Genomic DNA, 115,343 nt, shown 5'->3' with positions numbered 1-115,343 from the left:
CTGTTTCTGGTATATCTGTTGTACAACCTATAGTTTCTAAATTTATTAGTTCTATTTGGTTAGGAACCAATTGTTGAACTTCTTTTAGTTTATTTGGGTTGTGAGTGGCAAATACAAGCTTCATGCTAACAATTTGGAATTTGGTTTGTTAATTTACATTATCAAAAGTAGTAATTTTATAAAATGGAATTAAAAGTACCACCAGCTTTAGTGTTTGTATGTTTTGGATTGATAATGTATTTATTAGCAGAATTTCTACCAATTGGTTATTTTGACTTTTACGGTAAAATGTTGCTTGTTAAAATTTTAGTAGGTTTGGGTGTGTTAATTGCAATTATGGCGCTGTTGCAGTTTGGTAGGGCAAAAACTACTATAGATCCAACAAAACCGGATAAAGCTTCAAATTTAGTAGTTGGTGGTATTTTTAAGTTTTCTCGTAATCCAATGTACTTATCTCTATTATTGATTTTGTTAGCCTTGGGCGTTTTTTTAGGAAATGCATTTAATATTTTAATAGCTTCTACGTTTGTGGGGTATATGAATCGTTTTCAAATTATTCCTGAAGAACGAATTCTCTTAGAAAAATTTGGGCGTTCCTTTAAAGATTATTGTATCTTAACAAGGCGCTGGTTCTAGAAAGTCTCACTTTCAATTATATTAGTCTTTGTGCTAATATTTAAATATATTATTGAATTAGCTTATAATTTAATATATTAGCGTAATAACTAATAGTAATGATAGCGATAATCACTGGAGACATCATAAATTCTGAAAATCATCCAAGTTCTCAATGGATAGACTTATTAAAGAATTACTTCAACCAATTTGGGGCATCCCCAATGAATTGGGAAATTTACCGTGGAGATGAATTCCAATTAAAGGTAACGGAGAAAAATGCTTTATTTACGGCTATACGTATTAAGGCTATGTTGAAATCCATAAAGGGCTTGGATGTTAGAATGGGTGTTGGCATTGGTCTGGAAACATATATAGGTACAGGTGTAACGGAATCTAATGGACCAGCTTACCAAAGGTCAGGACGAAATTTTGAAACCTTAAAAGAAAGTAAAGTAAATCTTAGTATTGCAACTGGTGATACTAATAAAGACCGCACATTAAATTTAATGTTACGTTTAGCATTGGACTTTATGGATGATTGGAGTGTAGTTTCTGCAGAGATTGTAACATTGGCACTTGACTATCCACAATTTTCACAGAAAGAAATAGCACAACGATTGGGAATAAAGCAATCTGCTGTAAGTCAGCGTTTAAAAAGAGCACGATTAGATCTGGTATTAGATGTATTATCATATTATAAAGAATTAATAACAGTAAAATAAATATGCTGATTTTTATAAAACTAGTACTTGGTCATCTAATTGGGGACTTTGTTTTACAACCAAAAAAATGGGTACTTCATAAACAAGCAAATAAAATAACATCCAAATATTTATATCTACATGTGCTACTGCATTTTGCTTTGTACATGCTTTTACTGTGGGATTTGTCTTTATGGACAATTGCCTTTGTAGTTGCAATTACCCATTTAGCTATAGATATTTTAAAGTTGTATGCCAATGAAATGTTTAAGAATAAGAGCATTCCGTTTTTTATAGATCAAATACTTCATATACTGGTTATTTATTGCTGCGCATTTTATACTGATTTATATACCCATACCTTATCTCTCTTTGAAAATCTAGATTGGTATTTGGTAACGGCAATTGTATTCGTAACCTATCCGGCGTCAATTATTATGGGTCAGGTTTTAGAAGGTATGTCAAATCAGATTGAGACAGATCACAAATCGCTGCCTAATGCTGGTAAGTACATAGGTATCATTGAACGTCTATTTGTATTGATATTTATAGTTATAGGTAGGTGGGAAGTTATCGGGTTATTAATAGCTGCTAAATCTGTTTTTAGATTCAATGATCTTAAAGAGCGAAATAATAGAAAGTTAACAGAGTACATTTTAATAGGTACTTTGGTTAGTTTCGGCATGGCTATTCTGGCTGGACTCCTTTATATTTCATAAATAATTTACAATGGTAAAAAAGTATTTTTTGCTCTGGTTGGTGTTGTTGGTATTCGCCCCGAAGGTAACTTGCCAAGTAGGTGAATTTGAATCTTTTGATGGGGTACACATAACCTACACTGATGAAGGGCAAGGTGAGCCGATTTTATTACTGCACGGCTTTATAAATTCTAGAAAATCTTGGGAGAAAACAGCTTTAAAACAAGATTTACTTGATTCTGGTTATCGCGTAATTATACCAGATATGCGGGGCAATGGAGATTCTGATAAACCGCAAACAGATATAGCATATAAAAATAATGCAGAGGTAAAAGATTTGATTTTATTAATGAATCATTTGAATATGGAATCCTATAAAGCAATAGGCTACTCAAGAGGTAGCATTGTGTTGGTAAAATTATTAACCGAAGATGCTAGAGTTGCAAAAGCCGTATTAGGTGGTATGGGTATAGACTTTACGAATACAAATTGGGACCGGAGAATAATGTTCGCAAAAGCATTTGATGGTGATGTAAATGAAATAACTAAAGGCGCTGTGGACTATGCAAAATCTATTAATGCAGATTTACGGTCACTTCATTTGCAACAAAAATACCAGCCAGTAACTTCTGTAGAAGACTTAAATAAAATTAAGATAGCGGTACTTGTAATTTGCGGAGATGAAGATTCGGATAACGGTAGCACAGAAGAATTACGCAATGCATTAGGGAACGGAAAATTGAATAGAGTACCCGGTGATCACAATGGAACATATAAAACAGAAGATTTCTCTAATTCTATTCTAAAATTTTTAAAATAAAGAATGTCTTTTTGTCAAATTACATCATAACAAAAGCTTTTTGTTTTATTTCCAAGATATCACATATCAGGATAAATTAAATTTTTACTTTTGCTACTTATTTTAACGACAAAAATTCCTATCCAAACCAAAGAGAATAATGGTAGAAGTAAGTAGAAAATACGTTTTTGATTTTGATAGTACGTTAACTAGGGTAGAGGCTTTAGATGTTCTTGCAGAAATGACTTTAGAAGGAAGGTCTAATAAAGATGAAGTAATTAAAGAAATACAAAAGATTACCAATTTAGGTATTGACGGTGATATTTCATTTACAGAGTCATTAGAGCGTAGAATTAAGTTGTTACATGCTAAAAAAGAAGATTTAGATGGATTGGTTGAGCAGTTAAGAAGCAAAATATCTAAATCTATAGAATCTAATAAAGACTTTTTTGAAAAATATGCAGATGATATCTATGTGATATCTTGTGGATTTAAAGAGTTTATAGACCCAATTGTAAAAGAATACAATATACCTTCTGATCGAGTGTATGCAAATACATTTAAATTCGACGAAGAAGGAAATATCATCGGTTTCGATGAAAAGAATGTACTATCCCAGCACAATGGTAAAATTGATTGCCTAAAGCAAATGAATTTGGACGGGGAAGTTCAAGTTATTGGAGATGGTTACAGTGATTATGTAATGCGCGAGGCAGGTATAGCAGATAAGTTTTTTGCTTATACGGAAAACGTGCATAGAGAGAAAGCCGCAAATAATGCGGATTATGTTACACCAAGTTTAGATGAATTTTTATTTGTGAACAAGTTGCCAAGAAATATTTCGTACCCAAAGAATAGGATTAAGGTCCTGCTATTAGAAAACGTGCACACTGCTGCATTCGATAATCTATCAGAAGACGGTTTTTCCGTTGAATTGATTAAACATAGTTTGTCTGAAGAAGAGTTGATCGAAAAAATCAAGGGCGTTCACGTTCTAGGTATTCGCTCAAAAACACAGGTTACACAAACTGTTTTAGATGCTGCCGATAAACTATTGGTGGTTGGTGCTTTTTGTATAGGAACCACCCAGATAGATTTAGAGACAGCCAAAAAGAAAGGTATTGTAGTTTTCAATGCTCCTTATAGTAATACTAGATCTGTTGTAGAATTGGCAATAGGTGAAATTATTATGCTAATGAGAAGTGTTTTTGATCGTAGTAGAGAAATTCACGAAGGTCAATGGCAAAAAACAGCGGCAGGTTCAAGAGAAGTTCGTGGTAAAAACTTAGGTATCGTTGGTTACGGTAATATTGGTAAGCAATTATCTGTATTGGCAGAAGCTATGGGTATGCGTGTTTATTACTATGATGTGGATGATAAATTAGCTTTAGGAAATGCGGTTAAATGCAATACGCTAGAAGATTTATTAAGCGTATCTGATGTAGTTACTTTGCATATTGATGATAATAAAGCGAATAAAAACTTTATTGGTGAGCGTGAAATAAAGCAAATGAAAAAAGGTGCAATGCTAATTAACCTTTCTAGAGGTTTTGTAGTTGATATTGATGCCCTTGCAGAAGGTTTAAAAAATGGTCATGTTGGTGGTGCTGCTGTAGATGTTTATCCAGATGAGCCCGCTAGTAATGGAAATTTTCAAACAAAGTTACAAGGTTTTCCAAATGTAATTTTAACTCCTCATGTTGGTGGTAGTACAGAAGAGGCACAGCGAGATATCGCAGATTTTGTACCGAATAAGATAATGGATTATATTAATTCTGGTAATACTGTCGATGCAGTTAATTTCCCAAATATTCGTTTACCAAAACAAAATAAATCGCACCGTTTTCTACATATTCATAAGAATGTGCCTGGTATAATGGCGAAAATCAACAAAGTATTGGCTCAGTACGAATTGAATATTAATAGTCAATATTTATCTACTGATAATGAAGTTGGTTACGTAATTACAGATTTAGACAAGGAATACAACAAGGAAGTAATTAAAGAATTGAAGAAGGTAGAGAACACAATTAAGTTTAGAGTGCTTTACTAGTAAATTAAGAAAAGTTATATCTTTTATTCAAAAATGCAAGTTGAGAAACTTGCATTTTTTTTTGACCAACTTTTAGGTTTTTCTACAACATTTTTGATAATGTGTGGTTATGGTTATGATACATTTATATCTTGTAGGAAATATCTTTAAATATGCTGAAAAGGATTTTATCTAAATTTAAATCTGGTAATAGTTTTAACAACTATTATCTATTGGCTTTTACTGTAATTGTATTAACGATTATTATACAATCAATAATTCAGTATTCTTTAGCAAGACAGCGTCAAGATGCATTAAGAATAAATGAGGCAGGTAGACAAAGAATGTTGTCTCAGTTTATTGTTAAGAGTGTTTATGAGTGTAATTATGGTACTTGTGATTATGGTGAGTTGCGTTTAGCAATGAAAAAGCTATCAAATACAAATACGGCGCTACAACAAGGAAACGAAGAAATCGGTATTCCAGAATTAAATAATGAAAATATTCAAAACAATTTCAATAAGCTACAGCCACATATAGATTATATTCTTGAATCTTTAGATGATTTTAATGAATTAGGTGAAGTGGATATGGAAAGGCTGTCATCTGAATCAGATCAATTTTTGGTAGTAATGGATACTATTGTTGGGCAATTTCAGAAAGCCTCAGAAAAGGATATTAAAACACTTATGATTGTTGAGTTAGAGCTTGCCGTATTTTCCTTGTTGATTTTAATTTTTGAAATTTTCTTTTTTATAAATCCTTCCATTAAAAAGATAGCCAGCCAAAATCAAAAATTAAAAGAAATTAATTGGCATCAAACCCATGCTTTCGAATCGCACATGAAAAATATTAAGAATTATAATCACGTTCTTAAGATTGAAAAAAACATGGAGCATAAAGAAGAATTAATTTCTTTTTTAATGGAAGAACTTAATGATCTAGAAATAGTCTCTAATAACATGGTAAAATCATTAATGAAACCAGCATAATTGATTTTAATGCATTGATAAAGCCCTGATTTATTGATGATGGTAAGGCTCATTTTTTAAAATTGTGTAAGCTCTATAAATTTGCTCAGTAATAAATAAACGCACCATTTGATGTGAAAATGTCATTTTAGATAAACTTATTTTTCCTGATGCCTTTGCATATATGTCGTTACTAAATCCATAGGGTCCACCAATTAAAAAAACCAATTGCTTAATGCCAGAATTCATTTTCTTTTGAAGGTATTGTGAAAACTCCACAGAAGTATATTGTTTACCTTTTTCATCAAAAAGTATTAGAATATCTGTTGGTGCTAATTTTTTGAGGATTAGTTCACCTTCCTTTTCCTTTTGTTGGTCTTCAGGTAAATTCTTTGTCTTTTTTAAATCAGGTATCAATTCAATTTCAAAATTGACATAGTGCTGTAGTCTTTTTTGATATATTTCAATAAGCTCTTGCAGTTGAGAACTATCTGTCTTGCCAATGGCTAAAAGTTTTATAGTCATATGTCAAAAGTAAATCAATTTCGCAAATGGATTTGTAAATTAGCAATACAATAGATATTACAAATATGATTTCAGAAGAACAATTTAAAGAAGAGATAACATTAATCATTGCAAATGCCATTCGTGAAGATGTTGGTGATGGTGATCATAGTTCGTTGGCATGTATACCAGATTCTGCAACAGGTAAAGCAAAATTGTTAGTGAAAGATGAAGGTATAATTGCTGGAGTGGATTTTGCTGAACTTGTATTTTATTTTGTAGATCCTAATTTAAAAATAGAAGTTTTAATTAAAGATGGTTCACCAGTAAGTCATGGTGATATTGTTTTTTATGTAGAAGGTAGTTCTCAAAGTATTCTAAAGGCAGAGCGCTTGGTATTGAACGCCATGCAAAGAATGAGTGCGATAGCTACAAAAACTAATATGTTCGTTAATCTATTAAAAGGGACGGGAACAAAGATTTTAGATACAAGAAAAACCACTCCAGGTATACGAGCGCTAGAAAAATGGGCAGTAAAAATTGGCGGAGGAGAGAACCATAGGTTCGCATTGTATGATATGATAATGCTGAAGGATAATCATATTGATTTTGCTGGAGGAATTACAAAAGCCATCGATAAGACGAAGAACTACTTAAAAGAAATAGGTCGTGATTTAAAAATCATCGTTGAAGCAAGAGATTTAGAGGAGATAAAAGAGATTTTAGAGTCGGAAGGGGTATATCGTATATTAATAGATAACTTTAATTACGAAGACACTAGGGAAGCTGTTAAATTAATAGGCAACACCTGTTTAACCGAGTCTTCTGGTGGAATTAATGAGAAGACTATTAGGGAGTATGCAGAGTGTGGTGTAGATTTTATTTCTTCTGGAGCATTGACTCACTCGGTTTATAACCTAGATTTGAGTTTAAAAGCAGTGTAGATGTCTTTAGAGGTCGAAGAAAAATTAGAAAAGATTCCTATCATAAATTGGTTTGTTCTGTTTTTGAAAAAAATTAGATTACCAGGTTTTGAAGGGCTTTCGGTGTATGACCTTATAGAGATGTATGTACTTGGTATTTTAAGAGGTACGCTTTCTACACGCGCCAGTGCCATTGCTTTTAGCTTGTTTATGGCTTTGTTTCCGTTGATCATATTTATGGTTACTTTGGTACCTTTTTTATTGCCTTATATAAGTATTGAACATGGTGATTTTGAAGTACAATTTCGATTGTTTTTAGAGTCATTCTTACCAAATGCTACAGGTGATTATTTTGGGGAGGTGTTTCAACAAATTAAAGATCAGAAACGAGGAGGTTTACTTTCTTCTTCATTTTTACTTTCTATTTTTTTAGTAGCAAATGGCGTAAACGCTATTTTTGGAGGGTTTGAAACATCATATCATATTGATCTAACACGACATTTTTTTAGACAATATCTGTATGCATTAATGGTAGGTTTAATATTATCTATTTTAATTTTAGTGGGCTTTGTGGCGTTTATATATTTTGAATTCTATGTACTTGGTTACTTATCTGAATTCGCTGCAAAACAAGGTGGTTATATTTTAGGTGAAGATGAAGTGGTAGGTGTGCAGATAGCAAAAGTGTTATTCTTTATAATACTATCTTATTTCACTACAGCAATTCTGTATTACTTTGGAACGAGGGAAGGAAGGCAAGCAAAATTCTTTTCTTTTGGAGCTTTGATGACTACAACGTTGTTTTTAATTACCTCATATCTTTTTGGTATCTACGTGGAAAAATTTGCTAGATACAATGAATTATATGGCGCGTTAGGTGGATTATTAATTTTAATGGTCTACATCTGGTTAAATTCTAATATATTGCTACTTGGGTTTGAACTGAACGCATCTCTCAACACATTACGTAAAATCACCAAAAAAGAATGATAAACAAAACTGTACAATTAAGTATTCTCTTTATATTATTTATTTCAATGAGCATTTCTGCACAATCCGTTTTTGGTAAGTGGAAAACTATTGATGATCGTACCGGTTTGCCTAAAGGTGTTATTGAAATTTATAAAAAAGAAGGGTTAATGTATGGTAAGGTCATAAAAATCTTAGAAGAAGGTAAAGAAGGAGTTACTTGTGTAAAATGTGATGGAGATTTAAAAGATAAACCCGTAGAAGGAATGGAAATTATTACTGCAGGTAAACTTCATGATGATGGTGAATGGAAAGGAAAAAGACTCTTTGATCCAGAACAAGCCATGACATTCCGTTTTAAAATATGGTTGAATCCTGATAATTCCAATGAATTAAAGGTGAGAGGATATTTGGCTTTTATCTTTAGAACCCAAACTTGGGTGCGAGTGGAAGGATAAATATGGCAAACTTTATTAATGTAATATTACCAATTCCTTTAGAGCTTAGTTTTACCTATAGTATAACTGAAGAGGAAGCTAAGATACTACAGCCGGGTATGCGCGTAGCAGTACCATTTGGTAAATCCAAGATATATACCGGTATTATTTTTAGTGTTCATCAAAACCCGCCAGAAGCTTATGAAGCAAAGGAGATACATGAAATACTAGACGATTATCCTATTGTAAATGCTAATCAGTTAAAGCATTGGGAATGGATAGCTACCTATTATATGTGCACATTGGGTGAAGTGGTACGTAGTGCCTTACCAGGAGCTTTTTTACTGGAAAGTGAAACCCTAGTGCTTAGAAATACTGAATATGAAATTGATGAGAGTGAGCTTTTAGATGATGAATTTTTAGTTTTTGAAGCACTTCAGCATCAGTCTATACTTAAGGTTCATGAAGTTTCTGCCATTGTTGAAAGAAAAAATGTACTGCCAATTTTACAGCGATTACTAGAGAAAAAAGTAATTGTACTTAAAGAAGAGGTGTATGAACAGTATAAGCCTAAGTTGGTACGATATGTTAAATTGGGAGAAGAGCATGCATCTGATGAAAAATTAGAAGAACTTTTAAATTCACTGACTAGAGCACCTAAGCAAAGTCAAGTCGTTCTTTCTCTATTTCAACTGCAGGCAAAAAGTCAAAAACCAATTAAAGTTAGTGAGCTTGAAAAATCAAGCAACACTTCAAAGGCAATTATAAAGACTTTGGTTGATAAAGGTATTCTAGAAGAATACTTTATTAAAACCGATCGGGTTAGTTATGATGGAGAAAGTGACAATTCCGAAACTAAAGATTTAAACGAATTTCAAGAAGCTGCCTTAGTTGATATTAAGTCGGCATTTGGGGAAAATAAAGTTACCTTATTAAAAGGGGTAACATCTTCGGGTAAGACAGAAGTTTATGTAAAATTAATAGAAGAGTGCCTGGATAAAGGATTGCAGGCGCTGTATTTATTGCCGGAAATTGCCTTAACTACACAGCTAATAAGTAGGCTGCAAGAATATTTTGGTGAAAAAATCGCAATTTATCATTCAAAATATAATGTACAAGAGCGAGTAGAAGTTTGGCAGAATGTTTTGCAATCAAAGCCAAAGGCACAATTAATTATAGGGGCAAGGTCAGCAATGTATTTGCCATTTAGTAAGTTGGGGTTGGTTATTGTAGATGAAGAACATGAAAGTTCATTTAAACAATTTGATCCCGCACCAAGATATCATGCAAGAGATGCGGCAATTGTGTTAGGTCATCTTCATAAAGCAAATATTCTTTTAGGCTCAGCAACACCAAGTGTAGAAACGTATCACAACGCGCAAACGGGTAAATACGGTTATGCTGAAATAACTAGGCGTTATGGTAATGTGTTAATGCCTGAAATGGAGTTAGTAGATATTAAGGAAGAATCAAGAAAAAGAAAGATGAAAGGACATTTTTCTGAACGACTTTTTCTTGAAATGGAAGAAACGTTAAAGGATGGTGCACAAATCATACTATTTCAGAATAGACGGGGATTTGCGCCGTTAATGGAATGCTTAACATGTGGTCATTCTCCACAATGTCCTAATTGTGATGTTAGTTTAACATATCACCAATATAGAAATCAACTGCGTTGCCATTATTGTGGTCATCACACAGCCTTACCAGAAAGTTGTTTTGCTTGTGGTAGTTCTGAATTAGATACCAAGGGATTTGGAACTGAGCAAATTGAAAAAGAAGTAACAGCACTTTTTCCTGATGCTAAGGTTGGACGAATGGATTTAGATACCACGCGAGGTAAACATGGTTATGAAAAAATTATAACTGCATTTGAGCAACAAGAGCTAGATATTTTGGTAGGAACACAAATGGTTACTAAAGGTCTTGATTTTAGGAATGTAAATTTAGTAGGTGTAATGAATGCAGATTCATTGCTGAACTTTCCTGATTATCGTGCTCATGAAAGAACTTATCAATTATTGACTCAGGTATCGGGTAGGGCGGGGCGTACCAAAAAGAGAGGTCGCGTAGTAATTCAAACTTATAATCCTTATCATCAGATTTTAAAACAAGTGACCAATAGTGATTATGAAGGTATGTATAAAGAACAGCTATATGAAAGAGAGCAGTTTAAATATCCGCCATTAAATAGAATTATAAAAATTACTTTCAAGCATAAAAACTATAATGTTTTAAATGAAGCTGCCGATTGGTTTTCTGGCGCGTTACGTTCTAATTTTGGAGGTACGGTATTAGGACCTGAATATCCGCCAGTGGCTCGTATTCGAAATCAATATTTAAAACACATCGTTATTAAGGTGCAAAAAGTACATTCTTTAGCACAGACAAAAGCGAATATTAGAAGAATAGAAAAATCATTTAAATCTGTTGCAATGTATAGAGGTGTAAGGGTCATCTATAATGTAGATCATATATAAACAAAAAAAGACCGCTAATTAGCGGTCTTTTTTAAAAGTAAATTTATACCATATATTATACGTTACTAAGCGCTTCGGCTAGTTCTGTCTTTTTATTTCTACTTAACGGAATAGATCTACCGCTAACTTCAACATTTTTACTGTTGAATTTTTCAACCTTTTCAAGGTTAATGATGTATGATTTGTGAATTCTTAAAAACTTATCTTCTGGCAATTGCTTTTCAAAAGACTTCATTGTTGATAAGATTACGATATTTGCTTCATCAGTTACCAACTTAATGTAGTCGCCAAGAGCTTCAATCCACTTAATATCATTTAAAATAACTTTTCTTTTCTTAAGATTACTCTTAACAAAAATATGCTCTTCGTCTTCATTGACTCTGTGCAATTGTTCGTAATTTGCTACAGCTCTTTTAACAGAGGCATCAAAACGTGCCATAGTAATCGGTTTATGTAAATAATCCGTTACGTCATAGTCAAATGCTTTAAGCGCATAATCTGGTTTACCGGTAATTAAAATTACCTGAGGACTGTTTTCTAATGACTCGAGTAGGTCGAATCCTGTAATAATTGGCATCTCAACATCAAGAAAAATAAGATCTATCTCATGGTTCTTGATACCATTTTTGGCTTCGATAGCATTACTGTATTCTGCTACCATAGTCAAATTAGGATGATTGTTTACCAACTTGGCAACGGCCATCCTTTGCATAGATGAGTCGTCAACGATGATACTTCTTAATTTCATAAGGGTTGATTTGTGGGGTTAAATCATCGACAAAGTACTGAAAAAACAAGCTGAACTGCAACAAAAGATGTGAACAATGCACTGTTGATCGTGTAATTGGCAATGATGATATGTTTAAGATTTGGTTTAATTTTTAATGTTGTTACCATTCAATAACGAAGAATATTCGCATTTCTTATATTTATTTTAAAAAAATATCTATTTTTGCACTCTTTAAAAACAAATATAATATGAACCATTACGAAACTGTTTTCATTTTGAATCCCGTTCTATCTGATGTTCAGATAGAGGAAACAGTTAAGAAATTCGAAGATTTCTTAATTAACAATGGCGCCAAAATGGTAGCTAAAGAGAATTGGGGGCTAAAAAAATTAGCTTATCCTATTCAAAACAAAAAGAGTGGCTTTTACCACTTGTTTGAATTTACTAACACTGGTGAGGTAGTTACACCTTACGAACAGGAGTTTAGAAGAGATGAACGTGTTATGCGATTCTTGACCGTTAAGTTGGACAAGCACGCTGTTGCATGGGCAGAAAAAAGAAGAACAAGAAACAAAACCGCTAAAGCTTAAGTATTATGGCAACATTACAACAACAGGCAAAAGGAAAAAAAGATGGAGAGATCAGGTATCTAACTCCACTGAACATTGAAACCAACACTAAGAAGAAGTATTGTCGTTTTAAAAAATCTGGTATTAAGTACGTAGATTATAAAGATGCTGATTTTTTATTGAAGTTGGTAAACGAGCAAGGTAAATTGTTACCTAGAAGACTTACTGGAACTTCATTGAAGTATCAAAGAAAAGTGGCACAAGCCGTAAAAAGAGCTCGTCATTTGGCGTTAATGCCATATGTTGCTGATTTATTAAAATAAAAGAAAAGAATCATGGAGCTTATATTAAAAGAAGACGTACAAAATTTAGGTTTTAAAGACGATGTAGTTAATGTTAAGAACGGGTACGGAAGAAACTTCCTAATACCTCAAGGCTTAGCTGCTATGGCTACAGTTTCTGCTAAAAAAGTTTTAGCTGAGAACTTAAAGCAAAGAGCACATAAAGATAAAAAAGTTGTAGATGCTGCTAAGAAAGTAGAGGAAGCATTGAAAGCTTTAGAATTAAAAATTACCGCTAAAACTGGTGCTGCCGATAAATTATTCGGATCAGTTACTAATGGTGATTTAGCTGATGCAATTGAAAAAGAAGGTCATTCAATCGACAAAAAATTCATTAGCATTCAAGGTGGAGCAGTTAAAAGAACTGGACCATACAACGCTCAAATCAGATTACACCGTGAGGTGATTGTTGATTTTGGTTTCGAAGTAGTTGCGGAACAAAAATAATTAACTCTCTATAAGTTAATAACTTTCAAAGAGCTATGCGTGCATAGCTCTTTTTTTATTGGTATTTTTGTTAAAAAACTCATAAATAACTCAAAACCAATAAAAATGAAAAACAACTTGTTTTTTCACCTGCTGTTACTACTTTTTGTAAGTGCAACTTATGGTCAAGTGACTACCTCAAATATTAGAGGTTTAGTAATGGATGACCAAAACGAACCCTTATTTGGCGCAAATATTGTCGCCGTCCACACTCCTACCGGTACAAAATACGGTTCAATTACCAATGAAGATGGTAGATTTAATCTTTTAAACCTTCGTGTAGGTGGCCCTTACAGGGTTGAAATAACTTATGTTGGTTTTAAACCTTATGCTTTAACGGATGTAGATTTATCTTTAGGACAAACTTTTAACATCGATGTAAAACTAGTGGGCGAAAGCCAAGCTTTAGATGAAGTAACTGTAGTATCTGATAGATCTGGTACATTTAGCAGTGATCGTACAGGGGCGGAAACAAGTGTGGGAAGAAGAGAATTAACACGTCTACCAACTATTTCACGTTCAGCACAAGATTTTACACGTTTAGAGCCGACGGCAAGTGGTAATTCATTTGGTGGTAGAAATGACCAATTCAATAACTTTTCACTAGATGGTGCTATTTTTAACAACCCATTTGGACTAGATGCAGCCACACCAGGTGGTCAAACAGATTCTCAGCCAATTTCTTTAGATGCAATTGAGCAAATTCAAGTATCTACAGCACCATATGATGTTACTCAATCTGGATTTACAGGAGCTTCTGTAAATGCAGTGACTAAAAGTGGTTCTAACGAATTTCACGGTACTGTATATGGTTTCTTTAGAAATGAAGATATGACCGGTGGTAAGGTTAAAGGTGATGATATAGTAAAGCCTAAATTAGATCAAAGCCAATATGGTGTTAGTATAGGTGGTCCAATAGTTGAAAATAAATTATTTTTCTTCGCAAACTTTGAAAGAGATGAGCGAACAGATTTAGGAACAAATGGTTGGGTACCAAACACAGGTTCTGGTGCTATTAATGAATCTAGAGTTTTGGAAAGTGATTTAATAGCTGTTAGAAATCAATTATTGGCAGTTGGTTATGATCCAGGCGCATATGAGGGTTTTACGCATGATGCAGAATCTACAAAAGGACTTCTTAAGTTAGACTGGAATATTAATGATAATAACCGTTTAGCAGTTATTTATAATTTCTTAAATGCATCTAAAGAAAAGCCAGCTCACCCAACGGCAATTCAATTCAGAGGTCCAAATGCAAATACATTGCAATTTCAAAATTCTGGATATGAAATAAATAATGAGCTTAAATCTATTCAAGTAGAATTAAACTCATCCTTATCTGCAACGGCATCAAATAAATTACAAGTAGGGTATACGCATTTTAACGATTATAGAAATCCGTTTTCTACTCCTGCACCTTCAATCAATATTTCTAAAGATGGTTCTAATTACATAATTGCTGGTCATGAACCTTTTTCTGCAAATAACAGGTTGGATCAAAAAGTACTTCAAATCACGAACAACCTTAACTTTTACAAAGGTGATCATACCTATACCGTAGGTTTCTCATTAGAGAAGTTTATGTTCGATAACTCGTTCAACTTAACTAGTTATGGTTTTTCTAAGTTTGGTAGTGTAGACATAGCAGATTTCGATGCATCAACTTATGATTTTGCAGGTCCACAAGCTACTTTTAACGCTAATAATGCCGTACCAGATGGCGAAGGTTGGGCTTTGGCAGAAACTAATGTTGGTCAATTAGCATTTTATGTTCAAGATGAATGGAATGTTAGTGAGAAATTTAAATTAACATACGGTGTTCGTTTCGATAAGCCGTTGTTTTTTGATTCAGCAACAAAAGCACAAGATGTTATAGATAGAGGTTTTGTAATTGCTGATCAGCCATACCAAAACCCAAATACGGGAGAAACCGTATTTATTGATAATACTGAAATGCCTACAAACGATTGGTTAATTTCACCAAGAGTAGGTTTTAATTATGATGTATACGGTGACCGTTCATTACAATTACGTGGTGGTTCTGGTTTGTTTACAGGTCGTTTCCCATTCGTATGGCTAGGAAATCAAATTGCTGCTCCAGATGTATTTTTCTTGCAAGCTGTTGACCCAGATTATAAATTTCCACAAGTATGGAGAACTAATTTAGGTGCAGATAAACGTTTGGATAATGGTATGGTGCTAACCGCAGATTTATCATATACAAAAGATATTAATGGTCCACATGTACAAAACTGGGCATTGACTTCGCCTTCAGGTAATCTTTCTGGAGTTGACACTAGAGCTACCTATACTTCGGGCGATTTATTAAATAGTTTTGGTTTTGGGGCAGGACCTTATGTTTTTACCAACTCTAATAAAGGTAGAATTTGGAATGCTTCTTTTAAAGCACAAAAGACTTTTGATAAGGGATTATACACAATGTTGGCATACAGTTATTTAGATGCTAAAGATGTAAATTCTATTGAAGCGGAAATTACATCAGATGCTTTTGCGGGTAACCCGATTATAAATGATGCTAATGCAGATGTTTTAGCCCCTTCTAAATATGGTGATAGACACAGATTTATTGGTGTAGCTAGTAAAAACTGGATTTACGGTAATGGTAAATGGGGAACAACACTTTCTACATTCTTTGAATACGCTGAAGGTGGAAGATTCAACTACACTTATGGTGGAGATATTAATGGAGATGGATCTGGTATTAATGACCTTATATATGTGCCTACATCTGCAGAAATAGGTCAGATGCAATTTGCAGGTACCGGTCAAGGAGCAGCTTTAGATGCATATATTGCTCAAGACGATTATTTAAGTGGTCGTAGAGGTGAGTATGCTGAGCGTTACGGAGCTTTGGCACCTTGGAGAGGGCGTTGGGATGTTAAGTTCTTACAAGACTATAAAATCACCGTATCTGAAGGAAAGACCAATACCATTCAATTTAGTATTGATGTGTTGAATATTGGTAACATGATCAGTTCAGATTGGGGATTAGTACAACAACCAAACAATGTACAACCAATAGGAGTAACTGTTGATCCTAGTACTAATGTACCTACATATACTTTTAATTCAGAATTGACTGAGACTTTTGGATATGACGCTAGTTTGTTATCTAGATGGCAAGCTCAAGTAGGATTAAGATATATCTTTTAAGAAATTAAAATTAAGTTGTAAAAGCCCTAGCAAATATGTTAGGGCTTTTTATTTTTGCAAAATGAAATATACAAGGCTAACAAAAGAACAATTAGAGGAATTGCGTCCAGAATTCATCAATTTTCTAGCAACACAATCAATTACAGGTGATGAGTGGGATACTATAAAAAGGGATAAACCTAAGGTTGCTGAAGAAGAAATTGATGTTTTTAGTGATTTGGTATGGGAAGGGGTATTGGGTAAAGTTTCATACCTAGAAAATATTTCAGATAAGCAAATGCATCTGTTTCATTTAACCGAAAAGGAGATGAAGCTAATATCGGTAAAAGTGATGAATCCAGAAATAGATTTAACCACACCAGTAGGGTTTGATTGGTTCAAAAGAAACTGGCAGTCAGATTTTGTTGAATATTTAACTGCTTCAAAAGCGTATACGGATGATAAAAATTTAGATAAGTTTTCACTACTTCAACAGGGGGCAGTTATAACTAAAGGAGATTTATACAAGTGGTTCGAAAAAGTAATTACCACCTCTTAGTATATTATTAAACCTATAATCACACCACGTAATTGTAGCCTTATTTATTTGAAGGCTATATTTGTAACACAATAAAAAATTAATGGCACAAAAACCATCTATTCCAAAAGGAACTCGCGATTTTAATCCATCTGAAATTGCTAAACGTAATTACATTTTTGACATTATTAAAAAGAACTTTCAAACCTATGGTTTTCAGCCTATTGAAACTCCTTCGTTTGAAAATTCAGATACATTGTTGGGTAAATACGGGGAAGAAGGTGATCGCCTTATTTTTAAAATATTGAACTCGGGAGATTTTATTAGTAAGGTAGATGATGCTACATATGCAGATAAAAAATCAGCTAGTATTGCCCCAAGAATTACAGAGAAAGCATTACGTTACGATTTAACTGTGCCCTTTGCCCGTTATGTAGTGATGCATCAAAATGAATTGGATTTTCCTTTTAAGCGTTATCAGATTCAACCAGTATGGAGAGCAGATAGACCTCAAAAAGGAAGGTTTAGAGAGTTTTTTCAATGTGATGCTGATGTAGTTGGGTCAGATTCTCTATTACAGGAGGTTGAATTGATACAATTGTATGATGCCGTATTTTCTGAATTGAAATTGGAAGGTGCTACCATTAAAATGAATAATAGAAAAATTTTAGCTGGCATAGCTGAAGTTATCGGTGCTAAAGATTTATTGATTGATTTTACCGTTGCCCTAGATAAGTTGGATAAAATAGGGGAGGACGGAGTTAAAAAAGAGATGCTTGCTAAAGGAATTACCGAAGAAGCAATTAAAAAAGCGTCCCCATTATTTTTGCCTCAAGGTAGTAACGACGAGCAATTAGAGCGTCTAGATACATTATTGAAGGATTCAGAAGAAGGCAAGAAAGGTTTGGAAGAACTTCGTTTTATTTTAGGGACTATTGCGTCTTTAGGTCTTCAGTCTGCTAAATTATCAATAGATGTTACCCTTGCTCGCGGATTGAACTATTATACCGGAGCTATTTTTGAAGTTGCAGCACCAGAAGGTGTGAAAATGGGTTCTATAGGTGGTGGTGGTCGTTATGATGATCTTACAGGTATTTTTGGTTTAAATAATGTGAGTGGTGTTGGCATTTCATTTGGTCTTGATAGAATCTATTTAGTGTTAGAAGATTTAGACCTTTTTCCTGAAGCAATTGACCAATCTCTTCAGGTATTGTGCGTCAATTTTGGAGAAAAAGAAGCAATGGCGGCGTTGAAGTTAGTGAGTCAGTTACGTAAGTCGGGTGTCAAGGCCGATATCTATCCATCAAGTGCTAAGATGCAGAAACAGATGAAATATGCTAATAACCGAAATGTACCTTACGTAATTCTAATAGGGGAACAAGAGTTGAGTAAAAACTCTTTCATAGTCAAGAACATGAAGGAAGGTTCGCAAGAAGAATACAGCTTAACAAATGTTGAGGATTTTGTAAATCACTTGAGCTAAATGCCTTATAATGAGATAAAATATTACTGAGTCATTTTTGATTATATTTGGTTAACCAATTTATTGATACAGTTTACAATTGTTTATTGGTAGTTGTTTGTAAAGCCAAAATAAAATTTCAAGTTTTCATAATTAAATAAAATCATGACGAATAGTAATAAATTATCTGGAAAAAATATTTTGATAACTGCTGGGGCTCAAGGAATTGGAGAGTCCATTACCAAACATTTTATTGATAGTGGTGCCTATGTTGCTATTCATTATTTTTCTAGTGCAGATACAGCCAATAAATTAGTGGAATATGCGACGGATAAAGGGTTAAAAGCTATTGCTATAACTGGTGATTTAACAAAAGAAGAAGATGCCAATGCTTTGGTGAATAAAACTATAGCAGCGTTAGGGGGGCTAAATATTCTTATAAATAATGCAGGTTCTTTAGTGGCTCGTAAAATGCTAAGCGAAATGGAAACTGAATTTTGGCATAAGGTAATGGACATTAATCTTACTTCAATGATGTTTGTAAGTAGAGCAGCAGCGCCCCATTTAGCAAAAAACGATAATAGCAGTATAGTAAACTTGGCATCGTTAGCAGGTCGAAAAGGTGGTCATCCTGGATCATTGGCTTATTCTACTAGTAAAGGAGCAATTTTAACGTATACTAGAGCGCTATCTGCAGAATTAGGACCACAAGGGACTAGAGTAAATGCAGTTGCACCAGGTCTTATCTTAGGTACTTCATTTCATAATACACATACCACTAAAGAATCAGCAGATGAAACTACAAAAGGTATTCCTATTCAAAGAGCAGGTAATGCAGATGATGTAGCAAGAGCAGTATTGTATTTGGCATCTGAGTATGACGGTTTTATTACTGGTGCTACACTTGATATCAATGGCGGTGTTTATAATATGTAACAGATAATTCTATTATAGTAAAGCACTATAAACCAATTGGTATTTAGTGCTTTATTTTTTTAATAGTAAAGAAGTCTTTTGTGACTACAACAAATTCTCAAATATTTTACTAAAAATAGTTTCGTAATACGATTGGTTATGAGGTACATAACCGTATTTTGAGATTTCCTTTATTTCTTCACTAAATTGATTTATTGAAATAAGTTTTAGTGCCTCAACTTCACTTTCTTGTTTTTGTAGGCAGCTAAACGGTGTGTTCAGTTTAGAAATAAAAGTGTGATGAAATTCATAGTCTTTTAATGCTATTGAATGATTTTGAATGGATTTAAAAATTCCTATTTTATCTAAATCAGGTGGAGTAGTGGTCAGTCCAATTTCTTCTTGTATTTCACGAATAGCAGACTCTAATATATCTTCTCCTGCACCAATATGACCGGCTACAGATACATCCCACAGTAAAGGGTAAACATCTTTTTCTTTACCACGTTGCTGTAATAGAACTTTACTATCAGAGGTGTAAAACCAAATATGCACTGTTTGATGAAACCATCCGTTTTTATGGGCTTCGGACTTCATGGCAGTTTTCCTGGTCATGTTGCCATCAGCATCTAAAATATCAATTAACTCATCCATATGTAAAAAAAAATCCCTCCGTAAAAAGAGGAGGGATTTGGGATTATAATAATTTAATCAAAATAGCTAAAAGTTTCTCCGTCTTTTATAGTAAGAAGCGTTTCGTAAATTAAACGAATTACATTCTCAACATCATCTTTATGCACCATTTCTACGGTAGTATGCATGTAACGTAAAGGCAAAGAAATTAATGCCGAAGCAACTCCGCCATTGCTATAAGCAAAAGCATCGGTATCGGTACCAGTCGCTCTGGAGGCAGCCATACGTTGAAAAGGAATCTTTTTCTCTTCAGCTGTATCTAAAATTCGCTCACGTAGTTTATTTTGAACTGCAGGAGCATAAGAGATAACTGGTCCAGCTCCAATTTCGGTATGTCCTTGTACCTTTTTATCAATCATTGGTGTTGTAGTATCATGACAAACATCTGTTATGATAGCAACGTTAGGCTTAATGGTCTGTGTAATCATTTCAGCACCACGTAGACCTATTTCTTCTTGAACTGAATTAGTTATATATAGACCGAATGGTAATTTTACTTTATTCTCGTGAAGTAGACGCGCAACTTCTGCAATCATAAATCCACCAGCACGGTTATCTATTGCTCTACAAACAAATTTGTCATCGTTAAGTACTTGGAAGGTATCAGGGTATGTAATAACACAACCAACATGAACTCCCATTTTTTCTACTTCAGCTTTATCCTTAGCACCTATATCTATGCTTATGTTATCTAGTTTTGGCGCTAATTCCTCTTTTTCACCTTTACGGGTATGAATAGCCGGCCAGCCAAAAACACCTTTGACAATTCCTTTTCTAGTATGAATATTGACCCACTTAGAAGGAGCAATCTGGTGATCACTACCGCCATTACGAATAACATAAATTAATCCGTTATCTGTAATATAATTAACATACCAAGAAATTTCATCTGAATGCCCTTCAATAACTACCTTATATTTAGCTTCAGGATTAATAACTCCAACTGCAGTACCGTATGTATCTGTTATAAAGGTGTCTACATATGGTTTCAAATAATCCATCCATATTTTTTGTCCTTCCCATTCATAACCAGTGGGAGCAGCATTATTCAAGTATTTTTCAAAAAAGTCAAGTGACTTTTTGGTAATTATTTTTTTATCAGCCATCAATGTAAGTTTAGGATACAAACTTAAGAATATTAGCGTTGTATTAATAATAACCTTCTTTAATAATCATTAATTTTGGCAGGACTTTTGTTAAGCTCATGGTAATGAAACATAACTTTTTAGCCTTTTTTATAATCATAACTGGTGTTCTATTATGCAATGCCCAAGTTGAGGAACAGGAATTGGATTCAGTTGCTGAAAAAATGATAATTATAGCTGGAGATTCACTAGTGCAGAATTCTATTGCCTTAGAGGAGGCTTATGTATTTGGTAAGCTCAAATTTTCATCATATGATGATAAGCTACGTTATTATATTCTACGTAGAAAAACACAAAAAGTATACCCGTATGCAAAGATGGCGGCTGAGCGTTTGGTGGAGTTAAACGATAGTTTAGCTGACATGAAGAACAATAGGAAACGTAAAAAATACACCAAAAAAGTACAAAAATTTATTGAGGAAGAATTTTCTGAAGAACTTAAAAAATTGACACGTACCGAGGGTCAAATTTTGGTTAAATTAATCTATAGGCAAACTGGTACTACTGCGTTTGATTTGGTTAAAGATTTAAGAAATGGTTGGCGAGCATTTTGGTATAATACAACCGCTAAACTATTTAGTATAAGTATAAAGGAAGAATTTCATCCAGATTTAATAGAGGAAGATTACTTAATAGAAGATATACTACAACGTGCTTTCGCTCAAGGTAAATTAGAAAGACAGGAAACAGTGTTAGATTATGACTATGATAAGCTTTATAATAAGTGGAAAAGGACAACCAAGACACCTAAAAATTAATGAGATTTAGTTTTCTCTCCGAATAATGAATTCATAATAGTCATAATTCCTTTAAATCCCATATATACGGCATAAGAGCCTATTATTAGTCCTAATATACAAACAGGCCAGAATAAAAAATGTTCTTGATTTTTAAATGCTTGCCATAGTATAATTGGGGCTGTAAACATTAAAACTACTGTAATTGCTAAGCGTTTTAGACCAGTTACCAATAGATCTTTGTCAGTTCTTCTCATTATTTGTTATTTCAATACTATCCTTATATTCCTCTACAATTGCAAAATAACCTAAAGCGAAATTGTTGGTACGCTCAACGTTATCAAAAACTTTATTATTATCTATTCCTGTAATGTTTATAATATTTCCTCTAACTGTTGCTGCAGGTGTTTGAAAAGGTCCTTGATCACCACCAGATTGTACAATAATTTGGTTCATGTAATTATAAAACGCTTCATCTGCGCCTAATAGACTAATATCTACTACAGAGCTTGTATTCAATTCTAATTCATTATCATAAAAATAAGAGAAAACAAAAGTCTGCCCTTGATAGAACTCATCTTCTGTCACCAAAAATTCACCGAAATCTAAATCAAGAACGTAAAAATCATCGCTATCGCCACGGTCTGTAAACGATACAATAACTTCTGTTTCGTCTCCGGAAAATAAGGTTTCATCACCTTGCACCAACGAATCTATTGGTACTGATTTTACGTATGTAGTGGTGGCGAAAAAACGCTCTTCGTTGGTCTCAATTGTAAGTTGAAAAACATCTCCCTCATTTATGCTACTAACTCTAATTCTTTGGTCACTGTCAAATGTTGGGTCTGGAACCCAAATACCACTACCCGGTTCTAATTCTGCTAAATTAGATACACCGCCACCTTCTAGTATTTCAGGAGCATCTGGGTTTGGTGTACCGTAATAAATAATGGCACTTTTGATAGAGGCAATTGTATTGTTTTCAAAGAATGAACTACTTTCCGAAACCCTAATTTCAATTGGTAGGTAATCTTGGGTCTTATCAACTCTTATTACACCGTTAACAATAAGTCTAGTTTCATTTTCAGGCAAGTCTACATCAATAACATCTTCACAAGAAATGAATAGAGTAAGGGTTAGTAATAATAGAAAATAACGTATCATAACTTATAATTTAAAGTTGTAGGTAACTGCAGGCACAATTCCGAAAATAGCCGTTCTAACTGCTTCATTAGCCCCAGTGTCATCATTTTGTCTAAAGCTTATAGATGCCGCATTTCTTCTGTTGTATACATTGTACAAACTAAAGATCCATTCTCCTTTTATTTTTTTAGTAGCATTTTTCTTAGGCGTTAGTGTAGCGGATAAATCAAGTCGGTTGTATGCTGGTAATCTTTGTGTGTTGCGTAAACCGTAATAGGGAACGGTTAAGTCTTGAAATTCAAATTGACCAATTGGGTAATTTGTGGGTTGCCCTGTTTGGTAAGTGAAATTTCCACTAAAACTCCATTTGTCATTTACGTCATAACTTAAGAACATGGAAACATCATGTGTTTTATCATAAGGAGTGTTATACCAGTTACCGAAATTGATTCCCGTTTCAATATTGCTCCGTCCGTTATCAGTAGTAGATTCTCGCCCTGGTGTTCGTTGTTCAGATTTAGATAAGGTGTATGCTAGCCAGCCTTGAAGTTTACCTTCGTTTTTACGTAAAAGAAATTCTAAACCATAAGCGCGTGCTTCTCCGTTTAGAATTACCTGTTCAATGGCATTGTTTGCAATTAAATTAGCACCATCTATATAGTCTATTCTATTTTGTACGTCTTTATAAAATACTTCAGTTTCAACGGAATAATCGCCGTCTTTAATATTTTTAAAATACCCGAGTGCATACTGGTCAAGCAACTGAGGTTTAGTAAATGGACCACTAGGTGTCCAAACATCTAAGGGGGTAGGTGAGCTTGTATTAGATAAAAGATGTAGATATTGCGCCAATCTAGTATAGCTTGCTTTAATAGAACTAGTTTCGTTCAAGGTGTACGATAAAGATGCTCTAGGTTCAAAATTGCTAAAGTTCGATATCGATTTGCTTCTACTAGGGTTAATAACATCTATTGGTTCTGCTTCTTTGTAAATTAACAAGAACGGGTCAAACTCAACGGGATTGTTATTTGAGTAAACATTAAGCTCATCTTGCCCCAATCTCATGAAATGGCTAAAACGCAATCCGTAACCAAGGCTTAAATTATCTGTTACTCTATGCTCAAAATCAATATAAGCAGCAAATTCATTTGCATACTTTTGAATTAATTGTTCTTCAACAATACCAGATTCAGCATTACTGGGTTCAATTTTACCAGGATTAAACTGATAATAAACATTGTTGACTCCGTAGTTCACCTGAAGTTTATCTGTTGCATAGTGTTTTAGATCATATTTGACATTGAAATTTCTGATACCTGAATTCCAATTGAAACCTACAAAATCTAATTTTAGTCCGTAATAGTAATCGGAATATATTAATGATAGGTTAGAAAATAGCTTGTCAGAAAATAAATGGTTCCATCTAAAATTACCAACGGTATTACCATATGTATTTACAAAACTATCGTTGATACCAAAAACATCCCTACCGAAATAACCAGAAAGGAAAATATTATTTTTATCGTTTAACCTATAATTTAATTTGGTATTAAGATCATAGAAATATGCAGTATTGTCAATGTCGAAAAGGGGTAAAAATAAATGGGCATATGAAGCTCTTCCGCCAATTAAAAAAGCTGCTTTATCTTTCTTAATAGGTCCTTCAACTAAAAGTCTACTGGCAACCGCACCAATACCGCCGTTCATTTTAAATTCTTTGCTATTACCTTCTTTTTGAAAAATATCTAATACAGAAGATACTCTACCTCCGTAACGTGCAGGAATGCCGCCTTTGTAAAGCTTTACATCTTTAATAGCATCAGGATTGAAAACAGAAAAGAAACCGAATAAATGTGATGAGTTAAAAATAATTGCTTCATCTAAAAGAATCAGATTTTGATCTGCTGCGCCACCGCGTACGTTAAAACCAGAAGCACCTTCGCCAGCATTAGTAACACCAGGAAGTAATAAAATAGATTTTATAACATCTGCCTCCCCTAAAATAACAGGTATTTTTTTGATAGTGCCAATAGATAGCGTGTTTACACTCATCTGTGGTTTTCTGATATCCATTTTTTCCACATTTTCTGTAACAACGACCTCATCTAATTGTTCGGCTTCTTCTTCAAGCAGAAAATCAATTCGTCTATTTTCAGTTAGTGTAATTTCTTGAATGATATCTTCAAAACCTAGATAACTGATTAGAACAGTATAAGTGCCCTCTGGCAGTGTAATTGAGTAGAAACCGTATTCATTTGTAGTTACCCCTGTATTTAATTCAGGAATAGCTACGGTAACCCCTATAAGAGTTTCGTTACTACTAGATTCAGAGATAGAGCCACTTAAGGTAAATTTTTGTTGACCCCAAGAATTGAAAGAAAAACACAGTAGAGAGAAGAGAATAAATGGCAAGTACCCTTTCATCAATTTTTTTTGTAAAAATACTTAGAAATAGGGGACGCTCCTAAAACTTATTTTCTGTAAAAAAAAATACCCTCAACGAAAGTTGAGGGTATTTATAATATGCATTTACACAATTATATAGATTTTAAAATGCTATTTAAAGTTGTACTTGGTCTCATCGCTTTTTCAACTAAAATAGGATCTGGTTTATAATAACCACCTATATCTTGTTTAGAACCTTGCGCGTCAATTAATTCTGCAAGAATTTGAGATTCTTTTTCATTTATCTCTGTGCTTACTTTTGAGAATATCGACTTTAAGTCATTGTTGTCATCTTGTAATGCCAAAGCTTCTGCCCAATATTTAGCAAGGAAGAAATGACTACCTCTAGTGTCAATTTCTTTTACTTTTCTAGAAGGAGACTTATCATTTAATAAAAATTTCTCAGTTGCACTGTCTAAAGTATCACCTAATACTTTTGCGGCAGCATTTGAATTTTTCTCACCATAGAATTCCAAAGAAACTCCTAGTGCTAAAAATTCACCTAAAGAATCCCATCTAAGATGTCCTTCTTCTAAAAATTGTTCTACATGTTTAGGGGCAGAACCACCAGCACCAGTTTCAAAAAGTCCGCCACCGTTCATCAAAGGAACAATCGAAAGCATTTTTGCACTTGTACCAACTTCTAAAATTGGGAATAGATCAGTTAAGTAATCACGTAATACGTTACCTGAAACAGATATTGTATCCTTACCAGCTTTCATTCTTTTTAATGTGAATTCTGTAGCTTTGATGGGAGACATGATTTGAATGTCTAAACCTTTAGTGTCTTCTTGAGCTAAATATGTCTTTACTTTTTTAATAAGTTCTACATCATGAGCTCTATTTTCATCTAACCAAAAAATTGTAGGGTCATTTGTAGCTTTTGCTCTTGAAACAGCCAGTTTTACCCAGTCTTGAATAGGAGCATCTTTTACTTGGCACATACGCCAAATATCACCTTCACTTACAGTATGCTCAATTAAAACTTTTCCAGTTTCTAAATCAACAACTTGAACGGTTCCGTTTTGTTTAATTTCAAATGTCTTGTCGTGAGAACCATATTCCTCAGCTTTTTGAGCCATTAATCCAACATTGGGAACGGTACCCATCGTGGTTGGGTCAAATGCACCATTCTTTTTACAAAAATCTATGGTGGCACTATATATACCAGCGTAACTACTATCAGGAATAACAGCTTTTGTATCTTGAGCTTTGCCTTGCGCATTCCACATTTTACCTGAATTTCTAATCATTGCAGGCATGGAAGCATCAATAATAATATCACTTGGTACATGAAGGTTGGTAATTCCTTTATCAGAATTTACCATGGCCAAATCTGGTCCGTTAGCTAATGCTTCATCTAAATCTTTAGTAATTGCATCTTTTTCACTAGCAGAAAGCTTTTCAATTTTCTGGTAAAGACTTGCTAATCCATCATTAGGACTAATGCCTAATTTATCAAAAGTATCTGCGTACTTAACAAATACAGGTTTAAGGAATGTTTCTACAAAATGTCCAAAAATAATTGGATCAGAAACTTTCATCATTGTAGCTTTCAAATGCACGGAGAAAAGAACACCCTTATCTTTAGCATCTTTAATCTCCTTCTTTATAAAGTCAAGTAATGCCGTTTTATTCAAGACGGTAGCATCAATAATTTCACCTTTAAGAAGGCTTAACTTGTCTTTCAGTATAGTTTCAGAACCATCTGAAACTAATTTAATCTGTATAGAAGTAGCATCATTTAAGGTCAATGATTTTTCATTTGCCTGAAAATCACCATCGCCCATTGTTGCAACATGTGTTTTGGAGTCGGAGCTCCAAGCGCCCATACTGTGCGGATTCTGTTTTGCGTAATTTTTTACAGCTCTAGGAGCTCTACGGTCAGAGTTACCTTCACGTAACACCGGATTTACTGCACTACCTTTTATCTTGTCGTACTTTGCCTTTATTTCCTTCTCTTCGTCATTCTTAGGCTCGTCTGGATAGTTAGGTAATTTGTAACCTTTAGACTGCAATTCTTTTATAGCTTCGTTTAATTGTGGAATTGAAGCGCTAATATTTGGTAATTTAATAATGTTTGCTTCTGGCTGTTTTGCCATATTGCCCAATTCTTCCAAATCATTGGACACCTGTTGCTCTTTTGTCAAAAACTCGGGAAACGTAGCGGCTATTCTACCAGCTAAGGAAATATCTTTAGTTTCAATTTCAATTCCTGATGATTTTGTAAAAGCTTTTACAATAGGTAAAAAAGACTCAGTTGCCAATGCAGGCGCTTCGTCTGTTTTGGTATAAAAAATTTTGGACATTTGCGGTTTGTTTTAATTTAAGCGGAACAAATATACGATTTTCTAAAAGCTTAAAAGGGAGGAGGTGTCTTAATATTTAAGGTTAAGGAAGAAGATTTGTTAAATAACAAAAGCCATATCAATGTACGCATACAATGATATGGCTTTTTAGAAAAAGTCTGCGGACAGTTTGTTTTAATATTTCATTAAAACGGCAACCCTTGATTGCATCCGCTTCGCTAATTCAACGTTTAAAATGTTTTTCGATTCTCAGATACGTAATCCAACATCTACTCTTCATTTCTTTTTTGTTGCCTTCATTGAAAATTAAAAACCTAGTATATAGTTTTTTTAAGATTCAATTAATTTTACACTTTGTAAGCGACAGCTTATAAGTTTATAATTTACCTCATTTAATTAATATTAAACGTGTAGGTCAAACAACAATACGAAAGAACGTAAACTTCGTAGTGATATTGAAATGGATTTTTCGTCAGTACTATTTCTTAATCACACTCTAATTTACGAAAAAAAACAATTCGAATGTAAAAATTGTAAATAATTATTAATCAACATGTTATAAACATGAGTTGTTCACTATTGTTCATAAAAAAAGCACCGCTTCAATTTGAAGCGGTGCTTTATATTATAATGAGGAATAAATTATCCTCTTATTTCCTTAATTCTAGCTTTCTTACCAGTTAATTCACGGAAGTAGTAAATTCTAGATCTACGTACTTTACCACGTTTGTTAACTTCAATTTTTTGAAGTGCAGGTAAGTTAATTGGGAAGATACGCTCAACACCAACTGTTCCAGACATTTTACGAATAGTAAAAGTTTCTGTTGAACCAGATCCTCTACGTTGTATTACAACACCTTTAAAGAACTGTGTTCTAGTTTTCTCACCTTCTTTAATTTCGTAGTACACAGTAATTGTGTCACCTGAAGAAAACTTTGGGAATTCTTTTTTAGTTACGAATTCGTCTTGTACAAATTTTATTAATGATTCCATTGTATAGTTAAATAGGAATTAAATTAGAGCAACATTCACGATTATCGTCAGAGGTTATTCTAACAGGCTGCAAAATTAATATTTAAATTAAAACATACAAGTATTTATATGCTTTTTATTTATTTCTTATTTCCTGTTACTCTAGAAGGTCTGGTCTAAGTTTTTCTGTGCGCTCAAAAGCCTTATTTTCTCGCCATTCTTCTATTTTCCCAAAATTTCCGCTAAGTAAAATATCTGGCACATTCATACCTTTATATTCCGCAGGTCTTGTGTAAACAGGAGGCGCTAAAAGTCCGTCTTGAAAAGTGTCGGTTAAAGCAGAAGTCTCATCGTTTAACACACCTGGTAGCAATCTTATTATAGAATCACAAAGCACTGCGGCGCCTAATTCACCTCCAGAAAGCACGTAATCTCCAATAGATATTTCTTTGGTGATAAAAGCATCTCGTACTCTTTGGTCAACACCTTTATAGTGTCCGCAAAGAATGATGATGTTTTCAACCATAGAAAGGCTGTTAGACATTTTTTGATTTAATGTTGTACCATCAGGAGTCATATAGATAACTTCATCATACGTACGTTGAGACTTTAGTTCTGTAATACACTTATCTATAGGCTCAATCATTAGTACCATACCAGCGCCACCACCAAACTGGTAATCATCTACATTGCGGTACTTTGTATCTGTATAATCTCTAAGATTGTGAAAATGGACTTCAACCAAACCTTTTTCTATTGCTCTCTTTAGAATAGAGGCGTCAAAGGGGCTCGTAAGTAATTCCGGTAATACAGTAATAATATCTATTCGCATCTTTTGATTTTGCATCATCATTTAACCTGCCAAAAGTAATGAAAACAGTGGTAATCTTTGGTCCATCCTAGCTTCTCATATAATTTTTGTGCAGGATTATCAATTGCGGTTTCTAAAGCGAGTCCTTTATAAGCATTGTTTCTGCAAAATTCTTGTGCTTTTACTAGTAATAGTTGACCCGTTGAATGACCTCTGTAATTAGGGTCCACAAATAGATCATTTAGTATAAGTGACTTTTCTAGGCTTACTGAAGAAAATGTAAAATACAGTTGTACGAAGCCAATAGCAATGTCACCTTCGTATGCCGCGAATATGATAGATTCATTAGCACTGATTCTTTCTTTCAAGAACTTTGTAGCGGCATCAATATTAGATTCCATTTTATAAAAGACTCTATAACCATCAAATAGTGGGGCAATGTCTTCAATCTGAGATGCTGTAATTCTTTGTATAGTTTTCATATCAAAAAAAAGCTCCTTTTAAGGAGCTTTTAATTATTTAGATTTCTTCTGTTTATTTATCTCATCTTGTAGTTGCCTACTAATTTTTTGCTCTCGCTCTAAAGCTCTTCTTCTATGGTCTTCATATTCTACTTCAAGTTCAGAAAGATTTTGTTTTGCTTCTTGAGTTAAAATATTACTATTTCTAAATCTGTAAATAAACAAACCAAGTGTTAAGAACAATCCACCAATGATGGTCCAAAGAATAAAATTATATGTTCCTTTAGAAACAGGAATCCCTATAAAAGACATGCTATCTTTTTCTTCGGTAACAGCGCTTAAGTTAGTAGTAGTTTCTTCTAATTTTTTATTTAGTGACGTAATGGTAGTCTCGTGCTCTGCTATAGTTGCTTTAAGCTCACCCGTTTTTTTATTCATAGCCGCTATAGAATCCAATACATTCTTACGAATCTTAAAAAGATTGGTTTCTTTAACAACTTCATACCTAATGCCGTCTGCTCTGTAATTCCCAGAACGCTTTGCGATATAATCAAATTGATTACTGATAGGACCTTCGTCTAAAGACAGTTTATCGTCCTCTTCTTCAGTGTCTTGCGCAAATTGTACGTTACTTGCTAAAAGAAATGCGAGCAGTAATAGTATTCTATAGAATTTCATGTAATAGATCCTTAGGTTAATTTGAATAATTTAGAGTTGACTAAAGTACTTTATAATTGTCGAATTATAAAAAAAAAGTACAAAGCATAAACGCGTTTATTTAACTACGTAACTATTCCAAAAATAGATGTCTTGCCTTTAAATTTTTAATAATAGGTAAATCGACGCACTTTGGCTATATATTTAGCTAAACGAATTACTTGATGAGAATAGCCATATTCGTTATCATACCATATATAAAGGATAATGTTTTTACCTGTACTTGATACAATGGTAGCCATACTATCATAAATTGAAGGGGCAGAAGTCCCAATAATATCTGATGAAACCAATTCTTTATCTAGCGAGTATTTAATTTGCTCTACTAAATCACCTTCTAATGCGTATTTCTTAATCATAGAATTTACGCCTTCTAGAGATGTTTTTTGACTTACATCTAAGTTTAAGATAGCTAATGAACCGTTAGGTACAGGAACCCGAATGGCATTAGACGTCAATTTGCCGTCTAATGAAGGTAATGCTTTGGTTACCGCTTGCCCTGCGCCAGTTTCGGTTATTACCATGTTAAGTGCTGCAGCACGACCCCTTCTGTATTTACCATGCATATTATCAACCAAATTTTGATCATTGGTATATGCATGTATAGTTTCTAGGTGTCCCTTTTCTATTCCCAATGTTTCTTCTATGGCTTTTAAAATAGGGGTGATAGCGTTTGTAGTACAAGAAGCCGCTGAGAAAATAGCAGTATCGTCTGGATTATATTCTAAATGATTGACTCCGTGAACAATATTAGCTACTTCTTTGCCAGGCGCTGTCAATAGTACTTTTAAAGCACCTTTTGCTTGTAAATGTCTTTCTAATTGTTCTTTATTTCTAAATGCGCCAGTGTTGTCGATAACCAAAGCATCTTTAATACCGTATTCGGTATAATCAATTTCCTCTGGCATGTTAGCATAAATAACATGAACTGTAGTACCATTGATTATCAGTTTAAGGTTGGCATAATCAACTTTAACAGTACCGTTGAAAATCCCATGAACAGAATCAGTTCTAAGTAGACTGGCTCTTTTTTCAAGATTTTCAATACTAGGCTTGCCTCTTACAACGATAGCTCTTAAACGTAATTGATTTCCTTTTCCGGTTTTGGACATTAACTCACGGGCAACTAATCTTCCAATACGTCCAAAGCCATATAACACTACATCTTTTGGCTCAATATTCTTAAAATCTTGAGCAGATTGTAATTTGTCAATCACAAAAGAATTTACATTGTTTAATATATTATTATCCGAGTGGTATTCATAGGTTAATTTACCGATATCTAATTTAGAAGGAGGTAAAACCATATCAGAAATAGAGCGAAGTATTTCTACCGAATCAAAAATAGATATCGGTTTTTGAACAAATTCGCCAGCATACTCATGCAAGTGAATAATATCGCTTACATTTTTGTCAATAACCTGATTTTTAAAAAGAACAATTTCAATGGATTTATCATACCATAAATCGCTTACGATTTTAATGAATTCAGTCGTAGCTTTTCTACGATCAGCTTGAAATGCGAGCTCTTTTTCAAATGTGGTCTGTGGAGCCATAATTAGTTGATTGATTTTATAATTCGCACAAAACTAGAAAAATTAAGTACTTTAAATAAATATTTTTCAAAAAAAAGCCTTCGTTTTTGCGAAGGCTGTATTTTATATTGAATTTTTATTGAAAGATAAGTCGGTCTCGTTCACCATTTGAACCTAGCATTGTAATAACTGTTTTGCCGTATTTAGATATTCCGCCAAAAGCATTATAGGCATCATCGATATTCCCAATTTCGTTATCGTCAATTTTAACGATTACTTTTTCAGATAAACCATAGCCTCTATATCTTTCAGGTACCCCTATAATTTTTACGCCAGTTTTTGTTTTATACACCTTTTTGTCATGCTCTGTAAGGTTTTTTACCTCAAGACCCATTTCTGGGACAACCAAAGTTTGTCTTTCTTTAAGTGTCAATGGTAAAATTAATTCTTCATCTTTTCTATTGATAAGAAATTGCAAAGTATCTCCAGGTCTCTTGGTTGATAGATATCCGGTTAAATCAGGATATTTATGTACATCAATTTCATCCACCTTCTTAATGATATCGCCTACAATAATTCCGGCTTCTTGCGCTGCAGATTCCTCTTCAACAAGTTCTATATATACACCGTCAATATTATTTATGCCTCTTTCAATAGCATCTCTTGTGTTTATTGGCGCCGGGCTAATTCCCATAAAACCTTTTTGAACATTACCATATTCTAAAATATCCTGAACAACTTTCTTGGCAATATTACTAGGTACCGCAAAAGAATAGCCTACATAAGAACCTGTTTGGGAGGTGATAGCGGTATTGATACCGACAAGATCACCATTAGTATTTACTAAAGCACCGCCAGAGTTGCCAGGATTTACGGCGGCATCTGTTTGTATAAAAGATTGATTCTTTCCTAAGTTACGTGCTTTAGCACTTACGATACCGGCAGTAACCGTAGAGGTTAAATTAAATGGATTGCCTACGGCCAATACCCATTCTCCAATTTTTGTATGATCCGAATCACCAAAAGCTAAATAAGGTAATTTTTCTTCCGGATCTATTTTAATTAACGCAATGTCAGAATTAGGATCGGTCCCAATTAGTTCTGCATTATATGTTCTATTGTTATTTAGTGTTACCTGTAACTGATTTGCTTTATTGATAACATGGTTATTTGTTACAATATAACCGTCTGATGAAATAATAACACCTGATCCAGTACCTACTTGCGGTACGGATCTACCACCACCATTTCCGTAAAAAATATCGAATATATTGGCAGGAGCTTTACTTATGGTAATGTTCTTAACGTGTACCACTGCATTTACCGTGTTTTCGGCTGCAGAAGTAAAATCAACTTCATTGATACCTGCTCCTCTTGCGGAAGTGGGGGTGTAACTAGCATTTACAAAACCATTGTTACTATCTTGGGTGATAATTGTAAAATTTTCCTTTTCGAAAAATAGTTTGTAGGCACCCAATGTAATCGCACCTGCAAAAACGGATACAAATAGGAGACTTGCTATTCTTTTCATATTCATTAAAGTTTTAACGTATTCTGCACAAAATTACTTGTTTTTATGTTATATAATAAGCGTTTAACTACTTTTTAACTACCAAGCAAAACGTAATTATGTGCTATCTTTGAAGCTATTATACTAGCATGGAAAATATATTTTATAAATACCAAGGTACGGGAAATGATTTTGTGATGATTGATAATCGCAAAGGACTGTTTCCGAAAGAAGATAGTGCTTTAATAGCTAAGGTTTGCCATAGAAGATTTGGAATAGGTGCAGACGGACTTATTTTGTTGGAGAATGATGCGGAAACCGATTTTAGAATGGTTTATTTTAATGCCGATGGTAATGAAGGTAGTATGTGTGGTAATGGTGGTAGATGTATTGTCGCTTTCGCTCATTTTCTGAATGTCATTGGTAGGAAAACTGTTTTTATTGCTGTAGACGGCTTGCATGAGGCAACAATCGATAATAATGTTGTTAGCCTTAAAATGATGGATGTTAACGAGGTGAAAGAAAAGACAAATGCCCTATATATGAATACAGGATCCCCGCACCACGTTCAAATGGTCAACGAATTAAAATCATTTGATGTTGCAAAAGAAGGAGCGCGTATGCGTTATGGCATTTATGGAGAGAAGGGTAGTAATATTAATTTTGTGGAACCCAATGCTTCTGGTGGTTTTGATATAAGAACTTACGAGCGTGGTGTGGAAGATGAAACATTATCATGTGGTACAGGGGTAACAGCTGTTGCAATAGGGATGTACCATTTGGGAAATACAAAGGAAAAAACAATACCTATAAATGCGCTAGGAGGTAATTTAGAGGTTTCATTTAAAGAAAATAATGGATTGTACTATGATATTTATTTAAAGGGCGAAGCAAAACAAGTATTTAAAGGAGAATTAACGTGGTAAAATTAAAAGGAAAACAGATTTATCTAAGGGCTTTGGAGCAAAAGGACCTTAATTTTCTGTACGAACTAGAGAATAATACCGAAGTCTGGGAGGTAAGTGGAACCATTACTCCGTTCTCAAAAGATGTTTTGCAACTTTATTTAGATAATGCCCATCGAGATATTTATGATGTAAAGCAGTTAAGATTGGTAATATGTACAAATGAGCATAAATCCGTTGGTCTAATTGATGTATTTGATTTTGATCCAAATCATAGACGTGCCGGGATTGGTATTATTGTTTTAGATGAGAATCAAAGAAATAAAGGAATAGGGGCAGAGGCAATAATTTTGTTGTGTGATTATTTGTTTGACGTTTTAGGGCTAAAACAGGTATATGCTAATATACTAGAGGAAAATGCTCCAAGTCTACACTTGTTCAAAAAACTAAATTTTGTAACCGTGGGAATTAAGAAAGATTGGGTGCGATTTAAGAATACCTTTAAGAATGAATTATTATTGCAAAAAATAAATAACTAATGTACATCAAACGTATTTTATTGGGTATTGCGCTCGTAGGTTTAATTGGGGGCGGAATTTTTGCCTACATAGTATTTGGAACTTTCTTTACCCCAAATACAAATTTTAATAATGACGAAGCTATAGTTTTTATTCCAAGCAATGCATCCGTAAGTGATTTGGAAGAACGTCTTGCACCTTTATTAGATGACTTCAGTTCGTTTAAATCTGCAGCAGATAGAAAAGGGTATTTAAGTAATATAAAACCTGGTAGATATAAGATAACTAAAGGGATGAATAACAATGAGATAGTAAACTCATTGCGAAGTGGAAATTTACCTGTAAAAGTATCTTTTAATAATCAGGAAAGTATAAATGATCTAGCTGGTAGAATTGCTAGTCAAATTGAAGCCGATAGTGTTGCCTTGGTTGCAGCGTTTGATGATAAAGAGTTTTTGAAAGCCAACGGCTTTGATGATGATAATAAAATTTCACTATACATTCCTAACAGTTATGAGTTTTTCTGGAATACTTCAGCAGAAGGTTTTAGGGGTAGAATGTTAAAGGAGTATAATCGTTTTTGGACAGATACCCGTAAAGAAAAAGCTAGTGCATTGGGTTTAAAGCCTAATGAAGTTATTGCTTTAGCATCTATAGTCCATAAAGAAACCGCAAAAGTAGATGAAAGACCAACCGTTGCAGGGGTTTATCTTAATAGATTAAGAAAGGGTATGTTGTTACAGGCAGATCCAACTGTTATTTATGCTATTAAGAAAGAAACCGGTAATTACGATACTATCATTAAAAGAGTCTTGTATAGAGATTTGGAGATGGATTCGCCATATAATACTTATAAGTATGCTGGTTTGCCTCCTGGACCAATTGCAATGCCAGATATTACGGCCATCGATGCTGTTTTAAATCCTAAAAAACATAACTATTATTACTTCGTTGCAAATGTCGAAAAGTTCGGATATCACATGTTTGCAGAGAATTTAACGCAACATAACCGAAATAAAGAGCAGTACATCCGATGGATTAATGCTCAGAAAATCAATAGGTAAGCTTTTAACCGAGTTTTAGAACTTGTTAACTAAATCTAGATTCTTTTAACAGAACCTTTTTAAACTCTTATTATTTCCGTTCTACCTTTGCCGCAGAAATTTAAGCAAGCAAAAAGTAGTCGCCGTAAGTCTTAAGAAATAAAAAGTATGAAAAGATGGATATTAGCAAGTTGTCCTCTTATTGTGATGTTTATTTTATCTGGTTATGGATTTAAACCTTTTAAGGTTGAAGTGCCTGAGCAGCTAAGAGTAAAAGAACCTACTTTAGTTTCGTTTCCTCAAGACGAAGCTCTATTATCAAATTATCAAATTGCACCACCATTTTTAGGTAGTCAATTTATAGGCTTTAAAGAAGCATTAGCTTTTAAAGAGTCTCAAGGCAATTATTTTGTAACTAACACTTTTGGGTATTTAGGTAAATATCAATTTGGATTAGGTACGTTAGAATTGGTCGGTGTTTATAACGGAAATCAGTTTTTGAACAATCCTGTATTGCAGGAAAAAGTTTTTCTTGTAAATACCTCTCGTAACAAATGGATTTTAAGACGAGATATTAAACGCTTCGTTGGTGTATATATGAATGGAGTGGAAGTTACAGAATCTGGTATTTTGGCAGCAGCTCATTTAGCAGGGCCAGGTAACGTAAAGTTATATTTAAGATCACATGGTCGTATGGAAATCAGCGACGGATACGGTACAAGTATCTCTAATTATATGAAAAAGTTTTCGGGTTATGATGTTTCAATGATTGAAGCTAAACGCAACCCAAGAATATAAAAGTTTAAGTGGATATGAAAAAGAGGAACCTTGACATTTAATTGTCAAGGTTTTTTTTATGCTTGAATTATAAAAATTGCAGGTCTTTTATGTAAATCTACGTTTTCCCTTTTCCAATTAATGGCAGTCTTGGTTTTAATATATTCTGTTGGTAAGGTTATATCAGCGGCAACACATACCCTAGTACTAGGAGCTAAAGTTTTAATTAGTTCTTCTAGCATTTTATTGTTTCGGTAAGGGGTTTCTATAAACACCTGCGACTGTTTTTCTTCTTTAGATTTGCGTTCTAAGTTTTTAATGTACTTTTTGCGCTCAGTACCTTCAATAGGTAAATAGCCGTTGAATGCAAAATTTTGACCGTTCATGCCACTTGCCATTAATGCCAATAAAATAGAGGATGGCCCAACCAAAGGAATTACCTGAATATTTTTATCGTGGGCAATCTTTACGACAGCAGCACCTGGATCGGCAATACCGGGGCAACCTGCTTCTGAAAGGATACCAACATCAAAGCCTTCTAAGCATGGGTTTAAAAAACTAGGAATTTCTTCAGGTTCCGTAAATTTGTTTAAAACGAGTAGTTTTAAACTGGGTTGAGATTTTCTAGGGCTAATTTTTTTTATAAAATGTCGAGCAGTCTTTTCGTTTTCTACCACATAGTGGTCTAACCTTTCTATGGTTTGTTTAATTGAAATTGGTAAAACTTCTAAAGGAGGCATATCGCCCAATGTAGAAGGTATCAAATAAACTTTACCTATTTTACCGTTTTGTGTGCTCATTTATTTACTTTCTAATCTTGCGGCAATAATGTTACAAGCTTTGTCTATCATTTGAAATGCTTGTTCAAATCCGTCTTCAGCGTCATAGTATGGGTCTGGAACTTCAATATGTTCAGTGTTCAATTCACTTAAAAGTAGTTTGACTTTCTCGGCATCTTCTTTTCTTCTGGCTAAATGAATTATATTACCATAATTGCTTTTGTCCATGGCATAGATTAAGTCAAAAGTATCAAAATCTGAAACTGTAAATTTTCTGCATACCTGAGAGCTAATATCTATACCGTGTTCATGAGCAACCTTAATGGATCTTGGGTCTGGTGCATTACCTACATGGTATCCGGCAGTTCCTGCGGAGTCAACGTAAATATTTGTAGCATCAACTTTACTTTTAAGAATGCCTTCTGCCAATGGCGACCTGCAAATATTACCTAGGCAAACCATTAACACCTTCATGTAAAGTAAATTTTAAGAGAATTTCTTTGTTAAGTCGTCGATATACTTACGAAATTGTTTATCTGTCTCTGCTAAGTTATCTACGGTTTTACAAGCATGTAAAACGGTAGCGTGATCTCTTTTTCCAATTTGAGAACCTATACTGGCTAACGATGCCTTAGTAAACTTTTTAGCGAAAAACATAGCTAGCTGTCTTGCTTGTACAATATGCCTTTTTCTAGTTTTTGACTGTAAAGTGGCAACATCCATTTCAAAGTAATCAGAAACTACTTTTTGTATGTAATCAATTGAAACTTCTCGTTTAGTATTCTTAACGAATTTTTCAACAACTTGCTGTGCAAGTTCTATAGTTACTTCTCTCTTGTTTAAAGTAGATTGTGCAATTAAAGAAATAATGGCACCTTCTAGTTCTCTTATGTTTGACTTAATATGCTTTGCAACATACTCAATAATGTCTTCAGGTATTTCAACACCGTCTCTATATAATTTATTCTTTAAGATAGAGATTCTTGTTTCGTAATCTGGACTTTGCAATTCTGCAGATAATCCCCATTTAAAACGAGAAAGTAAACGTTGTTCAATATCCTGCATATCTACAGGAGCTTTGTCTGAAGTAAGTATTACTTGTTTTCCATTTTGATGTAAGTGATTGAAAATATGGAAGAACACATCTTGTGTACCAGATTTCCCAGATAAGAATTGAACATCGTCAATAATCAAAACATCTATTAACTGATAGAAATGGATAAAATCATTTCTAGTATTTTTCTTTACCGATTCTATGTACTGTTGCGTAAATTTCTCAGCAGAAATATATAAAACGGTACGTTCTGGGTATTTATCTTTTATTTCAACACCAATAGCGTGTGCTAAGTGTGTTTTTCCAAGACCAACACCTCCAAAAACTAAAAGCGGATTAAATGAGGTGCCACCTGGTTTGTTGGCAACTGCCATACCTGCAGATCTTGCTAAACGGTTAGAATCACCCTCTAGGAAATTATCAAAATTGTAATTAGGGTTTAATTGCGATTCTATTTTTATATTTCTTATCCCTGGAATTACAAAAGGATTACGTAATTCTGGGTTTTTAGACTTAATTGGAACATCCATTTCCTGAGCTGCCATTGCACCTCTGTTAGAACTAGGAATCTTTTCAGTAAAAGGTTCTTTGTTTCCGTAGGTATTCTCCATACGAATGATGTATACCAATTTTGCTGTTTCTCCTAATTCTTTGGTAAGAGCTACTTTTAAAAGTTTAACATAATGTTCTTCTAGCCACTCGTAAAAGAATTTACTTGGAACTTGAATACTTAATGCGTTTTCAGATAGCTTAACAGGCTTGATAGGTTCAAACCATGTTTTGAATGCCTGCGGTTGGATATTATCCTTAATAAACACCAAACAGTTTTTCCATACGGAATTTGCAGTAACACTCATAATAAATTTTACACTTTTAATGGTTAGCGTTGAGCTATAGGTGATTAAATTAAATCAACATAGGTTCTCGTTCAACTTGGGCAAATATGTGAACAAATTATTGAAAAAAAAAATCGATTGTCATTGAATTTAACCTTTTTTTTTCTCATGTTCGTTTACTCAATAGGGGAGCTTTTAAATATATACTTTTTACTTTAAATAAATGCGAACAAACGAAATTTCTTTTCGAATAAGATACAGTGAAACAGACCAGATGGGCGTTGTCTATCATGGCAATTATGCTCAATATCTAGAATTAGCAAGAGTTGAATGGTTAAGGTCGTTAGGAATTTCTTACAAAAGCATGGAAGAAGGAGGTATAATGCTTCCGGTAATAAGTTTATCGATCAATTTTTTAAAGCCGGCTTTGTATGATGATTTGATAACGGTTAAGGTTATATTGAATAAAAAACCTGCTGTACGAATTGAATTTGATTATGAAATAATAAACGAAGCAGGAGAATTATTGGCTACAGCAAATACTGTTTTGGTTTTTATGGATATGAAACGAAAAAGACCTACCAAATGTCCACAGGTGTTATTGGATAAATTGAAGTATTAGAAACTAGTCAATTTCCTTTGTTTCTAATTTGTGATGTGCTTTTAAAAGTTTTACTGTTTTTTTGAAATCACTTTTGTTCACGGATAAAACCATTTTACATTTTAAATGTAAATCTTGTGATATAATGTTCAGTTGGTGTTTTTTTACTAATCGCATTACAATATCCATTTCTGAGTATTCAAAAATTACCGACACTTGTTTCTGTAAAACCTTAGTTATTATTTTGGCATTTTCTAAAGCTAACTTTGCAGCCTCTTTATATGCACTAATTAAACCGCCTACACCTAGTTTTGTTCCACCAAAAACACGAACAACAGCAACTAATGTGTTAGTGACATCAAAAGACTGTAATTGACCATAAATGGGCATACCTGCAGAATTGTTAGGTTCGCCATCGTCATTTGCACGATAAGATTTTGTTTCAATACCCATTTGCCAAGCATAACAAACATGATTGGCCGTAGGGTATTCTTTTCTTAATGCTTCAATATGTGCTTTAATAGTTTCTTCATCGGATACAGGAAAACAATATCCATAAAATTTACTCTTTCGTTCTTTGAACAAAATAGGTTCAGATGGTTTCGAAATAGTTTTATAGGTATCCATATAAATTAATTGGGCTTGTTTTACAGGTAAGTCATTAATCGTTGACCAAATGCTACTAAAACAATACTAAATATAGCTAATCCTATGCCGAACCAGTTTTTAACCGTTAGGCGTTCTCTAAACAATATAATACCCAATAAAGTTGAGAACATAACTATTGCTACATTGTTTATCGTAAAAACAGATGCACTGTTCCATGTAGGGTGTTGCAACGCTTTAAGTAAAAAAAAGATGGAGAAATAATTAGGTACTCCAAGGCAAATACCGCCAATAATATTTTTTAAATTTACTTTTAGTTGCTGTTGGGTAGATTTAAACCCAATAAAAAATAATCCAAATATTCCAGCAGAAGCAAACACTGTTGCCGAAAATAACGCATATTCTTCTTCGGGCATATGGGCATCTTGAAAGTATTTTATACTAGTATCTATTATACCTGATCCTAGAAAAACTAGTACCGGAAGGGCAAATGCCCATTTCTCCGCTTTAATTTTATTCTTTTTTAATGATGTAAAGTAAACCGCTAAAAGGGCTAAAACAATTCCAAAAACTTCTAATTTGTAAAGTTCTTCTTTATAAAAAAAAACACTGAATAATACGGGAATCGTTAGTGACATTTTGGTGGCAACAGAAGCAACGGATACTCCTAATTTTTGGGAGGTTGCCGCCATTAGGTTGAAAATTACTATAAATAATAATCCTAAGGCTAAACTTCCCCAAAACCAACTTTTCTGGGTTATATCACCTAGGTTAATTGGTTCTTTATAATACAGAATACCTACGGTACAAGCCACAAAGTAATTAGTGATTATGGCGTAAATTGTTTGAACCTGATATTTGGCATATAATTTAAAGACTACGAAAATTAAACTAGAAAAAAGGATGCTGAATGCTAAATACATCATTTTAAAGATGACTTAAGATTTCTTGTACATCATCTTTGCCTACTTGAAGGTTCCAACAGTGTATTCCCAATTTAGAAGCACTATCAGTATTTTCCTTGGTGTCATCCACAAAAAATGTTTCGTCGGCTATTAGTTTGTTATCGCTTAGAACTTTTTCGTAAATGTTAGCATTAGGTTTACGCATTTTCATTTCTTGAGAAAGATAGAAAACCTCAAAACAATTTTGAAACCTATTAAATCGTTGCATTCCCATAGCGTCTTTTACTTTTTCTATATGTAGGTCGTTGGTATTGCTCAATAAGAATAATCTGTATTGTTTGTCGCTTTTTAATTTCTCGATGAAAGTTAGTCGCTCTTCAGGAAAATCTAAAATTATAGAGTTCCATGCATCTCTAATTTGTTCTTTAGTAGCATTGGTGAAAATAGCTTGTAGTTTATCAACAAATTCATCAGACTCCATTAAGCCCATCTCATATTCCTTGAAAATGCCATCTAATTCTGGAGTTAATTCGGTGAACCCGAATTTTGCCATTTCTAACAAAGGAGCTTGCTTATTTAAATTGATGAAAATATCACCAAAATCAAATATGATGTTTTTAATCATTTCTTACTATGGTTAATTGGTCGGTTAAAATTTGAACTTGTTTTTTAATTCGCCCTTCAATTTTTGGAGCCTTTAACCCTGAATAAAAACTAGTAGCTCCTTTAAAAATTCGGGCTTCGTCCCATAAATTAGATTCTATAAAGCTTTTTAAAGTTTGTGAACCACCTTCAATAATTATGCTCTGAATCTGTTCGGTATACAGCATATCGCAAATTTGTTGCGGTAATTTAGATTTGAAATCTAATACTTTATAATCGACACCTTTCTTGTAGAGACTGCTGTCTTTTATTTCTGTGCAAATAATTGTTTTTTGTTTTCCGTCAAGCACGTGAAAATTATCTGAAATTTTCAAGCTTCTATCAATAATCACTCTGGTTGGCGGTTTTCCTGCCCAGTCCCTTAAATTCAATTGAGGGTTATCAGCTAAAACGGTATTAGTGCCTACCAAAATACCAGGTTCATCACTACGCCATTTGTGAACTAATTGTCTTGATCTAGTGTTGGTAATCCAAAAAGGTTTTTTTTCTTCGCCACGTTTTAATGGTTCTGGGGCAATAAATCCATCTGCAGTTTCTGCCCATTTTAAAATGATATAAGGTCGCTTTTTGGTAAAAAAAGTAAGGAAACGTTTATGGTGTTCTTTACATTCATTCTTAAGAATACCAACTTTTACATTGCAACCTGCCGATTCTAATTTTTTAATTCCATTACCAGCAACCTTTTTGTGAGGGTCTTTTAATCCTATTACAACATTAGGTATCCCCATCTTAACAATCAAATCAGCGCAAGGCGGAGTTTTACCATAATGAGAACAAGGTTCTAAGGTTACATAAATGGTAGATGATTTTAAAAGTGAAATATCAGAGACCGAGTTAATGGCATTAACCTCAGCGTGAGAACCACCGTATGCACTGGTAAATCCTTCGCCTATAATTCTATCTTTATGTACAATAACGGCACCAACCATAGGGTTTGGAGCTGTAGTTCCAAGTCCGTTTTTAGCTACTTGAATACAACGAAGCATGTATTTTTCATCTGTAGAAAGAGAAACTAAATGTAACGGCATCGAATTGTTGGTATCTAGATTATTAATGGACATCAGACTTTAACATTATACGCATATCACGTATCTTCACACCTCAAAAATAGTACTTTAAAACCTATTGCATTATTGATATGGAAAATGTCGTGATCCGCGAAATTAGAAAGGAAGATAACCCACAAGTAGCCAAAGTTATACGGCAAGTGTTGGCAGACTTAGGTGTGCCAAAAGTAGGTACGGCTTATGAAGATCCCTCATTAGATCAAATGTTTGAGCATTATGAGAAACCTAAGGCAACTTATTTTGTTGCAGAGGCTAATGGTTCTATTTTAGGTTGCGCTGGTGTTGCGCAGTTAGACAATTATGAAGGTAATGTGAGTGAGCTTCAGAAAATGTACTTTTTAGAAGAGGCGAGAGGTAAAGGTGTAGGTCACAAAATGATAACGGTATGTTTAGAACGTGCCAAAGAATATGGTTTTGATGCCTGTTATTTAGAGACCATGCCAAATATGGAGGCTGCTCAAAAATTATATAAGAAAATGGGATTTGAATATATTGATGCCAGAATGGGAGATACAGGTCATTATTCTTGTCCCGTTTTTATGCTTAAAACATTCTAACTGTGCTTTTAAGAGAAATCAAATATATATATCATTCAGAATTAGATGCTATCTACGGTAAAGAAGAAGTGAATAGTTTCTTCTATTTACTCATTGAACATTATTTTGATTTAGAACGTTTTATTTTGGCAATTCAGCCAGAGCTGGTAATTGATAAAAAACAGGAAACTGTTATATTCCAAGCCTTATCAGAATTAAAACTAGAGAAGCCTATTCAGCATATTATTGGAACTACCCACTTTATGGATTTAGATTTTAAGGTGAATGAGCATGTATTAATACCAAGACCAGAAACTGAAGAATTAGTCCGTTGGATTTTAGATGATTATAAGAATACCGCAAAAATCTTGACCATTTTAGATATGGGTACAGGTAGTGGTTGTATTCCTATTTCTTTGGATAAAAACCTGACGGATGCAAAAGTATTCGGGTTAGATATTTCAAAGGATGCTTTAAAAGTAGCTGAGGAAAATAACGCTTTGCTGAATTCAGATGTGAAATTTTACGAAGCAGATATATTGTCTTTGGATATGGAAACCTCAGAAAAAGAGTTAGATGAAAAATTTGATATTATTATTTCTAATCCGCCATATGTACGAGAATTAGAAAAAGCAGAAATGCAAAATAATGTTATAGACCATGAGCCTAGTTTAGCACTTTTTGTACCGGACGAAGACCCGTTAAAGTTTTATAGCGCAGTGGTTAATTTTGCAGCTAATCATTTAAATGAAAATGGTTGTTTGTATTTAGAGATTAATCAGTATTTAGGAGAAGAAACTAAACAATTATTAGAGAAGTCTAATTTTAAGACTATTGAGTTGCGAAAAGATATGTTTGGCAATGACCGCATGATAAAAGGAATAAGAAAATGAAAAGTATAGTAGTATTTTGCGGTAGTAGTGAAGGCGTCGATCCTGTGTATGGATCGAAAGCATATGAATTGGGAGAGACTTTCGCAAAGAAAACTATTCAGCTAGTGTATGGTGGAGCCAAAATTGGCATCATGGGTAAAGTTGCCCAAGGTGTCTTGGATAATGACGGAAAAGTAATTGGCGTAATTCCTATATTTTTAAAAAAGAAAGAAGTCGTTCATGAGGGGTTGACTGAATTAATAGTTACCCAAAATATGCATGAACGTAAGCTGAAAATGCATGATTTATCCGACGGCATACTAATGCTTCCTGGCGGATTTGGAACTCTAGAAGAATTTTTTGAAATGTTGACCTGGTCACAATTGGGACTACATCAATATCCGATAGGAATATTAAATACAAACGGCTTTTATGATTCTCTTCTAAAGATGATGCATGATATGGTCAACGAAGGGTTTGTAAAACAGGAACATATAAATACTATTTTGGTAGATGATGATATAGATTCATTACTAAAGAAAATGGAAAATTACACTCCGTTACCAACACCAAAATGGATTAATAAAGAGCAGCTTTAAGGAATATGAAGGCAAAAATAGAAGCACTAAGAAAAGAGTTACGAGAGCATAATCATAATTACTATGTGTTGGATAATCCGACCATTTCTGATTATGAGTTCGATATGAAATTGAAAGAATTGCAAGAGCTGGAGGCAAAGCATCCAGAATTCTATGATGCAAGTTCCCCTTCACTTCGTGTTGGTGGTATGATCACCAAGAATTTTGCAACCGTAGTTCATGAACATAGAATGTATTCTTTAGACAACTCATATTCCAAAGAAGATTTAGAAGATTGGGAGAAACGTATTCAGCGTAACCTAGGTGATGTGCCCGTTGCATTTACGTGCGAATTAAAGTACGATGGTGCATCTATCAGTATAACGTATGAAAAAGGGAAGCTGGTAAAAGCAGTTACCCGTGGAGACGGAATTCAAGGAGATGACGTTACTAATAATATCAAAACCATTAAATCGGTTCCATTACAACTAAAGGGAGATTACCCGGAGAAGTTTGATATACGAGGAGAGATTGTATTACCGTTCGAGGGATTCATGAAAATGAATGAAGAACGAGTGGCAAATGGTGAAGACCCATACATGAACCCTAGAAATACAGCTTCGGGTAGTTTAAAGCTTCAAGATAGTAGCGCAGTAGCGCAAAGACCGTTAGAGTGTTTGTTGTATAGCATTGTTGGCAGAAATCTAAATATAGACTCTCAGTTTCATATGTTAGAGAAAGCCCGTGAATGGGGCTTTAAAGTACCAACAGTGGCAAAACTTTGCCAAACTACAGATGAAGTTATGGCATTTGTAGAGGAGTGGGATGTAAAACGACATGAGTTGCCTTATGAAACAGATGGAGTGGTGATTAAAGTAAATAGTCTTCAGAATCAAGATGAATTAGGTTATACGGCTAAAGCTCCACGATGGGCAATGGCGTATAAGTTTAAGGCAGAGCAGGTATTTACAGTTTTAAATGAAATTACGTATCAAGTAGGTCGTACAGGAGCTATTACTCCCGTTGCCAATTTAGAACCGGTTTTATTGGCAGGTACTACGGTTAAAAGAGCATCTTTACACAATGCTGATCAAATAGCAAAATTAGATATACGAGTTGGTGATACTGTGTTCGTAGAAAAAGGAGGAGAAATTATCCCTAAAATCATAGCGGTAGACTTATCTAAAAGACCTGCAGATTCAAAACCTACGGAGTATATACATCAGTGTCCAGAATGTGGCACAGAGCTTACCCGTACAGAAGGTGATGCTAAACATTACTGTCCTAATGAATACGGCTGTCCGCCACAGATAACAGGTCGTATTCAGCATTTCATTTCAAGAAAGGCAATGGATATTGAAGGCTTAGGTGGTGAGACCGTAGAATTATTGTTTAAAGAAGGTTTAATAGACGATTATGCGGATTTGTATAAACTTACCAAAGAAGATGTGTTGCCCTTGGAGCGAATGGCTGAGAAGTCCGCCGAGAATCTGGTAAAAGGCGTATCAGAATCTGTGCAAGTTCCTTTTGAACGTGTACTATTTGCTTTAGGTATTCGTTTTGTAGGGGAGACGGTAGCTAAGAAATTAGCAAAAGCCTATAAGAATATCGATGCTCTGAAAGAAGCGACATTAGAGCACTTAACTTCAGTAGATGAAATAGGGGAGCGAATAGCACAGAGTGTTATTGATTTTTTTGCAAACGAAAAGAATATTGATGCAATAGAGCGCTTACGAAGCTACGGTGTACAATTGGCTATTTCTGCAGAGAAGTTAGAGAACCAGACCAACAAGTTAGCAGGGAATACTTTCGTGGTTTCTGGAGTTTTTGAAATTCTAAGTAGAGACGAGCTTAAAAAGAAAATAGAAGATAATGGTGGTAAAGTAGGTACTTCTATATCATCTAAAACCAGTTATTTAGTAGCTGGGGATAAAATGGGGCCTAGTAAACGTACAAAAGCCGAAAAGCTAGAAATTCCTATTATTAGTGAACAAGATTTTATAAATATGATAGCATAAATTACTATGGACATTTTTACAATAATTTCAGTATTAGTATTTCTATCAGCAATCTTTGGCTATATAAATGCCAGATTTTTAAAACTGCCAAATAGTATTGGTTTAATGTTGATTACGATTGTATTTACCCTAGTTGTCTTTGGTATCGGGTATATCGATGATACTTTGATAAATGCTGAGCGATACATAATTACACAGATAGATTTCAAATCTGTATTACTTGATATTATGTTGAGTTTCCTCTTGTTCGCAGGAGCACTTCATACTAATTTTGAACAATTAAAAGTACAACGTTGGCCTATATTGGTGTTCTCTACCTTAGGTGTGTTGGTGTCAACCTTCTTAGTAGGTACGAGTATGTATTATTTATTGCAATTGATAGGAATGAATATCTCTTTTATTTATTGTCTACTTTTTGGTTCGTTAATCTCACCTACAGATCCAATTGCAGTTTTAGGAATATTAAAAAAGGCCGGAGCCCCAAAACAGCTAGAAACAAAAATAGTAGGCGAATCATTGTTTAATGACGGAGTAGGGGTAGTTGTTTTTTTAACGATATTTCAATTGGCTTCGGCAACAGAGGTGGCAGTTAGTCCGTTAGATATATTAGAACTTTTTGGAGTTGAAGTTATAGGTGGGTTGGCACTGGGTCTGGCATTAGGTTGGGGAACATGGAAACTTATGAAATCTATTGATGATTATGACATAGAAGTTATTATTACCTTGGCAACTGTAATGGTAGGTACATTGATTGCTCAGAAATTCCATTTATCTGCTCCACTAGCTATGGTTGCTGCAGGTTTGGTAGTTGGTAATGACACCGTACGAAATTCAGCAATGTCAGCAACTACGGAGACCTATGTAGATAAATTTTGGGAGCTGTTAGATATTCTATTGAACACTTTACTATTTGTTTTAATAGGTATGGAAATGCTTGTGTTATCCTTTAAAATAGAATATGTAGTTGCTGGATTGTTGGCAATTCCCTTAGTATTGATTTGTCGATACTTATCGCTATTAATTCCTATTAAGTTCTTTGAGAAGAAGCTAGATTTTATACCGAAAACTAATTTGGTAATGACCTGGGGCGGATTGCGTGGTGGTATATCCATAGCATTGGCATTAGGCTTATCTGATGAAATGCATAGAGATGCATTTTTAGTAATAACATACATTGTAGTGGTATTCTCTATTATCGGACAAGGTTTAACCGTAGAGAAGCTCATAAAACGCGTAGTAAAATGATACCGAAGAACTATTTAGAATTCGAAAAGAGTTTAGAGTTGTCTCATGTACCAAAAGAATGGTCGGACGGATTAAAAGCGGCTTGGTATGATGCCAACGGAGATTGGGAAGCTTCCCATAATATAGCTCAAGATATGCACAACACTTTGGGTAGTTGGTTACATGCATATTTGCACAGAAAAGAAGGTGATCGTTTTAATGCAGGGTATTGGTACAGGTTGGCGAAAAAAGAATATCCAACAATGACCTTAGACGAAGAGCTTAAGGTAATTGTGGAGTCTATAATTATAAATTAAGTTGAATTCTAATTCGTTTCTTCCAATGCTATAACGTGAGTAACCTCTCCGCTTCCTCTAGAGTCTTTAGCTTTTATTTTAAAAACAGCATCTCCATTAAAATCCGAATTAAACTTTATAGTAGCAATAGATTTTGAAGTGGTACCGGTCGCACTATCTTCAATATTAATAATCTCCATACTTCCAGACTCAATGGTCCATGTAAAATAGGCAACACGAGCGTTGTATTCTGCAGCGAACGTAATTGTTTCATTTGGCAATGCATAGTCTGTACCGTTCAAACAGACTTTAACTCCTGTAGGTGAAAAGTCTCCTAAATTACATGTGGTAACACTTTTTGGATTTAAGCTTGCATCGATATCATCATCGCTAGAACATGAAAATTGAAAAGTAGCAATAGCGATTAGAAGCAATAGGTTAATTGATTTTTTCATTGGTGGAGTTTTCGATTGGTTTGTACTAAGAAATAACAACTTTATATTAGGAAAAATAGTACATAACACTTTTTATTTAACTATATTTTTCTGTTAAATTTCCTGAGTAATTATGGTTGATGATTAAGTTTAAAATTTATCAGAAAAGTCAATTATGCATGTGCTAAGCACTAGTAATATATTCAACAACGCCAGAGTTAGATAATTTTTCAAAAGTCTTTTCGAAATCACTTTTACTATTGAATCCGCATGAAGATATAAGAACATTTAGGTCGTTCGATTCTAGAAATCCCGAATCAATTAGCTGCCTTGCTTTTTCTACTCTAATCTTGTTTCTGTAAGCCGTAAAACTGATACCTTTTGTTTGATAGAAAAAATAAGCAGCATGATAGGGAGGCACATGTAATAGTTGGGCACACGCTTTTAAATTAAAACCTTGCTTTAGAAATTCATCTTTTTGTTCAATAGCTAACAATGACTTGTTTAGCTCTTTATTATCTAATCCGTATATCTGCTCTTCTGAAGAAGTACTTTTTGAAATAGATGATGAAACCAATAATCGATTCTTAGGAAACCCGTATAATATAGAAGGGAAATATAAGGGAGCTATACTAATAATTAGTAAGACAAGTAATAAAACCAAATGTAGCGTATATAAACTTGTATTAGATACATTTAATGTATTGATACCTAAGAGACGTTCTACCCCAAAAAATAAGGTAATAAATGCCATAAGAGTTAATGCGGTGTAAAATAACAGCAGCCATCTATTAAGAATTATTTTCAGTTTGTCATTTGGGTTTATAGCTAAAAAACGCTTCAGTAGCGGAACTAAAGAAAGTAGGTATAACAATTGCCATAAGTGTCTTAAGCTATAATGCTCATTTAAACTAAGCAGACCGTATTGGGCACTAAACCTATCTGTAGGGAAGGTGATTGCATTAACAACTATCTGATTGTAATAATCTGCTGGTTTGGAAAAAACAATAGCCACATCAATTAAACTTAGTATAAATGGGATAAATAGAAAAATGTATTGCCATTTCCACCTAAACGTATCTTTCATAATAGTTTTAAAGTAAAAATAAACCGGTACGGTAATTATGCTATATAGCAGAAGTGGCCAAAAATAGAACCACTTAAAATGTTCAAGAAGACCTTCAGTAATTATATAAGTTTGAAATGAATAAACAGAATATATAAAGTAAAATAAGGCAAGAAATCGCTGAGGTAATTTGTTTACGTTTTTCTTAAGAAGCAATAAGGCTGTCAAAATAAAACCAAAGATTGCTACTAACAGGAAAACAACACTCATTTAAAATTTTTAATTCTTCACTTTAAAACAATGCTAATGTACAATTTATATTACATGAAATGTAGCTGTTTTAGTTGAACTAAGAGTTTAAAATATAAGTTCAATGAAAGAAGTTTAATAATATCCTACAAGAAATAGCAAAGATTTGTTGTCGTGCAATTTTTATTGGTGTCTATTTTAAATGGAAAAAAGGAGAAACTAAAAAACCGGACTCCATAAAGAATTCCGGTTTAAAATATAAAAAATACTGTATGTATTAAATCATCTTAAAATCAAGCAACAATTCTCCTTCAATAGAAGCTTGTAAATGATCGCCTTTAAATGTTTCACCTGCACCTATTGCCGGTGTACCGGTAAAAATCATGTCACCAGGATTCAATGTCATAAAAGAAGAAACAAAGCTGATGATTTCAGCAAAATTATAAATGATATAACCAGTATTACCTACTTGTTTCTTTTCGCCATTAATGACTAAATCAAAATTAATATTGTCTAACTCTGGATATTCAGAAACAGGTTTAAAACCAGAAATTGGAGATGCACCGTCAAAACCTTTTGCCAGTGCCCAAGGTCCTTTTTTGTCCCTACTAGCGGTAAGAACATCTTTAGCAGTATAATCAATACCAATTCCTATTTCAGAGATGTATGAGTTTGCGTCTGCTATACTAACATTTTTAGCAGTCTTTCCAATTTTAACTACTAATTCTACCTCATAAATTAACTGACTGGTTATAGGTGGAAATACAACATCTTTACTGTCTGTTACTAAAGAAGAATCTGGTTTTGTAAATATGAGCTGAACATCGTTCTTTAATTCGTCTATTTCAGATTTGTCAACTACATAATTCTTGCCTATGCCTATTATTTTCATTTCTTATGGTATTAGTGTTTTATTCAATTAATGAAAGCTAAATTAAACATTATACCAAGTGTGGAATAGTGTTTTTTGTGAAATCACATTACGGCTAAGTTTTGTTTAAAGTATGGGGTTGAGGTTGTTCTTAGTTATTATAGAATGAGCTTAGTATATTATCAATTGCACCTACTACTTTTTCTGCATTTTCTTTACTGAAACATAATGGCGGTTTTGTTTTTAAAACATTGTCATAACGACCATCGGTACTAATTAGAATATTTCTATTCCTCATTTCATTTTTAATATGATTGGCCAGTTCTGTATGTGGTGAAGTCGTACTGTCTTTTACAATTTCTATACCTATAAAAAGCCCTGATCCTCTAACATCGCCAATGCATTTGTATTTTTTCATCAAATCTTTTAAGAGTAGCGTATAAAAATCGCCCACCATTTTGGCATTCTTCTGCAATTTCTCTTCTTCAATTACTTCCAATACAGCGCTAGCTATAGCGCAAGAAACAGGATTACCACCAAATGAACTGAAAAACTCAACTCCCTTTTCAAAAGATTTTGCAATTTCTTCTGTACAAACAACAGCGCCCATTGGGTGTCCGTTAGCTATGGGTTTTCCTAATATAACCATATCAGGTATTACGTTTTGTGCTTCATATCCCCAAAAATAGTCTCCAAGTCGTCCAAAACCTGTTTGTACTTCATCACTTATACAAACGCCACCTTGTGCTCTTATGGCTGGGTATACTTCTTTTAGATATCCGTCGGCAAGTGGTATTTGTCCTGCGCAACCAACTATAGGTTCGGTAATGAATGCAGAAATAGGATGTAGGCAAGTCTCAATTTCTAATACAGCATCTTTTCCGTATAGTGTACCTGCATTGGGTATATCAGCTGTGTACTTTCCTGAATATGTGTTTGGTAATGTGGTTTTAATAATGTTTTCTTTTTGCCCTTCACCCTTAGCATTATTAAACTTATAATCACTTATATCTATGGAGGTTTGTGTATTACCATGGTACCCAGATTCCATAACCATGATATGTTTAAATCCCGTATGGCTTTTTGCTAAACGAATTGCTAAATCACTCGCTGCACTACCAGAATTTACAAAGAACACTTTATTTAAAGATGAAGGAAAATAGCTTAGTAATTTTTCGGCATATGCAGCTAATTCATCATAAAGGTACCGCGTATTGGTATTAAGTTTTGACATTTGTAATTGTCCGGCCCTAACAACTTTAGGATGGCAATGTCCAACATGTGGTATATTATTGTAGGCATCTAAAAATGTATTACCTGAGGTATCATACATGTATTGAAATGCAGCCTTTTCCATATGTATAGGTGTTTTATAACTCATGGAAAGAATAGAACTAATATGGGTATGTCTTTTATTTATACTGTATTTAAGTGATTTGTTTTCAATAATGGACATTCCCGCAGCCTTTCTAAACTCATTCTCTACATGTCTAGGGTTAATGGTAAGCCAGATATATAGCATTTTCCAAGCAGATTGTTCGCTAATGGATGCATAAGTATTATCTGCACTTACTTTTTTTGCATGCGCAGAATTGCATACACTAGTGCATAACCGTGCAGCAATGAGATAATATAAAATTTTAATTTCTTTCTCCTCAAGTGCTAATTTTTCATGGTACGCTTTTAATAAAATTGTTGCCCATTCTAACGGATTATCCTTGTCATAACACGCGTAGGTGATTACGATAGCCAATTCATTAATTAGGAATGAATGGGCAAGATCACCAAAATCTATAATACCGGATACTTTATTGTTTTCAATTAGAATATTCCACTCATTAGCGTCATTATGAATAATTTGTTTTCTTAGCTCAGGATATAGTGGTCTAACATGTTCTTCAAATTGGTTGAAAAAGTACAGAACAATATTTCTATTTTTTGAATTGGATATATCATTGATATACTTTCTATTTAAATGGAAGTATTGAAGGTCCCATTCCCATTGCCGACTCTGTATAGTGTAATTAGTATAAACTTGAAGCTGTTTATCTAATTCAGCAATAAAACAACCTAAAGACTGAAATATTTCTCTTGTAGCTGTGCGATCTCCTAGAAAATCACCTTCTAAAAATGAAAGTAGTCTATAAACCTTTAGCTGATTATCAGAGGATATCTTCTTTTGTAATTTTCTGTTTTTAAAGGCTATTGGCTTAGGAATACTGCTGTGAAAATTATCTGCAAGAAATAAAAGAGTGTCATTTTCAGCTTTTATAATATCAAAAAGAAAATCAGAATATGGATACGTTTTAAAGATGTATTGCTTTTCTGATGTGGTGATCAAAAAATTAGCATTGTCATAACCATCAAGTTTTTTACTGTCGATAACGGTTAGTCCAAATTCATCTTCAAGGAAATTATTCATTTTTACATAGCTTAATCTATTCAAAACATGAGTGGCAAGTGAATAATTAATCACTAATTAAAATCCAATAATTTACATGTTCTAGTTTATTTACTTGGTAAAAGATATAAAATTCAGTTTTAATTTTAATCTTTCTACGGAATCATATCTCTTAAAAATCATAATACCTTTTTAAAGCAAACACTATTCTCCATATTCTCATAAGGTGGGTAGTTGTCGGTAACGGTGTAATTATTCTTTTTATAGAGTGCGATTGCTTCAGGCTGGCGTAATCCGGTTTCTAAGACAGAGTAGGTGTAATTCAATTCTTTTGCCCATTTTTCTAGTACCAATAATACTTTTGAGGCAATTCCTTTTCCGCGATAATCTGGTTGAACATACATACGTTTAATCTCAACCGAGTCCTCGTTAAATCTTTTAAAAGCTCCGCAGGCAACAGGGGTTTCGTCAGAATAAAAGACAACACAATTTTTTAACTCAACAATGCCATTAAATTGCGCATAAAAAGCATTATCATCACCGTCTCGCAATGCTAAATCTGCATCAAGAAGGCTTACTAATTCCTGAAAATTTTGATTATCACTAGAACAACGTTTGTAGTAAAGCATATTGAGGTCTAATTTTTAGACTTTAATTGTATATCCGTTAGCCTTGGTATTTTTATTATCAAAGTAGAAATCTATACGCCCCAAGTTTACTCCAAAACATCCTACTTGATTAACAAGAATTTCGCGCTCTGCAGCGTTGGTAACTACGGTAGGTTTATCTAAAAAAGTATGCGTGTGACCACCAATAATTAAATCTGTGAATTTGGTTCTTTTGGCTAGTTTTAAATCATCTGGCTTTTGTACGCTGTTATATTCATACCCTAGGTGGGAAAGACAAATAACCAAATCGCATTTTTCTTCTTCCTTGAGTTTGGTTTCCATATCCGTTGCCAATTCATACGGGTCAAGAAATACGGTTTCTTTATAGAGTTGTTTTGTAACCAAACCAGCTAATTGAATTCCTAATCCGTAAACACCAACTTTAATTCCGTCTTTCTCATAAATTTTATACGGCTCTGTAAGTCCGTCTAAAACCGTATTTGTAAAGTCGTAGTTAGCACTTATAAAATTAAATTTAGCATAGGGCATTTGCGCCAAGAGTCCGTCAATACCATTGTCAAAATCATGATTACCAATAGTAGTGGCGTCATAATTAAGCATGCTCATGAGTTTAAATTCTAGCTCACCACCATAGAAGTTGAAGTAGGGGGTACCTTGAAAAATATCGCCGGCATCAAAAAGAAATGTATGTGGGTTTTCTTTTCGGATACTATCTACCAAACCAGCTCTACGAGCCAAACCTCCTAAGCCTGGAAAATCTGCGTGGTCGTTAGGGAAAGCATCTACATGACTGTGTACGTCATTAGTATGTAAAATGGTAATATGTTTTTTTGTAGTTACGTTGCATGAATTTAGACTTAAACCCCCAAGGGTTAATAGACTAGAGGATGCAGCAGTATTTTTTATAAATTTTCTTCGTTCCATTTTACTGTAATTGATAATATCTTAAATCTACTTTTGGTGCTATGGTGTCCACTTTAGAAAAGAAATCTATCATGGCGTTACGTATTTTATAATCTGTTTCTGTTTTAGATAGTGCATCTTTAAAAAAAGTCATATTATCGCCACCGGTAACCAAATAATCTGATGTAGCCACAAAATAGGATTTGTCTTTATCTATGACCTTGCCGCCTACTGTAAATGTTTTAACAGTATTGTTTTTGTTCAATACTAGTTGAATACCAGCAACTGGGTGTGCTCTTTTTGATTGTATTAAATAGTCAACCATTTTTAATAATGCTTCCCCTTTAAGTTCTACCACCACCACCGAGTTTTCAAAAGGCATTACCTCATAAGCGGTTCTTGAAGTAACATTGCCTTTAGATATGACTGATCTAATACCACCATGATTTAATAAAACCATGTCAATATTTTCACCAGTTCGGCTTTTAAATACAGGGTTAGCTTCACTTAACACAATATCTGCCATTAAATTACCTGCCGTTGTATTGAATTTACCATCCGTTTTAGTAATAGTATATGGGGCATATGCCAATGTGCTATCTAAAATGGTTTCTACATGTTCATGGTAGGGTAAAATAAATTTCTGAATACTATCTACTGATGTATAATTACTATCAATAGCTATCTGCTTGCCAGTCAATTCAATAAGGTGCTCAGGGGTATTTTTGCATGATGCAAATCCAACCAATGTTATAAATATAACATAATGTTGTATTTTTAAAATATCAAAGTGTTTTAACTTCGCCATAGAGTTGCAGGGATATTATTTACATTTGTCTAAATGTAAAAATACATGTTTTTAAAAGGAATTAAGGACAAGTTTAAGCGGAAATCTGGCCGTAAAATATTAAAACAGTTGGTGGCAACACCAGTTGCTGTAGCACGTGAGAGTAAAGGTATACGTTCTGTAGGTTGTATTGTTGATTTAGATAAATTTGAGAAATCAGAAGTGTTTTTTCAGTTTCAAGAAGAGTTATCGCTGCATCCTAACGCAGTTAAAATTATTGGTTATAAGCGTTTTTACGATAAAAACTCGCCTTATGCCACTCCAGTTTTTTCAGATAAGGATTTAGGATGGAACGGTGAAATTGAAAATAGCTATGCCCATGAGTTTTTGGGTAGGGAATATGACCTTTTAGTAAATTATTATGACGAAGACAGTCTATTATTGAATTTGATGTCAATGAAGACCAAGGCGCGTTTAAAAGTTGGTTTTCAAAAAGTTGGTCCAACTTACAATGATTTAATGTTAGATACGCCCTTAAAGGACTTTCAAATATTTAAAAAAGAATTGAAAAAGTACTTGGGCATTTTTAAAGAGATTTAATTATGAAAGAATTAAGGGGTGCAGGTGTAGCGTTAATTACGCCTTTTACAGAAGATGGTCATGTAGATGTTGAGGCACTTAAAAAAGTTGTAGCCTTTAACATTGAAAGCCATATAGATTATTTGGTGGTGTTGGGCACTACAGCAGAATCTGTAACCTTGTCCAAAGCAGAAAAACAATTGGTAATGCGAACGGTTGAAGAAGCCAATGCAGGTGTATTACCTTTAGTAATCGGTATAGGTGGTAATAACACTATGGCTTTAGTAGAGGAATTACAATCGGCAGATTTATCTGCTTATGATGCAATATTATCTGTTTCTCCATATTATAATAGACCAACACAAGAAGGTATTTATCAACATTTTGCAGCATTGGCGCAAGTATCGCCTTTACCTATAATAGTTTATAACGTACCAGGGCGTACGGGTAGTAATATGCTACCGGAAACTGTGGTTCGTTTAGCCAAGAAATTCGAAAACATTGTAGCTGTTAAAGAAGCCTGTGGTGATATGACACAAGTACAAGAGTTGATATCTAAAAGACCAGCAGGATTCTTAGTTCTTTCTGGTGATGATATTACTGCTTTACCCACCATAGTAGCAGGTGGAGATGGTGTTATTTCTGTAATAGGACAGGGGTTGCCAGAAGAGTTTTCTAAAATGGTACATGAAGGTTTAGATGGTAATACCGAATTGGCTTATAGTTATCATTACAAGATGCAAGAAGGCATGAAGTTGATTTTCGAAGAAGGAAACCCAGCTGGTATCAAAGTTATATTTGAATATTTAGGTCTTGCCAAACCTTTTGTAAGATTACCTTTAATAACAGCTAGCGATGCCTTAAAGCATAGAATTGTTTCATTTATGGAAACTATGATACGCATACCTGCATAAATATTCGTTAAATCTTCTTTAAGTAGTACATTCTTGTGGTATAAAGCCTGTATTTTTATTGGTTTAAAATGTTTTTTAAATCCATTGATAATCACTAATTTTGCAAAATGTTTTTTAAAATGAGGAGAGTTTTACCAATACTATTGATTGCCATTGCTTTACAATCTTGTAGTGAGTACCAAAAAGTACTTAAGCATGATGATGTAAAAGCTAAATATGATATGGCTGAAACTTTCTACGAAGAAGGTGATTTTAGAAGAGCGAATAGATTGCTTGAGCAAATTGCACCTAAATATGTAGGTAAGCCTCAAGGAGAGCGTGTTATGTTTTTCTTGTCCAACAGCTATTTTCAACGCGGCGATTATAATATGGCCGGTTACCAATTTGAACGTTTTGTAAAATCATATCCTAAAAGTGATAAAGCTGTTGAAGCAAATTTTTTAGGAGCTAAAAGTTATTACAAATTATCTCCGGAGTATTCCTTAGATCAAACTGATACGGATAAGGCATTGTTGAAATTACAGAATTTCATCAATACCTATGCTGAATCTGAATATTTTGCAGAAGCAAATGCTATGGCTCAAGAGCTAACTACTAAAAAAGAAGAAAAAGCGTTTGAGATATTAAAGCAATACAACAAATTGGGTGAGTTCAATTATGATATGCTTAAATCTGCGGTAGCTGCAAGTGATAATTTTGTTTCAGATAATCCTGGATCACCATTTAGAGAAGAAGCTATGTTCATTAAAGTTGAAGCTTTGACACATATGGCTGTAAATAGTTTTGAGCAATTAAAGGAAGAGCGTTTAAAAAATGCTAAAGCTGCTCATGTTGCTTTAAAAAAGCAGTTTCCTGAAACTAAGTTTGATAAGGAGGCTACTAACTTAATTGAGAAAATTGACAAAGAATTACAACGTATGCAAGCGCAAAACGTTGAATCAAAATAAATAATTTAATTATGAATATGAACGATTTAAAAAACTCTAAAGCATCGGTATCTACGGTAACTATTGACCGTAATGAGTTTGACGCACCTACTGAGAATATTTATGAGGCTATATCAATTGCTGCAAAGCGTGCTGTTCAGATCAACTCTGAGATAAAGAAAGAGCTTTTAGAAAAATTAGAAGAGTTTGCTACTTATAGCGATAGTTTAGAAGAAGTTTTCGAAAATAAAGAACAGATAGAGGTTTCTAAGTTTTACGAAAAATTACCTAAGCCACACGCAATGGCAGTAGAAGAATGGTTGATGGATAAAATCTACCATAGAAACACAGAAAAAGACGCTTAAGACATATGTTGAACGGCAAAAATGTTCTTTTAGGGATTACCGGGGGAATTGCTGCTTATAAAACAACATTCTTAGTTCGTTTATTTATAAAAGCTGGCGCTAACGTTAAGATTATACTTACCGATAGTGCCAGCTCTTTTGTTTCTCCACTTACATTGTCCACCTTAGCGAAAAATCCTGTGGTACTCGATTTTGTCAAGACAGAGGATAATACGGTAGGTTGGAACAATCATGTAGAAATGGGGCTTTGGGCTGATTTGATGGTAATTGCGCCGGCTACAGCAAATACCATGTCCAAAATGACAACAGGTAACTGTGATAATATTTTAATGGCAACTTATCTGTCTGCTAAATGTCCTGTATTTGTTGCTCCGGCAATGGATTTGGATATGTATAAGCATCCAAGTACCAAAAGCTCTCTAGAGGCGCTCGCTTCGTTTGGAAACTTTATTATACCTGCGACTAATGGTGAACTGGCCAGTGGTTTGGTTGGTGAAGGGAGAATGGCTGAGCCAGAAGATATCGTTGAGTTCATAAAAAAACAATTGTCGGTAGGTTTACCACTCTCCGGAAAGAAAGTGCTGATAACGGCAGGACCAACCTATGAAGCAATTGATCCGGTTCGTTTTATTGGAAATCACTCTTCTGGTTTAATGGGTTTTGAGCTTGCAAAAACTGCGGCTAGTTTAGGTGCTGAAGTTTACTTGGTAACGGGGCCTACCCATTTATCTGTTACTCACGATAATATACATGTAGTACATGTTGTGTCGGCAGACGATATGTACCATAGTGCTCAAATGTATTATGATACTTCTGACATTGTTATTTGTGCCGCAGCGGTAGCGGATTATAGACCAAAAACAATAGCTGAGCAAAAAATCAAAAAATCTGAAGAAAATTTTACGATTGAGTTAGTAAAGAATAAAGATATTTTGAAAACTTTCGGAGATAACAAAAAGCAACAATTTTTAGTTGGTTTTGCCTTAGAGACCGAAAATGAAATAGAAAATGCAAAGGGTAAGCTAAAGCGTAAAAATTTAGATGCCATTGTATTGAATTCTATGCGAGACAAAGGCGCAGGATTTGGCGGTGCTACCAATAAAATTTCATTTATAGATACCAATTCTAACATAACTACGTTTGAACTAAAGACCAAGGCAGAAGTTGCCGTGGATATCTTCAATGAAATTATTAAAAGACGGTATGCGTAAGGCTATTTTTCTATTACTATTTACCTTTATTAGTTTTGCTTCAATTGCTCAAGAATTAACTTGTACAATTACTGTCAATTCAGATCAGTTATCACAAGGAGAACTTCAGGTTTTTAAGACCTTAGAACGATCTTTAAATGATTTTGTAAACAAGACAAAATGGACTAATCGTGTATATAAAGAGAATGAAAGGGTAAATGCCCAAATGTTCATCACCATTACATCGTATGAATCCAATATGTTCAGTGGTAATATTCAAATACAATCTTCTAGACCAGTTTATAATACTTCTTATTCATCTCCGGTCTTTAATTATAAGGATAATGCATTCAACTTTCAATACATCGAATTTCAACCATTAATTTTTAATGAAAATCAGTTCGAGTCTAATTTGGTGAGCGTTATGGCTTACTATGTATATGTAATATTAGGCTTAGATGCTGATACTTTTTCTTTAGAAGGCGGAACAGAGTTTTATAGAAAGGCCCAAAATATTGTAACCCAGGCGCAGGGTAGTAATTCTGCAGGGTGGAGTCAATCGGCAGATTCTAATAGAAGTAGATTTGAATTGGTAGATAACCTTTTGTCAAATACCTATAGAGAGTACCGTATTGCAATGTATAACTACCATAGAAAAGGTCTGGATATTCTTCCAGATAATAATAGTACGGGTAAACAGGTGATAGCTGGTACCATGAATTTATTTCAGACTATGATCAATAGAAGGCCAAATGCTTTTCTTATTTCCACATTTTTTGATGCGAAATCTGAAGAGATTAAGAATATTTTTTCTGACGGACCAAAAGTGGATATTGTGAAACTGAAGGAAACCTTAAATAAAATTGCTCCTCTTTACGCTACAACTTGGAACGATATTAAATATTGAACCATTTTACAGCACGGAATTATAGATTACCTTTGTGAATCTAAAATTCTATCGCGTGCTTTCAACCCTTTCCATATCTAATTACGCATTAATTGACAGTCTAGAAGTAGACTTCGATAAAGGTTTTACTGTTATTACAGGTGAAACAGGTGCAGGTAAATCTATTTTACTCGGTGGCTTATCTCTCGTGTTGGGTAAACGTGCAGACTTAACATCGTTGCGGGTAAAGGACCAAAAATGTATTATAGAAGGAACTTTTAAGATAGATACATATGGTCTCCAAAATTTCTTTGAGGAAAATGATCTAGATTATGATGTAATTACGGTCATTAGGCGCGAAATATTACCAAGTGGTAAATCCAGAGCTTTTGTAAATGATACACCTGTTACTTTAGGGGTTTTATCTAGTTTAGGAGAGAGCCTTATTGATATCCATTCTCAGCATCAGACCATGCAACTTACAGAGAACGACTTTCAATTGAAATTGGTTGATGCATTGGCAAATAATCAAAAACGATTATCGGAATATAGGAAAGGTTTAAAAACGTATCGCAAAGCAGAAAAAGAGCTGCAAAATCTAGTTGATGTTCAGGTTACCGCAAATAAGGAGCAAGATTATAATTCTTTTCTTTTAGAAGAGCTGGAAAAAGCACCTTTAAAGTTAGGGGTTATTGAAGAGTTAGAAGAGGAATATGAGCAACTGAACAATGTTGAGTTGATTATGGAGCAATTGTCAAAAGGAGACCAATTGTTCAATGATGAGCAAATTGGTGTTTTACCTTTAGTGACAGAAATGCGTCTATCACTTTCTAAGTTGGTTGATTTTGGAACCAATTACAAGGATCTTTATGAACGTGTAAAATCTGTGTTGATAGAGTTGGATGATGTTAGTTCTGAATTACAACGTTTGCAAGAAGGAGTAGAGGCAAATCCTGATCAATTAGAGCAAGTAAATAATAAACTTCAATTACTTTATAATCTTTTAAAGAAGCATAATGCTGGTGACGTTTCAGAATTAATCAGCATTAAAAATGAGCTTGCCGATAAAGTATTTGAAACAGCTAATCTAGATCAGAAAATAGCCTCAAAAACAAAGGAGATTCAAGAAATAGAATCTGCTTTAGAGGTACAGGCTACCGTACTACGTGAAAAAAGAAATGCTGTAATACCTAAATTAAAGAAAAAGTTAGAATCTGATTTGGGCTTGCTAGGTATGCCAAGTGCTTCATTTGAAATAGAACTAAGTGCTTCGGAATCGTTTACTTTGACAGGGAAAGATGAGTTGTCTTTTCTTTTTACAGCTAACAGAGGTGGCAGTTATGGTGAATTAAAAAAGGTTGCATCTGGTGGAGAATTGTCTAGAATAATGTTGGTAATAAAGGCAATACTTGCTAAATATGAAAAATTACCGACCATCATGTTCGATGAAATAGATACAGGTGTATCTGGAGAGATATCAAACAGAATGGCTGATATCATGAAAGATATGAGTGGAGATTTACAAGTGTTTTCTATTACACACTTACCACAAGTGGCATCAAAAGGAAATCATCATTTTAAAGTATATAAAACTGAAGGTAAAGAGCGTACCATGACAAATATGAAGCAATTGACTACAGATGAAAGAGTAGTGGAGCTTGCTCATATGCTTAGTGGTAAAGAGTTATCTGACTCTGCTTTAGCACATGCTAAACAACTTTTGAATTCCACACTGGAGGTGTAAACTTTTTGAGTTGCTTATTTTAAAATTTGCGATTTAAATGTGAGTTATACATATGCAACGGGTCAAGCGTTATATTTAGCTTTTTTCCGTATTACATCAATTCGGTTTTAACATATTTTAGATATCTTTGAATATTAAATCAAACTATAGAATCAACTATCATGGGATATAACTTATTAAAAGGAAAAAGGGGAATTATTTTTGGAGCTTTAGATGAAAATTCTATTGCATGGAAAACTGCACAAACTGTGCATGATGAAGGTGGAACTTTTGTTTTGACAAACGCCCCAATTGCCATGAGAATGGGTCAGATAGATGAGTTAGCCAAGAAAACAGGTTCAGAAATTATTCCTGCAGATGCAACAAGTGTAGAAGACTTAGATAATTTGGTTGCTAAGGCAGTTGAAATTTTAGGAGGAAAAATTGATTTTGTGTTACATTCTATAGGTATGTCTGTAAACGTACGTAAAGGCCGTGCTTATACTGATGAGAAGTATGATTTTACAGCAAAAGGATGGGATGTTTCTGCGTTGTCTTTTCATAAAGTGTTACAATCACTTTACAAAGCAGATGCAATGAATGAGTGGGGTAGTGTTGTTGCGTTGACCTATATGGCAGCACAAAGAACTTTCCCTGATTATAATGATATGGCAGATAATAAGGCATATTTGGAATCTGTGGCACGTAGCTTTGGTTACTTCTTTGGTAAAGAAAAGAAAGTTCGTGTAAATACGATTTCTCAATCTCCAACCGCAACTACAGCTGGACAAGGGGTAAAAGGATTTGACGGATTTATCAGCTATGCTGAGAAAATGTCTCCTTTAGGTAATGCGACGGCTCAGGACTGTGCTGATTATACCGTTACTTTATTCTCTGACTTAACTAGAAAAGTAACCATGCAGAATTTGTTTCATGATGGTGGTTTCTCAAATACTGGAGTTAGTCAAGAGGTTATAGAGAAATTTTAATTTAGATTTAATTTCCAATTTTATTGGAGCCTATTTATAAAAGGAGAGTAATAATGAACTTATCGTTTTCTTTTATCATTCCCGTATATAATAGACCCAACGAAATTAAGGAACTGTTGGATAGTCTGCGGTTACAAACCTATGACAAGACTTTTGAGGTGGTTATCGTCGAAGACGGTTCTACTATTTCATCGGAAGAGGTCATAGGTGGGTACGTAGATACATTAGCCATTTCCTATTATAAAAAAACCAATTCAGGTCCTGGTGATTCTCGTAATTACGGAATGCGTAAGGCAAAAGGTAATTACTTTATTATCTTGGATTCTGACTGTATACTTCCGCCTCAGTATTTACAAGAAGCGGAGAAAAGCTTAAAAGAAGATTTTGTTCATTGTTATGGTGGTCCTGATGCGGCGCATGAGTCGTTTTCTGATGTTCAAAAAGCGATTAATTATGCGATGACCTCATTTTTAACAACAGGTGGAATTCGTGGTGGTAAAAAAGCTGTAGATAAATTTCAGCCTAGAAGCTTTAATATGGGTATTTCCAAAGAAGCTTTTGAAAATGTTGGAGGTTATGGAAATATTCACCCAGGTGAAGATCCAGATTTAACCATCCGTATATGGAATAAAGGATATGGAACCAAGTTGATAACAGAAGCATTCGTATACCATAAAAGACGAATAGACTGGAATAAGTTTTATATACAAGTCAATAAATTCGGAATGGTTCGTCCCATATTAAATAAGTGGCATCCAGAAACAAAGAAGATTACTTATTGGTTTCCTACTATATTTTGTGTTGGATTGGTGATTTCTATTTTGTTGGCCGTAGTAGGGTTTTCTATTCCGTTATTTTTCTATGCAACGTACTTTTTAATATTGTTTGTAGATGCCTTGTTTAAAACACGCAATTTAAAAGTTGCATTTTTATCGTTATTGGCAACTGCGATACAATTTGTTGGATATGGATACGGTTTTTTAAAGTCAACCCTGTATATTCAATCTTCAAATAAAAAACCAGAGGAAATTTTTCCTAAATTATTTTTTAGAGTGAATTGATGGAACGTTTAATAGAGTGGATACAAACAGGACTAAAAAAAAGAAAGGTGAAAGTCTTTCTAGTGTTCTTATTGTGTGCTTCCTTAGCTTGGTTGATTAATAAATTATCTCAAACGTATACTAGCAATACTACATTTCAGGTTGAATATATAAATATTCCGGAAGAGTTCTTATTGGCGAATACCCCTAAGGAAGAAATTCAAGTGCGCTTACAGGCAGTCGGATTTCAATTTCTAGGGTATGAACTTAAGCCTAAGCATATACAATTAGATGTTAGTAAAGTCATGCATAAAGATGATAGCTATTATTTGACATCTGATCAAATTAGAATTCAACTTGAAGCTCAGCTGAACAATTATAGTACCTTAACAGATTTTGATAGTGATATTATATATTTCGATTTTACATCTTTGGAAACTAAAAAAATTCCAGTAAAGGCGGTGTTGGATTTTACTTTTGCAGCGAACCATATTCTTGAAGGGGAAATAAAAGTAATTCCTGATTCTATTCAAGTATCTGGTCCAAAAAGTCAAATTGATTCTATCCGTAACATAAGAACAGAAGTAATAAAAAAGGATGACTTAAATAACTCTTTTACAGATGAAGTAGCACTTAAGTTACCAAAGCAATTAAAAGGAACTACTTTCTCTAATGACGTTGTTATGGTTTCGGCAAAGATTGTTAAGTTTTCCGAAAGGGTAATTGAGGTGCCGGTTACGGTTATTAATTTACCAGAGAGCATTAAGGTGAGAACTTTTCCGGAAATTATAGAGGTGCGTTGTCAAGGAACTTTAGAGCATTTAAAAGAACTTTCAGCTGATGATTTTGCCGTGGAAGCAGATTATTCAAAAATTTCCAAAGAATCTGGTAATAGTTTAACGGTACAGTTGGCACAATATCCAAAAACTTTGAACAATGCTGTAATTAGTACTAATGAGGTTGAATTTATATTGAGAAGAGAATGAAGATAATTGGTCTAACAGGTGGTATTGGAAGTGGTAAATCTACCGTAGCCAATATGTTTAAAGAGCTTGGTGTGCCTGTTTATAACTCAGATGAAAGAGCGAAGTATCTAATGAATACTTCTCTTGATATTAAAAGTCAATTAATTAAATTATTAGGAGAAGAAGCGTATAAGGGTGATAAGTTAAATCGGTCATTTATAGCAGAAAAGGTTTTTAGTAACACTAATTTATTGGCTGAATTAAATGGTATCGTCCATCCTATAGTAAGGAATGATTTTATTGATTGGACTAAAAAACAAGATTATAGCTATGTAATTCAAGAAACAGCTTTATTATTTGAAAATAAGGCACAAGACTTATACGATAGCATAATTCTGGTAACAGCACCTAAAGAAACGCGTATAATACGAGTCGTTGATAGAGATAAGAGTAGTAGGGAGCAAGTTATTGCCCGAATGAACAATCAATTAGATGATAAAACGAAATTGAATTTGAGCAATTACGTTATCGAAAATATTGATTTAGAAAGAACTAGCTCAAATGTTCTTCAAGTTCACGCTTCTATCTTAACTGATTGCTAGTTCTTTAGCAATTTTAACATTTTTGTTAAGGTTAGGTTAAACGTACTATCCTCTAACTGTTAAATCTTTAATTTTAACCCCCAATGAACAAAAAGTTATTTGTGCTCTTAGTAGTTTTAATGAGCCTTTCACTTATTGGTCTGATTTTCGTTCAAAGTTTCTGGATTAAGAAATCAATTGACAGTGGAGAAGAGCAATTTTCTAGCAGTGTTTCTGAAGCATTGAACAGCGTCACCAATAAGATTACCGAAAGAGAATCTAAAAACTATTTTGACAGGTATTTAAATGCGAAGGATAGTATAGGAGGAGAGCTTAAAGGTACTCAGCTTACTAATTTTTTCTTTATTGATAGGGATATCAATTCCAACGAAATTTTACTGTATGAACACGGTATTTTAGAAGAGGATTATGGTATTTCGTCCACGTTCTTTGATAGTAGTGATGGTGCAGATACCACCATTATTAAAAATTACACCAGTAAACGAACTACATCTATTTTTAGAGAAGATTTTGATTTAGAAGGTAATACACCACGTTTAAATCCAATTCAGAGAATCGAAAAAATTGGAGGTCTTAACAAAATGGAAAAGGCTGCCATGGAAGATATGTTTATGGTTCATGCTAAACGTGTTCCAATTCATAAAAGGGTCTCTAAGCAAGAAATTGAATTATTGTTACAACGCGAGTTGGAAAATAGAGGAGTGGATATTGCATTTGAATATGGTGTGTATAGCAATGGTTTGCCGACAAAAGTAAAGTCGTCTAAATTCAAATATGCAGAGGCAAACGTATATAGGTCACCAATGTTTGTTGACTTTGAGGGAGTGTCAAATTTCGATTTGTTAATTTCCTTTCCTAAGAAAAAGCGATTCTTGGTGCAGTCTATTTTAGGTTTGGCAATGTTATCATTGTTATTTACAATTATAATTGTAGTAGCATATGCCGGAGCAATTTATCAGTTAATTCGTCAAAAACAGATTTCTGAAATAAAAACAGATTTCATTAATAATATGACGCATGAATTTAAAACACCAATAGCAACTATAAACTTAGCTGTTGAGGCTATTAGAAACCCAAAAATTATTGGGGATCAAGAAAAAGTGTTGCGATACTTGCAAATGATTCGAGATGAGAATAAGAGAATGCATGCGCAAGTAGAAAATGTATTGCGAATATCTAAGTTGGAAAAAAATCAACTGGATATTAGTAAGGATAGGGTAAATGTTCACGACATAATAGAAGACGCTATAACTCATGTTGAGTTAATAGTAGATGATAGAGGAGGATATATACACACGCATTTAAATTCGGAACGCTCAGAGGTTTTAGCAAATGAGATGCATTTTACCAATGTAATTGTGAACATGCTTGATAATGCTATTAAGTATTCGGAAGAAGCACCGAAAATTGATGTGTATACAGAAAGAGCTAAGAATTATATAATTATTAAAGTACAAGATCAAGGTACTGGTATGAGCAAAGGTGTAGTTAAGAAAGTTTTTGAAAAATTTTATCGAGAGCACACAGGAGACATACATAACGTTAAAGGACATGGATTAGGATTGTCTTACGTTAAAAAAATAGTAGAAGATCACCAAGGTGAAGTTTATGCCGAAAGTGAAAAAGGAAAAGGAAGTACATTTTACATCAAACTGCCGTTAATATAAAAAATTATGGAAACAATAAACAAGAAGATACTTTTAGTGGAGGACGATCCAAATTTTGGAATTGTGTTGAAAGATTATTTGTCAATGAATGACTTTGATGTCACCTTGGCGAAAAATGGAATGGAAGGTTTTGAGAAGTTCAAGAAAGATAATTATGATATCTGCATTTTGGACGTAATGATGCCGTATAAAGACGGGTTTACATTGGCGAAGGAAATTCGTGAAAAAAATGAGAACGTGCCAATTGTTTTTTTAACGGCAAAAACAATGAAGGAAGATGTTCTTAAAGGATACAAAGCTGGTGCAGATGATTATTTGAACAAGCCATTTGATTCTGAAGTGTTATTAATGAAGTTAAAAGCAATACTTCAAAGAAAAGCTTCTAATGGATTGGCAGATAGTAAGAAGTTTGAATTTACAATTGGTGGTTTCCACTTAAATTCTAAATTGAGATTTTTAAAATATAAAGACGAAGAATCAATTAAATTATCTCCAAAAGAGAATGAATTATTAAGGTTGTTGGCTTTACATGAAAATGATTTAATGCCAAGAGAGTTGGCACTTACTAAAATATGGAGAGATGATAATTACTTTACATCTCGTAGTATGGATGTTTATATAGCTAAATTACGTAAGTATCTTAAAGTTGATGATACTGTAGAAATTTTGAATATACATGGTGAAGGTTTCCGTTTGGTTGTGAAGACTGAAGGAGAATAGAATACTATAATAAAAATTAAAAAAAGCATCCAATTTTGGATGCTTTTTTTGTTTTAGAGTTTTTCTAAAATTTCATTTACGATTTCATCAGGAGATTGGTCTATTGAAACAGAAAGCGCTTCTGTGGGAGTTTCAAGAATTTCAAATTGAGATTTTAATAACCCTTTTGGCATGTAATGATTTTTACGCTTATTAAGGCGTGCATCTATAAGCTCAAAACTACCCTCTAAATAGATAAATTGATGTTTGTTCTCTAAATTATGACCAAGGATAGTTCTATACTTTTGTTTAAGGGCAGAACACACGATTACTGCACCACTACTTAAATTTTCTATACCAACCTCGTTAAGGCGCTCTAACCAACCTTGACGATCGTCATCGTTCAGAGGGTGACCTTCGCTCATTTTTTTTACATTGGCTTCTGGATGAAAACTGTCTCCATCAAAAAAGGGTATATTAAGTGTATCGGCTAAAAGTTTCCCTATAGTGGATTTTCCACTTCCGGAAACACCCATTACAAATAAGATTTGCTTTTTAAACATTTTTTAAATTTTCAATTTCAACATCTATTTTATCCAAGAGGGTCTTAGTTTCATAGTCGTAATCGGACCAAAGAGTATCTTCATTTCTTAAAAACCATGTAAGCTGTCTTTTAGCAAACCTTCTCGTATTTTTCTTGATTTCTGATATGGCGAAATCCAAAGTCCATTCTCCATCAAAATATTTAAAAAGTTCTTTGTATCCAACAGTTTGTAAAGCATTATAATCGCGAAAGGAAAGTAAACTTTTAGCTTCTTCTAATAACCCAGTTTCGACCATAACATCTACACGTGCATTAATGCGTTCATAAATTAAAGCACGTTCTGCTCTTAGACCTACGGACAATAGTTTAAAATCTCTTTCTGCCTTAGGTTTGTTTATAAAAGAAGAATATGGCTTACCACTACCTATGGCAACTTCAAGTGCTCGTATTACTCTTTGAGGGTTATAAATATCAACCTTATTAAAATATTCGGCGTCTAGCTGTTTTAATTTATGTTGTAATGGTTTTATGCCACTTTCAGAGAGTTTGGTATTTAGTTCTTCTCTAATTGAAGGGTCTATTGTTGGGAATGTATTTAATCCGTCGGTTACGGCATTTACATATAGTCCGCTTCCGCCAACCATAACAACTACGTCATGTATTTTGAAAAGTTCAGATAGCTTTTGAATAGCTTCACGTTCAAAATCACCGACCGTATAAGTTTCGGTAATACTTTTATGTTGAATGAAATGGTGCTTTGCTTGCGCTTGTTCTTCTAAACTAGGCACAGCGGTACCAATATTCATTTCTTTAAAAAACTGACGTGAGTCTGCAGATATTATTTCGGTATTATACTGTTTGGCTAAATGTATAGCTAGTTTGGTTTTGCCAATAGCCGTAGGGCCTACCACTGAAATTAGAGTTTTATTCATTTAATATTGATCCACAATTATAACAATGGGTAGCGTCATCTCTATGACCTTCTTTACTACATGTTGGGCAGCTTTGTGTGTTTATATGAACATAACTACCGCCATTTTTTAAATTAGAAGTTTCTCTATTCTGCTTCGCAAATTCAGCCGTAACCATACCAGTAGGTACCGCAATTATCCCATAACCCAAAAGCATAATAATAGTAGCTATTGCTTGACCTTGAGGTGTTATAGGTGCAATGTCACCATAACCTACAGTAGTTAGTGTAACTATTGTCCAGTAGATACTAGTAGGTATACTTGTAAAGCCAGCTTCATCTCCTTCTATTAAATACATTAGGGTTCCCATCATTACGGAACAAATAAGTACAGCAAAAAGGAAAACCGTAATTTTTGCCCTACTAGCTTTTAGGGCTCTCTTTAATTGAGAGGCTTCACCTAGAAAACGAGCCAATTTTAATATACGAAAAACACGTAGTAACCTAAATGCTCTAACGGCTAAAAGCACCTGTGATCCTGCAAAAATGTAAGATATATAAAGGGGGATTGTTGAAAGGAAATCGATAATACCATAAAAACTAAAAATATACTTACTGGGCTTTCTTATACTAACAATTCGTGCAATGTATTCAATGGTAAAGAAAATAGTAACAATCCATTCAAGAATAAAAAGAATCTCATGATACTCTGCATCAATAGCTTTTACACTTTCAAGCATGATAAGGATAACACTGAAAATAATGATGACAAAAAGTATAATATCAAACAATTTACCCATAGGGGTATCTGCTTCATAAATAATCTCATGAACCTTTTTCTTCCAGGATGATAGTTTTTCGTCCTCTTTCAAACTAATCGTTTATTTCTATTATTTTAAGCACTCTCTTTTTTCTTAAGTAAGATTCTATCAGAAAGTTAGCATCATGCGTACCGTTCATTGGTGTAATAATACTTTCTAAGATATGAATATTATTTATTTGATAGTTAAGATCATAAAAACCAAAACCTACTAGAGATCCGTTTTTAACTAAAATTGCACTTTGTTCACCAATTTCTCTACCCTTATCTATTACTAATACTTTATTACCGTTAACTCTATTTTTAGAGAGCGCAGCAATTACTCGTTTATTATATTCTTCTACATCTTCTTTATTAATACATGCACCTTTGCATGTACCTGCATCATAACCAGAGCAATTATTACGAGCTTCACTTATACCGTTCACCTTTTCGCATAATCCGAATTCTTGGGTTATCTTATATAAGTAATTTTTAGCACTGAACACGCCGTTGAAAAGAGCTAGTGGCTCATCACACTCACGGTAAGGTTTTATCTCTATAACGAAATAGCCATTTTCATTAATACTTTTACAAAAAGCATGACTGTACATTCTTTTTTTAGGGATAATACTGTACTTAGGTCTAAGTTTCAATAATTCTTCGTGTTCTTTTAATATAGCTACTAGTTCATTTCCGGTTAGCTCAAAAGTTACCTTTTTGGTTTCTTTGGCTATTTTTCTAGATTTATCACTAGTCTTTGTAAAGATTTGATTTACTTTCTTTTTTATGTCACTGGTTTTGCTAAGGTGAATAATATCTCCATCTTTATTATGCATATAAAAAACACCAGTCTTATTTGGTAAATCCCTCACAATATCCAATTGTTTTTCTGAAAGTTCACCTTGGGTTTCTTTTCTGATAGTGTCTTTTATGATTATTTTTTCTGTATCCTTAGCTAGTAAAAGTTTAAATAATTTAATCGTTGCTAAAGCATCTCCATTGGCTCTATGTCTATCACTTACGGGAATACCTAATGACCTCACCAACTTTCCTAGGCTATAAGATTCTGCATCTGGCAGTAATAACTTAGAAAGGTCAACGGTACATAAGGTTTTACGTTCAAAATTGTAACCTAAACGCCTAAATTCCGTTCTTAAAATTCTATAATCAAATTGAGCATTGTGAGCTACAATGACGGTATCTTCCGTTATTTCAATAATTCTCTTGGCAACCTCATAAAACTTAGGGGCTGTCCTTAACATTTTACTATTAATACCGGTAAGTTTTACGACAAAAGGTTGAATTTCCTTTTCAGGATTTACCAGACTAATAAATTTGTCCACTACATTTTGACCGTCAAATTTGTGAATAGCAATTTCAGTAATTCCTTCCTCATTAAACTTTCCTCCTGTAGTTTCAATATCTAAAATTGCGTACATTTAATATAATCGAATTTTTTGGGTAAGTGGGAATTTAGGTATTAATTTCTTGATCCAAAGATACTACTTCCTATACGTACCATAGTACTACCTTCTTCAATTGCAATTTTATAATCACCACTCATACCCATTGAAAGGGTGTTAAAGTCTGTATAGTTATTTTTAAGTTTGGCATAAAGCTCTTTTAAGCTTTTAAACTCACGTCTAACCTGATCCATATTATCCGTAAAAGTTGCCATTCCCATTAATCCTTCAATTTTTATATGCTTGTAAGTTTTAAATTCCTCATTGCTCACCAACTCAAGCAATTCTTCCTCATTAAAACCAAACTTGGTATCCTCTTCTGCAATATGTACTTGTAATAAACATGAAATAACTCTATTGTGTTTTTCTGCTTGTTTGTTTATTTCTGCCAATAATCTAGGGCTATCAACACCATGTACCAAGGAAACATATTCTGCCATATATTTGACCTTGTTGCGCTGTAAGTGTCCGATCATATGCCATTTGATATCTTTAGGCATTTTCTGCCATTTTTCTGTCATTTCTTGAACCCTGTTCTCTCCAAAAATACGTTGTCCCTCATCGTATGCTTCTTGAATTAAAGACATGGGTTTTGTTTTAGAGACAGCAACAAGGGTTACTGAATTAGGAATTGTATTTGTAACAGCTAAAAGATTTTCTTTTATTGACATATAATTTTACTTCTTTGGTAATCTTAATTTGTGAACTGACTTGATACTATCTCAGCTTTTCTACTATCGGCATAATCATAAAAACCTTCTCCAGATTTAATGCCTTTTTTTCCTGCCATAACCATATTTACTAATAATGGGGAAGGGGCATATTTTGGATTTTTGAATCCGTCATGCATAACTTTTAAAATAGACAGACATACATCTAACCCAATAAAATCTGCCAATTGCAAAGGACCCATAGGGTGTGCCATACCTAATTTCATGACCGTATCTATTTCTTGCACGCCTGCAACACCATGGTGCAAAGTTTCTATCGCTTCATTAATCATTGGCATTAAAATTCTATTGGCAACAAAACCTGGGTAATCATTAACCTCTGTTGGGGTTTTGCCCAACTGTTTTGAAAGCTCCATGATAGTAGAAGTGGTTGCACTGGTAGTGCTATAGCCATTAATAATTTCAACCAAGGTCATTATTGGCACAGGGTTCATGAAATGCATACCAATAACCTTTTCGGGTCTGTTGGTAGCTGCCGCAATTTGTGTAATGGAAATAGATGATGTATTAGATGCTAAAATTGTATTTTCACTACACAGGGAATCCAATTCCTTAAAAATACTCAGTTTAACAGTTATGTTTTCTGTTGCTGCTTCTATGGCAAGTTCTACGTTGGTAACACCTGCTTTTAATTCGGTAAACAATGTAATATTAGAAAGAGTACGCTCTTTGTCCGCTACATTTATTTTTTCTTTTGCAACCATGCGGTCTAAATTCTTTGAAATGGTGCTAAGACCTTTATCTAAAGCTTCTTTAGAAACATCAATAAGGTGTACTTGAAATCCGTTTTGAGCAAATACATGAGCAATTCCATTGCCCATAGTACCTGCGCCTATAACTGCTATGTTTTTCATATTTTCTTTGGATTAAATGCTGCAATAATTTGTAGGGCAACTTTTAAAGCCTGTGTACCTTGCTTTAAACTAACTACAGGTATTGTGTCGTCATTAATTGAATCAGCGAAAGATTCAAGCTCATCTAAAATTGCATTATTGGTTTCAACTGAAGGATTTTCAAAATAGATTTGCTTTTTAATTCCTTCCGCATTCTGTAATATCATGTCGAAATCTCCTGGTTCTTTGGGAGCATCTTTCATTTTTACTACTTCAACTTTTTTCTCTAGAAAATCTACCGATATATACGCGTCTTTTTGAAAGAAGCGAGATTTTCTCATATTCTTCAATGAAATTCTACTTGCGGTTAAATTTGCTACACATCCATTTTCAAATTCTAGTCTAGCATTTGCAATATCGGGAGATTGGCTAATAACAGATACCCCGCTTGCATTAACTTGTATTACTTTAGAATTAACAACGCTTAAAATAGCATCGATATCATGAATCATTAAATCCAATACCACAGGAACATCTGTTCCTCTAGGGTTGAATTCAGCTAAACGATGAGATTCAATGAACATTGGTTCTTTAATAGCATGTTTTACAGAGGTAAATGCCGGGTTAAAACGTTCAACATGTCCAACTTGCCCTTTTATGCCATATTTTTCTTCTAGCTCAAGTAAAGAATTAGCTTCTTCCAGAGTATGTGTAATTGGTTTCTCTATGAAAATATGCCTACCTTTTTCAATTGATTTTTTAGCACATTCGTAATGTGAAAGTGTAGGGGTGACAATATCTACTACATCTACTACATCTATTAAATCATCAAGATTTTTAAAATAGGTATATCCAAATTCTTCACTAACTTTTTGACCATTAGAGCTATCTGCATCGTGAAAGCCTATAAGGTCATATTTTTTAGATTCTTTTAGAAGTCTAAGGTGGATTTTACCTAGATGCCCAGCTCCTAAAACACCAACTTTTAACATTTGTTTCGTTTTCATCAAAAATACACATAGTTAGGTACTTTTATCCTATGCGTTATTTCAATTTTATAAAAAATGATGATTAGTTTTAAAAGGTTCTTCCGTCGTATAAAGAACTTTATTAACTTTGATGGTCAAACCAACTACCATTGAAAGATACCTTAAAACACAGGGGCATGCGCAACCATTTAGCGCAAATATTAATAGACAAGGGAATAGCGGATAGAAAAGTACTTGATGCTGTAAGAGAGATACCTAGGCACTTGTTTATGGATAGTAGTTTTGAGGGGCATGCCTATCAAGACAAAGCATTTCCTATTGCTGCAAACCAGACAATTTCGCATCCATATACCGTTGCTTTTCAAACAGAATTATTACAACTTGAAGAAGGTCAAAAAGTTTTAGAAATAGGTACAGGCAGTGGATATCAAACTGCAATTCTTTTAAACTTACGCGTAAAAGTTTGGACAATAGAAAGACAATTAGAATTGTTTAAAAAAACAAATCTGTTTTTTAAGAAAATGGGGTACCGGCCTAAAAAAATAATTTTTGGTGATGGTTATAAAGGTCTGCCGGAACAGGCGCCTTTTGATCGTATTATTGTCACGGCAGGCGCACCAGAAGTACCTAAAGCCTTGTTGTCACAGTTAAAAGTAGGAGGTAGGTTAGTTATACCTATAGGTTTTGAGGAGCAAATAATGACATTATTTGTTAGAACAACCGAAAAAGAATTTTCAAAAACAGAATACGGGTCCTTTAGATTCGTACCACTATTAGAGAATAAAAACTAATTATTGAAATTCTTTTTAACTCGGTCTAAGTCTCTTTTGTTATCACGATCTTTAATGGATTCTCTCTTGTCGTAGAGTTTTTTACCCTTGGCTAAAGCAATTTGCATTTTAGCAAGTCCTCTATCGTTTAAGAATACACGAAGTGGTACAATGGTTAAACCAGAAGTTTTGACTTCTTTACTTAGTTTTTTAAGTTCTCTTTTTTGTAGCAGTAATTTACGTTCCGCTTTTGGTTTATGGTTAAAATGAGATGCGTGCGAATATTCATCTATTTGCATGTTGATTACAAATAGTTCTTCTCTTTCGTTGAACTCACAAAAGCTTTCCGAAATAGAGGCGCGACCTTCTCTAATGGCTTTTATTTCGGTACCTGCCAAAACAATACCTGCTGTAAACGTGTCCAAAAGCTCATATTCAAAACGAGCCCTTTTATTTTTAATGTTAATAGTATTCTGCATCACAGACAAAAGTAAGAACAATTCAATGAATGTCTTAGCCTTTTAAAACTAATTGCTAATGAAAATAGATTTAAAAAAGATTAATCGGGGCAATTACAGTTGAAAATAAGTTTGTCAACTGAAGGTTTTCCATTTATTATTTTCACGATAAATAGCGTTCCGTTCTCACTATCATCAATATCAAAATACTTTTGCTCGTCTATTAATTTATTGACAAATTCTGGTGTAGTATTACTATGACCAACAACTAAAACGTTTTTATTTAAATTTTCTGTTTTAAATTGCGCAATATCAATAGTGTTGGGGTCATAATACTGTACATCTATATTTTGTTTTACAGAAGTAGGTGCGGCGGTCATAGAAGTTCTATTGTAGTCGGTAGAGTAGATTGCATCTAATTCTGTGTCTGCTAGAATTTCTGCCCAATGCATAGCTCTACCTAACCCTTGTTGGTTAAGTTCTGGGTCGGCGACATTAAGATTACCTCTGTTTTTTTCTGCATGTCTTATAAGGTAAAAAGTAGAAACAGAAGATTGTTCTTGTGATGTGTCAACTGTTGGCTCTTCTTTACAAGAAAGACTGATAGACAGTAAAATAAAAAGAACATATTTGAATGCTTTCATGAAATTATGTTTGGTGTATTAATTTAATAACTAAAATTACTTCAAAATAGTACTATAAATAGTCTATTTTTTGTTTTTTTGCATATGAAAAAATTTTGTGGGGCACTTCTTATCGGTTTTGTAGTTCTAGGTCTTAAGGCTCAAGAAGTCGTACTACCTACAGATTTTAGGCAACAAAATCTAACCGAATATAACAGTAGTTTAATAAATCCTGCTTATAGTTTGGATCGTAATAATCCTTCCTCTGTGGCGCTATGGGCTAGATGGCAATGGCAAAGCTATGATGCTGACCCAACTTCATTATTTTTAAATTACACTACAAGACTAAGTGATGTGTCTTCTGCAGGTGTTGGTTTTTTTCAACATAATACAGGTATTTTTCTAAATACCGGTGCCGCTTTAAATTACGCTTATAATATAGAACTAAGCGAAAATGTGTTTTTGGGGGTAGGTCTTAATCTATTTGCTTTTCAGCAGAAGTTGGCAGATGATCGTTTCTTTGTGCCGAATCCTATCCAGACAACTATAAATAATGATTTTATCATACAAATGGCACCTGGTGTTAATTTGAGTATTGATGGTTTTAATATTGGGTTGGTATCAGAGAATCTTTTCGATTATAACTTCACTACTAATGAGAGAAACACTAGTCCAGATGATAGAATGTTTCAGGCATTGGTAAGTTATGATTTTCCAGTAGATTTATTAGCAAATGATAATAGTTCTGTTTTTAGACCAATATTGTATTACAAGACTATACCTGGCTTGGATAATCAAGTGGGTTTAACCACTTTATTGACAACCAATAAGTATTGGGCTCAAGCAGGTTATAATAGTTTCTACGGATTCTCAGGAGGAGTTGGAGGTCGTTTCTTTAAACGAGTTTCTTTTGGGGCTTTAATTGAAGTTGGGACAAGTTCAGATCTAAAAGGACAGGACCCTTCTTTTGAATTGGTTACTTCTTATAAATTAGGAGCATTACAAACGCCTGAAGAAAAATTAGAAGAGCAATTAATAGCTGAAGAAGAAAAGAGTAAAGAAGAGTTACTTGCTAAACAAGAAGAAAAGGAAGTAGAGTCAACTGAATTGACTAAAGCGGAAAAGCTAGCTTTAAAACGCGAATCGAAAAAACAAGAGCGTCTAGCACTTATAGAAAGCAATAGAATTAGAGATTCTATTCAAGATGCTTCCAGGAAGACGGGTATTGCCGCAAAGGAATCTAAGCGAGACTTAAAGAGAAAAAGGGATTCAATAGAGAATGCAAAAGTGGAACAGGCATTAGTTGCTGCAAAAGCACTTAAACAGCAAAGACAGCAAGATTCAATTGCTGTTGTAATGAAGAGAGAGGCTGAGGCTGTTGCATTAGCGCAAAAACAACGACAAGATTCAATAGCTCAAAGCGAAGCTTTAGCTATGAAAAACGAAGTGGTTGAAGTTAAGGCTGGCGAGAAATACGAAGAAGTCGCTAAAGAAGGCTCTTTGGAACCTGGTTATTATTTAATAGCAAACGTATTTGGGACTAAAAAATACTTAGATGCTTTCTTGGCGGACATGAAGAAAAAGGGAATAAATGCAAAATCTTTCTTTAGGCAAAAGAATAAATATAACTACGTATACCTGGCTAAATATAATTTCATTAAAGATGCAAGAGCCGCTAGAGACTCTAAGTTAGACGGCAAGTACAGTGATAAAATATGGATATTTAGAGTAACGGGAGAAGAATAATCTCCCTTAAGCTCTATTAAATAATTAGATATAAGCTAATGCGAAAACCGTATTAGCTTATTTAAGTTCTCTTTTTATCAAAACTTCTAGGTAAGTTACTGTATTCAATAAGTATTTACGGTCTTTGGTAATACTTGCCATTGCTATGGCTCCTTGGATAATGGTGAGTAATTGCTTAGAAAACTGCAGAGGAGTTACTGGTAATTTAAATTCTCCATTATTAATACCGTTCTCAAAAACCAAAGCAATTTTTCCTTCAATTTCTTTAATGGTTTCCTTTGCTGCGGCAGCCAATAATTTATTGTTATGTTGTGCGTCTATGCCTACATTTAAAATTGGACAACCACCCATGTTCATGGTAAAAACATCATATTTCTTATAAAATGCTATAAGGTTCTCTATCTTGTTAATAGCCTTGCCTTCAATAGATAAATGTTCATCAATACCTGTAAGCAATACGTTACGGTTAAATTCGAATGCCGCTAATGCTAAAGCTTCTTTGTTTTCAAAATTACCGTATAATGCACCTTTAGTAAGGTTTGTAGCATCTGTTAAATCACTCATGCTAGTGCCGACGTATCCATGTTTATTAAAAACAGGGGCGACAGTCTCAATAATATAAGCGGTAGTTCTTTCGGCTTTTGTGGACATATAAGACTGTTTTATGCGAATATAAAAAATCTATACTGCATGGTATATATTGTTGATAAAAAAAAGCGCTCATATATTTAATATGAACGCTTTTTTATCATTTTTATAAAATTAGACAACGATATCTTCTTGATTCCTAAAAACTAAACTATTGTCAAAGGCGTCTAGCAAGACAACGCTATCAGACTTAATTTCTCCACTAAGAAGTGATTTGGACATATTGTTAAGAACCTCTTTTTGAATAGTTCTTTTAACCGGTCTTGCTCCAAATTGAGGATCATAACCTTTATCTGCCAAATAAGCAATAGCTTCTTCAGTAGCATCTAAAGTAATTTGTTGTTTGTCCAACATTTTCTTTAGTTGATCTAATTGAAGTCTTACAATTTGTTTAATGTTGTCCTTGGTTAAAGGCGTAAACATTACAATGTCATCAATTCTATTAATAAACTCTGGGCGAACTGTTTTCTTTAACAACCCAAGTACTTCAACTCTAGCGGCTTCTGTAGCGCTATAAGTATCTACTGCGTTTTCAAATTTATCTTGAATTATATCACTTCCCATATTACTGGTCATGATTATAATTGTATTTTTAAAATCAGCAACCCTTCCTTTATTATCTGTCAATCTTCCTTCATCCAATACTTGTAATAAAATATTGAAAGTATCTGGGTGTGCTTTTTCAATTTCATCTAAAAGCACCACAGAATATGGTCTTCTTCTAACAGCCTCTGTCAATTGTCCACCTTCGTCATAACCAACGTATCCTGGAGGAGCTCCTACAAGTCTGCTTACGGAGTGTCTTTCTTGGTATTCACTCATATCTATTCTGGTCATTGCATTCTCGTCATCAAATAAATAAGAGGCTAATGTTTTTGCCAACTCCGTTTTACCAACACCAGTTGTACCTAAGAATAAAAATGAACCAATTGGTTTTCTAGCATCTTGTAAACCTGCTCTGCTTCTTCTAATTGCGTCGGAAACAGCTTCAATAGCTTCTTCTTGACCAACTACTCTTTTGTGTAGCACACTTTCTAATTTCAGTAACTTTTCCCGCTCACTTTGCAGCATTTTAGTAACAGGTATTCCTGTCCATTTTGCAACAACTTCAGCAATATCGTCACTAGTAACTTCTTCTTTAATTAAAGTACCAGAATGTTGCTGTGAAGCCAAATCATCTTGTAATTTGGTTAAATTCTCCTGTGCTTCCTTGATTTTTCCATATCTAATCTCGGCAACTTTCCCGTAATCGCCGTTACGCTCTGCACGTTCCGCTTCTGCCTTGAAATTTTCAATATCAAGTTTAGTCTGTTGAATATTATCAACTACAGATTTTTCGCTTTCCCATTGAGCAAATATTTCATTACGTTCTTCTTTTATGTTTGCCAGATCTAAATTTAAAACTTGAAGCTTAGCCTTGTCATTTTCGCGTTTAATGGCTTCAATCTCAATTTCAATCTGCATGATCTTTCGATCAAGCACATCTAGCTCTTCTGGCTTAGAATTAATTTCCATTCGAAGTTTAGATGCGGCTTCATCCATAAGGTCAATAGCCTTATCTGGTAAGAATCTATTGGTTATATATCGTTGTGATAACTCTACAGCAGCAATGACCGCTTCATCTTTAATACGTACTTTGTGATGAGCTTCATACTTTTCTTTAATACCCCTAAGGATGGAAATAGCACTTTCAGTATCTGGCTGATCTACAACCACCTTTTGAAATCTTCTTTCAAGGGCTTTATCTTTCTCAAAATATTTTTGATATTCATCTAAGGTAGTTGCACCGATCGATCTTAATTCACCTCTAGCTAAAGCAGGTTTGAGAATGTTTGCGGCATCCATAGCTCCTTGTCCGCCTCCGGCGCCAACTAAAGTGTGTATTTCATCAATAAATAAGATGATATTGCCATCTGCACTTACCACCTCCTTAATAACCGCTTTTAATCGTTCTTCAAACTCGCCTTTATACTTGGCGCCAGCTATTAATGCTCCCATATCTAAAGAGTAAATTACTTTATCCTTTAGGTTTTCAGGAATATCGCCCTGTATAATTCTATGTGCTAAACCTTCAACAATAGCCGTTTTACCAACTCCTGGTTCACCTACTAAAATTGGGTTGTTCTTGGTGCGTCTAGACAAAATTTGTAGAATTCTACGAATTTCTTCATCACGCCCAATTACTGGGTCTAATTTACCGCTATCTGCTAATTCATTTAGATTTTTAGCGTATTTATTAAGTGAGTTATAATTGTCTTCGGCACTTTGCGAGGTTACCTTGTCGCCATTACGCAATTCGTCTATTGCAGACATTAAATCTTTTTCGGTTGCCCCTTGGTCTTTTAAGATTTGGGCTATCTTACTTTTTGATTTTAAGATGGCTAAAAATAGATGTTCTATAGAGACATATTCATCTTCCATTTTTTTGGCGATGATACTGGCTTCGTTTAAAGTCTTACTAGCTTCTCTAGAAAATTGTAAGTCACCGCCTTCAACTTTAGGAAAGCTTAAAAGTTCTTTTTCTAAAATTTGTTGAACTAGCGAAAAATTAATACCAAGCTTTTTAATTAAAAAGGGCATTACATTTTCTTCTACTTCTGTAAGTGCTTTAAATAGGTGTTCGTTTTCAATTTGTTGATGCCCATTATTCTGAGCAATCAACTGGGCTTGTTGAATAGCCTCTTGTGATTTTATAGTAAAATTATTTATATTCATTATCTCAGGTTTTAGTTAATTGTAATACTTTTGAAAATTAATATTCAACAATCTTACCAATTGAATTTATGAGACAAAATGGCGTAAATTTAAGAAAATAAAATGACAATTAGTCAGGTTGCTCGAATTGAATTTAGACTATTAAATTAAGAATTTTATGGGATTATTTGGAGGTTTATTTGGGAATTCAAAAAGTGATGATGGGAATGCTTCGTCAGATATACCTTGGATTTCCTTGAATACAATTGGTCAATTGAAAGACATTAAGGAAGCATCTAATAATAGACCACAGGTTATATTCAAGCACTCAACGTCTTGCGGTATTAGTAGAATGGTTTTGAATATGTTTAAAAGTAGTTATGGTCTTGAAAATGGACAGATGGATCTTTACTTTTTAGACTTATTGGCAAATAGGGATGTATCTAATGCGGTAGCTTCAGAATTTGGGGTAATGCATCAATCGCCACAAATGTTGATAATAAAAAATGGGGTAGTGGTAATCCACGATTCTCATGGAGCAATATCTGATATAAAATTAGAACAATATATATAAAAAAGCCCCGTACTAAACGGGGCTTTTTTTTTAGTTGAACCTTTGATTGTTAAGAATATTTTTAAGATTATTTTTTAAATCTTCACCAGCATCATAAACCATTTGTTCGTTACTGGGAAAAGGAACTCTTGCCAATTGTAATAGTGAAACCAAATCATTGTCTAAAGCTCTTTTGTCTCCATCGTAATTGGCGTAAATATGCTCAAATACGAACTGACTGGATAATGGGTACTGATTAATTTTCTGTTGCTTTTTTATATCAATAAAACTTACAACACCTGTAACTTGTGCACTTTTAAATTGAGTAAATTGGTAAAAATCACATCTTACAGTTTTAAATTTATCAACCTTTATACTATTGCCTAAACTGTCAGAAACTACATTGCCATTACGATCTTCAACAAAAGTATATCCGTCTTTAATCTGCTTTTCCTTACTTATTTGTTTCTCTCTAATTTGTTCGGGAGAAATATTAATGTCCTGAAAAGAAACCTCCATCTGATAATCGTATAGTTGATTCTGTATTCTATTAGTGTGGTACTCGGTCCAATCAGAATTCAATCCATAAGTATTCAAATTTAAAAGTTCATCTTCAAGCCTTTTTGGTATTATTTGATCTGTATTATTCGTCATTTCTACAATAACAAAATCTAACCCTTTTTTATATGCTTCATCTATCTTGCTTACAACATCTTTGAAATTAGGATTAATCTCTTCTAAATAATTAAGGTCATTATACGCATTTCTATAGTCAGACTTATAATTAGCATCTTTTAATAGCGTTGTTGCCTTATTGTATAAAAATTCGGATAAATTAGTTTTAGCGGCAATTATATCCTCATCATAATTTTTAAAATTAAACTGCGCCTTTCTGTTTTCGTCTTGAATATACAAAGGAAGCAATGGTCGTATTCTTTCCTGAATAGATTTTAAACGTCCGTATGTATTATAGATTTCTTCGTAATTAGCAGCATTACCATCCTTTTTAAGGAACTTTATATGTTGTAATTCTCTTTCGGTATTTTTTTTATACCCTTCCTCAAGCAGAACAATATACGTTTGATTACTTTTTTTGGTCTTGTTCTCTGCAATATTCATAACTGCTTTATTAATTGCAGCTTCGTAATTGCCAGAATTAAGAGCTTCTTGCGTTTTCTTAACGCCACTACAAGAAAGTAGTAGACCTATAAAACTAAATAGTAGAAATTTTTTCATGTCTATTAATTTTAGAATTTATTAAAGCTATTCAACAGCCGTGCCATAAAAGGGTTATTACTTAACGTAATAGGATAAGGAATAGTATATTTTCGTTAAGATGCTTAACTGTCATTACTTTGGCGTCTTTTAAAAAAAATATAGTTATTAACTTATTTTAATAAATAAGTTATGTGTTTGTACTGTTTTTTATATTTCATTAAGTAGGCTATTTGTATTTTAGCAGCTTATTTAAAAGATATAGTAACATGCAACGCGATACAACAATATTTAAACTTATTGAAGAAGAGAAGCAACGTCAAATTAACGGCATTGAATTAATTGCCTCTGAAAACTTTACTAGTCCTCAAGTTATGGAAGCCCAAGGTTCTGTGCTTACAAATAAGTATGCAGAAGGTTACCCTGGAAAAAGATATTACGGAGGTTGCGAAGTAGTTGATAAAGTTGAGCAATTGGCTATTGACAGGGCTAAAGAGCTTTTTGGTGCGGCATATGCTAATGTACAACCACACTCAGGTTCTCAAGCTAATGCGGCAGTTTATCATGCATGTTTACAACCAGGAGATAAAATATTAGGTTTTGATCTATCTCACGGAGGGCACCTAACTCATGGTTCTCCCGTAAATTTTTCAGGTAGGTTATATAACCCTGTTTTTTATGGAGTTGATAAAGAAACAGGTAGATTAGATTACGATAAAATTCAAGAAGTAGCTACAAAAGAGCAGCCGAAATTAATTATCGCTGGGGCATCTGCTTATTCTAGAGATATGGATTTTGAGCGTTTTCGTAAAATTGCAGATAGTGTAAATGCTATATTGCTTGCAGATATTTCTCATCCGGCAGGATTAATTGCAAAAGGATTATTGAACAATCCTATTCCTCACTGTCATATTGTTACTACAACAACACATAAAACATTAAGAGGTCCAAGAGGAGGTTTAATATTGATGGGAGAAGATTTTGAAAACCCATTTGGCATTAAGTTGAAAAACGGTAACCTTAGAAAAATGTCCGCTTTATTGGATTTAGCAGTTTTTCCAGGTAATCAAGGTGGTCCTTTAGAGCATGTTATTGCTGGTAAAGCAATTGCTTTTGGTGAAGCATTAACAGAATCGTATGCAACTTATATAGCGCAAGTAAAGAAGAATGCCGATGCAATGGCTAAATCTTTTGTGAAACGTGGTTACAACATCATTTCTGATGGTACGGACAATCATATGATGCTTATTGATCTTAGAAATAAAGATATTTCTGGTAAAGATGCAGAAAAAGCATTGGTTCTTGCTGATATTACGGCAAACAAGAATATGGTGCCTTTTGATGACAAATCTCCATTTGTTACTTCGGGTATTCGTTTTGGAACTGCAGCTATTACCACTAGGGGCTTAGTTGAAGGTGATATGGAAATAGTTGTTGATTTCATTGATCAGGTAATTACAAATCCTGAAAATGAAACTATAATCAAAGAAGTGAAAAGTAAAGTAAATGCAATGATGAATACGAGACCTATTTTTAATGCTTAATTAAAAATAGGTTTGGTTTTTTATTCTGATAGAAACTCTAAATCACCACTTACATAGGTATTCTTGTTCACATCATAAATAGATGCTTCGTCGTCCTTATCTAAATATATTCCCCAAAATTCAGAATATGATTTTGGGACCATATTTAGTTGATTTTCGTTAGCATCTATATTTTCTATTATATCTTCAAAAATAGGAACGAAAATTTCATATGGTTTTTGAGTAAGACCTCTTGTTAAAAAGACATAGTTAAATGCAATTTGCTTTAAAATGTCATTTAATTGGCTTGGTATACTCTTTTCATAAATTCTTTTAATAACAATACTTGTATCATTTAAGAAAAAGGTAAGTTCTTCAATATCTATATGATATTGATTCTGTAAATCAAGAATATCTAAGGCATGTTGTAAAGGAGATTCTTCTTTGCCATTGCTTCCCCAACGTCCGGTATTAAAGTGCGCAAGTAGCTCCAGCAAATCTAAATTACAAGTTACTTCTACTACCAAACTAATGGAGTTAAAGGTAATATGCTTATTATTAAGCTTTACACTTGAGAAATAATGAAAACCAAGAGAGTTTAGAAATTCGTCTAAACCATTAATTTCTTTGGTGTATTCTAGCTTTGAATTGTTTATGAAGTTTTCGTAATTAAATGGCATACAAGAAAAATTATAGCATTCTTTCTTATAAAGATACTTTTCTCACGTTGCAATTTCATATAGGAAAACCTTAGAATTTATGAGGATATTATGTTAAAATGAAGATAAAAATCATAACTAATTGAAAATCAATTAGTTAATAATTTTACAAGAATCCGCGGGTTTTAGCTTCATTTATTAATGCAAGATCGTTTCCATTCTTAACATCGAATAAAGCTTTTAGTTGTCTTTTTCTAGCTTCAACAGTGGTATTTGCAGAGCCAATTAATGGTGCTATATCTCTTGTGTGTATACCTTGGGAAAGGTGATATAGTATTTTTTGGTCTTGTTCGTCTATTACAATGTCTGTAGACATTCTTCGGCGTATTGCAGAAAGTGCACTTGCGGTGTAATATGGAGATTCATTAACTATAGTTTCAACCATTGTTTTTAACGACATTTCATCAATTTCAGATTTAACCATATACCCATCTGGATTTACGGTTTTAAAAATGTTATTGATTCTGTAGTTGTCGCTATAAGAAGACATGAAAACTACTTTTGAATTGGGTACTTCAGCTCTTGCAACCATTCCTAAATCAATACCAGTTCTGATATCTTTAGATTCTGGTGAGAATAATTGAATATCTAACAGAATTAAATCATAAGGTACTGCGCGCTTAGATAATTCAATTTTACTTTTACCTTTTTCAAAACTAGTGGCAATTTCAACTTTTACATTAAAGCCAGTAAAATCAGAGTCTTCAAGTATATATTTATACCCCAAAGCTGTCATTTCGTGATCATCTACCGCTAAAATTCGTACAGTGTTCATAAGTTACGATTCTATTGTAATTTACTAAACGTTTTAATACTAGGTATTATTATTTATTATTTTTTTAGTTTCAATTTGTATCGGAATGTTCAGGGAGATTGTAGTGCCTTGTCCTTCAGTTGTATCAATATGAAATGAACCATTTAATTTATCCATCCTAGAAGTAATATTTCTAATGCCAATACCTTTTTTACCTTTATTAAGATTGAAACCGATGCCATTGTCGCTCATTATTACATTGAATTTCTCATCATCTCGGTGAAAAGTAACTTCAAAATATGAGCAGTTTGCATGCTTAATTGCATTTTGAAATGTTTCTTGAATTATTCTGTATACATTAATTTTTACATCACCAGCTAGGCTGTCCCAGTTTTCGTCTTCGTTAAAATGAAAGAATGTTTTAATGTCGATATTTTTGTTGTTTGAAAGTAGTGTTTCAATAGAGTCTGTAAAGTTGTTGATTTTTTGATAGGCACTGTGACTTAACTCATGTGATATAGATCGTATTTCATTTTCAATTTCTTGTAAGGAGCCTAGTGCTTTAGATTTTTCTTGTATAGCCTCATCGGTAGCGCGTTTATTAAGTCCTGTCAATATCATACGGGCACCTAGCATTTTACCTAAGACACCATCATGAAGTTCTTCTGAAATACGTTTTTGTTCTAGCCTTTTAACTTCGTCTACTTTTTGTTTTTGCATTAACATGAGATTAAAAATCTCTTGGTTATTTGCCTGTTGTTGTTGGTCAAAACGTAATTTTTGATTTTTAGCACGTTGGTTAATGATAATGTAGATTGACAGACCAAGTAAAAAGAAACCAGTTGCAATACCGATCCACATTTGCTTTTGTTTAGAAAGCACTTCTTTTTCACTTTCCAATTCTAAATTTTCTGCTATAAATTCATCTGTTTCAAAGCGTATACGAGCAAATTTATTCTGTTGTTTACGTTCTTCTTTTTGAAGGCTGTCACTAAGTATGGTGAATTTTTGAAAATATTCAGTAGCATTAGCGTTATCTATGCCTGCGAGAAAAGACCAAGTTTTAAGTAGTCGTTCATTATTATTACTTTCAATTGAAAATTTTAACGCCTTTTTAGCATTGTCGAATGCTGTTAAAGTATCTTTTGCATAAAGGTTGTATTCAGCTAAACCATAGTAGCTTGATGCTAAGCTTCCTAATGCTTTCTCTTGGTGCTTTATATCAATAGCTTTGATCAATAAGTTATGTATACCAAGTGTATCTTCGTTGTATAGCTTGGTAGTAGCTAGGTTACTTAAAGCTTTTGCGTATAAATTCGGATTTTTTACAAGGATATTACTGGCATTTATAACACTTTCAAAATTTTCAATTGCTTTCTTGTATTGTTTAGTGTTTCGATAAACAATACCTATGTTATTAATAATAGGCAATTCATTTATTTTGCTATTTTCTGTTTTTTTTAAATAATAAAGCGCCTCATTATAATAAATTAATGATTTTTCATATTCCTCTAAATCACCTAGCAGTATACCAAGAAGATTATAACAATTGTATAAGTTGTAATTATCATTTAAAGGCTTAAATAGTTCAATTGCTCTTGTGGTATTTGCTTCACTGCCCGTATAATCCTTTATCTGCATTTGTATGGATGCCATATTTAAATACATTATTCCTGATAATGCATTTTCATTAATGTCTTCAAATGTCTTCTGAGCTTCCGAGTAATAATAGAAAGCACTATCCTTAAAGACTTTGCCTTGAAAAAAATAGCCCATATCCCAATAGGCTATACCTAACGCAGTGGAGTCCTTGATTTTTTCATTTGTTGTAATTGCTCTTTTATTTACTTTACGAAATAAAGAACTATCAGTTACAAATATTTGATTATATGAAAGGGTAGAAAAATAACTGGCTTTTAAGGAATCGTTACTTGAATTTTCAGCAAAAGCATATGCTTTTAATTGTAGTTTTAACTTTTCTTCATTTGTTGTGGTAGGTTTTTGACTTTTTGCAATCCAGATAGAAATACTATCATTTTCTAACTTAGTTGTTGTGGTTGTTTCTGAAGAAGGTTTTGTTTTTGCACAACTGGTACAAAATATAACTAGCACGAATATTGAAAAATAATATTTAATCAAAAAAAAATATTTGGAGATAGAAAACCAAGGTATAAAAAAAAAGCCTTTAACATTAATGTTAAAAGCTTTTTTGTAATATGTTTTTATATTCTTATGCGATTTTACCTATAGGTCTATCTCCTCTTGTATCATTGGTATGGCAATCATCACAAGCAAGTGCTTTAGAAATATCGTTTAAGAAATCAAATTCACTATTTAAATTTTGAACAGCCGCTGTTGCTATTCCTAATGTCATTACTGCTACTGCTAAGATACTTGTTACTTTTTTCATAATGTTCCTGTTTTTTAGGGGTTCTTTGGTTTATTCTATAGCCAAAGTACTATTGTTCCTCAAGTAACAGTCGCAATATTTTAAGTCTTAAGTATATGACCTAATTCTGCTAGTATATGAACCAATTGTGAGAGAATACTTTAATTTAAAGCGGAAAGGGTATTTTTTGAGAGAATAGTTTTTAGGTTATTCATATTCTCACGGTATGACTTTGAGAATGGAATGTTCTCATTCACCGTTTTTAAGGCGCAGATAGATTTGCCAAAGTTAATGCGAGAAACATAGCTAGTATTTACTATATAACTTTGATGTATACGCATAAAGTTATCTGGCAATGTTTTCTCAAAAGTTTTTAACGTTTTAAAAGCATTAATAATTGTACCATCTTTCATAAAAAATTCAGTGGTATTATTATCTGCTTTTAAATAAAGAATATCATTGGTATTTAAGTATTGAAAATCGTTGTAGGATTTAAGGCATAAAGTTGCAGGAGCCTTTTCTTTTGGCATTCTTTTTTGAAGTTTCAACAAAGATTTACGAATATCAAATTCATTAAAGGGTTGTAACCAATAATCAAAAAAACCATTTTTTATGGCGTCATATGCGTAATTTTTGGTTGAAGCAATACCAATTAAAATAGGTAATTGACTCATATATTGGTGAATTTCGGTCACCATTAAAAAAACTGATGAATAGTCGTTATTTAAGTTTATAAAAACAATATCAGGAGAATATTTTAAAATATCGTTTAAACCATCTGTAGGGTTAGTGGTAGTATTTATACATTCAAAATCACCATATTCGTCTAAAAATGCATGCAATTGCAAATTTGAGACAGCATCAGAGTCTATTATGGTATATGTGTAGTTCAAAAAATATAATGTATACTACGAAATTAAACATAGGAAGGAAAAAGGAGACCTAGAATATCCTTATAAAAACCAAGGACATATTGATATAATACCTATTTACGGGGCTTGTGAGAGAAAAATCTGTCATTATATTTAAAGAAATATCTAAAATTCCTTCTCTTTTGCTTGAAAAGCTCCTAAATCTGGACTCATTATTCGTGTTATTCCAATTATGTCTAAAGGTGTAAAATTTGCTGTATTTACATCCCCTTTATTAATTATTTCAGAATCTAGTCCAATTCTAAAATCATTTTCAAAAGGAAAATAATAATCTAAATTTCCATTTGTTTGAATGTTGGAGTAGTGGGCGGGATTATCAAATTGATAGAAAGAACTATCATTGGTTGAAGATTGGTTTTCATTGAATTTGATAAAACAATTTTGAAAATTATAGTTCAAGCTGTTTTCGTTATTAGATTGAAGGGAGATCTCATTCTGGCTACTGCCGTCAATAATGCAATTTTTAAAATCTGCCTTTATCAAATCTAACCCAAAGCCATTATTGCTGCTTGTATTGCTTATTACTACAGAAGGATTAAACCTGAAGCCTTTATTCCAGTAATTTGCAATTGTAGCGTGTATAAAAGAATAACTGCCTCCATTTTCTATAAATAGCGAAGAACTACCCGATCCACCTAAAACAATATTGTTAGCTTCTATTTCAGCACTCTTTGACCATAGATTATACCTAGTGCTATTATATATACGGCTGTTTGAAATGTTTAAAGATGCTTCAGCTTCATTTTCTTTTCCTTCAACGAACAATCCAACTGTTGCATTTTTTATGGTAAGATGATTTATAGTGTTGTTTGTACTTCCTGCACTAATCCAAATAGCTCCCCATTGCCCTGGTATACTAGCAAATTCTGTTTCTAATCTATCACCTTCAAAAACTACCTCTCGCTCTAATAATTCATCACTTTCACTTAGTTCGCCGTTTATGGTTAGTGTGGCTTTATTTTTTACTAAAATTCCAGAATTTTGATGAAAATGAACTCGGGCACCTGCGTCTATAATTAGTTCTTTATCTTCAGGGACGATGGCGTATCCATAGATAACATAAGATTTATCTTTAGTAAAATTTAAATTTTCATCTGGAATATTAAACCCTTCTATCTGAATAGGATTACCAGATTCATCATTATATAAATCAATATGTTCAGTATTACTATTGGCAAAAAGGAATATGGCATTTTTTGCCAATGTTACTAATTCAACAGATTGTAAATTAGGCTCATTATCAAATTGAATTGCATCGGTATATAAAAGCTCATTTATGGAGTTGTCCGTTATATCTATTGTTGTTTCAATAAGAATGAAAAGACTATCTTTTGCATAAATGGGAATATCGGTAAAATTATTACCTGCAACTCCGTCAACATTCAGTCGGTAAAAGCTTTCAATGCCATTTCTAAGAGCAATGTTGGGTATAATGACATCATCCTTAGTGTCATTATAAACTTTGAGAGTATAGGTGCTACTGCCTATATTCGAGAAAACGGTATCTAGGTAAACGGTATCTTTAGAAAAAGACAAATGACCATTACTGGCGGTGTATTCAAAATCTTTTCTACAAGATGTGCTCCATAGAATAGTAAACAAAATAGATAGAGTAATTAATATTCTAATACGCACAGTTGCATTCTTTTTGCATTACTAAGTTAGCGGAAAATTTCTTTTATCTCTTCAGGGATTCTTACAGGTCTATAAGATTTACTATTTAATAAGCACCATTCTGTACTTGAACGAACTAATAATTTATTGGTTTTACCATGTTTCATCTCTACAATTCTAACACATTTAGCACCAGAACTAGATTCTATGTGTGTTGATATAACAATTGGGTCATCTAATACTGCTGCCCGCTTATATTCTATATGATGAGTTAATACTACCCAAATAACGTCTTGCTGCATTTTTGCAGTTGCTACTGTTTGCCAATGTTCTTTAGAAATGTCTTGTATCCACTGTACATAGCGCACATTGTTTACATGGTTTAAATCGTCTAAATCGTCATGCGAAACAACAATCTCTTTTTGAAATGCCATATTTCTATTTTTTCTCTATTTGCACTTCAAACATTTTGTCCCAGAACTTACCGGTAACGAAAAATGTCTTGCGTTCTGGGTGGTACGCTATACCGTTAAGCACGTAATTTGTTTTATCCCAATTCTCAGTTTTAGTAATGATATCACTTAAACCGCTGAAATTGATAACACCTTCTATAGCTCCTGTTCTACTATCAATAATCATGACACTCGGTTTTTGATAAACGTTAGCATAAATTTTACCATCTACATATTCTAATTCGTTGGCTGAATTAAATATTGATGAGTTGGTTACCGTTTCTATGTAACCTTCCTCTGTCATTGTATCTGGATTCACAAACCATATTTTTTCAGTTCCATCACTTTTATAAATTTTAGAGCCATCATTAGTCAAGCCCCAGCCTTCACGACTTTTTCCATATTGAAAGTTGTCTATTTTTTTAAAAGTATCTAAATCATAAATAAAACCTAGACCGCTTTGCCATGTTAGCTGATAGATTTTATTATTCAATATAGTTATGCCTTCTCCAAAGTAAGTTTCATCTAAATCTATTTGTTCAAAAACCTCACCGGTTTTAAAATCTAACTTTCTTAGAAAGGACTGTCCTTTTTTTCCAGTAGACTCATATAATGTATCGTTGTAGAATTCTAAACCTTGCGTGTAAGCCTTTGTATCGTGCGGGTATTCATTAATAATAGTATAGGTATATATTTCAGGAGCTTTTTCTGAGAGTACTTTTAGGTTTTTATTAATAGCTACGGTTTCGCCATCAAATGTAATTTTGGCTGTCAAAATCTTGTTGCCTAATGTTGGTAAATTGATATGTATTTTGTCATTTTTAACCGGAATAACCTTGCCGTCAATACTATACTGAACGCTTTCTATATCTTTTTCTTTTTTATTTTTAATACTAACACCAATTTCTTGGTTCTGGTTAACCAGGTTTGCATTTTTTTCTAGAGCAATTTCGAATAGAGAAGATGCTTTTTGGTTACCGCTACCGCATGCAGTGAATAAACTGGTAATAAGAGTGATACAGATAATTTTTACAATTCTCATTAAGAAAATGGGTGTTTAAGTTTGCTTAGTAATCGTGTGCAGGAAGGGTCTCTTGCTATTAATAGGCAATTTAATTCATAAAATTTAGAATGTAAAAGGATTGTCAAAGTTTTAAAAGATTGTATATTTGCACCTGGCAAGTCCTACACGACCAGCTCCTGTAGAATCCCCCAGGGTGGGAACACAGCAAGGGTATATGGTCGTAGCGGTGCGATGTAGGTAGCTTGCCTTTTTTTTGTGCCTTATTGTGAAATAAATCAACTTAAGGTAACATATTCAAAACCAATTCTATATAACGTTTAGCATCGCTTATTTTCTATAAAATGAAAACAAAAGTAGTTCTAATTACAGGTGGGTCTTCAGGTATCGGTAAAGCAATTGGTATACATTTAAGTACATTAGGGTATAAAGTTTACGGTACTACTCGTGACAAGAATAAATATCCATCATTTTCAGAGTTTCCTCTTTTAGAGTTGGATGTTAGAAATGAAGCCACTATTAAAAGTTGTATAGCTTCTTTGCTAGAGAAAGAAGAAAGAATAGATGTGCTTGTGAACAACGCTGGTGTTGGTATTACCGGACCAATGGAAGAAACACCTCATGAAGAAGTTTTAAAAGCATTTGCCACCAATTTTAATGGACCTTTAAATGTAATGAATCAAGTTCTACCGGTAATGCGTAAGCAGAAAGGTGGGTTGATTATAAATATTACTTCCATAGCGGGCTATATGGGTTTGCCTTACAGAGGAATTTATTCTGCTTCTAAAGGTGCTCTTGAAATAGTAACGGAAAGTTATAGAATGGAAACTAAGTCTTTTGGTATAAAGCTTACAACTTTAGCACCAGGTGATTTTGCTACAAATATTGCCTCAGGTAGATATCATACGCCGGTTTTTGAAAATTCTCCATATAGAGAAGCTTATAGAAATACTTTAGAAGCTATAGATGCAGACGTTGATAGTGGTAGTGACCCAGCTGAAGTCGGCAAAAAAATAGCAAAAATTATAGAGACCAAGAACCCTAAACCACACTATAAGGTTGGTACTTTTATTCAGAAGTTTTCTTTGACACTTAAAAACTTGTTACCAGGTCGTTGGTTCGAAAAACTATTAGAGAGCCATAGTAGCCATTAAGTTTTATGCCCAGCAGATAAATTTAGTAATTGCTATTAATTATAATAGATATTTGAGAAGCCATCTACAATTACCGCATTTTCAGTAATAATAGCCTTGTTCATAGGGTAGAGAACTAATTTCTCGGTAAGCTCTTTAAAATCGTTACTGTGATATTGTAGAGATTCGTCTACACCAAGATTTTTTAGGATAATCTTCCATTGATCAAAATCGGTTTTAATATTAATACCAATTAATTCAAGATCAGGTTTCTTCTCTTTAAGTACGGCAACTCTTTTAAATATCTCTTGGTATTGCTTTTTGTTGGTGCCAGACCAGAAATAAAACATTACTTTCTTATTCGCTGCAATTTCGGTTAATGTTTTGTTTTCACTATTAAATGAAATAACATCTAAATCTGGAATAACCTTTTGGGGTTGAAGGTTTGCAATACCTTGGTAAAGGTTTTCAATCTCATCAATATGAATATTATTCTTGGATACGTTTTTAAATTCCTTTAAAAAGATTTCTGTGTTTTCCGGAGCATCCTTCTTTTTTAAGAGATAATCAAAAGCAACATTTCTAAAGAGGTTGTCTCTTAATTCCTTTTCGATAACTAAGCTATCTATTAAATGAAGTTTATGCTTTTTATAATGCAGCTGCTTGCTTTCTACTTTATTGCTTTTGTCACAATCCTTTAAACAATTCATGTAAGATAAGTTGCCAAAGTGTGCCTTCATGAAATCGTAGTAAGGTCTTAAGTACGTAAGTGTGTGATCTCCGTAATTTATTTGATTTCTGTAGGAATAGAAATTTTCAGGCAGATCATGAAAATTTTCTTCAGCAGTCTTTCTTTTATGGTGAAAAGGATAAATTTCTTTATATCTATTATACGTATAATCAATGCTTCCGTTCAACAATTTAATTGCCTCCTCGGAAATTAAATTGTCAGTGCTTAATTCTTGTAACCTAGAGATTTTGTCTTGTTTTAGAGATTCAATTTTTTCTAAAAAATCTTTTGGTTCTAATTCGTAGTACTCAGAGTACATGGCAGAATCTTCATCTTCAGTAGCTAAGAAAAGTTCTAAGAGAAAATTATTTGTCTCTTCGTTACTCCCGGAGAAAACCAAAGATTCATCAAAATAAATGGTGTTAAGGCGTACCATTAAGCTATCACCTTTTTCTAAATATACATATTGGTGTTCTGGTGCTAAATTAAAATGGTACAATCCATTTTCTATAGCGGATAATTTAAACTTAAATCTATTTTTATCATCTAGCTTGGCAGAATCTATTTTTAGTCCACCTTTCATTAAAATGACTTGATCACTCGTAGGGTTCACAATTTCACCAGCGAATAAAACAGTATCTGAATCTTTTTTTGTAGAAGAACAACCTACTAATAAGGCTACGCATGTAGAGAGTAAAAATCTTATCATATAGTTATGGGACTGGTGTTAGCCAAAAATAATAAACCTAATCACCAGATGTTGTTAATAGCTAGTTAAATGTTGTCGACCGCTAACTTAAGAATCTTTTGTCGAATTTGATGATAAACTAGGTAGTGTAAGCCTATAAATTCAGTATTTTTGCACGGATTTTTAAAATTTATTTCTATGTTATCTGTTTCTAATCTTTCTGTTCAATTTGGAAAAAGAGTTTTGTTCGATGAAGTAAACGTTGCTTTTACCCAAGGTAATTGTTATGGTATTATAGGTGCCAATGGTGCTGGTAAATCAACTTTCCTGAAAATACTTGCTGGACAAATGGATCCAACTTCTGGCCATGTACATTTAGAGCCAGGTAAAAGGATGTCTATCTTAGAGCAAAATCATAACTCTGCAGATGATTTTACAGTGTTAGAAGCTGTAGTAATGGGTAATAAGCCTTTGTATAAAATTAAGAAAGAAATAGATGCTCTTTATGCAGATTACGATGATAAAAATGCAGATAGAATAGGGGAGTTACAGGTAAAGTTCGAAGAAATGAATGGTTGGAATGCAGATAGTAACGCTGCTGCCTTGCTGTCTAATTTAGGTATTAATGCCGATTTGCATTTTACTTTAATGTCAGAACTTGATAGCAAATTAAAGGTACGTGTACTTTTAGCACAAGCATTGTTCGGTAATCCAGATGTTTTAATTATGGATGAGCCTACCAACGACTTGGATTATGAAACAATTAGTTGGTTAGAAAACTTTTTAGCAGATTATGAAAATACGGTAATAGTTGTTAGTCATGACCGTCACTTTTTAGATACGGTATGTACAGATATTGGTGATATTGATTTTGGTAAATTGAACCTTTATTCTGGTAACTATACATTCTGGTACGAAAGTAGCCAGTTAGCTGCTCGCCAACGTGCACAGCAGAATAAGAAATCAGAAGAAAAAGCAAAAGAATTACAAGAATTTATTGCACGTTTTAGTGCAAACGTTGCAAAAAGTAAACAAGCAACTTCTCGTAAAAAGATGCTTTCAAAACTAAAGGTTGATGATATTAAACCATCTAGCCGTAGATATCCTGCTATAATATTTGATAGGGAGCGTGAAGCTGGAGATCAAATATTAAATGTTGAAGGTCTTTCTGCATCTACTGATGAAGGAGAGTTATTATTTGATAATGTGAATATTAACCTAGCTAAAGGAGACAAAATAGCTATTATTTCTAGAGATTCTAGGGCTACTTCGGCTTTCTATGAAATTATTAATGGTAATAAAAAAGCAGACAAAGGTACTTTTCAATGGGGTGTAACCACTACACAATCATATTTACCTGCTGATAATGCAGATTTCTTTACGGATAATATAAATCTAGTAGATTGGTTAAGACAGTATGCAAAAACCGAAGAAGAGCGCGAAGAAGTATACATACGTGGTTTCTTAGGTAAAATGCTATTTAGTGGAGAAGAGGCACTTAAGAAATGTACAGTTTTATCTGGTGGAGAAAAAGTACGTTGCATGTTAAGTAGAATGATGTTAATGCGTGCTAACGTGTTAATGCTAGATGAGCCAACTAACCATTTAGATCTAGAAAGCATTACTGCATTTAACAATTCTTTGAAAAACTTTAAAGGAACAGTTTTGTTAACTACCCATGATCATGAATTTGCGCAGACAGTAGCAAATAGAATCATTGAACTGACTCCTAAAGGCAACATTGACAGGTATTCTACGTTTGATGAATATATGTCTGACAAGGCATTAAAAGATCAGCGTAATAAGATGTACGCTGAATAAGCATAGAATAGATTAACCCAAATCGATGTTTTATGAAAACCTACAATATTGTGGCCTGTCTTATGCTGGCCTTCAGTTTCGTTGCGTGCGAGAAATCTACCGATACTAGCACAGAAGAAATTAAAACTAGTGTAGTCTCAGATTATACTGTTTTTATGCAAAACAACAACCAGCTTAATGCGGTAGTGGTTAATTCTACAGGAGAAAAAATAATCGTGGAAAATACTTTGGCATCATTTAATGATGTTCCTTCAAATTCTTTAAAATATCGCACGACTTTAGATATCAGTTATTTTTATACTTCTAATTGCCAATCTAATTTTCAATGGTATGATGCAAGTAGTGAGATAACAAAATCAATTCCACTTTTTGAAGATTTAGATTCTTGTGAATTAAATGTAATAGCAACTGCACATTCTAGTGAATCGGCATTTATAGCTTATGAAAGAGAGTTGCTAGGTAAAGACAAACAATTTGTAGTAAGAGTTAATTCCCTTGATCAAACAACAGCTAGTTACTCTGAAATTACATTAGATAAAAAGCCAATAGATATAATTGCATCTGGTGATAGACTTTTCGTTTTGACTTTAGATGAATATGTTACGGATAACTATTATTTATCGGTAATAGATTTAGATACTGACATTATAATTATGGAATTGGATTTAGGGGTTGATGCCTTAAGATTATTCACCAATAATTCTGGTAAAGTTATTGTCAGTTATCCGAAATTACACACTACTATAGACCCGCTGACTTTAGATAAAGAGTATACAACATACGGAGAAAATACAGAGCCAGGATTCATTACTACAAATGATTATTACATGGATGCCGCAGGTAAATTATATTTTCACAAAAATATGCCATCAGCTGCAGTTACTGAAGTTCCAGCTATTTACGATTTTGAAAAAAATAGTACGGTAGTTTATTTATTTGAAAATTTCTTAACTGAAACTGAATTGGATATCAAGTATAACATTGCTGAAACAACAGCAATAGCCTATGATATTAAAAACAATTATGTACTTATAGGCTATAAGAAAAATGGTTCTGCTGATGAAGGTGGTATACTAAGAATTACCCCGTCTCCCGATTTTAAGTTAATTGACAATTTAGATTTAGAAGGAGTTCCGCAAACAATATTCGTTAAATAGGGTAGGGTATCTAACTATTAAAGTATTTGCTATTCCAAATAGCTGGGTTAAAGTTCTTACCCATGGCAAAGCCATAGAATATTACTACAGAGGCAATACACTTGAACATAAAAAAGTTTAGAATCCAAAATTGAGCATTTGAATTCGTTTTTGAGAATAGTCCTTCAGGTATTCCTAGTGTGGTTAAAAAACTCATCATCAATATTAAAATGATAAGATTTATAATGCTTTTAAATGGCCACATCATAATTTTACGTAATGGGTGAAGGTCGTTTCCCCAATGATGTATTAAATAGTGATAACCGTTACCTATAGGGGCGAACAAAAGTGGATCATCTTTATCTTCTAGTTTAAAAAGTTTAGAAGGAGCAATAATTTTAAATCCCTTAACTTCTATATTATGCTCTTTTTCTAGCGCTTTAATTTTTGATAACGCTTCAGTAGGAATAGTGCCTTTAAAATATTTTGTATCTAAAAAACGTAATCTATAATCTATACAGATTTGTTTGATATCCTCTATATGGTAAATCTTTGAACTATCTAATAAATCGATATTGAATTTATTATTTAATATTCCTTTACTACTTGTTACATTTTCTTCAATTCTGTCAAGTTCATTATCCAATTTAGACAAGATTTCATAAACTTCATTGAGTCTATGTTGTTCAGATAAAACACTTTTCTTTCTAACTTCTGTAAGTTTCGTTTCAATGTTAGTTTTGGGTAATAACATGTTCTTCTTTTTAGCAATACTCTCAAAGTTAATGAATTAGTGATTTGGAGAAATTCTTGTTTAACTTAATTAAATGTTAATAAAACGTTAAAGTTAATTTATTGCTTAATTCATACTAGGTGAAAATGACATCTAATTGTATATTAACGGAGAAATTGAACCGTTTGTCGATTTCGAGAACATTTGCCCCTTAATAACCAACTATCATGAAAAAATGGACAGCCCTCGTGTCCCTGTTTGCCCTATTTATAGGGTTTCAGACCTATGCACAGGATAATGTAATTGAATTACAATTTGAGCGTTTAATTTCTAGTATACAACCACAAAAGTCTATTATAGAACGCACTGCCTCTTTTGAAAATCATTCTAGACTTTTAAATGCCCTTAGAGCTACAAATTTAGATAAGGTATTAAATTATAAAGGAGAATTTACAGTTTTTGCTCCCTCTAATCTTGCGTTTGAAAAATTATCAGAAGCTACAATTGATAAATTATTTGACCCAGAAAATAGGAAAGCTTTAAAAGCGATGCTTTCATATCACATTATCGCGGATAAGTTATCTGCATCTACAATATTAAGAGCAATGTGTAGAGGAAATGGTGTAGCAAAATTTACCACAATACAGGGTGAAAAAATTACTGCAACAATGAAGGGTATAGATATTGTATTAACTGATAAATCTGGCAATAGTGCTGTTATTGTAACTGCGGACTCAAATCAATCTAACGGCATCATTCATGAGATTGACACCGTTTTTGTTCCAGAAACTACATTTTAATTAACGAAGCGTTGCTCCTAAATTACGTTCGTAAGTATTTTGTAGTTTAGACATTATCTTTTCAATTTGTTTTTCAGTTAACGTGCTTTTGTCATCTTGCAATGTAAAACTAACTGCATAAGATTTTTTACCCTCCGGTAAGTTCTTGCCTTCGTAAACATCAAATAGCGTCATATCTTTTAAGTACTTACGCTCAGCTCCAAAAGCAAGGTCGTGAAGTTCGCGATAAGTCGCTTTGTTATCCAACAGTAGTGCGAAATCTCTCTTAACTTCAGGATACTTAGGTATTTCTTTAAACACTACAGGAGTTGTCTCTAAGTGTTTTAAAACAGCACCCCAATCGAAGTCTGCATATAATACATCTTGCTTAATATCAAAATGTTTAAGAATTGACTTTTTAATCAATCCGAAAGAAACTAATTCTTTCTTTTTATATGTAAAAGTTAAGCCCTCTGAAAAATTGGAAGAACTAATAGGCTCACTCTTTAAGTTAGATATTCCAAGTCTTAATAGAACTGTTTCAACAATTGATTTTAATTCGTAAAAATTGGTCGATATAGCTTTGTTGGTCCAGCTATCTTGTGTAGAATCTCCACTTAATAAGATACTTAAATATTTTGGCTCTATTCTTTTATCTCCTTTTGCATAATATGTTTTTCCGAATTCGAACAACTTTAGGTTTGCGCGTCTACGGTTAATATTATAGTTGGCAGTTTCTAATGCAGAGAATAATGAGGTTCTTCTTAAAATAGATAAATCGCCACTTAATGGGTTAATGATTTCTATAGATTTATGTTCCTCTTCGTCTGAATCTAGTAACGAAACATAATCAGGATTGGTTAAACTATTGGTTAAAATTTCATAATAGCCTTTTGAAGCTAAAACATTGCCAATTGTAGTTTGTATAGTGTGATCTGCGGTTGCTTCTGTGGTTGCAACGGATGCATTCAGCTTTTGGCTGAAAGCTACATTGTTATAGCCATAGACTCTTAATATTTCTTCTATAACATCTACCTGTCTTTGTACATCAACTCTGTAAGACGGTACTTCAAGACCCATACCGGCTTCTGTAACGTTTTTAACCTTGATGTCTAGAGATGCTAAAATAGATTTGATAGTATCTTGCGGAATAGCTTGACCTATAAGCTTGTTTATTTTTTCAAAAGCAAGAAAAACTTCAAAGTTTGGTTGCTTCTTAGGATATAGATCATAAATGTCTGAAGTGATTTCTCCGCCAGCAATTTCCTTTATCAATAAAGCGGCACGTTTTAGACTGAACTCAACATTCTCTATATCAATACCACGTTCAAACCTAAAAGACGCATCGGTGTTTAACGCATGTCTTTTTGCTGATTTTCTAATGGAAACTGGGTTAAAATAGGCACTTTCTAAAAATATAGAAGTGGTTTCTTCGGTTACACCAGAACCTAAACCTCCAAACACACCAGCTAAACATAAGGGTTTTTCGGTGTCACAAATCATTAAATCATCTTCATGTAACGTTCTTTCAACGCCGTCAAGTGTAGTGAATTTAGTGCCTTTAGGTAGGGTTTGAACAATAATTTTATTACCCTTTATTTTTGCTGCGTCAAATGCATGCAAAGGTTGCCCTAATTCATGTAATACATAATTAGTAGCATCAACAACATTATTTTTTGGAGTTAGACCTATAGATTTCAACCTATTTTGTAACCAAGTAGGAGAGGGTTGAATAATTAAATTACTCAACGTAACACCACAGTATCTTGGGGCAAGTTCAGTTTGTTTAACGTCTACGTCTATTTTTAATGATCGGTCATTAATATTAAAATGACTGGTCGATGGGGTAATCAATTCTTTTGTAATTTCCTTTTGCTTCAACCCAGCTTTTAAATCTCTTGCTACACCAAAATGGCTCATAGCATCAGCACGGTTAGGGGTAAGTCCAATTTCAAAAACTTCATCTTCTTCAACATTGAATATTTCAGCGCAAGGTGTACCCGCTTTTAAATCCTCGTTCAAGACCATAATTCCATCATGGCTAGATCCAAGACCAAGTTCATCTTCAGCGCAAATCATCCCAAAACTTTCTTCGCCTCTAATTTTACCTTTCTTAATAGTCCAGGCTTCTCCTTCTGGGGTATACAATGTTGTACCAATAGTAGCTACAGGTACTTTTTGTCCTGCTGCAACATTTTTGGCACCACATACAATTTGTACAGGAGCATCTAGGCCTATATCGACCATAGTAACATTTAGCTTATCGGCATTAGTATGTTTAACGCAACTTAATACATGACCAACAACAATGCCTTTCAATCCGCCTTTAACAGATTCAAATTTTTCAACACCCTCTACTTCTAAACCTAAATCGGTTAAAAGTTCTCCGGTTTTTTGTGATTCCCAATCTATTTGTATGAACTGTTTAAGCCAGTTATATGATATTTTCATTCAAAACATTTATAGTGCGCAAAGATAAAACAATGCCCGTATACATTCAATAAGCTATGAAGTCTTTATTTAAATTTTTAATTATGCATATTTAATTGTTTCTTACCAGTTAAATTGGAAAACAGTATGAGATTTGGGTTAGCAATATTATCCGCTTTACTATTAATTGTTGGATGTAAGGAAAAAAAACAAACCAATAACCTCTCTGAAGGTATTTGGCTTGTGGAGTTAAATGTTATGGATAACCAAGAACTACCTTTTAATCTTACAGTAGCTAAAAAGGATGATGGTAGCTATAAAATGCAAATTTATAATGCAGAAGAAGTTATAGATGTAGACGAAATAGAAATTAAAGGAGATTCTATACGTATGCAAACACCTGTTTTTGAAGGATACCTAGCAGGTACTTTTACAGAAAACAAAATACAAGGACAGTTTATAAAAGAAAGTCTAGATAGGATTGTACCGTTTACGGCAGTTTATGGTATTGAAGATAGATTTCCTGCTAAATTAAAGAAAACGGAAAGAAACGTAACTGGAATTTGGGAAACCTATTTTAGTCCAGATTTAGAGGAGGAATATGTTGGCAAAGGAATTTTTTTACAAGAGGATAGTAAGGTAACCGGTACTTTTAGAACAACTACTGGTGATTATAGATTCCTTGAAGGTATACTTGATGGAGACTCTTTAAAGTTATCTTCTTTTGATGGTGCTCATGCTTTTCTATTTACTGCAAAAGTTACAGATTCAAGTATGAATGGTAATTTTTACTCAGGCAATCATTTTAAAGAACCTTTTGTGGCAAATAGAAATGATGGATTTGAACTGCCTAATCCAGATTCGTTAACTTTTTTAAATGAAGGTTATGATAAACTTGCTTTCTCTTTTCCTGATTCTGATGGAAATATGATATCCCTATCTGATAAGAAGTATCAAAACAAAGTTGTTATTGTCCAGTTAATGGGAACTTGGTGTCCAAATTGTTTAGATGAGACTAAGTTTTTGGTAGATTATCTTAAACAAGATTCTAATGTTGAAGTTATTGGGCTGGCTTTTGAATCTGCAAAAACTAAAGAAATAGCATTTAAGGCTATTAATCGTTTAAAGGATAGGGTAGCGGTAAATTATCCTATATTACTAGCTCAATATGGAAGCTATGATAAGAAAAAGGCACAAGAAAAACTACCCATGTTAAACCATATACTTTCTTACCCTACTACTATTTTTATTGATAAAAATGGAGATGTAAGAAAAATTCATACGGGATTTAACGGTCCTGCAACTGGAGAAAAGTATGTTGAATTTAAAAAGGATTTTAACGCTTTAATTACGCAGCTTAGTAATGAGTAAACTAGATAATGGTAGATTTTCCTAAACCAATATTTTCATCGTTTATGTTGAAGCTACCATCTAGTTCCATAATATTATCTGCAATAAAATCCCCTACATAATTAGTTCCATATTTAGAGCTACCTAAAATATCTGCAGTAACTATTTTTTTAGAAAAGGATTTTAGAACTGCAGCCACTACGGCATCAGATTCTTCATTCATTTTAAAGTGTTGTAGTAACATAGCCATACTTAAAATGGAAGCAACCGGGTTAGCAATATTTTTGCCCGCAGCATCTGGGTATGAGCCGTGTATAGGTTCGAACATGGCATGTTCTAATCCTACTGAAGCAGATGGTAAAAGCCCTATTGAGCCAGCAATAACGCTACCTTGGTCAGAAAGGATGTCTCCAAACATATTATCGGTTAAAATAACATCGAATTGTGAGGGATCTAAAACCATTTGTATAGCGGCATTGTCTATAAATAGGCAATTTAACTCTACGTCTGGATAACTTTCAGAAATAGACCTTACTACACGTCTCCATAAACGTGATGTTTCAAGTACATTGGCTTTGTCTACCAGTGTAACTTTCTTTTTTCTTGAACGAGCAGATTTAAACGCTAAATGTGTTATTCTGCTAATTTCAGCTTCTGTATATGTGCATGTATCGGTAGCAGAATTTGCTTCCTCATCAATGGTTTTTAATCCGTAATAAATTCCGCCCGCCAGTTCTCTAAAAATTACAAGATCAGTATTTTGAACCTGCGCTTTAGAAAGGGGAGACTGCTTTACAAGTGAAGGAAAAACCTTTACAGGTCTAATATTGGCAAAAAGACCTAGTTCTTTACGTAATCGTAAAAGTCCTTGCTCTGGCCAAACTTTTGCTTTCGGATTATCATCAAACTCGGGTAAACCTAATGCACCAAACAAGGTTGCATCTGTTCTTTTACAAAGTTCAAGAGTTTCATCAGGTAGCGGATTTCCTGTTTTTTTAATTGCAGAAGCACCTATTAGTCCTTTTTCAAAAGTAAAACTATGTCCAAAAGTTTCTTCAACCGATCGTAAACATTTAATGGATTGCGCAACCACCTCAGGCCCTATTCCATCTCCTTCTAAAACAGAAATATTTAAATGCATAATTAGCTAATACTTTGTAAGTCTATATTAGAGGTCTCTATAATTTGATGAATATCATCGTCTTTGACTTCTTTTCTTGTGTCTGCATACTTTAAAAACTCTTGATAAACTTGGTCTAATTGAGTTTTAGTAAGTTCATAACCAACAATTTTTGCTCTGTAAGCAAGTGCGGCTCTACCGCTTCTAGCTGTTAAGACAATAGAAGATTCTGTGACACCAACTTCTGCTGGGTCAATAATTTCGTAAGTCTCTCTATTTTTTATAACACCATCTTGATGAATACCAGAACTATGGGCAAATGCATTAGCACCAACAATAGCTTTGTTTGGTTGTACGATCATTCCCATTTTGCTAGAAACCATTAAACTAGTGTCGTATAATAATTTACTATTTATGGTAGTATCTAAGTTTAAATCTGGGTGTTGGCGCATAATCATTACCACTTCTTCTAATGAGGTATTACCTGCACGCTCTCCAATGCCATTTATAGTACACTCTATTTGTCTTGCACCATTTAAAACACCTGCAATTGAATTTGCGGTGGCTAAACCTAAATCATTATGACAATGACAGGAAAGTATAGCGTTGTGTATTCCCTTTACATTTTCACGTAAATATTTCATTTTAGCACCGTATTCATCTGGTAGGCAGTAACCAGTTGTATCTGGAATATTAAGTACTGTTGCACCAGCTTTTATTACAGCTTCACATACACGAGCTAAAAATTCATTATCCGTACGCCCTGCGTCTTCAGCATAAAATTCAACATCCTCAACAAAGGTCTTAGCGTAGGAAACGGCAGCAACTGCACGCTCTATAATAGCTTCTCTATTAGAATTGAATTTAAATTTTATATGTGAGTCAGATGTACCTATACCGGTATGAATTCGAGGCATTTTAGCATATTTCAATGCATCAGCTGCAACTTCAATATCATTTTTTACCGCACGGGTTAATCCACAAACAGTCGCATTTTTAACGAGTTTGGCTATGGCCTCTACAGATTGGAAATCTCCAGGGCTAGAAACAGGAAAACCAGCTTCAATAACATTTACCCCTAGCAAATCTAGGCGCTCAGCTATTACCAATTTTTGCTCACGGTCTAATTTACAGCCCGGAACTTGCTCTCCATCTCTTAAAGTAGTGTCAAATATTTGTACTATCTCTTTACTCATTATATTTACGTAGTTTTACTCGTCAAACGAATATATAACCTAAAACACAAAATGCTCGAATTTTGTTAACATGTTTACAACGTTAAGTCAGTTTTTTAGGTGTATAAAACATTGAATTACAATTATTTAAACTCTTATTATTACGATGACAAATGCGCATAAAGATGCTTTGTTCGTTTTAGTTAAATCACTTTCTAAATCTGAAAAGCGTCAATTTAAGCTTTATGTAGGCAGATTAGGTGTGAATACCGATGCTAAATTTTTAGCACTGTTCAATCTATTGGATAAAATTAAGCATTATGATGAGAAAACCATACTAGAAAGTGGTATAGTTAAGAAAGCACAACTCTCTAACTTAAAAGCACATCTATACAAGCAGATTTTAGTCAGTTTAAGATTAAATCCCGTTAACCAGAATATTAGGGTTCAAATACGGGAGCAGTTAGATTTTGCTACAATTTTATATCAAAAAGGACTTTACAAGCAAAGTTTAAAGATTCTTGATAAGGTAAAAAGTATCGCTATTGAAAATGAGGAAAAGAATATTGCCTATGAGATTGTTGAGTTAGAGAAAATTATTGAAACACAGTACATTACGCGAAGTATACCTGATCGTGCAGATGAACTTGCCATACAGGCAAAAGAATTATCTGGGCATAATGTAATGACCAGTAAACTATCTAATCTTTCGCTTCAACTTTATGGAATGATGTTGAAAGTAGGTTATGTACGCAGTGATGAGGATTATCAAAAAGTAAAAACTTATTTTAATGATCATTTACCGCTATATAACATTGAGGATTTAGGATTTAGAGAAAAGTTATGGTTGTATAAAGCGTATCTGTGGTACAGTTTTCTTACTCAAGATTTCCTATCCTGTTTTAAATACGCAAGTAAGTGGGTTGATCTTTTTTATGATCATAAAGACATGATTTATCTTAATCCGGTGTTCTTTTTAAAAGGTAATCACTATTTATTGGAATCACTTTTTTATGTACAGTATAGCTCTCAATTCAAAGAAGTTCTTGAGCGTTTAGAGTTGACTATCAAGGAAAAAGAATTTCCAGATAATGATAATATCAATTCATTGGTATTCATGTATTTAAATGCGAATAAATTGAACTTGCATTTCCTAGAAGGTACTTTTGAAAAAGGACTTTATCTAGTAAAGATTGTTGAATACGGAATAAATAAGCATAGAGACAGAATAGATGTACATCATGTTATGGTTCTCTATTATAAAATTGCGTGTCTGTATTTTGGAATTGGGGATAACAAAACGTGTATTCAATATCTTAAAAAAATTATAGATAACAAGAATTTAAAAATGCGTGAAGACCTAATGTGTTTTGCTCGTGTTTTAAGTTTAGTGGCTCATTATGAGGCTGGTATGGATTATCATTTAGAAGTTCAATTAAAAAGCACCTATAAGTTTTTATTGAAAATGAACGATATGCACGCAGTCCAAAAAGAAATGATCAAGTTTTTAAGAAGTCTTGGCGGTATATATCCTAATCAATTAAAAGCGGAATTTCAGAAGTTATATACTGAATTGAAAAAGTATGAGGATCACCCTTATGAAAAAAGGGCGTTCTTGTATTTAGATATTCTTTCATGGTTAGAGAGTCATTTGCAAAATAAACCTGTATCTCAAATAATGAGGGAGAAGGCTTTGGCGAAAACACGCTAAAGAAACTTTTGTTAGATGAAAAGTAACCATATTCAACATTTATTAGAAATCAACTTGGCTATGTTATTCATAGCCACTTCTGGAGCTCTTGGGCGATATGTACAACTACCTGTGCCCGTAACAATTGGTTCACGAGCCTTACTGGCATTTGTAGCTTTATTTCTGTACTGTAGATATAAAAAATTCAATTTAAAAATTGATACAAAAGATGTAGGCGTAATTTTATTTAGCGGTGTCTTAATGGGAGTACACTGGGTTACCTATTTCTACGCCTTAAAACTATCAAATGTCGCCATTGGTATGCTTTCCATATTTACATACCCGGTAATTACTGCATTTTTAGAGCCAATTCTATTAAAGACCAAGTTTCAATTAGCACATTTGCTTCTTGCTTTTCTGGTATTAACGGGCATGTATTTTCTTAGTCCGTCTTTAGATTTTGAGAATAGTTATACTATCGCAATTTGTTTCGGGGTGTTTTCGGCATTTGCCTATGCCTTAAGAAATTTAGTACTTAAAAAGAAGGTTGAAAAGTATAATGGCTCTGTGCTAATGACATATCAGACGGCCATAGTTGGTATTTTGCTATTTCCATTTTTGTTTACAATTTCGCCAAATGTAATAATTGACCAATGGCAAGTACTGGTGGCTCTAGCAATTTTGACCACTGCAATAGGTCATACTATGTTTTTAATGACTTTTAAGCATTTTAATATTACCACCGTTAGTATATTAAGTAGTGTGCAGCCCGTATACGGTATTTTAATAGGAGCTATATTTCTATCTGAAATACCTAAAGGAACTACAATTCTAGGAGGTGTTTTAATTTTAAGTTCCGTAGTTATAGAAAGTGTTCGCTCAAAGAAGAAAACTTAAGATATGCTCAATTAATTTTGAGAATTTATACCAGGAGTACTTGCGCCAAATTGGCTAATTATATTATCTCCGAATTTGGTGAATTGCTCATTCTTAGCCATTTCTCTAACCTTTACTGGGTCAAAATCTCCATTAAAATATAAAAAGGAGCCTGTTTGGTTATCATTATTATAAATCAATATTTCTTTAACCAAGTTCTTTTTCTCTCTTACAGATACCACATTGCGTTTTAGTTCATCATTTTTTCTGAAAACCTCTATAAATGAATTACCTGTAATACCATTCATTTGTTGATTTAGAAATTGGGTTTTAGTATCTGTGGTACTGGGGAATTGCATGTATCTTAAATCTTTGGTATTCCCAACCATAGCTTTCATTTCAGGAGAAATTTCACTTATCATGGAAAGCATGAACTGTGGAACACGTACTGCGGTTACTTGATTATCATTTTTGTGTGCATTGTAAAAGGTGTCAATAGAATTATAGCTACTGCATGAAGTAATTACTATAAACAAACCTAAGAAGCAAATTTTCTTTAACATGGTAATAGTGTTTCTGTTAAAAGTAGTAAAATTAAAGACACGCATTCCAAATGGGATCATTTGGCGGAGGGGCAATAATTTCTAAAGGTTCCTTTTTTACAGGATGCATCAACCGTAGTTTTCTTGCGTGTAAGTGAATACTTCCGTCCTCGTTACTTCTATTAAAGCCATATTTTAAATCACCTTTAATCGGGCAACCGATTGCGGTAAGTTGCGATCGTATTTGATGGTGTCGTCCAGTTTCAAGGTCTACTTCCAAAAGAAAATAGCGGTCAAGCTTTTTCAAAGTTCTATAGGTTAAAATGGCTTTTTTACTTTCTGTAACCTCTTTTATATGAGCGTAAGATTTGTTTTGCTTTGTATTCCTCTTCATCCAATGAACCAATCTCTTTTCTGGCTCTTCTGGACTACTTTTTACAATTGCCCAGTAGGTTTTTTTAGCATCTTTTTCAGCGAACATCTTATTTAATCTTGGCAGTGCTTTAGAGGTTTTTGCAAATACTACAATGCCTGATGTAGGGCGGTCTAAACGGTGTACAACACCTAAATAAACGTTACCTGGCTTATTGTATTTTTTCTTTATAAATGCTTTAACGGTATCGCTAAGTGGTTTGTCTCCGGTTTTATCTCCTTGCACGATATCACCAGGACGTTTATTTATAACAATGAGATGGTTATCCTCAAATAAAACTTGAAGATTATCGATTGTAGAGTGTTCTTTTTTTGACAAAGAGTAGGGTAGTGTTAGTTAATATTGCTCCTCATCATTAGGGAAATCTTGACTTTTTACATCGCTTACGTAATTAGAAATAGCATTACCCATTTCTTCGTATAAATTCATGTATCTACGTAAAAAACGAGGATTGAATTCATGTGTCATTCCTAGTAGATCATGAACTACTAAAACCTGTCCGTCTGCATATTTTCCACCTCCAATACCAATGGTAGGTATGGTTAAACTTTCAGAAACCTTTTTTGTAAGCTCAGCAGGAATTTTTTCGACAACGATTCCAAAACAGCCAAGTTTTTCAAGTAATTTGGCGTCTTCCATTAACTTTTCCGCTTCCTCTTCTTCTTTTGCACGAACGGTGTACGTACCAAATTTATATATGGATTGAGGAGTTAAACCTAAGTGGCCCATTACCGGAATACCGGCAGCTAAAATTCTTTTCACTGATTCCTTAATTTCTGCTCCGCCCTCTAATTTTACGGCATGCGCACCACTTTCTTTCATGATTCTAATAGCAGAACGTAAAGCTTCCTTAGGGTCGCTCTGGTAGCTGCCAAATGGTAAGTCAACAACAACTAAAGCCCTGTCAATAGCTCTAATTACAGAAGAAGCATGATAAATCATTTGATCTAATGTAATTGGTAACGTAGTTTCATGGCCAGCCATAACATTACTGGCAGAATCACCAACCAAAATAACATCAACCTTTGCGGCATCAACGATTTTAGCCATAGAGTAGTCATATGCAGTAAGCATAGAGATTTTTTCTCCATTCTTCTTCATATCCACTAGTGATTTAACCGTGACTCTTTTATATTCCTTCTTAGCTACTGACATAGTCTGTTTTTTGATTAAGTGCCATAAAAGTAAGGAGTTTTAATGAGATTTAACCCTCATAGTTTAGAATCCATTTAAAAGGGAATAATTTAGAATTTATCTATTTTTATGGTATTAACTTAATAAAAGGTATTACATGAAAAATTTCTTTTTGCTATTAACACTATTAGTCGTCACTTTGGTTAGCGCACAAATTGAAGAAGAGGTAAAAGTTAAGTATGCGGTAGAGACTTTTTTTTACGCTTTTCATGACAAAAATGAATTAGCGATGAAGCGTGTTGTTAATCCTGATATTTTAATGCAGACTGTAGGTTTAAATATGCTAGGCAAAATGACCGTACGAAATAATAATTTTAATGATTTAATAAACTTTATGATTACCACACCAGATTCTATAAGTTTTCAAGAAAAAATTTTAGATTATAAAATTCAAATAGATGGTGGTATGGCGCATGTTTGGGCACCGTATGAATTTTGGTATAATGGGGAATTTAGCCATTGTGGAGTTAATTCTTTTCAACTTTTTAAAGAAGAAGATACTTGGAAAATTATTTACTTAATTGATTCAAGAAGAAAAGAAGATTGCAATAATGCATCAGAATAAATATTGCATCCTATTTCCAAAATCTAGATGAAGTTGCACCGGCGGTAGGAAAATCATTAGGAATTTCTTGTGTAACCTTACCAGAAGCAGCCCATTCTGCACCTCTTTGAAGTGTAGTAATAAACCCTACACACTCCATAGAATAGTCAAAATGACCTAAGGTTGAATGAAATACGCGCCCCTTACCGTAATTGATAGCCATAAGTTGAGGCACATTTTGTCCTAAGCCGGTAACATTTGGGTCCCAAGGTGGTGCATTTTTTTCAACATCTGCAAAAGCTGTGGCTAAAATAGTGGCATTTTCAAAAGGACCTCTCATACGTTCATATAATTCATCTGGTGTATGAAGCCATTTTTCAGGTATACCTTTCATTATAGGGTGCTCTGGTGCTCTTGTTGTTAATTGAAATTCATATTCAGGACCGTGAGATCCACAAACACCTTCTACGGGGTCCTTTATTAATTCACCCATATCATTATAATATACGTAAGGTCCGGAGCTTTCATCACGATTTCCCCAGGCGCCTAAACCAATCATTTTATTGAATTCTTCCCAATCTCCCCAAGCATTGTTAGCGGCATGAATGACCACTAGGCCACCTCCATTTTGCATGTAAGTTTCAAAGTCTTTTCTTGTTTTCTCTGGCCATAGGGGAGACTCTGCTCCAAGATTAGAAATTATGACATCGTAGTTATTAAAATCAAGTGTAAAATCTGAAGTTTTAATAGGACTGTCAGAAATTTGATATGTTTTATCTGTTAAAGGATAGTTTTCTATAAATGAGTTATAAGCTTCTGGTCTTGTTTGATTGTATTTAATACCTAACCAAACAGAATCCATTCTTTTGACGTCTACTGAAAAAAGATTGGTTTTATCTAAGTAATCTTTCATCATCATGGTGGTCTTAGGCCAAACGTAATGATTGTTTTGTCCGTCAATGATTAATGCTCTCAATTTTGATGGTGATTGCTCTTTCTCAACAATTTCTTTCTTCTTTTCTCCACAAGAAGTAAGTGCTAAACTGAATAAAACAACGGCCAATAAATTTTTCATGTTGATGTTTACTTAAAATTGTTGACATTAAATGTACATGAACTTGTTAAGATGGCAAAAACGAACTAAGGATAACTTGAATATTAAAACAGATTTCTTTTTGCGGATAATAAAAAGTGCTATTAATTTAGCAGTTCACTGTAAAGATTAATAAAATGAAAATATTGGGAATAGGTTCAAGAATTTCACATGCTGAATTTGGTAAAGGTGTAGTTACGAATGTATCTAGTAATATGTATTGGGTGACATTTATGGATAAAGGCTTAGAAACCATTGAAATAGATTCTGATTATGAAGTGATTGAGGCTATTGACAATGAGGTAGATACCGTTAGTTTTTTTGATGTAGAAAGTTCTTTGGTCTCTATATTACAAAAATGGAGTGATGCTACCCAACGTGTAGCCATTGCGGATAAATGGAAAGGTGGTAATTTAATTTTGGAACCTGGTGAAGCAGGTATGAGCAATAAAGAAATTCCTATTAACACCTTCTTTCATAAAATTGTAATGGTGCGTGATCGCATACGTGTAATGGAGCAAAAAATAAATTCTAGCAAAAATTTAGATGATCAAGAAAAAATAGATTTACAGCAATATATTACCCGAATATATGGTAGTTTAACTACGTTTAATGTTCTTTTTAAGGCTAAAAGCGATCATTTTGTTGGAGAAAAAGGGGGTAAGTAGGTTCTGATTATTATTTAACCAATAATTTAATTTTGAACTCGAAGCGATTTAACGATTTCATATTGTTTTTTAATGATTGCTTCGTTGAAACCATGGGCTGCTTTAGAGACGATAACATATTCTTTTCTTGGAGCCCTAATTTTATCAAAATATGGTTTATTTAGTTCTTTAGAACATAAAATATCGTTTTCACCCTGTACCAAATAAACAGGTAGTCGAAAAATAAATCCGGTTTTATCGAAATTGATATGACGTACCATTGATTTAATACCCATGGTTTCATCACCCACAAGGTTCAAAAAAGAATAATCATCACCATTATATCTATCTCTGCTGTCTTCATTATTCTCATAGGAATCTGCTATTTCCCACCAAGATGTAGGAGCAGGGGTAGCATTCTCTTTCTCAAATTGTTTTACAACGCGCAATAATTGTCCGTAATTCTTTGCTCTTTTATAAGGTGGTGGACCTAGTTCTTCTAGTTTTGCTAAAGTTGATTTATTCTCTTTGACTTCTGCTATTTCATATACTTCTGAATAGGCATTTTTTATGTTGTTGTCAAAATTTACAAATTGAGCATGACCAATATAAGCGTGAAATAAGTTAGGGTTCTTTTGAGCCATTTGTGTTGCCAAGATAGAACCCCAAGAGGTACCCATTAAAATAACTTTGCTTTTATTTAAATGCTTAATTAGATATTGGGCAACGGCAATGCCATCGTTTGTCATCTTTTCAACGGAAAGTGGATTTTTTAAATAAAACTCTTCAGTTATTTCTTTAGGATAATTTTTTCCAAAAGTTTTTCCAGCTCCTCGTTGATCCCAATGAACAATGGTAAATTCCTTCAACCAATCGGCATAAATGCCATCTTCATATTGGCTCATGGTACTACCTGGTCCACCATGAATTAATAAGATTACCGGATTGCTATTATCATTTCCTTTTATAGTTATCCATTGATCAATACCTTCAATGTTTATAAACTTTTCTTCAGATATTTTATCTTGATTATAAGATGCAAATGATACTAGAAAAATTGTAAGAAATAGGAGTTGTCTAATTAGCATGCTTATTGATGATTGAATGATGAATTTTTAATATACGAAGATATTTATAGGTTTAGATCTAAAACTAAATTTAAAGTCTAATATTGATGATTACGTCCAGGTATACGGTCTGTTAAATTCTCTCTTTACGAATAGAAAAATTTTAATTCTATAATTAATTTTTTACTTAATGTCTTTTGGAATAATTACTTTCTTAATATATAGTCGTATTAAAATTAAGAAGGTTGCATTTGAATCCATATTTTTTTTAATCAAATAATGAGGTATGCCTTTACAACTATCAACTTCATAATTAATCAATTCCGTTTTGTTTTTGATATATTTTTAATAACCATAGTTTTTTTATTTCACATTGGTTATTTTAGGTTTAAAATTATAAAATGGGTCAGATTATAACCTTCGGAGAAGTACTAATGCGTATTTCTCCTCGTGGTAACAAGAAGTTTGTTCAATCTAACATCGTAGAGTTTTATTTTGGCGGAACAGAATTAAATGTTGGTATTTCAATTTCTAATTTCGGCATTAAAGTAAAGCATATTAGTGCTGTTTCAGATGATTTTATTGGTGACACAGCTATGACTTATATACGTAAGTTTGGTGTAGATACCTCTTGTATTGTTAAATCTAAACGCCCATTAGGAGTATATTTTTTAGAAGTAGGCGCGGTTATTAGACCAAGTATGATTTCGTATAACCGATCACATTCGGCGTTTTCTGAAATTGAACCTACAAAGGTAAATTGGGAAAATGCTTTGGAAGATGGGGAATGGATGCATTGGACCGGAATTACC

Annotated in this window: 115 protein-coding genes and 1 other RNA gene (2 of these 116 only partly in view); 57 read left to right on the top strand and 59 right to left on the bottom strand. The window is 33.5% G+C overall.

The genetic code is table 11. From position 1 onward, the window contains the following. A protein-coding gene (locus tag P178_RS0116780) for a non-canonical purine NTP diphosphatase (protein ID WP_036147041.1) crosses the window boundary here: on the bottom strand, positions 1-124 show its start. It extends 470 nt beyond the left edge of the window; only the first 124 of its 594 coding nucleotides appear in the window; its start codon is at positions 122-124; its stop codon lies beyond the left edge, outside the window. Positions 125-183: 59 nt separating this feature from the next. On the opposite strand from P178_RS0116780, the gene P178_RS0116775 reads away from it, so the two are divergent. From P178_RS0116775 to P178_RS0116750, 6 genes are all read left to right on the top strand, one after another. After that, positions 184-636, top strand: a complete 453-nt coding sequence (locus P178_RS0116775; protein ID WP_027067313.1) for a methyltransferase family protein — start codon at positions 184-186, stop codon at positions 634-636. Between the two features lie 98 nt (positions 637-734). Beyond that, positions 735-1,340 carry a SatD family protein gene (locus tag P178_RS0116770; protein ID WP_027067312.1) on the top strand — a complete coding sequence of 202 codons (606 nt, stop codon included), beginning with the start codon at positions 735-737 and terminating at the stop codon, positions 1,338-1,340. Positions 1,341-1,342: 2 nt separating this feature from the next. Next, complete coding sequence (locus tag P178_RS0116765) at positions 1,343-2,038, top strand: DUF3307 domain-containing protein (protein ID WP_027067311.1); 696 nt, start codon at positions 1,343-1,345, stop codon at positions 2,036-2,038. A 10-nt stretch (positions 2,039-2,048) separates the two neighbouring features. Beyond that, positions 2,049-2,837 (top strand): alpha/beta fold hydrolase, encoded by a 789-nt coding sequence (locus P178_RS0116760; RefSeq protein ID WP_036147038.1) that lies wholly within the window; start codon positions 2,049-2,051, stop codon positions 2,835-2,837. A 139-nt stretch (positions 2,838-2,976) separates the two neighbouring features. Further along, positions 2,977-4,869: a phosphoglycerate dehydrogenase gene (serA, locus tag P178_RS0116755; protein ID WP_027067309.1), complete on the top strand. Its 1,893-nt coding sequence runs from the start codon at positions 2,977-2,979 to the stop codon at positions 4,867-4,869. A gap of 152 nt (positions 4,870-5,021) precedes the next feature. Next, positions 5,022-5,840, top strand: coding sequence for a type IV pili methyl-accepting chemotaxis transducer N-terminal domain-containing protein (locus tag P178_RS0116750; protein WP_027067308.1), 819 nt, complete (start codon positions 5,022-5,024; stop codon positions 5,838-5,840). 30 nt (positions 5,841-5,870) lie between these two features. On the opposite strand, the gene rlmH is transcribed toward P178_RS0116750, so the two are convergent. Then, entirely contained in the window at positions 5,871-6,344 is a 474-nt protein-coding gene (gene rlmH / locus P178_RS0116745; protein WP_027067307.1) for a 23S rRNA (pseudouridine(1915)-N(3))-methyltransferase RlmH, read from the bottom strand. A 65-nt stretch (positions 6,345-6,409) separates the two neighbouring features. On the opposite strand from rlmH, the gene nadC reads away from it, so the two are divergent. The 4 genes from nadC to priA are packed head-to-tail and all read left to right on the top strand — an operon-like array spanning position 6,410 to position 11,132. Further along, positions 6,410-7,267 (top strand): carboxylating nicotinate-nucleotide diphosphorylase, encoded by an 858-nt coding sequence (nadC, locus tag P178_RS0116740; protein ID WP_027067306.1) that lies wholly within the window; start codon positions 6,410-6,412, stop codon positions 7,265-7,267. Then, positions 7,268-8,236 (top strand): YihY/virulence factor BrkB family protein, encoded by a 969-nt coding sequence (locus tag P178_RS0116735; protein ID WP_027067305.1) that lies wholly within the window; start codon positions 7,268-7,270, stop codon positions 8,234-8,236. Continuing rightward, entirely contained in the window at positions 8,233-8,673 is a 441-nt protein-coding gene (locus tag P178_RS0116730; RefSeq protein WP_027067304.1) for a DUF2147 domain-containing protein, read from the top strand. Before P178_RS0116735 ends, P178_RS0116730 begins: the two co-directional genes overlap by 4 nt. Positions 8,674-8,675: 2 nt before the next feature. Continuing rightward, complete coding sequence (priA, locus tag P178_RS0116725) at positions 8,676-11,132, top strand: primosomal protein N' (protein ID WP_027067303.1); 2,457 nt, start codon at positions 8,676-8,678, stop codon at positions 11,130-11,132. 55 nt (positions 11,133-11,187) lie between these two features. Here the strand turns inward: priA and P178_RS0116720 are convergent, their stop codons facing one another. Next, entirely contained in the window at positions 11,188-11,880 is a 693-nt protein-coding gene (locus tag P178_RS0116720; RefSeq protein ID WP_027067302.1) for a LytR/AlgR family response regulator transcription factor, read from the bottom strand. A gap of 230 nt (positions 11,881-12,110) precedes the next feature. Here P178_RS0116720 and rpsF point away from each other — a divergent pair, with 230 nt between their 5' ends. The 7 genes from rpsF to P178_RS0116685 all read left to right on the top strand — a co-directional run bounded on the left by rpsF (position 12,111) and on the right by P178_RS0116685 (position 19,347). After that, a complete protein-coding gene (gene rpsF, locus P178_RS0116715; protein ID WP_027067301.1) occupies positions 12,111-12,452 on the top strand; it encodes a 30S ribosomal protein S6 in 342 nt (113 codons plus the stop codon). 5 nt (positions 12,453-12,457) lie between these two features. Next, positions 12,458-12,754, top strand: a complete 297-nt coding sequence (rpsR, locus tag P178_RS0116710) for a 30S ribosomal protein S18 (RefSeq protein ID WP_027067300.1) — start codon at positions 12,458-12,460, stop codon at positions 12,752-12,754. 12 nt (positions 12,755-12,766) lie between these two features. Continuing rightward, entirely contained in the window at positions 12,767-13,219 is a 453-nt protein-coding gene (gene rplI, locus P178_RS0116705) for a 50S ribosomal protein L9 (protein ID WP_027067299.1), read from the top strand. A 105-nt stretch (positions 13,220-13,324) separates the two neighbouring features. Next, a complete protein-coding gene (locus P178_RS0116700; RefSeq protein WP_027067298.1) occupies positions 13,325-16,432 on the top strand; it encodes a carboxypeptidase regulatory-like domain-containing protein in 3,108 nt (1,035 codons plus the stop codon). Between the two features lie 61 nt (positions 16,433-16,493). Beyond that, positions 16,494-16,970, top strand: coding sequence for a DUF6495 family protein (locus P178_RS0116695; RefSeq protein WP_027067297.1), 477 nt, complete (start codon positions 16,494-16,496; stop codon positions 16,968-16,970). Between the two features lie 82 nt (positions 16,971-17,052). Further along, a complete protein-coding gene (gene hisS / locus P178_RS0116690) occupies positions 17,053-18,432 on the top strand; it encodes a histidine--tRNA ligase (protein WP_027067296.1) in 1,380 nt (459 codons plus the stop codon). A gap of 144 nt (positions 18,433-18,576) precedes the next feature. Continuing rightward, positions 18,577-19,347 carry an SDR family NAD(P)-dependent oxidoreductase gene (locus P178_RS0116685; protein WP_027067295.1) on the top strand — a complete coding sequence of 257 codons (771 nt, stop codon included), beginning with the start codon at positions 18,577-18,579 and terminating at the stop codon, positions 19,345-19,347. A gap of 84 nt (positions 19,348-19,431) precedes the next feature. Here the strand turns inward: P178_RS0116685 and P178_RS0116680 are convergent, their stop codons facing one another. Beyond that, positions 19,432-19,980: an NUDIX hydrolase gene (locus P178_RS0116680; RefSeq protein ID WP_027067294.1), complete on the bottom strand. Its 549-nt coding sequence runs from the start codon at positions 19,978-19,980 to the stop codon at positions 19,432-19,434. Positions 19,981-20,033: 53 nt separating this feature from the next. Beyond that, complete coding sequence (locus tag P178_RS0116675) at positions 20,034-21,125, bottom strand: M42 family metallopeptidase (RefSeq protein ID WP_027067293.1); 1,092 nt, start codon at positions 21,123-21,125, stop codon at positions 20,034-20,036. A gap of 104 nt (positions 21,126-21,229) precedes the next feature. On the opposite strand from P178_RS0116675, the gene P178_RS0116670 reads away from it, so the two are divergent. Then, on the top strand, positions 21,230-21,922 hold the full coding sequence (locus tag P178_RS0116670; RefSeq protein ID WP_027067292.1) for a DUF4294 domain-containing protein: 693 nt from the start codon (positions 21,230-21,232) through the stop codon (positions 21,920-21,922). Here P178_RS0116670 and P178_RS0116665 read toward each other — a convergent pair. From P178_RS0116665 to P178_RS0116620, 10 genes are all read right to left on the bottom strand, one after another. Further along, positions 21,919-22,158, bottom strand: a complete 240-nt coding sequence (locus P178_RS0116665) for a DUF6095 family protein (protein WP_027067291.1) — start codon at positions 22,156-22,158, stop codon at positions 21,919-21,921. The genes P178_RS0116670 and P178_RS0116665 overlap by 4 nt on opposite strands. Continuing rightward, complete coding sequence (locus tag P178_RS0116660; protein WP_027067290.1) at positions 22,145-23,065, bottom strand: DUF4249 family protein; 921 nt, start codon at positions 23,063-23,065, stop codon at positions 22,145-22,147. Before P178_RS0116660 ends, P178_RS0116665 begins: the two co-directional genes overlap by 14 nt. A 3-nt stretch (positions 23,066-23,068) precedes the next feature. Beyond that, positions 23,069-25,468, bottom strand: coding sequence for a TonB-dependent receptor (locus tag P178_RS0116655; RefSeq protein ID WP_027067289.1), 2,400 nt, complete (start codon positions 25,466-25,468; stop codon positions 23,069-23,071). Positions 25,469-25,581: 113 nt separating this feature from the next. Next, a complete protein-coding gene (locus P178_RS0116650; RefSeq protein WP_027067288.1) occupies positions 25,582-27,798 on the bottom strand; it encodes an NADP-dependent isocitrate dehydrogenase in 2,217 nt (738 codons plus the stop codon). A gap of 642 nt (positions 27,799-28,440) precedes the next feature. Next, entirely contained in the window at positions 28,441-28,791 is a 351-nt protein-coding gene (rplS, locus tag P178_RS0116645; protein ID WP_027067287.1) for a 50S ribosomal protein L19, read from the bottom strand. Positions 28,792-28,927: 136 nt separating this feature from the next. Beyond that, entirely contained in the window at positions 28,928-29,602 is a 675-nt protein-coding gene (gene trmD, locus P178_RS0116640) for a tRNA (guanosine(37)-N1)-methyltransferase TrmD (protein ID WP_027067286.1), read from the bottom strand. Between the two features lie 17 nt (positions 29,603-29,619). After that, positions 29,620-30,063: a GNAT family N-acetyltransferase gene (locus P178_RS0116635; protein ID WP_027067285.1), complete on the bottom strand. Its 444-nt coding sequence runs from the start codon at positions 30,061-30,063 to the stop codon at positions 29,620-29,622. A 33-nt stretch (positions 30,064-30,096) separates the two neighbouring features. Further along, positions 30,097-30,720 carry a hypothetical protein gene (locus P178_RS0116630; protein ID WP_027067284.1) on the bottom strand — a complete coding sequence of 208 codons (624 nt, stop codon included), beginning with the start codon at positions 30,718-30,720 and terminating at the stop codon, positions 30,097-30,099. Between the two features lie 146 nt (positions 30,721-30,866). Beyond that, a complete protein-coding gene (locus tag P178_RS0116625) occupies positions 30,867-32,315 on the bottom strand; it encodes a glyceraldehyde-3-phosphate dehydrogenase (RefSeq protein WP_027067283.1) in 1,449 nt (482 codons plus the stop codon). Between the two features lie 115 nt (positions 32,316-32,430). Beyond that, positions 32,431-33,825, bottom strand: coding sequence for a S1C family serine protease (locus P178_RS0116620; protein ID WP_027067282.1), 1,395 nt, complete (start codon positions 33,823-33,825; stop codon positions 32,431-32,433). Positions 33,826-33,953: 128 nt separating this feature from the next. Between P178_RS0116620 and dapF the strand changes: the two genes are divergently transcribed. From dapF to P178_RS0116600, 4 genes are all read left to right on the top strand, one after another. Then, a complete protein-coding gene (dapF, locus tag P178_RS0116615) occupies positions 33,954-34,730 on the top strand; it encodes a diaminopimelate epimerase (RefSeq protein ID WP_027067281.1) in 777 nt (258 codons plus the stop codon). Continuing rightward, on the top strand, positions 34,724-35,248 hold the full coding sequence (locus P178_RS0116610) for a GNAT family N-acetyltransferase (RefSeq protein WP_027067280.1): 525 nt from the start codon (positions 34,724-34,726) through the stop codon (positions 35,246-35,248). Before dapF ends, P178_RS0116610 begins: the two co-directional genes overlap by 7 nt. Then, on the top strand, positions 35,248-36,291 hold the full coding sequence (gene mltG / locus P178_RS0116605; RefSeq protein ID WP_027067279.1) for an endolytic transglycosylase MltG: 1,044 nt from the start codon (positions 35,248-35,250) through the stop codon (positions 36,289-36,291). The genes P178_RS0116610 and mltG overlap by 1 nt, the downstream gene beginning before the upstream one ends. Before the next feature lie 147 nt (positions 36,292-36,438). Next, complete coding sequence (locus P178_RS0116600; RefSeq protein ID WP_027067278.1) at positions 36,439-37,068, top strand: hypothetical protein; 630 nt, start codon at positions 36,439-36,441, stop codon at positions 37,066-37,068. Between the two features lie 56 nt (positions 37,069-37,124). On the opposite strand, the gene P178_RS0116595 is transcribed toward P178_RS0116600, so the two are convergent. The 3 genes from P178_RS0116595 to dnaA are packed head-to-tail and all read right to left on the bottom strand — an operon-like array spanning position 37,125 to position 39,737. Next, entirely contained in the window at positions 37,125-37,847 is a 723-nt protein-coding gene (locus P178_RS0116595) for an SAM-dependent methyltransferase (RefSeq protein ID WP_027067277.1), read from the bottom strand. Further along, positions 37,848-38,300, bottom strand: a complete 453-nt coding sequence (locus P178_RS0116590; RefSeq protein ID WP_027067276.1) for a low molecular weight protein-tyrosine-phosphatase — start codon at positions 38,298-38,300, stop codon at positions 37,848-37,850. It lies immediately after the preceding gene. A 12-nt stretch (positions 38,301-38,312) separates the two neighbouring features. Further along, positions 38,313-39,737: a chromosomal replication initiator protein DnaA gene (gene dnaA, locus P178_RS0116585; RefSeq protein ID WP_027067275.1), complete on the bottom strand. Its 1,425-nt coding sequence runs from the start codon at positions 39,735-39,737 to the stop codon at positions 38,313-38,315. Positions 39,738-39,939: 202 nt separating this feature from the next. Here dnaA and P178_RS0116580 point away from each other — a divergent pair, with 202 nt between their 5' ends. Beyond that, positions 39,940-40,338: an acyl-CoA thioesterase gene (locus tag P178_RS0116580; protein ID WP_027067274.1), complete on the top strand. Its 399-nt coding sequence runs from the start codon at positions 39,940-39,942 to the stop codon at positions 40,336-40,338. Between the two features lie 3 nt (positions 40,339-40,341). Here P178_RS0116580 and P178_RS0116575 read toward each other — a convergent pair whose 3' ends face one another. Genes P178_RS0116575 through ribD form a run of 4 tightly spaced genes read right to left on the bottom strand, consistent with a single transcriptional unit; the run spans position 40,342 to position 43,552 of the window. Next, the gene (locus tag P178_RS0116575; protein WP_027067273.1) at positions 40,342-40,944 is read right to left on the bottom strand and encodes an IMPACT family protein; all 603 of its coding nucleotides are present in this window, start codon (positions 40,942-40,944) and stop codon (positions 40,342-40,344) included. A gap of 20 nt (positions 40,945-40,964) precedes the next feature. Next, positions 40,965-41,849, bottom strand: a complete 885-nt coding sequence (locus tag P178_RS0116570) for a DMT family transporter (RefSeq protein WP_027067272.1) — start codon at positions 41,847-41,849, stop codon at positions 40,965-40,967. A gap of 1 nt (position 41,850) precedes the next feature. After that, entirely contained in the window at positions 41,851-42,453 is a 603-nt protein-coding gene (locus P178_RS0116565) for an HAD family hydrolase (RefSeq protein ID WP_027067271.1), read from the bottom strand. Further along, positions 42,446-43,552 carry a bifunctional diaminohydroxyphosphoribosylaminopyrimidine deaminase/5-amino-6-(5-phosphoribosylamino)uracil reductase RibD gene (gene ribD / locus P178_RS0116560; RefSeq protein WP_231500560.1) on the bottom strand — a complete coding sequence of 369 codons (1,107 nt, stop codon included), beginning with the start codon at positions 43,550-43,552 and terminating at the stop codon, positions 42,446-42,448. The genes P178_RS0116565 and ribD overlap by 8 nt, the downstream gene beginning before the upstream one ends. A gap of 77 nt (positions 43,553-43,629) precedes the next feature. Here ribD and P178_RS0116555 point away from each other — a divergent pair, with 77 nt between their 5' ends. The 6 genes from P178_RS0116555 to P178_RS0116530 are packed head-to-tail and all read left to right on the top strand — an operon-like array spanning position 43,630 to position 49,103. After that, positions 43,630-44,115, top strand: a complete 486-nt coding sequence (locus tag P178_RS0116555; RefSeq protein ID WP_027067269.1) for a GNAT family N-acetyltransferase — start codon at positions 43,630-43,632, stop codon at positions 44,113-44,115. Between the two features lie 2 nt (positions 44,116-44,117). Beyond that, positions 44,118-44,987 (top strand): peptide chain release factor N(5)-glutamine methyltransferase, encoded by an 870-nt coding sequence (gene prmC / locus P178_RS0116550; protein ID WP_027067268.1) that lies wholly within the window; start codon positions 44,118-44,120, stop codon positions 44,985-44,987. Beyond that, a complete protein-coding gene (locus P178_RS0116545; protein ID WP_027067267.1) occupies positions 44,984-45,565 on the top strand; it encodes a TIGR00730 family Rossman fold protein in 582 nt (193 codons plus the stop codon). Before prmC ends, P178_RS0116545 begins: the two co-directional genes overlap by 4 nt. Positions 45,566-45,570: 5 nt before the next feature. Beyond that, the gene (gene ligA, locus P178_RS0116540; protein WP_027067266.1) at positions 45,571-47,562 is read left to right on the top strand and encodes an NAD-dependent DNA ligase LigA; all 1,992 of its coding nucleotides are present in this window, start codon (positions 45,571-45,573) and stop codon (positions 47,560-47,562) included. Positions 47,563-47,568: 6 nt separating this feature from the next. Next, on the top strand, positions 47,569-48,807 hold the full coding sequence (locus tag P178_RS0116535; RefSeq protein ID WP_027067265.1) for a cation:proton antiporter: 1,239 nt from the start codon (positions 47,569-47,571) through the stop codon (positions 48,805-48,807). Next, positions 48,804-49,103 carry a hypothetical protein gene (locus P178_RS0116530; RefSeq protein WP_027067264.1) on the top strand — a complete coding sequence of 100 codons (300 nt, stop codon included), beginning with the start codon at positions 48,804-48,806 and terminating at the stop codon, positions 49,101-49,103. Before P178_RS0116535 ends, P178_RS0116530 begins: the two co-directional genes overlap by 4 nt. Positions 49,104-49,111: 8 nt before the next feature. Here the strand turns inward: P178_RS0116530 and P178_RS0116525 are convergent, their stop codons facing one another. The 7 genes from P178_RS0116525 to P178_RS0116495 all read right to left on the bottom strand — a co-directional run bounded on the left by P178_RS0116525 (position 49,112) and on the right by P178_RS0116495 (position 56,443). Beyond that, positions 49,112-49,537, bottom strand: coding sequence for a hypothetical protein (locus tag P178_RS0116525; RefSeq protein WP_027067263.1), 426 nt, complete (start codon positions 49,535-49,537; stop codon positions 49,112-49,114). Positions 49,538-49,700: 163 nt separating this feature from the next. After that, positions 49,701-50,603, bottom strand: a complete 903-nt coding sequence (locus tag P178_RS0116520; protein WP_155941663.1) for a helix-turn-helix domain-containing protein — start codon at positions 50,601-50,603, stop codon at positions 49,701-49,703. 505 nt (positions 50,604-51,108) lie between these two features. Next, positions 51,109-51,723: a fumarylacetoacetate hydrolase family protein gene (locus P178_RS0116515; protein ID WP_027067261.1), complete on the bottom strand. Its 615-nt coding sequence runs from the start codon at positions 51,721-51,723 to the stop codon at positions 51,109-51,111. A gap of 130 nt (positions 51,724-51,853) precedes the next feature. After that, positions 51,854-54,124 carry an aminotransferase class III-fold pyridoxal phosphate-dependent enzyme gene (locus P178_RS0116510; protein ID WP_027067260.1) on the bottom strand — a complete coding sequence of 757 codons (2,271 nt, stop codon included), beginning with the start codon at positions 54,122-54,124 and terminating at the stop codon, positions 51,854-51,856. A gap of 158 nt (positions 54,125-54,282) precedes the next feature. Then, entirely contained in the window at positions 54,283-54,732 is a 450-nt protein-coding gene (locus tag P178_RS0116505) for a GNAT family N-acetyltransferase (protein WP_027067259.1), read from the bottom strand. A gap of 15 nt (positions 54,733-54,747) precedes the next feature. Then, positions 54,748-55,656 carry a bifunctional metallophosphatase/5'-nucleotidase gene (locus P178_RS0116500; protein WP_027067258.1) on the bottom strand — a complete coding sequence of 303 codons (909 nt, stop codon included), beginning with the start codon at positions 55,654-55,656 and terminating at the stop codon, positions 54,748-54,750. A 1-nt stretch (position 55,657) separates the two neighbouring features. Then, entirely contained in the window at positions 55,658-56,443 is a 786-nt protein-coding gene (locus P178_RS0116495; protein WP_036147025.1) for a 5'-nucleotidase C-terminal domain-containing protein, read from the bottom strand. 45 nt (positions 56,444-56,488) lie between these two features. Here P178_RS0116495 and P178_RS0116490 point away from each other — a divergent pair, with 45 nt between their 5' ends. The 13 genes from P178_RS0116490 (at position 56,489) to P178_RS0116430 (ending at position 68,988) form a co-directional block, all read left to right on the top strand. Further along, the gene (locus P178_RS0116490; RefSeq protein WP_027067256.1) at positions 56,489-57,022 is read left to right on the top strand and encodes a DUF6913 domain-containing protein; all 534 of its coding nucleotides are present in this window, start codon (positions 56,489-56,491) and stop codon (positions 57,020-57,022) included. Positions 57,023-57,024: 2 nt separating this feature from the next. Continuing rightward, the gene (gene dapA, locus P178_RS0116485) at positions 57,025-57,915 is read left to right on the top strand and encodes a 4-hydroxy-tetrahydrodipicolinate synthase (protein WP_027067255.1); all 891 of its coding nucleotides are present in this window, start codon (positions 57,025-57,027) and stop codon (positions 57,913-57,915) included. A 119-nt stretch (positions 57,916-58,034) separates the two neighbouring features. Then, a complete protein-coding gene (locus tag P178_RS0116480) occupies positions 58,035-58,862 on the top strand; it encodes an outer membrane protein assembly factor BamD (protein ID WP_027067254.1) in 828 nt (275 codons plus the stop codon). Between the two features lie 17 nt (positions 58,863-58,879). After that, complete coding sequence (locus tag P178_RS0116475) at positions 58,880-59,206, top strand: DNA-directed RNA polymerase subunit omega (RefSeq protein WP_027067253.1); 327 nt, start codon at positions 58,880-58,882, stop codon at positions 59,204-59,206. 5 nt (positions 59,207-59,211) lie between these two features. Next, positions 59,212-60,417, top strand: coding sequence for a bifunctional phosphopantothenoylcysteine decarboxylase/phosphopantothenate--cysteine ligase CoaBC (gene coaBC, locus P178_RS0116470; RefSeq protein WP_027067252.1), 1,206 nt, complete (start codon positions 59,212-59,214; stop codon positions 60,415-60,417). Beyond that, positions 60,410-61,303: a DUF4835 family protein gene (locus tag P178_RS0116465; protein ID WP_027067251.1), complete on the top strand. Its 894-nt coding sequence runs from the start codon at positions 60,410-60,412 to the stop codon at positions 61,301-61,303. Before coaBC ends, P178_RS0116465 begins: the two co-directional genes overlap by 8 nt. Before the next feature lie 55 nt (positions 61,304-61,358). Beyond that, positions 61,359-63,026 carry a DNA repair protein RecN gene (recN, locus tag P178_RS0116460; RefSeq protein WP_027067250.1) on the top strand — a complete coding sequence of 556 codons (1,668 nt, stop codon included), beginning with the start codon at positions 61,359-61,361 and terminating at the stop codon, positions 63,024-63,026. Between the two features lie 161 nt (positions 63,027-63,187). Next, positions 63,188-63,994: an enoyl-ACP reductase gene (locus tag P178_RS0116455; RefSeq protein ID WP_027067249.1), complete on the top strand. Its 807-nt coding sequence runs from the start codon at positions 63,188-63,190 to the stop codon at positions 63,992-63,994. Positions 63,995-64,047: 53 nt separating this feature from the next. Further along, a complete protein-coding gene (locus tag P178_RS0116450) occupies positions 64,048-65,055 on the top strand; it encodes a glycosyltransferase (protein WP_027067248.1) in 1,008 nt (335 codons plus the stop codon). Further along, complete coding sequence (locus P178_RS0116445; protein ID WP_027067247.1) at positions 65,055-66,020, top strand: YbbR-like domain-containing protein; 966 nt, start codon at positions 65,055-65,057, stop codon at positions 66,018-66,020. Before P178_RS0116450 ends, P178_RS0116445 begins: the two co-directional genes overlap by 1 nt. After that, complete coding sequence (coaE, locus tag P178_RS0116440; RefSeq protein ID WP_027067246.1) at positions 66,017-66,601, top strand: dephospho-CoA kinase; 585 nt, start codon at positions 66,017-66,019, stop codon at positions 66,599-66,601. The genes P178_RS0116445 and coaE overlap by 4 nt, the downstream gene beginning before the upstream one ends. An 83-nt stretch (positions 66,602-66,684) precedes the next feature. After that, on the top strand, positions 66,685-68,268 hold the full coding sequence (locus P178_RS0116435) for a sensor histidine kinase (RefSeq protein WP_027067245.1): 1,584 nt from the start codon (positions 66,685-66,687) through the stop codon (positions 68,266-68,268). A gap of 6 nt (positions 68,269-68,274) precedes the next feature. Then, positions 68,275-68,988, top strand: a complete 714-nt coding sequence (locus P178_RS0116430; protein WP_027067244.1) for a response regulator transcription factor — start codon at positions 68,275-68,277, stop codon at positions 68,986-68,988. Positions 68,989-69,041: 53 nt separating this feature from the next. Here the strand turns inward: P178_RS0116430 and P178_RS0116425 are convergent, their stop codons facing one another. Genes P178_RS0116425 through P178_RS0116395 form a run of 7 tightly spaced genes read right to left on the bottom strand, consistent with a single transcriptional unit; the run spans position 69,042 to position 75,242 of the window. Next, the gene (locus P178_RS0116425) at positions 69,042-69,530 is read right to left on the bottom strand and encodes a gluconokinase (protein WP_027067243.1); all 489 of its coding nucleotides are present in this window, start codon (positions 69,528-69,530) and stop codon (positions 69,042-69,044) included. Next, entirely contained in the window at positions 69,523-70,443 is a 921-nt protein-coding gene (gene miaA, locus P178_RS0116420) for a tRNA (adenosine(37)-N6)-dimethylallyltransferase MiaA (protein WP_027067242.1), read from the bottom strand. Before miaA ends, P178_RS0116425 begins: the two co-directional genes overlap by 8 nt. After that, on the bottom strand, positions 70,436-71,293 hold the full coding sequence (locus P178_RS0116415) for an ion transporter (protein ID WP_027067241.1): 858 nt from the start codon (positions 71,291-71,293) through the stop codon (positions 70,436-70,438). The genes miaA and P178_RS0116415 overlap by 8 nt, the downstream gene beginning before the upstream one ends. 1 nt (position 71,294) lies before the next feature. Beyond that, on the bottom strand, positions 71,295-72,662 hold the full coding sequence (locus P178_RS0116410; RefSeq protein WP_027067240.1) for a 3'-5' exonuclease family protein: 1,368 nt from the start codon (positions 72,660-72,662) through the stop codon (positions 71,295-71,297). A 41-nt stretch (positions 72,663-72,703) separates the two neighbouring features. Continuing rightward, positions 72,704-73,357: a YggS family pyridoxal phosphate-dependent enzyme gene (locus P178_RS0116405; protein WP_027067239.1), complete on the bottom strand. Its 654-nt coding sequence runs from the start codon at positions 73,355-73,357 to the stop codon at positions 72,704-72,706. Positions 73,358-73,380: 23 nt separating this feature from the next. Then, positions 73,381-74,271, bottom strand: coding sequence for a 3-hydroxyacyl-CoA dehydrogenase family protein (locus tag P178_RS0116400; RefSeq protein ID WP_027067238.1), 891 nt, complete (start codon positions 74,269-74,271; stop codon positions 73,381-73,383). Further along, positions 74,268-75,242, bottom strand: coding sequence for a Gfo/Idh/MocA family oxidoreductase (locus P178_RS0116395; RefSeq protein WP_027067237.1), 975 nt, complete (start codon positions 75,240-75,242; stop codon positions 74,268-74,270). Before P178_RS0116395 ends, P178_RS0116400 begins: the two co-directional genes overlap by 4 nt. A 146-nt stretch (positions 75,243-75,388) precedes the next feature. Between P178_RS0116395 and P178_RS0116390 the strand changes: the two genes are divergently transcribed. Continuing rightward, positions 75,389-76,030 carry a protein-L-isoaspartate(D-aspartate) O-methyltransferase gene (locus tag P178_RS0116390; protein WP_027067236.1) on the top strand — a complete coding sequence of 214 codons (642 nt, stop codon included), beginning with the start codon at positions 75,389-75,391 and terminating at the stop codon, positions 76,028-76,030. Here P178_RS0116390 and smpB read toward each other — a convergent pair. Both smpB and P178_RS0116380 read right to left on the bottom strand, forming a co-directional pair. After that, complete coding sequence (gene smpB / locus P178_RS0116385; RefSeq protein WP_027067235.1) at positions 76,027-76,488, bottom strand: SsrA-binding protein SmpB; 462 nt, start codon at positions 76,486-76,488, stop codon at positions 76,027-76,029. The genes P178_RS0116390 and smpB overlap by 4 nt on opposite strands. A gap of 80 nt (positions 76,489-76,568) precedes the next feature. After that, positions 76,569-77,111, bottom strand: a complete 543-nt coding sequence (locus P178_RS0116380) for a SixA phosphatase family protein (RefSeq protein ID WP_027067234.1) — start codon at positions 77,109-77,111, stop codon at positions 76,569-76,571. Between the two features lie 84 nt (positions 77,112-77,195). Here P178_RS0116380 and P178_RS0116375 point away from each other — a divergent pair, with 84 nt between their 5' ends. Continuing rightward, positions 77,196-78,836, top strand: a complete 1,641-nt coding sequence (locus P178_RS0116375) for a type IX secretion system membrane protein PorP/SprF (RefSeq protein WP_027067233.1) — start codon at positions 77,196-77,198, stop codon at positions 78,834-78,836. 57 nt (positions 78,837-78,893) lie between these two features. On the opposite strand, the gene P178_RS0116370 is transcribed toward P178_RS0116375, so the two are convergent. After that, positions 78,894-79,487, bottom strand: a complete 594-nt coding sequence (locus P178_RS0116370; RefSeq protein WP_027067232.1) for a TetR/AcrR family transcriptional regulator — start codon at positions 79,485-79,487, stop codon at positions 78,894-78,896. Positions 79,488-79,598: 111 nt separating this feature from the next. Continuing rightward, entirely contained in the window at positions 79,599-82,199 is a 2,601-nt protein-coding gene (gene clpB / locus P178_RS0116365; protein ID WP_027067231.1) for an ATP-dependent chaperone ClpB, read from the bottom strand. Positions 82,200-82,356: 157 nt separating this feature from the next. On the opposite strand from clpB, the gene ytxJ reads away from it, so the two are divergent. Beyond that, positions 82,357-82,752, top strand: coding sequence for a bacillithiol system redox-active protein YtxJ (gene ytxJ, locus P178_RS0116360; RefSeq protein WP_027067230.1), 396 nt, complete (start codon positions 82,357-82,359; stop codon positions 82,750-82,752). Positions 82,753-82,782: 30 nt separating this feature from the next. Here ytxJ and P178_RS0116355 read toward each other — a convergent pair whose 3' ends face one another. Continuing rightward, positions 82,783-83,967, bottom strand: coding sequence for a hypothetical protein (locus P178_RS0116355; protein ID WP_027067229.1), 1,185 nt, complete (start codon positions 83,965-83,967; stop codon positions 82,783-82,785). Positions 83,968-84,215: 248 nt separating this feature from the next. Here P178_RS0116355 and glyA point away from each other — a divergent pair, with 248 nt between their 5' ends. After that, a complete protein-coding gene (gene glyA, locus P178_RS0116350) occupies positions 84,216-85,490 on the top strand; it encodes a serine hydroxymethyltransferase (RefSeq protein WP_027067228.1) in 1,275 nt (424 codons plus the stop codon). Between the two features lie 20 nt (positions 85,491-85,510). Here the strand turns inward: glyA and P178_RS0116345 are convergent, their stop codons facing one another. From P178_RS0116345 to P178_RS0116310, 8 genes are all read right to left on the bottom strand, one after another. After that, positions 85,511-86,149, bottom strand: coding sequence for a hypothetical protein (locus tag P178_RS0116345; RefSeq protein WP_027067227.1), 639 nt, complete (start codon positions 86,147-86,149; stop codon positions 85,511-85,513). Positions 86,150-86,294: 145 nt separating this feature from the next. Further along, positions 86,295-86,963 (bottom strand): response regulator, encoded by a 669-nt coding sequence (locus tag P178_RS0116340; protein WP_027067226.1) that lies wholly within the window; start codon positions 86,961-86,963, stop codon positions 86,295-86,297. A gap of 39 nt (positions 86,964-87,002) precedes the next feature. Next, complete coding sequence (locus P178_RS0116335; protein ID WP_027067225.1) at positions 87,003-89,054, bottom strand: ATP-binding protein; 2,052 nt, start codon at positions 89,052-89,054, stop codon at positions 87,003-87,005. 118 nt (positions 89,055-89,172) lie between these two features. Next, complete coding sequence (locus P178_RS0116330; RefSeq protein WP_027067224.1) at positions 89,173-89,352, bottom strand: hypothetical protein; 180 nt, start codon at positions 89,350-89,352, stop codon at positions 89,173-89,175. Positions 89,353-89,492: 140 nt separating this feature from the next. Beyond that, positions 89,493-90,224 (bottom strand): LytR/AlgR family response regulator transcription factor, encoded by a 732-nt coding sequence (locus tag P178_RS0116325; protein ID WP_027067223.1) that lies wholly within the window; start codon positions 90,222-90,224, stop codon positions 89,493-89,495. 144 nt (positions 90,225-90,368) lie between these two features. Then, complete coding sequence (locus P178_RS0116320; RefSeq protein ID WP_051638337.1) at positions 90,369-91,898, bottom strand: hypothetical protein; 1,530 nt, start codon at positions 91,896-91,898, stop codon at positions 90,369-90,371. Positions 91,899-91,924: 26 nt separating this feature from the next. Then, on the bottom strand, positions 91,925-92,311 hold the full coding sequence (locus tag P178_RS0116315; protein ID WP_027067221.1) for an acyl-CoA thioesterase: 387 nt from the start codon (positions 92,309-92,311) through the stop codon (positions 91,925-91,927). A gap of 4 nt (positions 92,312-92,315) precedes the next feature. Continuing rightward, positions 92,316-93,371 (bottom strand): glutaminyl-peptide cyclotransferase, encoded by a 1,056-nt coding sequence (locus tag P178_RS0116310; RefSeq protein ID WP_027067220.1) that lies wholly within the window; start codon positions 93,369-93,371, stop codon positions 92,316-92,318. A gap of 134 nt (positions 93,372-93,505) precedes the next feature. Between P178_RS0116310 and ffs the strand changes: the two genes are divergently transcribed. Together ffs and P178_RS0116305 are read left to right on the top strand one after the other, a co-directional pair. Further along, positions 93,506-93,604, top strand: an RNA gene (gene ffs / locus P178_RS22955) — signal recognition particle sRNA small type. A 90-nt stretch (positions 93,605-93,694) separates the two neighbouring features. Next, the gene (locus P178_RS0116305; RefSeq protein ID WP_027067219.1) at positions 93,695-94,504 is read left to right on the top strand and encodes an SDR family oxidoreductase; all 810 of its coding nucleotides are present in this window, start codon (positions 93,695-93,697) and stop codon (positions 94,502-94,504) included. A 35-nt stretch (positions 94,505-94,539) separates the two neighbouring features. On the opposite strand, the gene P178_RS0116300 is transcribed toward P178_RS0116305, so the two are convergent. After that, the gene (locus P178_RS0116300; protein ID WP_027067218.1) at positions 94,540-95,922 is read right to left on the bottom strand and encodes a transaldolase; all 1,383 of its coding nucleotides are present in this window, start codon (positions 95,920-95,922) and stop codon (positions 94,540-94,542) included. A gap of 177 nt (positions 95,923-96,099) precedes the next feature. Here P178_RS0116300 and P178_RS0116295 point away from each other — a divergent pair, with 177 nt between their 5' ends. Both P178_RS0116295 and P178_RS0116290 read left to right on the top strand, forming a co-directional pair. Then, entirely contained in the window at positions 96,100-97,722 is a 1,623-nt protein-coding gene (locus tag P178_RS0116295) for an ABC-F family ATP-binding cassette domain-containing protein (protein ID WP_027067217.1), read from the top strand. A 32-nt stretch (positions 97,723-97,754) separates the two neighbouring features. Continuing rightward, positions 97,755-98,879, top strand: a complete 1,125-nt coding sequence (locus P178_RS0116290) for a hypothetical protein (protein ID WP_155941662.1) — start codon at positions 97,755-97,757, stop codon at positions 98,877-98,879. Between the two features lie 10 nt (positions 98,880-98,889). On the opposite strand, the gene P178_RS0116285 is transcribed toward P178_RS0116290, so the two are convergent. Next, positions 98,890-99,612: a hypothetical protein gene (locus tag P178_RS0116285; RefSeq protein WP_027067215.1), complete on the bottom strand. Its 723-nt coding sequence runs from the start codon at positions 99,610-99,612 to the stop codon at positions 98,890-98,892. A gap of 206 nt (positions 99,613-99,818) precedes the next feature. On the opposite strand from P178_RS0116285, the gene P178_RS0116280 reads away from it, so the two are divergent. Next, positions 99,819-100,391: a fasciclin domain-containing protein gene (locus P178_RS0116280; protein WP_027067214.1), complete on the top strand. Its 573-nt coding sequence runs from the start codon at positions 99,819-99,821 to the stop codon at positions 100,389-100,391. Here the strand turns inward: P178_RS0116280 and pheT are convergent, their stop codons facing one another. Continuing rightward, positions 100,392-102,821 (bottom strand): phenylalanine--tRNA ligase subunit beta, encoded by a 2,430-nt coding sequence (gene pheT / locus P178_RS0116275; RefSeq protein WP_027067213.1) that lies wholly within the window; start codon positions 102,819-102,821, stop codon positions 100,392-100,394. 126 nt (positions 102,822-102,947) lie between these two features. Here pheT and P178_RS0116270 point away from each other — a divergent pair, with 126 nt between their 5' ends. Beyond that, on the top strand, positions 102,948-104,171 hold the full coding sequence (locus P178_RS0116270) for a peroxiredoxin family protein (RefSeq protein WP_027067212.1): 1,224 nt from the start codon (positions 102,948-102,950) through the stop codon (positions 104,169-104,171). A 1-nt stretch (position 104,172) separates the two neighbouring features. On the opposite strand, the gene leuB is transcribed toward P178_RS0116270, so the two are convergent. After that, positions 104,173-105,291 carry a 3-isopropylmalate dehydrogenase gene (gene leuB / locus P178_RS0116265; protein ID WP_027068121.1) on the bottom strand — a complete coding sequence of 373 codons (1,119 nt, stop codon included), beginning with the start codon at positions 105,289-105,291 and terminating at the stop codon, positions 104,173-104,175. Between the two features lie 2 nt (positions 105,292-105,293). Continuing rightward, the gene (locus tag P178_RS22255) at positions 105,294-106,466 is read right to left on the bottom strand and encodes a 2-isopropylmalate synthase (RefSeq protein ID WP_081819463.1); all 1,173 of its coding nucleotides are present in this window, start codon (positions 106,464-106,466) and stop codon (positions 105,294-105,296) included. 145 nt (positions 106,467-106,611) lie between these two features. Here P178_RS22255 and P178_RS0116255 point away from each other — a divergent pair, with 145 nt between their 5' ends. Both P178_RS0116255 and P178_RS0116250 read left to right on the top strand, forming a co-directional pair. After that, positions 106,612-108,156 (top strand): hypothetical protein, encoded by a 1,545-nt coding sequence (locus P178_RS0116255; protein ID WP_027067211.1) that lies wholly within the window; start codon positions 106,612-106,614, stop codon positions 108,154-108,156. Between the two features lie 15 nt (positions 108,157-108,171). Then, positions 108,172-109,032, top strand: coding sequence for a DMT family transporter (locus P178_RS0116250; RefSeq protein WP_027067210.1), 861 nt, complete (start codon positions 108,172-108,174; stop codon positions 109,030-109,032). An 11-nt stretch (positions 109,033-109,043) separates the two neighbouring features. Here the strand turns inward: P178_RS0116250 and P178_RS0116245 are convergent, their stop codons facing one another. The 3 genes from P178_RS0116245 to panB are packed head-to-tail and all read right to left on the bottom strand — an operon-like array spanning position 109,044 to position 111,141. Next, positions 109,044-109,574 carry a DUF4252 domain-containing protein gene (locus P178_RS0116245; protein WP_051638401.1) on the bottom strand — a complete coding sequence of 177 codons (531 nt, stop codon included), beginning with the start codon at positions 109,572-109,574 and terminating at the stop codon, positions 109,044-109,046. 31 nt (positions 109,575-109,605) lie between these two features. Beyond that, a complete protein-coding gene (locus tag P178_RS0116240) occupies positions 109,606-110,304 on the bottom strand; it encodes an RluA family pseudouridine synthase (RefSeq protein WP_027067208.1) in 699 nt (232 codons plus the stop codon). 18 nt (positions 110,305-110,322) lie between these two features. Next, a complete protein-coding gene (panB, locus tag P178_RS0116235; protein ID WP_027067207.1) occupies positions 110,323-111,141 on the bottom strand; it encodes a 3-methyl-2-oxobutanoate hydroxymethyltransferase in 819 nt (272 codons plus the stop codon). 136 nt (positions 111,142-111,277) lie between these two features. On the opposite strand from panB, the gene P178_RS0116230 reads away from it, so the two are divergent. Further along, positions 111,278-111,745 carry a hypothetical protein gene (locus P178_RS0116230; RefSeq protein ID WP_027067206.1) on the top strand — a complete coding sequence of 156 codons (468 nt, stop codon included), beginning with the start codon at positions 111,278-111,280 and terminating at the stop codon, positions 111,743-111,745. 10 nt (positions 111,746-111,755) lie between these two features. Here P178_RS0116230 and P178_RS0116225 read toward each other — a convergent pair whose 3' ends face one another. Further along, complete coding sequence (locus P178_RS0116225; RefSeq protein ID WP_027067205.1) at positions 111,756-112,799, bottom strand: ThuA domain-containing protein; 1,044 nt, start codon at positions 112,797-112,799, stop codon at positions 111,756-111,758. Between the two features lie 155 nt (positions 112,800-112,954). Here P178_RS0116225 and P178_RS0116220 point away from each other — a divergent pair, with 155 nt between their 5' ends. Next, complete coding sequence (locus tag P178_RS0116220) at positions 112,955-113,485, top strand: hypothetical protein (protein ID WP_027067204.1); 531 nt, start codon at positions 112,955-112,957, stop codon at positions 113,483-113,485. A 26-nt stretch (positions 113,486-113,511) separates the two neighbouring features. Here the strand turns inward: P178_RS0116220 and P178_RS22250 are convergent, their stop codons facing one another. After that, positions 113,512-114,552, bottom strand: a complete 1,041-nt coding sequence (locus P178_RS22250) for an alpha/beta fold hydrolase (RefSeq protein ID WP_051638336.1) — start codon at positions 114,550-114,552, stop codon at positions 113,512-113,514. A gap of 380 nt (positions 114,553-114,932) precedes the next feature. Here P178_RS22250 and P178_RS0116210 point away from each other — a divergent pair, with 380 nt between their 5' ends. Next, positions 114,933-115,343 carry the beginning of a sugar kinase gene (locus tag P178_RS0116210; protein WP_027067203.1) on the top strand. It continues 594 nt past the right edge of the window, so the window shows 411 of its 1,005 coding nt (coding positions 1-411); it begins with the start codon at positions 114,933-114,935; the stop codon falls past the right edge of the window.

The sequence above is a fragment of the Maribacter sp. Hel_I_7 genome, assembly GCF_000688315.1.
GTDB lineage: Bacteria > Bacteroidota > Bacteroidia > Flavobacteriales > Flavobacteriaceae > Maribacter > Maribacter stanieri.
The sequence above is the reverse complement of the archived record's forward strand: the minus strand, read 5'-3'. Positions and strand labels throughout refer to the sequence as shown.

Coding starts and splice junctions, on each gene's coding strand:
- P178_RS0116775 (WP_027067313.1), top strand. CDS start 184: ATGGAATTAAAAGTACCACCAGCTTTAGTGTTTGTATGTTTTGGATTG.
- P178_RS0116770 (WP_027067312.1), top strand. CDS start 735: ATGATAGCGATAATCACTGGAGACATCATAAATTCTGAAAATCATCCA.
- P178_RS0116765 (WP_027067311.1), top strand. CDS start 1,343: ATGCTGATTTTTATAAAACTAGTACTTGGTCATCTAATTGGGGACTTT.
- P178_RS0116760 (WP_036147038.1), top strand. CDS start 2,049: ATGGTAAAAAAGTATTTTTTGCTCTGGTTGGTGTTGTTGGTATTCGCC.
- serA (WP_027067309.1), top strand. CDS start 2,977: ATGGTAGAAGTAAGTAGAAAATACGTTTTTGATTTTGATAGTACGTTA.
- P178_RS0116750 (WP_027067308.1), top strand. CDS start 5,022: ATGCTGAAAAGGATTTTATCTAAATTTAAATCTGGTAATAGTTTTAAC.
- rlmH (WP_027067307.1), bottom strand. CDS start 6,344: ATGACTATAAAACTTTTAGCCATTGGCAAGACAGATAGTTCTCAACTG.
- nadC (WP_027067306.1), top strand. CDS start 6,410: ATGATTTCAGAAGAACAATTTAAAGAAGAGATAACATTAATCATTGCA.
- P178_RS0116735 (WP_027067305.1), top strand. CDS start 7,268: ATGTCTTTAGAGGTCGAAGAAAAATTAGAAAAGATTCCTATCATAAAT.
- P178_RS0116730 (WP_027067304.1), top strand. CDS start 8,233: ATGATAAACAAAACTGTACAATTAAGTATTCTCTTTATATTATTTATT.
- priA (WP_027067303.1), top strand. CDS start 8,676: ATGGCAAACTTTATTAATGTAATATTACCAATTCCTTTAGAGCTTAGT.
- P178_RS0116720 (WP_027067302.1), bottom strand. CDS start 11,880: ATGAAATTAAGAAGTATCATCGTTGACGACTCATCTATGCAAAGGATG.
- rpsF (WP_027067301.1), top strand. CDS start 12,111: ATGAACCATTACGAAACTGTTTTCATTTTGAATCCCGTTCTATCTGAT.
- rpsR (WP_027067300.1), top strand. CDS start 12,458: ATGGCAACATTACAACAACAGGCAAAAGGAAAAAAAGATGGAGAGATC.
- rplI (WP_027067299.1), top strand. CDS start 12,767: ATGGAGCTTATATTAAAAGAAGACGTACAAAATTTAGGTTTTAAAGAC.
- P178_RS0116700 (WP_027067298.1), top strand. CDS start 13,325: ATGAAAAACAACTTGTTTTTTCACCTGCTGTTACTACTTTTTGTAAGT.
- P178_RS0116695 (WP_027067297.1), top strand. CDS start 16,494: ATGAAATATACAAGGCTAACAAAAGAACAATTAGAGGAATTGCGTCCA.
- hisS (WP_027067296.1), top strand. CDS start 17,053: ATGGCACAAAAACCATCTATTCCAAAAGGAACTCGCGATTTTAATCCA.
- P178_RS0116685 (WP_027067295.1), top strand. CDS start 18,577: ATGACGAATAGTAATAAATTATCTGGAAAAAATATTTTGATAACTGCT.
- P178_RS0116680 (WP_027067294.1), bottom strand. CDS start 19,980: ATGGATGAGTTAATTGATATTTTAGATGCTGATGGCAACATGACCAGG.
- P178_RS0116675 (WP_027067293.1), bottom strand. CDS start 21,125: ATGGCTGATAAAAAAATAATTACCAAAAAGTCACTTGACTTTTTTGAA.
- P178_RS0116670 (WP_027067292.1), top strand. CDS start 21,230: ATGAAACATAACTTTTTAGCCTTTTTTATAATCATAACTGGTGTTCTA.
- P178_RS0116665 (WP_027067291.1), bottom strand. CDS start 22,158: ATGAGAAGAACTGACAAAGATCTATTGGTAACTGGTCTAAAACGCTTA.
- P178_RS0116660 (WP_027067290.1), bottom strand. CDS start 23,065: ATGATACGTTATTTTCTATTATTACTAACCCTTACTCTATTCATTTCT.
- P178_RS0116655 (WP_027067289.1), bottom strand. CDS start 25,468: ATGAAAGGGTACTTGCCATTTATTCTCTTCTCTCTACTGTGTTTTTCT.
- P178_RS0116650 (WP_027067288.1), bottom strand. CDS start 27,798: ATGTCCAAAATTTTTTATACCAAAACAGACGAAGCGCCTGCATTGGCA.
- rplS (WP_027067287.1), bottom strand. CDS start 28,791: ATGGAATCATTAATAAAATTTGTACAAGACGAATTCGTAACTAAAAAA.
- trmD (WP_027067286.1), bottom strand. CDS start 29,602: ATGCGAATAGATATTATTACTGTATTACCGGAATTACTTACGAGCCCC.
- P178_RS0116635 (WP_027067285.1), bottom strand. CDS start 30,063: ATGAAAACTATACAAAGAATTACAGCATCTCAGATTGAAGACATTGCC.
- P178_RS0116630 (WP_027067284.1), bottom strand. CDS start 30,720: ATGAAATTCTATAGAATACTATTACTGCTCGCATTTCTTTTAGCAAGT.
- P178_RS0116625 (WP_027067283.1), bottom strand. CDS start 32,315: ATGGCTCCACAGACCACATTTGAAAAAGAGCTCGCATTTCAAGCTGAT.
- P178_RS0116620 (WP_027067282.1), bottom strand. CDS start 33,825: ATGAAAAGAATAGCAAGTCTCCTATTTGTATCCGTTTTTGCAGGTGCG.
- dapF (WP_027067281.1), top strand. CDS start 33,954: ATGGAAAATATATTTTATAAATACCAAGGTACGGGAAATGATTTTGTG.
- mltG (WP_027067279.1), top strand. CDS start 35,248: ATGTACATCAAACGTATTTTATTGGGTATTGCGCTCGTAGGTTTAATT.
- P178_RS0116600 (WP_027067278.1), top strand. CDS start 36,439: ATGAAAAGATGGATATTAGCAAGTTGTCCTCTTATTGTGATGTTTATT.
- P178_RS0116595 (WP_027067277.1), bottom strand. CDS start 37,847: ATGAGCACACAAAACGGTAAAATAGGTAAAGTTTATTTGATACCTTCT.
- P178_RS0116590 (WP_027067276.1), bottom strand. CDS start 38,300: ATGAAGGTGTTAATGGTTTGCCTAGGTAATATTTGCAGGTCGCCATTG.
- dnaA (WP_027067275.1), bottom strand. CDS start 39,737: ATGAGTGTTACTGCAAATTCCGTATGGAAAAACTGTTTGGTGTTTATT.
- P178_RS0116580 (WP_027067274.1), top strand. CDS start 39,940: ATGCGAACAAACGAAATTTCTTTTCGAATAAGATACAGTGAAACAGAC.
- P178_RS0116575 (WP_027067273.1), bottom strand. CDS start 40,944: ATGGATACCTATAAAACTATTTCGAAACCATCTGAACCTATTTTGTTC.
- P178_RS0116570 (WP_027067272.1), bottom strand. CDS start 41,849: ATGATGTATTTAGCATTCAGCATCCTTTTTTCTAGTTTAATTTTCGTA.
- P178_RS0116565 (WP_027067271.1), bottom strand. CDS start 42,453: ATGATTAAAAACATCATATTTGATTTTGGTGATATTTTCATCAATTTA.
- ribD (WP_231500560.1), bottom strand. CDS start 43,552: ATGTCCATTAATAATCTAGATACCAACAATTCGATGCCGTTACATTTA.
- P178_RS0116555 (WP_027067269.1), top strand. CDS start 43,630: ATGGAAAATGTCGTGATCCGCGAAATTAGAAAGGAAGATAACCCACAA.
- P178_RS0116545 (WP_027067267.1), top strand. CDS start 44,984: ATGAAAAGTATAGTAGTATTTTGCGGTAGTAGTGAAGGCGTCGATCCT.
- ligA (WP_027067266.1), top strand. CDS start 45,571: ATGAAGGCAAAAATAGAAGCACTAAGAAAAGAGTTACGAGAGCATAAT.
- P178_RS0116535 (WP_027067265.1), top strand. CDS start 47,569: ATGGACATTTTTACAATAATTTCAGTATTAGTATTTCTATCAGCAATC.
- P178_RS0116530 (WP_027067264.1), top strand. CDS start 48,804: ATGATACCGAAGAACTATTTAGAATTCGAAAAGAGTTTAGAGTTGTCT.
- P178_RS0116525 (WP_027067263.1), bottom strand. CDS start 49,537: ATGAAAAAATCAATTAACCTATTGCTTCTAATCGCTATTGCTACTTTT.
- P178_RS0116520 (WP_155941663.1), bottom strand. CDS start 50,603: ATGAAAGATACGTTTAGGTGGAAATGGCAATACATTTTTCTATTTATC.
- P178_RS0116515 (WP_027067261.1), bottom strand. CDS start 51,723: ATGAAAATAATAGGCATAGGCAAGAATTATGTAGTTGACAAATCTGAA.
- P178_RS0116510 (WP_027067260.1), bottom strand. CDS start 54,124: ATGAATAATTTCCTTGAAGATGAATTTGGACTAACCGTTATCGACAGT.
- P178_RS0116505 (WP_027067259.1), bottom strand. CDS start 54,732: ATGCTTTACTACAAACGTTGTTCTAGTGATAATCAAAATTTTCAGGAA.
- P178_RS0116500 (WP_027067258.1), bottom strand. CDS start 55,656: ATGGAACGAAGAAAATTTATAAAAAATACTGCTGCATCCTCTAGTCTA.
- P178_RS0116495 (WP_036147025.1), bottom strand. CDS start 56,443: ATGGCGAAGTTAAAACACTTTGATATTTTAAAAATACAACATTATGTT.
- P178_RS0116490 (WP_027067256.1), top strand. CDS start 56,489: ATGTTTTTAAAAGGAATTAAGGACAAGTTTAAGCGGAAATCTGGCCGT.
- dapA (WP_027067255.1), top strand. CDS start 57,025: ATGAAAGAATTAAGGGGTGCAGGTGTAGCGTTAATTACGCCTTTTACA.
- P178_RS0116480 (WP_027067254.1), top strand. CDS start 58,035: ATGAGGAGAGTTTTACCAATACTATTGATTGCCATTGCTTTACAATCT.
- P178_RS0116475 (WP_027067253.1), top strand. CDS start 58,880: ATGAACGATTTAAAAAACTCTAAAGCATCGGTATCTACGGTAACTATT.
- coaBC (WP_027067252.1), top strand. CDS start 59,212: ATGTTGAACGGCAAAAATGTTCTTTTAGGGATTACCGGGGGAATTGCT.
- P178_RS0116465 (WP_027067251.1), top strand. CDS start 60,410: ATGCGTAAGGCTATTTTTCTATTACTATTTACCTTTATTAGTTTTGCT.
- P178_RS0116455 (WP_027067249.1), top strand. CDS start 63,188: ATGGGATATAACTTATTAAAAGGAAAAAGGGGAATTATTTTTGGAGCT.
- P178_RS0116450 (WP_027067248.1), top strand. CDS start 64,048: ATGAACTTATCGTTTTCTTTTATCATTCCCGTATATAATAGACCCAAC.
- P178_RS0116445 (WP_027067247.1), top strand. CDS start 65,055: ATGGAACGTTTAATAGAGTGGATACAAACAGGACTAAAAAAAAGAAAG.
- coaE (WP_027067246.1), top strand. CDS start 66,017: ATGAAGATAATTGGTCTAACAGGTGGTATTGGAAGTGGTAAATCTACC.
- P178_RS0116435 (WP_027067245.1), top strand. CDS start 66,685: ATGAACAAAAAGTTATTTGTGCTCTTAGTAGTTTTAATGAGCCTTTCA.
- P178_RS0116430 (WP_027067244.1), top strand. CDS start 68,275: ATGGAAACAATAAACAAGAAGATACTTTTAGTGGAGGACGATCCAAAT.
- P178_RS0116425 (WP_027067243.1), bottom strand. CDS start 69,530: ATGTTTAAAAAGCAAATCTTATTTGTAATGGGTGTTTCCGGAAGTGGA.
- miaA (WP_027067242.1), bottom strand. CDS start 70,443: ATGAATAAAACTCTAATTTCAGTGGTAGGCCCTACGGCTATTGGCAAA.
- P178_RS0116410 (WP_027067240.1), bottom strand. CDS start 72,662: ATGTACGCAATTTTAGATATTGAAACTACAGGAGGAAAGTTTAATGAG.
- P178_RS0116405 (WP_027067239.1), bottom strand. CDS start 73,357: ATGTCAATAAAAGAAAATCTTTTAGCTGTTACAAATACAATTCCTAAT.
- P178_RS0116400 (WP_027067238.1), bottom strand. CDS start 74,271: ATGAAAAACATAGCAGTTATAGGCGCAGGTACTATGGGCAATGGAATT.
- P178_RS0116395 (WP_027067237.1), bottom strand. CDS start 75,242: ATGTTAAAAGTTGGTGTTTTAGGAGCTGGGCATCTAGGTAAAATCCAC.
- smpB (WP_027067235.1), bottom strand. CDS start 76,488: ATGCAGAATACTATTAACATTAAAAATAAAAGGGCTCGTTTTGAATAT.
- P178_RS0116380 (WP_027067234.1), bottom strand. CDS start 77,111: ATGAAAGCATTCAAATATGTTCTTTTTATTTTACTGTCTATCAGTCTT.
- P178_RS0116375 (WP_027067233.1), top strand. CDS start 77,196: ATGAAAAAATTTTGTGGGGCACTTCTTATCGGTTTTGTAGTTCTAGGT.
- P178_RS0116370 (WP_027067232.1), bottom strand. CDS start 79,487: ATGTCCACAAAAGCCGAAAGAACTACCGCTTATATTATTGAGACTGTC.
- clpB (WP_027067231.1), bottom strand. CDS start 82,199: ATGAATATAAATAATTTTACTATAAAATCACAAGAGGCTATTCAACAA.
- ytxJ (WP_027067230.1), top strand. CDS start 82,357: ATGGGATTATTTGGAGGTTTATTTGGGAATTCAAAAAGTGATGATGGG.
- P178_RS0116355 (WP_027067229.1), bottom strand. CDS start 83,967: ATGAAAAAATTTCTACTATTTAGTTTTATAGGTCTACTACTTTCTTGT.
- glyA (WP_027067228.1), top strand. CDS start 84,216: ATGCAACGCGATACAACAATATTTAAACTTATTGAAGAAGAGAAGCAA.
- P178_RS0116345 (WP_027067227.1), bottom strand. CDS start 86,149: ATGCCATTTAATTACGAAAACTTCATAAACAATTCAAAGCTAGAATAC.
- P178_RS0116340 (WP_027067226.1), bottom strand. CDS start 86,963: ATGAACACTGTACGAATTTTAGCGGTAGATGATCACGAAATGACAGCT.
- P178_RS0116330 (WP_027067224.1), bottom strand. CDS start 89,352: ATGAAAAAAGTAACAAGTATCTTAGCAGTAGCAGTAATGACATTAGGA.
- P178_RS0116315 (WP_027067221.1), bottom strand. CDS start 92,311: ATGGCATTTCAAAAAGAGATTGTTGTTTCGCATGACGATTTAGACGAT.
- P178_RS0116310 (WP_027067220.1), bottom strand. CDS start 93,371: ATGAGAATTGTAAAAATTATCTGTATCACTCTTATTACCAGTTTATTC.
- P178_RS0116305 (WP_027067219.1), top strand. CDS start 93,695: ATGAAAACAAAAGTAGTTCTAATTACAGGTGGGTCTTCAGGTATCGGT.
- P178_RS0116300 (WP_027067218.1), bottom strand. CDS start 95,922: ATGATAAGATTTTTACTCTCTACATGCGTAGCCTTATTAGTAGGTTGT.
- P178_RS0116295 (WP_027067217.1), top strand. CDS start 96,100: ATGTTATCTGTTTCTAATCTTTCTGTTCAATTTGGAAAAAGAGTTTTG.
- P178_RS0116290 (WP_155941662.1), top strand. CDS start 97,755: ATGAAAACCTACAATATTGTGGCCTGTCTTATGCTGGCCTTCAGTTTC.
- P178_RS0116285 (WP_027067215.1), bottom strand. CDS start 99,612: ATGTTATTACCCAAAACTAACATTGAAACGAAACTTACAGAAGTTAGA.
- P178_RS0116280 (WP_027067214.1), top strand. CDS start 99,819: ATGAAAAAATGGACAGCCCTCGTGTCCCTGTTTGCCCTATTTATAGGG.
- pheT (WP_027067213.1), bottom strand. CDS start 102,821: ATGAAAATATCATATAACTGGCTTAAACAGTTCATACAAATAGATTGG.
- P178_RS0116270 (WP_027067212.1), top strand. CDS start 102,948: ATGAGATTTGGGTTAGCAATATTATCCGCTTTACTATTAATTGTTGGA.
- leuB (WP_027068121.1), bottom strand. CDS start 105,291: ATGCATTTAAATATTTCTGTTTTAGAAGGAGATGGAATAGGGCCTGAG.
- P178_RS22255 (WP_081819463.1), bottom strand. CDS start 106,466: ATGAGTAAAGAGATAGTACAAATATTTGACACTACTTTAAGAGATGGA.
- P178_RS0116255 (WP_027067211.1), top strand. CDS start 106,612: ATGACAAATGCGCATAAAGATGCTTTGTTCGTTTTAGTTAAATCACTT.
- P178_RS0116250 (WP_027067210.1), top strand. CDS start 108,172: ATGAAAAGTAACCATATTCAACATTTATTAGAAATCAACTTGGCTATG.
- P178_RS0116245 (WP_051638401.1), bottom strand. CDS start 109,574: ATGTTAAAGAAAATTTGCTTCTTAGGTTTGTTTATAGTAATTACTTCA.
- panB (WP_027067207.1), bottom strand. CDS start 111,141: ATGTCAGTAGCTAAGAAGGAATATAAAAGAGTCACGGTTAAATCACTA.
- P178_RS0116230 (WP_027067206.1), top strand. CDS start 111,278: ATGAAAAATTTCTTTTTGCTATTAACACTATTAGTCGTCACTTTGGTT.
- P178_RS0116225 (WP_027067205.1), bottom strand. CDS start 112,799: ATGAAAAATTTATTGGCCGTTGTTTTATTCAGTTTAGCACTTACTTCT.
- P178_RS0116220 (WP_027067204.1), top strand. CDS start 112,955: ATGAAAATATTGGGAATAGGTTCAAGAATTTCACATGCTGAATTTGGT.
- P178_RS22250 (WP_051638336.1), bottom strand. CDS start 114,552: ATGCTAATTAGACAACTCCTATTTCTTACAATTTTTCTAGTATCATTT.